This is a genomic window from Bacillus sp. TE9106W, assembly GCF_054062215.1.
Window position 1 is genome coordinate 1 of the sequence record NZ_JBSSFA010000010.1, and the last position, 115343, is coordinate 115343.

Sequence of the window (115343 nt, forward strand, 5' to 3'; positions counted from 1 at the left end):
CACGTACGGTTTGATGAGGGGAAACTGAAACAGAAAAGGGATGGCAAAGCCACCCCTAAAGAAAATATAATCTGTTTCAGTTTTCTACTCTACTATCCATCAATATAGGTTTATAGATGAGATTCGATAGTGCTATAATGAAAGGTAGCATGTGAAAATGCTAAAATTTTCAAGAGTATTAACATAGAAAGAGGAGGAGAATCGATTGAGAAAGATATGGGGGATTCTTTTTCTTTGCTTAACATTCATGTTAGTCGGATGCGGTAAAGAAGAAAAACCACAAGAAGCATTTGATACATATGCAAAAGCATGGAATAAACAAAAATTTGCAGAAATGTATGATCAATTATCAGAAAAGGCGAAAAAAGATATTTCAAAGAAAGAATTCACTGAGAAATATGAAAAAATTTATTCTGGCATTGAAGTGAAAAACTTAAAAGTGGAAGCAGGAGAAGTAAAAGAAGATAAAAAAGATGAAGGTCCTATTCCTTTTAAAGTAAGCATGGATACAGTGGGTGGAAAAATCAATTTTGGCCATGAAGCAAAAATGGTGAAAGAAAAAGATGGAGATAAAGAATCTTGGAAAGTAGATTGGACTCCTGACTTTATCTTCCCAGGTATGACGAAAGATAGTAAAGTGCGTATGCAAACGACGCAACCGAAGCGCGGAGAAATATATGACCGTAACGGTAAATATCTTGCGGTAAATGGTAAAGCTTCTGAAATTGGATTGGTTCCTGAAAAATTAGGGGATGCAGCTCCGCAAACGAAAGAAACGGTAGCGAAGTTACTAAATATGTCTGTCGAAGAAATTGATCAAAAACTAGCAGCTAAATGGGTAAAACCAAATTACCTAGTACCAATTGGAATATTGCCTGAAGGAGCAACACAAAATACGTACATAGATTTACCCGGTGTTGCAACAAAGCCAGTAAATGTTCGTTCATATCCATTAGGAGAAGAAGCAGCACATCTTACTGGCTATATTGGAAAAGTGAATGCTGAAGATTTAAAAACGCTACAAAAGAAAGGCTATCAAGCAGATGATCCAGTAGGTAAAGCTGGTTTAGAGCAAGTACTGGAAGAAAAGCTACGCGGTAAAAAAGGTGGTCGTGTCTTCGTAGAAGATGCACAAGGAAAAGAAATTAAAAATTTAGCAAAAACAGATGCTGTTGATGGAGAAAATGTAACTTTAACGATTGACAGTGCAGTTCAAAGCGAAATTTATAATGAAATGAAAAATGAGGTAGGATCAAGTGCAGCAATTAATCCAAAGACTGGAGAAACACTTGCACTTGTGAGCACACCAGCTTATAACCCAAATACCCTTACAAGAGGGGCGTCAAAAGCGCAACGTGATGCGGTAAATAATGATCCGAAAAAACCGATGACGAATCGATTTACACAATTATCAGTTCCAGGTTCTGTATTTAAGCCTATTACAGGTGCAATTGGTCTTGAAACGAAAACAATTGATCCAAAAGAAGAGTTGAAAATTGAAGGATTGAAATGGACAAAAGATTCTTCTTGGGGTAATTATTATGTAACGCGTGTAAAAGATGCAAATCCAATTGATTTTGATAAGGCGATGAAATACTCGGATAATATTTATTTCGCACAAGAAGCTTTGAAAATCGGAAAAGATAAGTTTATGAGTGAAGCGAAAAAATTTGGATTCGATGAGAAATTACCAATTGAATATGGATTCCCAGCTTCTAAAATCGCAAATGATGGTATTAAAAATGATATTCAAATGGCAGACACAGGTTATGGACAAGGGCAAGTATTAATGACGCCACTTCATCTAGCGTTAACATACGCACCAATTGTTAATGACGGAAACATACCTTCTCCATATATTATTAAAACAGATAAGCAACCAAAAGTTTGGAAAGAGAATGTCATTTCAAAAGGCAATCAGGATATATTAAAAACTGCGATGACGAAAGTAATTAATGATCCAGATGGTACAGGGAAAATTGCTAAAATTGATGGTATGACGCTTGCTGGAAAAACAGGTACAGCGGAATTAAAAGTATCAAAAGAGGCTGAAGGAAAAGAACTAGGCTGGTTCGCTGCATTTGATTTAAATTCACCAGATATGGTCATTACAATGATGATTGAAGATGTAAAAGGTAGAGGCGGAAGTAATATCCCGGCTGAAAAAGTAAAACATGTATTTCAAAAATAATATGTAATAAAAGACTAGCTCTATAATTTGTAGAGCTAGTCTTTTTATATGAAGAAATTCTTGATATTTGTATACTTAATTTTAAGGAAACAAAATAAATCATTAACTTACGAAAAAAAAGTAGCTATTTTTTATTGACATCGAACGTAACTTTTTATATTATACTTACATAAGGTAAGTTATTTACTTTCAAATTATAAATCTCAAATTAAAGATAAAATGTAGAAAAGGGAGAGAATACAATGACAAAAGTACTATTCATTACAGCAAATCCAAATTCAGCAGAAGGTTCATTCGGAATGGCAGTAGGGGAAGCTTTCATCGAAGCTTATAAAAATGAACATCCACAAGACGAAGTTGTAACAATTGATTTATTCAACACTACAGTACCAGCAATCGATGCAGATGTATTCACAGCTTGGGGTAAATTTGCAGCAGGTGAAGGATTTGAAGCTTTAACTGAAGCTCAACAACAAAAAGTTGCAGCAATGAACACAAACTTAGAAACATTTATGCATGCTGATCGTTATGTATTCGTCACTCCAATGTGGAACTTTAGCTATCCACCAGTAGTAAAAGCATACTTAGATAACTTAGCAATCGCGGGTAAGACATTCAAATATACTGAAAATGGTCCAGTTGGCCTATTAGAAGGTAAAAAAGCACTTCACATTCAAGCTGCAGGTGGCGTTTATTCGGAAGGAGCATACGCAGCTGTAGACTTCGGTCGCAATCACTTAAAAACAGTATTAGGGTTCATTGGTGTAAATGATACTGAATATATTGCAGTTGAAGGTATGAATGCAAACCCTGAAAAAGCACTAGAAATTAAAGAAGCAGCAATTGCTAATGCTCGTGAATTAGCAAAACGTTTCTAATATATCATACTTAAAAATGTCCAAACACTTGTTGTTTGGACATTTTTTCTTCTTTTTCCTTCGTTTGTCTAGTATAATGAAGGTCGGAATGATAATAGGTGGGGGTTCTGTATGATTCAAACGTTTTTTAAAATCTTTTATTTAATTTTAATCGTAATTGCGATTACACCGAGAATGTGGCGTCTTAAAAGACAAGTAAATACGATGTCGCCACAAGAAAAAGATAATGCTGTGTACAAAACGACAAATTGGTTTGGTAAGAAAATGGTACGTGTAGCTGGGGGAACAGTAGAAGTGAAAGGACTTGAAAATGTTCCGAAAGACAAGCCGGTACTAGTTGTAAGTAATCACCAGAGTAATATGGATATCCCTGTTTTACTAGGTTATTTAAATAAACCAATTGGCTTCGTTTCAAAGGCAGAGATTAAAAAGTTTCCAGTTGTACCAACTTGGATGGAACTTATGAATTGTGTATTTATGGATCGTAGCGATCGTCGTCAATCACTTCAAGCGATTAAAGATGGAATTGAATTATTAAAGAATGGGCATTCTATCGTAATTTTCCCTGAAGGAACGAGAAGTAAGGGTGGCGAAGTTGGAGAGTTTAAGGCTGGGAGTTTTCACCTTGCTGTAAAATCTGGTGTAGCAATCTTACCTGTAACATTAGATGGGACATATAAAATGTTTGAAGCGAATGGAAACCGTATGAAGTCAGCTCGTGCAACAGTAACAATTTCTAAGCCGATTACACCTGAAGAGTATGCGAATATGGATATTAAAGAGTTAACAAAGTATACACAGGATGTTATCGCATCACAATTACATAAATAATAAAAAAGGTTTCAGCTTATATTAAGCTGAAACCTTTTTTATTATGCTGTAGGTAAGACGTAAAAGAGTACGCAGAAGAACATCATTGCACTACCACCTAATACGAAAAGATGCCAAATGGCATGATTGAAAGGTAACTTTTCCCAAAGGAAGAATATAGCTCCTACAGAATATAAAATTCCACCTGCTAAAAGTAGTGAAAAACCATGTCCAGTTAGATTTTCATAAAGTGGTTTAATAGCAACGATTATGAGCCATCCCATTATGATATAACATAGAGTTGATGCCTTAATAAATCGACGTACAAAGAAAATTTTGAAGATGATACCCCCGATTGCTAGTGTCCATATAATTGCGAGTAACGTCCAACCTAATGGTCCACGAAGCGTAATCAGTAAAAAAGGAGTATATGTGCCAGCGATTAATAAATAAATGGCTGAGTGATCTAGTATAGTAAATAATTTTTCTACTTTTGGATGGTGAATGCTATGTAACAATGTCGAAAACAAGTACAGTAAGAACATGCTTACACCATAAACAGTAAATGCAACTACAGCTGATGCGGTACCATGCTTAGAAGCATGAATAATCAATATGATTAAGGCAGGGATGCTTAAAATGGCACCGATACCATGTGTTATTGCATTTGCAATTTCTTCTTTTACAAATTGGGTCATTCGTGTCATTTTTTCAGTCATAATGCCAATCCTTTCTACTATTATAAAATAATATGTCGTTTCCCTTACCATATCATACACAAGGGCAATAGAAAATGAAATTTGTATAATTGATTATATTTTTGAATTTTTTTGACAAAAGCCAATGGATTTGTTGACGTTTTCAAACTTTTTTGACAAAATAAAATTATGTAATAGTAGGACAAGGAATCTACTAATAAAGGGGATGGAGAAATGTTTTCAAATATTGGCTTTCCAGGATTAATTTTAATTTTAGTAGCTGTACTTATTTTATTTGGGCCTAAAAAATTGCCGGAAATCGGAAAGGCTTTAGGGGAAACGTTAAAAGAATTCAAAAAATCAACGAAAGAATTGACTGATGATGCATTTCAAGAGAAGGAAAAGAAAGAAAAAATGTAATGAATTTTCCTCGTAATGGATAAATAAAGTGTGGTGAACGAGATGGAAGATCGGGAAATGAGCGTCGTAGAACATATAGTTGAGCTTCGCAAAAGAGTAATATATACAGTGCTATCCTTTGTACTATTTTTAATTATTGGGTTTACTTTTACGAAGGATATTTATTTTTGGCTTGTCAAAGATTTACCAATGAAATTAACTGTTCTCGGTCCAAGTGATGTATTGTGGATTTTTTTCTCGATTGCTACAGTATTTGCTATCGTTTGTACAATTCCTTTTGCTGCTATACAAATTTGGCTATTCGTAAAACCGGGTTTACATCCAAATGAACAAAAGATGACAGTCATGTATATACCGGTATTGTCTATATTATTTATTGCAGGTTTATGCTTTGGATATTTCGTTGTAATGCCGTTTTTATTTCATTTTTTAACTACGATAGGTAATGAAATGTTTAATACGATGTTTACGACAGAAAAGTATTTTCATTTTGTTCTTAATTTAACAGTTCCATTTGCTGTAATTTTTGAATTGCCAGTAGTAGTAATGTTTTTAACGAGTATTGGACTATTGACGGCAGAATTTCTAATAAAAATAAGAAGGTATGCTTACGTAGCATTGATTATCATTGCATCGTGTATATCACCGCCAGATTTTTTATCTCATAGTTTAGTGGCAGTACCGCTTATTTGTATTTATGAAATTAGTATTGCTTTATCAAAGATTGTTAGTAAGCGAAAAAAGAAAAGAGAAGATGAAAGCCAGTCGAAAAGTGCCGCGTTATAAAGGCACTTTTTTTATTTATTTGTTATACTCTAGCTATAAACGTATACAATATAGAGAAGAAAAAAATTATAGAATCTCCAAAATTTAGACAAACTTTGCGCTTTTATAAGTTTATACTGAACATATTAAGCAATTTACGGATAACGAGTCCTCGTCTGATTGGATATGTAGGATGGGGGATGGGTTAGGTGGAGATGAATTGATTATAAAACTTCTAACCATAAGGACTACAGGGATTGTCTAAGGGTACTTTTGTATTCATAGGAGTCTCCACTTTAAACAACGTGTTACAGCGTAAAGTAGAGGAAGTTCAAAAATCCAATGAAAAAGAGGATTGATATTGTGATTACGAAAAGTTTTTATTTCACTCATTCAACAGGGGATTGTATTAAAATATTTGAAATCCCTGTCCTACAGGCGCAGCATCCATTATCGTTTCTAATTCAGTCTCGTCTTCAATTATTTATTGCAAAAATTCAAAAACAAAAACATCCAAGATTTTCGTATTCTTTCCGTGAATATTTACAAAATTGTTTGAAGTGGAATGATTATTTAAATGTATATAAAACAAATACTCTTGAAAAAAATGCATGATATAGAGTGTGGACAGGGTCAAGAGCTCTGTCTTTTTCATTTTAGATATAAAAATATAATTAATTTGATTAAATTTCGTTCCAAATTGTTGAAAGCAATGGGAATACTAGTATAATAACAAGGAGAGCGTATTGGAAAGGGAAGAATATAATATGCAAAAAATTAAAATTGTAACAGATTCAACGGCAGATTTATCACAAGAGGTAATTGAGAAGTATGACATTCATGTTCTACCATTATCAATCTCTGTAAATGGACAAACATATTTAGATCGCGTTGATCTACAACCAGATGAATTTATTGAAGAAATGATTAAATCAGAGGAACTACCAAAAACATCACAACCGGCAATGGGTACATTTGTAGAAATGTATGACAAGTTAGGTGAAGATGGAAGTGAAGTACTTTCCATTCATATGACAAGTGGAATGAGTGGTACTGTGGCAACTGCAAATAGTGCTGCATCAATGACCGACACAAAAGTAACAGTTGTTGATTCGCAATTTATTACACATGCTTTAGCATATCAAGTAGTTGAAGCTGCGAAAATGGCAAATGAAGGACGCTCACTAGAAGAAATTTTAAAACGTGTAGATGAAGTGAGAAAGAATACTCGTTTATATGTAGTAGTAGATACATTAGAAAACTTAGTGAAGGGTGGACGTATTGGTAAAGGAAAAGCATTTATCGGTTCGCTGCTTAATATAAAACCAATTGCTAGCCTTGAAGATGGTGTTTATAACCCTGTAACGAAAGTGCGTAGCCAAGGTCAAATTGTAAAAACGTTAGCTAAGTTATTTGAGGAAGATACAGCTGGAAAAGTTGTAAAAGCCGTGGCAATTCCACATGCGAAAGCAATTCCTTTAGCTGAAAATGTAAAAGCGGCTGTTGAAAAAGTGAGTGGATTTGCTCAATCAGAAATTTTCTTTACAACGCCTATTATTAGTACTCATACAGGTCCAGGTGCAATCGGATTTATGTATTTAGCAGAGTAATAAAAAAAGCTACTTGAAATTTATTTCAAGTAGCTTTTTTATGTGAATAGAAAGTAAGAAATAAGAAGGGCTATACAGGCACTCCCGCTAATGATATAGCGAGTCTGTAAATATTCATTCATAGAAAACACCCACTAATTAAAGTTTCACTTTATGATTTTCTATATTATATGTTGGATATAGAAAATAAGTAGTTACGTTATACATGTAATGTTTCAATTTCTTCATTCATTTTCTTAGCATGTGTTTCGTTATTATAAGTGAAAGTTTGACCTAAAAAGAGTACATGCAGTTGTTCCCACGGTAACATACGTAAATTCCAATTATTTCGAAGCCTTGTTATTGCCTCGCGAGGTGTTTCATCAGCGAGTGCAAAAGCCCCGTAATGCATTGGTATAAAGTGTGTAGCATGTAAATCTAAATAGGCTTGCACTGCTTCTTCAGGTGAAACGTGGGATACTTTCATAAACCACTCTGGTTCATAAGCTCCAATTGGCATAAGGGCAATATCAATTGAAAAGCGTTTGCCAATTTCTTTGAAGCCTTGGAAATAACCACTATCTCCGCAAAAATAAATGGTTTCCTCCATATTGTCATTCTTAATAATCCATCCACCCCAGTGAGATGTATTCATATCAAATAATGATCTTCTCGTCCAGTGCTGAGCAGGTACGAAGTGAAAGGAAACATTATCAATCGTCGTACTTTCCCACCATTTATACTCTTCTACATTGTTGAATTTTTTACGAGTAAATAATTTTTTTAACCCGATGGGCACTAAGTATAATACGTCATCGTTAAGTTGGCGAAGTGTTGAAAAATCTAAGTGATCATAATGACCATGTGAAAGAAGAACGATATCAATTTTAGGTAGTTCTTTTATAGAAAGTCCAGGTTCTGTAAGTCTTGGGACTAATTTTAATTTATTGGCCCATACTGGATCCGTTAATATATTAAGTCCATTCGTTTGGATAAGAAAAGTGGAATGCCCAATCCATGTGACAGTCGTTTTTTCAACATTATTTTGCAAAAATGCACTTTGTTTAATGGGTGATTGTTCTACTAAGAAAGAAAAATCTTTTTTGTTTTGCTTTCGTTCTTTACGCCAGCGTATAAAAGAGCGAATTGATTTTTTTGTGCTAACATTATCCATATTTTCATAGCGCTTTGCCATGAACATCACCTCATTTAAAATCGTTGTAATTATATTGTACCGAAATGTTGTTAAGGAATACAGTGTATAACATGGATGAATGTTTAAGTAATTGTAAAAAAATAGAGGGGTGCATTTACAAAAATAACAATAAAATTAGTTTTGCAACTTCTATTTAGAGAAATAATAGTGAAAAAATATATTTTGTCTAGTAATTCGCTTGAAATAAAGAAGTAACATACGTAAATTCGTACGATTTCGTGAACAAATGTAGTAAACAATTTTCTCGTAGTGTTAACTTTTGTTATGATAAACATAACCTATTTAAATTTAGGATAGAGAAAAGAGGTTTATAAATGAAGCGTTATCAAAAAGTAATTGGTCTTATGGTTGTATTTTGTCTCTTTGTACTTGCTGGATGTAGTGGATCAGGTTCAAAGCTTCGTAAACCATTGAATTGGGATTTAGAAACTTTCCAATTTACAAATCAAGATGGAAAACCATTTGGTACAAAAGATTTAAAAGGGAAAGTTTGGGTTGCAGATTTTATGTTCACAAACTGCCAAACAGTTTGTCCGCCAATGACTGCTAATATGGCAAAACTGCAAAAGATGGCAAAAGAAGAGAAATTAGACGTTCAGTTTGTTTCGTTTAGTGTAGATCCAGACCTAGATAAGCCAGAGAATTTGAAGGCTTTCATTCAAAAGTTTACAGAGGATACTAGTAACTGGAATTTATTAACGGGGTATTCGTTAGAAGATATTACAAAGTTTTCAAAAGATAATTTCCAATCACTTGTAGATAAACCTGAAAATGGTCAAGTGATACATGGTACGTCATTTTATTTAATTGATCAAAACGGAAAAGTAATGAAAAAGTACAGTGGCATTAGTAATACGCCGTATGAGGACATTATACGTGATATGAAGCGATTAGCAGAATAAAAAGAAGGGTGCATATTATAAAGCACCCTTCTTTTTTTTACATTAGTCTATGGATAAAATGTCATGTTGCTGTGGAAGTTTTGGCGCCCGAATTTCTAACACGCCATTTTGATACGAAGCTTTTGCTGCTTTTTTATTAATGGAGTACGGTAATTTAATTAATCTGGATGCTTCTGAAATAGAACGTTCTCGGCGATAATAGTTATGGGATGTTTGCTCTTCTTCTTCCAGTATCTCTTCTTTTACAGAGACTTTTAAGTATTCACTTTGTATTTCGATTTGAATTTGTTCTTTTTGTATACCTGGTAGTTCAGCTGTCACAACGAGTTCTTCACCAACTTCATATAAGTCTACAGGGAATGTTAATAAACGGTTTCCTTTTTGGAAAAAATGATTTAAATCAGCGATTACATTACGAAGTGGTGTTTGCTCGAAGAAATCATCAATTTGCTTTAAATAATTACGAACCGGTGGGCGAGAAGAGTCTTTTTTTTCTTCACTCATAATATTCCCTCCTAAAAATCAATTTGCAATATCATATGACAAAAGCGGAGAAAGGTGAGTGCCTAGTTTTCATGTTTTCATAAAAAATTGTTAAAAATGTGAAATGGAGTGATTTTTTTATAGTTTTTGGTCGCCATATTCAGTTGATTATGCTAGTATAAATAGGGTTGATATAGTAGTATAGAGACAGAATGAAAACTGAAAGAGGGTAAGAAGTATGTGTGGTTTTGTAGGATGTTTATGTGAAAACCCTAGAGAGTTTTCAGAAACAGAAAAACATCAATTTGAAAATATGAACACGATGATTTTCCACCGTGGTCCAGATGACGAAGGATATTTTCGTGATGAACATGTACAATTTGGCTTCCGCCGTTTAAGTATCATTGACTTAGAGGCAGGACATCAGCCGCTAACTTATGAAAATGATCGATATGTAATTATTTTTAATGGTGAAATTTACAACTATGTAGAATTACGTGAAATGTTACTTGAAAAAGGTGCAACGTTTGCAACGCAATCTGATACAGAAGTTATCATTGCATTGTATGCACATATGAAAGAAAAATGTGTAGACTACCTTCGTGGTATGTTTGCATTTATGATTTGGGATCGTGAAGAGAAGAAACTTTTCGGAGCACGTGATCACTTCGGTATTAAACCTTTATACATCGCACAACAAGGTGATACTACATTCTTCGCATCTGAGAAGAAAAGTATTATGCATGTGATGGAAGATAAAGGCGTTAATCCAACGTCACTACAACATTACTTTACGTATCAATATGGTCCAGAGCCAGAAACATTAACAATTGATGTTAATAAAATTGAGCCTGGTCATTATTTCGTGAAAGAAATCGGTAAAGAGATGGAAATCCATCGCTACTGGAAACCTTATTTCAATGCTTCAAGTGCAACGAAAGAGGAACATATCCAAGCGATTCGTGATGTGTTATATGATTCAGTAAAAGTGCATATGCGCAGTGATGTACCAGTAGGTTCATTCTTATCTGGTGGTATCGATTCATCTATTATCGCTTCTATTGCAAGAGAAATGAATCCAAATCTTTTAACATTCTCTGTTGGTTTTGAGCAACGTGGTTTCAGTGAAGTTGATGTTGCGAAAGAAACTGCTGAGAAATTAGGCGTTAAAAACCATAACGTATTCATTTCAGCGAAAGAGTTTATGGATGAGTTCCCAAAAATCATTTGGCATATGGATGATCCTTTAGCAGATCCGGCAGCTGTACCATTGTACTTCGTTGCAAAAGAAGCACGTAAACATGTAACAGTTGTTCTTTCAGGTGAAGGCGCAGACGAGCTATTTGGTGGTTATAACATTTACCGTGAGCCAAACTCATTAAAAATGTTCTCTTACATTCCTAGCCCAGGTAAGAGCGTTCTAAAAGCATTAAGTGGTGCTCTTAAAGAAGGCTTTAAAGGAAAGAGCTTCCTAGAGCGTGGATGTACGCCAATTGAAGAGCGTTACTATGGAAACGCGAAAATCTTCCGTGAAGAAGAAAAAGCTGAATTAATGAAGTATTACAATGAAAGTGTTAACTATATGGATATCACGAAACCATTGTATAACGAAATTAAAGATTATGATGATGTAAGTAAAATGCAGTACATTGACATGTTCACATGGTTACGCGGTGACATTTTATTAAAAGCTGATAAAATGACAATGGCGAATTCATTAGAACTTCGTGTACCGTTCTTAGATAAAGAAGTATTCGATGTTGCATCTAAAATTCCAACTGAATTTAAGATTGCTAACGGAACTACGAAAGCTATTTTACGTGAAGCAGCACGCGGAATCGTTCCAGATCACGTATTAGATCGTAAAAAACTTGGATTCCCAGTACCAATTCGTCACTGGCTAAAAGATGAAATGCATGATTGGGCTATTAATATTATAAACGAAAGTAAGACAGAGCATTTAATCGACAAACAGTATGTATTAAACTTACTGGAAGCACATTGTGCAGATAAAGGCGATTATAGCCGTAAAATTTGGACTGTACTTGCGTTTATGGTATGGCATCAAATTTATGTTGAGCATAAATACGATACGAATAAGTTCCACGAAGAAACGAAACGTGCGTATAGCTTAGTTTAATTAGAAAAACCTTAAGATCGCATACGGTCTTAAGGTTTTTTTCATAAATAGGACGTATTATTGATACAATAATAGTAAAAGGATGGACAACATATGATTACGTTTGAAAAAGTAACTGTAGAAAATGAAAGCGTTGTTAAAGAAATGTTTCACTCACATAGTTTAAGTGAGAAACAGGTACAGTATTGTGTGAAAGTCGATGATACATATATTGGTGTAATAGATTATCGTGTTCAAGGGGAGACTGCGGTTTTATCTCAGTTAATTATTCACTTTGATTATCAAAGTTACGGTTATGGAACAAATACGTATTTTACATTTGAAACAATGATGAAAGAAAGAAATGTGAAAGAGATAAAGGTATTACAAACGGAATTAACAGAACAAGCAAAATCTTTCATTGAGAGCTTTGGTTTTAATGAGGAAGATGGAAAATATGTGAAGAAAATATAATGATGAGTACTTATGCAGGATAAATATAAGGCAGGTGGATGTATGACAATGAGTTCTGGTCTTGTATTAATTGGAGGGTGTTTCCTAGTAGCAGAGCTAAGTCATAAGTTTATTCGAAAAAGAATGAATAAGAAGAGAAAGCCATATGAATTACAATATGCCCCAGTGTTTTTCCTTTTGTTTTGTATGCTACTTACATTACAAAGCATAACGAATTTTCCGCCGCTTTTAAATGTTTTTTTAAAGTTCGGTTTGCTGTATAGTACCACTGGAATAGCCCTTTTATTTCTTTTATTTTGCACACGTTATATTCACTATCAATCGTATATATTTATATTAAATTGGTTAAAGCAAAATGATAGCAACCGCCTTACATAAGGGCGGTTTTTTTGTAATTGTAATGGCTTTGTATATAAAGCTCAAAATTCCATTGAAATTTATAAAAATGATTAGAGGATTTAACATATTATCTATTTTTAGTATGTGGTACTATATATTCTTAATCTGTAACGTAAGTAGGTGTATAAATTTGAAATGTTAATCAACTAGTTTATATGAAGTGCTGACAAATAGCAGAAGGAATTTTTTGGAGGTATCGTTTTTTATGGTTAATATTGATATGTTACTTCTTGAATGGATGACGAGTTTCGAAGGACGTGTCCTTACAACATTTTTTAAACTTGTATCTAGTCTTGCAAATGAAACGTTGTATTTAGTTATTATTTCGTTTTTATATTGGTGCGTTTCTAAAAGAAAAGCATTTCATATGATTGTTATGCTTTGTTTCTCTGGGTATATAGGGATAATGGTAAAAGAATTTATGAAAATCCCACGACCGTATACATATGACGGAATTGAAGCTTTATATGAAAAATCAGCCGCAGGTTATTCTTTTCCAAGCACACACGTCCAATTATCGACAACATTTTGGGGCTCATTCATGATTTTATGCAAAAAGAGAATCGTTTGGATCATTGGTATTATTTTTATTATATTAGTTGCTATTTCTCGTCTATATTTACGTGTACATTGGCTCAGTGATATAATAGGTGCTGTTTTATTTAGTGTCATAGTTGTTTATTTATATACGAAGGTAACAATGGAATTAAGTGATAAGAAATTTATATTGTTACAACGAATTATATTGGCTGTTTCAATCATTATGTATGTTATGACAAGCCAAGTAGATAATCTTAAATTACTAGGAGTTTTAACAGGTTCTACGATTGGTATCATGTTAGAGAATCATTTTATTAATATGAATGAAAGTAATGATTTTAAAATGCAAGTGGTAAAAACAGTATTGGGCCTAAGTGTCATGCTAATAATGCAGTTTATACTAAAAAAAGTAATACCTGATATGTATTATTTACGTTATGCAGTGACTGGAATTACAATTACTTTCTTATGTCCATTTATTTTTCATATGTTACGATTAAAAAATGTGAGTAGCAAATAAGTAAAAAAATAGTTTGAATAAAAATGAGGTCTAAATTATATATATTGAAAAAGTTTTCTGATATATCTATTGACAATGTATGAGAGATACATTAATCTTTAAAATGTAAATGATAATCAATTTCAACTAGGAGGACTTATGACACGCACTAAAAATATGCTTATATTTTGCATTATGCTACTAACAATCATAATCGCAGGGTGTAGTAAAGAAGAGAAGAAAGAAAATGATACATCAGCTAAAGCGAAAGATTCGTATACGATAAAACATGCAATGGGCGAAACGACAGTGAATGGTACGCCAAAAAGAGTTGTTGTTTTAACAAATGAGGGTGCTGAGGCACTTTTATCTGTTGGAGTAACGCCAGTTGGAGCGACGAAACCAAGAGCTGGCGATGAATGGTATTCTCATTTAGCGAAAGAGTTAAAAAATACAAAAGTAGTAGGAACTGAGCGTGACATTAATTTAGAAGCAGTAATGAAGCTTCAGCCGGATTTAATTATCGGAAATAAAATGCGTCACGAAAAAATATACGAGCAGTTAAAAGAAATCGCGCCAACAGTATATGCTGAAACATTACGCGGTGATTGGAAAGAAAACTTCACACTTTATACAAAAGCTGTAAATAAAGAAAAAGAAGGACAAAACGCTCTTAATGATTATAAAAAGCGTATTGCAGGAATAAAAGAAAAATTAGGTGATAAAGTTAATTCTAAAGTTTCTATTATTCGCTTCGTCCCTGGTGATGTTCGTATTTATCAAAAAAATTCATTCTCAGGTGTTGTATTAAATGATATTGGATTTAAACGACCACCATTACAAGATAAAGATGAATTTGCAATTAAAGGAATTACAAAAGAGCAAATTCCAAATATGGACGGGGATTATTTATTCTATTTCACATCTGATAAAGACGCGGATAAGAATAATGAAGGAAATACATTAGCAAAAGAATGGACAGAAGATCCACTATTTAAGCAACTGCAGGCTTCTAAAGATAATAAAGTATTCCAAGTAGATGAAGTGATTTGGAATACAGCAGGTGGTATTGTAGCTGCAAATCTTATGTTAGATGATATTGAAAAATATTTTCTGAAGTAAATGAATAATCGAGTGCATCACTTTAAATAGGTGATGCACTTTTTATTTTATTAAAATACAGAAAATTCCTTCTTTTGAGTGTGGATAAGTTGTACAATTAAAATAATCATGGAATAAAGGAGTGGGAATAAATGAAAGCTACTCATAAAGATTGGATTTTATTTAACGGAAGAATTGTAAATACGAAGGAAGAACAACCGATGATTCCATTAGAGGAGAGAGGCTTTCAATTTGGTGATGGTATATACGAGGTATTCAGACTATATGATGGGAAGCCACATTTATTAGATTTACATTTAGAACGACTCTTTCATTCTATGGAAGAAATAAAATTGATTCCACCATTTACTAAGGAAGAGTTGGCGGAAGAGTTACATCAAATGATTGAAAAAAATCAATTTCAAGAAGATGGGAATGTATATTTGCAAATATCAAGAGGCGCTCAAGCACGTAATCATGTATATGAATCAAATATGCAACCAACATATTTTGCAAATATTGTTGCGTTTCCACGACCAATTGCTACTATGGAACAAGGAATAAAAGTTACTGTAGAAGAGGATATACGCTGGAAGTTTTGTCATATAAAATCTTTAAATCTGCTACCTAATATTATGATTAAAAATAAAATAAACGAACAAGGCTATCAAGAAGCGATATTAGTGCGAGATGGAATTGTAACGGAAGGTTGTCATTCAAATTTCTTTATGGTGAAAAATAATAAATTGATTACACATCCGGCTGACAATTTCATTCTACACGGCATTACACGTCACTATGTTATTACATTAGCGAAAGAGTTACATATTGAAGTAGAAGAAAGAGAATTTTCACTTCAAGAAGTATATGAGGCCGATGAGTGCTTCTTCACAGCGACACCACTTGAAATATTCCCAGTCGTTCAAATTGGTGACGAGCAGTTCGGAAACGGAGAAAGAGGGCCAATTACAAAGAGACTCCAAGTTGCATATGAAGAAAGTATTAGTTTGTTTAAAGTTACGAACTAATACCATGAAAAAAAGCTGGTATTCCTCCAGCTTTTTTTCATGATATAATTCAAGCATAGGACAAGATTTGAAAACGCTGTAAAAAGGGGATTTAAGGTATGAATTATGAAGATTTTAAAGAAGTAATTCACGGTAGACGAAGTGTTAGAAAGTTCACAGAGCAAGAAGTATCCACTAGTGATATAAAAGAAATTATTGATTGTGCTCGTTATGCACCGAGTGATACAAACTCACAAACTTGGGAGTTCTTGGTCATTATGAACCGAGAAAAAATTAAAGAAATTGAACAAATGACATGGGATGCATTACATAAACTTGCGACAAAAGCTGCAGAAAACGGAGAAGAGAAAGCAGGGAAATTACTTACACGTTCTTTCGGACCATATGCAACAGCTTTCTCGGAGGCACCAGTATTAATCGTATGTTTGGCAACGCCATATGAATCAAAGTTTCGTGAAAAGATATTTGATCCAATTGCTTTTGTTCCAAATTCAGTTTGGGAAGAAGAAGGAATTAAAAGTAGCTGTTTAGCGGCACAAAACTTAATGTTGGCTGCACATGCGAAGGGGCTTGGTACTTGCCCGATGACAGGACCTGTATTATTAGCTCAAAATGAGTTACGACAATATTTACAAATTGAGCCTGAAAAACAAATAAATATGGTTATTTCACTCGGTTTTCCGAAGGATAAACCGAAGAAACTTCCAAGAAAAGAAGTAGATGAGATTACAACGTTTGTTTTTTAAAGCCCAAAATAAAAAGACATTGAATGAACAATGTCTTTTTATTTTGGGCAGGTATGTAATTAATCTGTTAGGTTAAAATGATAGATAAGAGGGAATTACTATTTATTTCATAAAAAAAATTAATGTTCTATTAAGGAAAGTATGATACATTAATCGTGAGCAAGATTCTATTTGTTCATGAAAGTGTTAAAAGTAGTCTTAAAATTTAAAAGTTATTTTTGTATAATAAATTATAATGAAATGACAGGGGGGATGAATTTTGAAAAAATTCATAATCACTGGATTGTCTGTATTGTTATTAGTTGGTTGTGGTGCTCCAAAGGAAAAAGAGGGTACACAATCAAAGCCGGAAGAACAAGTTGTAAACGCAAGTAATGAGAATATAGTTGTATTTCCTGAAGGAGCAGTGCCAGTTGGAGAAGGAAAAGTGAAAGTTATTACTCCAGATGGTACTTCTGAGAATGGTAATATACCAACCGTATTCATCAAAAAGGATACTTTAATTCAACACGTTGAATTAGAGCTTTCTAATTTTCAAAATGATAAAGAAACATTCGTATTTGTAGATCAAGTGTATGCAGATAAACATCAAGTAACTAGTACAACACAGACAACAGTACAATTAAAAGAAAAGACGCTTGAAACAGGTAGTCATACAATTACTGCAGTTCAGTATGAAAACAATGACCCGAAAGGAAAGGTTATTAGTTTTAATCAAGCAACATTTGAGACAAAACCTGCATCTTAATAAGGATAAAAAGTACATTACTCAAAAAAAGTAGTGTGCTTTTTTATTTGGATTAGAGTATGGAATAGTGAATAACTTGTTTCGTTTTCAAATACGATTAAATAGAAAGAAATCACTTATTACTTCTATGATAGAGGAAGAGGTTGAAGATGTGAATCGGTGTATTCGTATCGTCTTGATGAGTATGATGATGGCGGTATTTTGGTTTACGATACAAGAGGTGATTCAAGTTACGCTCAATTATCAAATTCATGACTTATTAATAGGAGCTCTTTGTTTTACCATTGTTTATCTATTATATGATAAACTCGGACTAAGGTAATTTTCAGAAGAAAAATGTAGGTATTTCATTTGAAATGTCGAATAGTACATACGATGTCGTAATAACAAATTTTCTATTGTTTACTGTGAAACAGGAGAAGGAGAGATAGTAATGAAACGAGCTCTTATAAATATTGATTATACATATGATTTTGTAGCGGAAAAAGGTGCTTTAACTTGCGGAAAACCCGGTCAAGAAATTGAGAAAGAACTTGTACATATAACGAAGCGATATATCGAAAATGGAGATTACGTTGTCTTTGCTATTGATAAACATGAAGAGAATGATGTATATCATCCTGAATCAAAATTATTCCCGCCTCATAATATAGCGGGTACAAATGGAAGAGATTTGTTTGGTGAATTACAAGATGTATACGAAACATATAAAGATGATGAGAATGTATATTACATGGATAAAACACGGTATAGTGCATTTGCAGGAACAGACTTAGAGATGAAGTTAAGAGAAAGAGGAATTGAAGAGGTTCACCTTGTAGGGGTATGTACTGATATTTGTGTTCTTCATACAGCGGTAGATGCTTATAATAAAGGGTTTAAAATTGTAGTTTATGAAAAGGCGGTTGCATCTTTTAATGCGCAAGGGCATGAATTTGCACTTGGACATTTTAAATCTTGTTTAAACGCAGAAGTGAAGTGAAAAAAGAGGCCTTTAAAAAAGGTCTCTTTTTACGTTTAAATTGAGACGAGGTTTTGCTCAATTCTTTTTTTTACTTGGTAAAATATACATCAAAAAAGGTCAAACAAAATCTTTGACCTTTTTTGACCAAATGTTATAATAAAGACAGAAAGATATAATCTTTCATTCATAAACAATAAGGAGGAAAAAATATGCGTAATTTATTTCCAGAAATAACAAAACGTCAAAATGGTATTTTTGATTTTGGACCTTCTTTATTAGAAGGGATGACAGATGCTTTCTTCAAACCGATGAACATGGATACTTTTAAAGTAGATGTTCATGAACAATCTGATAAATATACAGTGAAAGCAGATTTACCAGGTTTTCAAAAAGAAAACATTCAAGTTGAATTTGAACAAGATGTATTAACGATTCAAGCAACTAATCATAATGAAGTAGAAGAAAAAAATGAGAATGGCACATATATTCGTAAAGAACGTTCTATAGGTTCTGTAACTCGACGTTTTAGTTTTAAACAAGTTGAGGAAGAAAATGTTAGAGCGAATTACAAAGATGGCGTGTTGACAATTGAATTGCCAAAATTGAAAGAAGAAAAAAACAGTAAAACAACAATTAATATTGAATAAAAGAGCTGATAAATTCAGCTCTTTTTTGTACTTCTTTAATACATAAGTTAGTTGAAATCAAAATGAGCTGATACAGTTTTAACGTTAAAAAAAATTTTACTATTAGCTCCCCTTACGTTATTAAAAAGGGTATATTTAAAGGGAAAGGAAAAGAACATCTAGACATACTGTTGAAAGTGAAATAGTAATAAAGTCAAAATACATAGTAAGGGTAGCGGCATTTTAGAGTAGGATAATAGATTTTTCTAGAACAAACTGAGACGATTATGAATTTTTTAATTAGTAAGGAAGTGGTTAGATGAGTTTATTAACGTATACTGAAGAATTTTTTAATTATGTAAGGGAGTTTTTGCTTTTAAGATTTTTACTATTTGCTTTAGTGCTGATCATTATTTCTTTTGTAATAAACCGCATTATTGATTGGTTTTTTAGGAAATCAAGCTTTTTTGATGAAGAGGTAGAGCAAACGATTCAAAGTGTGATTCGATCTATTTTTAGATATATCATTATCATCAGTCTAATCATATATTTAATTAGCCAATTTGTAGATATAAAAAGTATCATTGCAGGTGCAGGGATAGCAGGAGTTGTTATCGGTTTTGCTGCACAACAGATGCTGAAAGATGTTATATTAGGCTTTGCGAGATTAGCGGACAAAGAGTTTCGTGTTGGCGATTTTGTTACATTTAACGGAACAAACTCAGGAACGATTGAGGAAATTAGTATTCGTTTTATGCAAATTCGTGAATGGTCAGGAAAACTCCTTACCATACCACATGGAGAGGTTAGAACGATACAAAATTTTAATAAAGGCTGGATGCGAGTAATTGAACGGATTACAGTAAGTTATCAGGAAGATCCTACAAGAGTTAAGGAATTGTTAGAGGAAGTTTGTGTTAATTGTAATGAAAAATTGGCCCCAAGTCTTTATAAAGTAGAGGATGAAGCTGTTGAACCTTTTAAATATGTAGGTGTTACAGATTTAAACCCGAATCTGAAATACGTTGGATATGAATTTTGTATTACAGGTTTAATAAAGCCAGAAGATTATTTTGAAACTTCTAGACAAGTAAGATTTGAATTAATGTCTATGTTCCATAAGAATCAAGTACAAATGCCAGCAGCAAATATGCTTGTTACTACTGAAAGTTTACAGCATACCCATGGTGGACAATCTTTATCGGACAGCTAAAGTAGAACAGTTTATTGACGGAAATTTCGTTTTCAACATTGGAATAATAATAAAATGATTGATTTAAAAAAAGAGCTGAAGGAATTCAGTTCTTTTTAATTTGTATAATTTAGAAATTTCTTAATGTTATAATGATAGATGGTGATGAAAATGAACTTTGAAGAAAAAGAGATGTATCGATTAGAAGCATTAAAAGCAATTGCTGAATTATTAAATGAAGCAACAGACTTACAGGACATGTTAGAAAAAGCGTTACATACATTGTTACAAGTTATGAATTTACAAACAGGGTGGATCTTTTTTATTGATGAAAGTGGAAAGCACCGTATGCTTGTGGATGAAAACTTACCGCCAGCTCTTACGTGGCAAGAGAAGAAGCCGATGTGTGAAGGAGACTGCTGGTGTGTAGAGCGTTTTGTGAATGGCAGATTGGAAAAAGCAACTAATATTATTGAATGTAAGCGAATAGAGGATGCGATTGAATGTAATTGGGGAGAGACAGAAGATGTTACGCATCATGCGACAATTCCCCTTAGGTCTGGATCGGAGAAATTTGGTCTATTAAATGTCGCTTCTCCTCAAAAAACACATTTTTCAGAGGAAGAATTGGCATTATTAGAATCGATTGCATTTCAAATCGGAACGACAATCCAACGTATTCAGTTAGTAGAGAAAGAACGTAAATACGTAGTAGTAGCTGAAAGAAATCGACTTGCACGTGATTTACATGATTCAGTAAAACAGTTGTTGTTCTCCATTATGCTAACAGCAAAAGGTACGCTAAATATGACACAAGATAGAGACTTGCAAGAGATGTTGAGCTATATTGGAGAATTATCACAAGAAGCATTACAAGAGATGACACTTTTGATTTGGCAATTAAGACCGGAAGGATTAGAGAAAGGGTTAGCAGAAGCAATTAAAAATTACGGAAAGTTGTTAGGGATTCACGTGGAAGTTCGAATTGATGGAATGGTTTCAATTGGAGATGAAATAGAAGAAGTTTTATGGCGTATTAGTCAAGAAGCAATACATAATTGTAAAAAACATGCTTCATGTGAAAAGGTAAATGTTCTTTTGAAAATAGAAAATAACCAGCTGTATTTTTACATAGAGGATAACGGAATAGGATTTATACAAAAACAAGTAAGAGAGTCAGCACTCGGTTTAAAAAGTATGAAGGAGCGTATTCAGTTATTGAATGGATCATTTCAAATAAAAACTGAGCTGAAAAAGGGTACGAAAATTGAAATTCAATTGCCGGTTTGAAGGGGGAAGAAGGTTGAAGATTAAATTACTACTAGTTGAGGATCATCATATCGTTCGCAGAGGACTTGTATTCTTTTTGAAAACAAGAGAAGAATTTGAAATTGTTGGGGAAGCAGAAAATGGTGAAGATGCATTAACATTTGTTCGAACGGAAAGGCCAGATGTAGTATTAATGGATCTATCAATGCCGAAGATGGATGGTATTGAAGCAACAAAACAGATAAAACAATATGATGAAACAATAAAGATACTAATATTAAGCAGTTTTTCAGAGCAAGATTATGTTTTACCAGCACTAGAAGCTGGAGCAGATGGTTATCAATTAAAAGAAGTACAACCTGAGCAACTTGTAGCTTCTATCATTGCAATATATGAAGGGAATGCGAATTTTCATCCGAAAGTAACACCGGCAATATTAGGACGATCAGCCGTCAAAAAAGAAAACCCTTTCTCCATGTTAACGAAAAGAGAGCAAGAAGTACTTCAGGAAATTGCGAAAGGGCGAAGCAATAAAGAAATTGCAGCAGAGCTTCATATTACAGAACAAACTGTGAAAACACATGTTTCAAATGTTTTAGCTAAATTGGAAGTAGATGATCGTACGCAAGCTGCACTGTACGCAGTGAAACACGGCGAGAAATAATAAGTATGAATAACTGTGTCACATTACATTTGTTAAATGATACAGCGCTAGAGCAAGCTGTAAAAGCTTTACAAGAAGCGAATCGAATTGAGTTTTATGGAAATGGTGGCTCTGGTATTATTGCGACGGATGCGTAGCATAAGTTTATGAGAACGGGTATTTCATGTATCGCTCATACCGATTTGCATTTCCGAATTATGGGAGCAGGTTTACTCTCGAAAAATTCAGTTGTTATCGGCATTGCTCATTCTGATAGCAATAAAGGGTTAGTTGAAGCGTTAGAAGTAGCGAAAGCAAGAGGAGCTAAAATTATTGCGATTACGAGCTATCAGAAATCGGCATTAAGTCAACTTACTGATATAACGCTCTATACTTCAACACGTGAGACAGAATTCCGCACAGAAGCAAGTTCATCACGATTAGCACAGTTAAGTTTAATTGATACTTTGTATGTAGGATTGTCGTTGCAACGACAGGGGGAAACGTTAAAACATTTACAAAGTATACGTGAAACGATTTCGATGAGGCGAAAATAAGAAAAGCTCTTCAAATGAAGGGCTTTTTTTATTTTCTTGTAGAAATATGTGGCTTACTTATAGCCAGTGATAGACTCTCATTTTTTAAAATATAAAATAAAAACCGACTTATGCAATAATTCAAATATTGTTCATAATTTCACAAAATGTTTTTGAAGTGTCATGTTATGATGAACATGTAATGATGATTGAACACTTACATTTGGCATAATGATTAGCCAAACTAGTGAAGACAGAAGTTGTGAGATGAACTCATTAAAATTCTAAAACACTAAAGGGGAGATCACATATGAAAGCAGTAGTAGTTAATAAAAATAGTAAAGCCAATATTGAGGTTGTTGAAAAGGAATTACGTCCGCTACACTCAGGTGAAGCACTAGTAGATGTAGAGTATTGCGGGGTTTGTCATACTGATTTACACGTTGCAAATCATGATTTTGGAAACACAGATGGCCGTATTCTTGGTCATGAGGGTGTAGGTATTGTGACGAAAATTGCTGATGATGTTACTTCACTAAAAGTAGGTGATCGTGTAAGTATTGCATGGATGTTCCAATCTTGTGGACGTTGTGAATATTGCGTGACTGGTAGAGAAACATTTTGTCGAGAAGTTAAGAATGCTGGTTATTCAGTAGATGGTGGTATGGCTGAACAATGTATTGTTACAGCTGATTATGCAGTGAAAGTACCAGAAGGATTAGATCCTGCTCAAGCATCATCGATCACATGTGCGGGCGTTACTACATATAAAGCTATAAAAGTATCTGATATTAAACCTGGTCAACCGATCGTAATCTATGGTTGTGGTGGATTAGGTAACTTAGCTATCCAATATGCTAAAAATGTATTTGGTGCAAAGGTAATTGCAGTAGATATTAATGACGATAAACTAGCCTTAGCAAAAGAGGTTGGTGCTGATATGACAATCAATCCAATTTCTCAAGGTCCTGCTGATAAGATTATTCAAGAGGAGTTTGGTGGTGCTTATGCTGCTGTAGTAACAGCTGTTTCAAAGGTAGCATTCAACTCAGCAGTTGACGCAGTACGTGCTTGTGGTAAAGTCGTTGCAGTAGGTTTACCAGTAGAAACTATGGATTTGAACATTCCGCGCCTTGTACTAGATGGAATTGAAGTGGTTGGTTCTTTAGTCGGTACTCGTAAGGATCTAGAAGAGGCGTTTATGTTCGGGGCAGAAGGAAAAGTAGTGCCAGTTGTTCAAACTTGTTCTTTAGATAAAGTACAAAATGTATTCGAAGAAATGGAACAAGGTAGAATTCAAGGGCGTATGGTAATCGATTTTAAACAGAACAATTGTGATTGCAAATAATTCACATTAAACATAAAAAATATGAGTCTAACAAAGTACATGTAAAAAAGTTAGACGGTATAAAAAAGATGACCTCTGTATTCAATAGGGATCATCTTTTTATATTCTACTAATATCAATGCCAATTCATACTTGATTTATGAGAGATGATTAAAGGTTTACTTTATTTGCAAAAGAAAAAGAATCTTTATGTTTAACAAATTTCTTTTGATCTGGAACAGATTGAATTGCTACAGTTTGCGAATCTCTTGCTTTCAGTGCATCTTGAATCCCGATTGTCATAAGCTTAATAAATAGAATCGTAATAAAGAATGAAGCGAGAGAATAAAAAATAATCCACCACGAAAGATTCATTTCATAACGATTTAATCCAATAAGGCCAGCCCAATCATTAGATAGAGAAACAGGTTTGAGCGCTCCATCATAGAGTTCCCGCATTTGGATCCCGCCAATTATAATATCAAGCAACGCTAAATGGATAACGAGTATGAGCGCTTGGACAATATGTTCCATAAATAACACAAATAAGCGATCAAGTAACAAGACTCGTAAGTGTTTTTTGATAATATGAAAACGGCTAGCTCCTAGCAATTGGGAACTTAAAATGTAATCTTGTTTCATAAATTCATCAACCTCTGAGGATATATATAAAGAAAGTGTAGGCAGTGCGACGAATATAAGTACGAGTACTTGATAAAACGCAAATGAAATATTTGGATCTAATCTATCAGCATTTGATACGATTACAATATTAACAGGTGTGATGAGTATAAATGCGATAAATAAAGTAGGAATATAGTAAAAAACTTCTGAGCATGCCTGGAAAAATCTCTTGAATTTTGAAGCGTATAAACTTAAGAGTATTCCTATACATGTTCCGAATAATATGCGAAAGAAGCTAATTACTACGGCTAATAAAATGGTGAACTTTGCTCCTTCTATAATTTGTAAGAAAACAGACTCTCCAAAACGATCCGATCCAAAAGGCGGTATTAATGATGGTGGAAAGGGAGCCTTTCCAAGTAATTCGTTATTGTCATTGTAAAGTAACTGGGGAGCTTTTGGGATGGTATCTTTAAAGAACCAACTATAAATAAAACTAGCTGAAACAAGTATGAATAAATAAGTAAAGCCGATTAAAAAGCGTTTTGATTTCCAAATAGATTTCATAAAGCTGCTCCTTTCAATTGCTTTTGCCACTTATTCATCATGAAAGAGATGATTTGAAAAATGGCGTAAAACGGTAAAATAATCATCACAAGTATGATAAATGCAGCTGGTGGTGAAATAAACGCCTTTTTAAATAAAAATTGAATAATGCCTTGCATATTAAAAACGAATTCTAAAATGAATAAGTTAGACAGTAAGAAAACAAAAATCGTTTTTAAATGGTGGAAGAAGTGGATAGATATATTTTTGAATAAATGAATACAAAGTATATAACTTGATGAAAGGCCTTTGCCATATGCAACCTCTACGTAATGTTTTCCATGTTCTTCTTTTATGTATAACACCATCATTCGAAACATTTGTAATGTAGGTAAAACAGATAAAGATAAAATAGGGAGTAAATAAGCTCGATTTTCATTATAGGAAATAATAGTGAAAGGAGCTTCTCCGAATTTCTGAAGTACCCATATGAAAAATATTTGCAAACAAATCATCATCATCATATCAGGGACAGCTTCTAATATGAACACAATTCGGTTTATCCATTTTTTTATATAATCTTTTGCTAAAAAATAAAAAAATGCCATGCTAGATGAAAAAAAGAGCGCAAGCAAAAAGGCTAAAAATAAAATAGTAAATGAATATAGATAAGGTTCTAAAACAGTTGGAAATAATGGTGTTGTTTTTAAATGACCATACTTTGGGTCTGATCCTATAACCAACAATGATTCAGGGGAGAAAACCTGTTTTAACATAGTAACGATCTGGTCAAAAAAATAAATTGGTTGAAAGGTAAATCCTTGTTGAGTGATAAATAAATAAGGTAAATTTAATAATAGTAACAGTGATAAAAGAATGGATGAAAGCTTCATTGTGAATTGAGATATTTTATGTAACATTAAATCCCTCCGACATCTTTTTACAACATTATACAATAAATTCAATGTTAATTTCTTATTTTTCTGAAAAATAAGAAATTAATCGGATTTTATAATTTTAATACGGAATATATATTTATACGGTAAAAAGGTTATAGTGGGGAGCCAGTCCCTATGTCCATCAAGCAATATGTGCAGTATTTCCATTTTTGAGGCATTTACTTTTCTTCAGTTGATGGGTATTTGGTGCTATTTCATTGCGATCAAGTTAATAGAACTAAGTTTTCTTAAATAAAAACCACCGAAATATATAAGTGATTTTGAACGTAAGGAATTTGTAAGGAAGGAGTAAGAAAAAAGAGATTTTCAATGTGTATGATTAAAATATAGAGAAGAACGGGAGGGGGAATAGTTACAGTATATTTTTATAAAAACAAATTAATAAAACTCTATGGAAGAAAAAGAAGAAATTATAGAAGTCAACAGACATCTGAAGAAGAGGAATTAATCATTTATTAGGTCAGAGAGTGGCTTGTAGAAATAATTGATCTATAGATGATTGCAAATTCAGTGTTGACTTTTATCATGGGGAGAGTTGATAGCTGTGTGGTTAGTATATGACATACCTATCAACCATCAATACAATTTAAATAGAGGAGAGGAATGCTTTATGAAAACACGCAGTAAAATTACATGTGCAAGTCTAGCACTTTTAATGGCTGGAAGTTCCCTGTTATACATAACACCAAACTCAATTGTAAAAGCAGAACCTACGCAAAATGTATCTAGTTCGTTACAAACAAGTACGCAAAGCGATCGTACTTCCGTTAAGAAAGCAATACGGGATGCACTACAACTTGGATACCCGGGAATACTCGCTAACATTTCTAAGGGTGGTAAAACTTGGAGTTATACCGCTGGGTTAGCAGATGTGAGAACCAAGAAACCAATGAAAGCAGATTTTCGCTTTCGTATTGGCAGTGTGACGAAAACGTTCATTGCAACAGTTCTACTTCAATTATCTGGAGAGAACCGTTTGAATTTAGACGACTCCATTGAAAAATGGTTGCCTGGTGTCATTCAAGGAAACGGATATGATGGTAACCAGATTACAATCCGGCAAATATTGAATCATACAAGTGGTATTGCTGACTATATAAATTCAAAAGACTTTGATATTACGGATATAAAAAAATCGTATATGGCTGAAGAATTTGTAAAGATGGGGATTTCTCTTCCCCCAGAATTTGCCCCAGGGAAGGGTTGGTCTTATTCAAATACAGGATACGTAATACTAGGAATCCTTATTGAAAAAGTAACTGGAAACAGTTATGCGGAAGAGGTTGAAAATCGGATTATTGAACCGCTTGATTTGTCAAATACATTCCTACCTGGCAATTCAAGCGTGATTCCAGGCACCAAGCATGCCCGTGGCTATTTGCAACGAGACGGAGCGAGTGAGCTAAAAGACGTTACTTATATTAACCCAGGTAGCTCGGATGGAGATATGATTTCTACTGCTGACGACTTAAACAAATTCTTCTCTTACTTACTAGGTGGCAAATTACTGAAGGAACAGCAATTAAAACAAATGCTTACTACAGTTCCTACAGAAAGAGAGGGAACTGGATATGGTCTTGGAATACTTGAAATTAAGCTTCCAAATGGTGTCTCGGTATGGGGACACAGGGGGGCCGTTCCAGGGTTTTCCACTTTTGTTGGTGGAACACTTGGAGGTAAACATACACTCGCTATCAATTCGAACAGTTTAAACATTAATAACCCGGAATTTTTTAAAAACATTTTACTTGCTGAATTTAGGAAGTAGGCAAAAAGGAGAAAAGGATAAGTTTTGTCATAGGTTTATAGTTTAAAATATACCATTTTGGTGCAAGAAATAACGAATCCAAATGCATCTTTTAATGATTTAAAACCACTTAAGAATTAGGTTATTTTCATTAAAGAATTATTAAATGGAATAAATGTTTTTAAATTAGAGACGATGTGGGATAGAAGCACAGTATCATCAAGTTAACAAAATAAAATTCTACCTAAAATGAAAAAATACGCTATTCTTTCTATAGAATTATAGGAAAGGATGGCGTTTTTTTATTTAATCTATTATTATAATTTGCTCAAGGAATCTAAAACTTTTTCTCCCCTAACATATTACGCAATCTTGCTAAAAATTTTGAGTTTGTACAACAAACCACATATCCATTAAGCTAAAGAACAAGTTAATTAAAAACTAGAAAAAGAGTGTGTTTCGAAACGGATATTATGTAAATGAAATGGAATAAGGGGATTTATTTTTTGTGATGAAAAAATTTTCTAATTGTTATGGATGAAAGAAGAGGAGCCAGAATTATATAAAAGTGCTTATAAATTTATTTCTATTAAAGAGTATGGGATTTATCAATTATTTTCACGCTACGTAGTTGATGATTCTATTGCTTCTGCTACAGAGTTATTCAATTTAGAAACGTTAAATTGGGATGTTGATGTGCTGGGAATATTAAATATTTCTACATAACAATTATCAACTCCAGTACCAACTACATATATTTTATCGGGTATGAAATCAGAATTAGCACCAAAGATGGGGATTCGTAAAGATACTCCAGTTGTTATTGGTGCAAGTGATGGAGTTCTTGCGAATGTAGGCGTTGGTGCAATATCGCCTGGCTCAGCTGCAATTACGATTGGAACTTCACCAAAAGATCCGGGGATTATTGATTCTATTAAACTAGGACTTGGTAATACGTTAGGATTTTTAGCAATAGTTTTAGCATTAGGAACGATGCATGAAATATGTCCCAACATAAAAATAAGAATAAATAAAATGAAGTTTTCATAAATAGTAAAAGGATGATTATGTCATCAGTGTAGCTAAGAAATGATGTTACATATGGAGAGAGCGTGTTAAAAAAATATGAGGTGGTTAAATGGGAAATGAGCAAGTGAAGAATGCAGGGAAAGAAAAAAAGTTATGTCTTTGTATGATTGTTAAAAACGAGTCTAGAATTATGGAAAGATGTTTAAATGCTACGAAATCAATTGTAGATTTTGTCTCTATTTGTGATACTGGATCAACTGATCATACACCTGAAATTATTGAAAATTGGTGTAAAGAAAATGAAATCCCTGGAACAGTTCATCATGAACCATTTAAAAACTTTGGTTATAACAGAAGTTTAGCTGTTTCATTGGCACAAAAAACATATCCAGAAGCAGATTATTTATTAATATTAGATGCAGATATGATATTAGAAGTTGATCCCGAATTTGATAAGACGAGTTTAACGGAAGACCATTATCTTACATTACAATATGATATTCATATTAAGTATTGGCTTACACGCCTTTTAAAAGCTTCTTTACCATGGAAATCTGTCGGTGTTACTCATGAGTATTGGGATATAGATCGTTCAAAAGTTGGAGCAAATTACAATACGAGAGTAGCTAGGCTAGAGACGCTTGTCGTTAACGATCCTGGGGATGGTGGTAGTAAAGCTGATAAATTTGAAAGAGATGAGAGGTTGTTGTTACAAGGAATAAACGACCCAGAAACAACGCCAGACTTGCATATAAGATATTTATTTTATTTAGCCCAAACTTATTTTCATTTAAGTCAATTTGAAGATTCGATTAAATGGTATAAAAAACGAGTGGAAGCAGGCGGATGGGTTGAAGAGGTATTCTATTCGTTATTGCGAATAGGATTTTGTTATGAACAACTAGCAAATCGTTCAGCAAATAAACAACATGAAGTAACAGAAGCGGATGAAAAAGAAAATGCTAAGAAGCAAGAAGAACAATACACAGCATTAGCTGTTCTTTATTTTCAAAAAGCGTGGGAATATAGACCAACTAGAGCTGAGCCATTATATCAACTTGCAAGAATGTATCGATTAAAATCTCAAAATAATATTGCGTTGATGTATGCCTTGCAAGGGAAGGAAGTGCCTTTTCCAAAAGATGATCTTCTATTTGTAGATTATCATGTGTATGATTATTTATTTGACTATGAGATATCTATAAATGCTTTCTATATACCGCATAAAAAACATTTAGGTGCAGCATCACAAAAATATTTAGAATCAAAAAAAGAAGAGTTACCGTTGCATATTGCCAATATGGTAGAGAATAATGCGAAATTTTATTAAATACAATTTCGGTTAAAGGAGTAGTGGAGTAATAATGAAATTAATACGATGGGCGCTAGAACTAGGGGAATCTGTGCATGGAAATACGTATGAAGAATTGTTACCACTACTAGATTATTATTATGATCGTGATCATTTAAAAGCGTATTGTATAGCGAATCTTCTTTTAGATATGGATGTAGCAGATGAGCATCGGCAAAGAATTGAATTAAGAAGGTGCATTGCCGCTTATTATGCAGGATTATATAAAGTGGCAAAAAAGCATGCAAATGAGCTTTTACTTAAATATCCGGATGTGGATTTATATAAAAATAATTTAAGATTAATGGAAGCATATTTGAATAAAGGATATGATTATTGTCTGTTTATATGCCCAAAGACGTATGGTAGTTTCATAGATGTCGCGCGAGCTTTGAAATGGCAGTTGGAGCAGGAAGGAAATACAGCAATCATATCAGAAACAATACTAGAAAATGTGAAAAACACAATTGTTTTTGGAGCGCATACATATGCACATAGCCCCAATCTACTTCCGAAAAATGCAATTATTTATAATTTAGAACAGCTATACGAAGGAAGTCCATATGCGCATCCACTTTATTTAATATTATTAAAAGATAGAGTGATTTGGGATTATAGTAAACAAAATATAGAATGGCTAAAACAAAAAGGAGTAGGAAAAGAAATAAAACATGTAGGAATGAACTATGCACCAACTTTAGAAATAAAAAAAGAAGCATTTGAAGATGAGATTACTGAAGACATTGATATATTGTTTATAGGTGCTCTTAATCCGAGGCGGCAAGCTATTTTTGATCAATTAAAGATAGTGGCCCCGAATTTAAATATAGTTTTTAAAAATAATGCGTGGGGGATTGCTAGAAATGAGTTGATTGCTAGGTCTAAAATTATATTAAATATTCACTTTTACTTATCAGGAATTCTTGAAACACCTCGCGTTTCTTATGCAGTCGCAAATAAGAAATTTATTATTTCCGAAAATAGTAATTCAGAAGATGAGATAGAGTGGCCAGGAATTGTATTTACTCCGTATGAAAAAATAATAGAAAATATAATAAAATATATAGAGTTACCAGAAGAACGGAAAAAATTAGCGGAAACAGCATATAATCATTTTAAAGCAAATGAAAATTTAGGGACATTAAGTCTGAAAGATGAAGCAAAGTAATTGTGCGAAACTCATACGAAAGTATGAGTTATTTTTTTGTTTATCATACTATTTTGTGAAGATAGTTCCCTCTTTATATTGTGTTTTGTATAGAAATTTCTGATAATATATAAGTGTAACTTGAAAACAAAGGGGAGAAATAATTATGAAACTAGTTATTATTAACGGTACACCAAGAAAATTCGGTAGAACTCGTGTGGTGGCAAAATATATTGCAGATCAATTTGAAGGGGAATTATATGATTTGGCGATAGAAGAGTTACCATTATATAACGGGGAGGAATCACAACGTGAATTAGAAGCGGTAAAAAAATTAAAGGCGTTAGTGAAAACAGCAGACGGTGTAGTACTATGTACACCTGAATACCATAATGCAATGAGTGGGGCGTTGAAAAATTCGTTAGATTACTTAAGTAGTAGTGAATTTGTTCATAAACCAGTTGCGTTACTTGCAGTTGCAGGAGGCGGTAAAGGTGGAATTAACGCATTAAACAGTATGCGCACTGTTGCTAGAGGTGTATACGCAAATGCCATCCCAAAACAAGTTGTGCTTGATGGACTTCATGTACAAGACGGTGAATTGGGAGAAGATGCAAAACCATTAATTCATGATTTAGTTAAAGAATTAAAAGCATATATGGGCGTATATAAAGAGGTGAAAAAACAACTAGGAGTGGAGTGATATGTCAGCTCTTTATAAAGATTCTCGCTTGTATTACATTCTAGGAGCCAATAGTCTATCAGCTATTGGTTCCGGAATTGTAATGATAACGATTCCGTGGTTGTTAATTAAAGAGAGTGGAGGGGAGACAACGTTTGGTTATGTTTCCATTATCTCAACTTTTATTATGTTTTTGTTAACTCCGTTTATCGGGCAAAGTATTGATCGTTTTTCAAGAAAATCTTTATTGTTATGTAACGAAGGAATCGGCATAGCTGTAATCGGAATAATGGTTATATGGGGATTTGCTGGGCAACCTTATCATTCTATTCATTATATTCTTATTTATATAGCAGGCTCTTTTTACTATCTATTATTTTATCCTACAATTTTTGCATTTAACCAAGAAATTTTTCAAGCAGAACATTATAAAAGTTTAAGTGGAACGATGGAAATACAAGGACAGTTAACACAAGTTATTTCAGGAGCAGTCGCGAGCTTCCTAATTGAAATTGTGTCTTTGAAATGGATTTTATTAGTAGATATGTTAACTTTTGCAGGAGCATTTTTCTTGTTCTTATGTATACCGTACGTAAAGAAAAAAGAGATAAAAAAGAAAATAACATTTAAGAAACAATTGTTCGAAGGAATTCGCTTTATGAAAAAACGTCCTAAGCTCTTTTGGTTCTTACTTGCCACTTATATGCCATTTATAGGTGTTATGATGGCAAATTATTTAATACCAGTTTATATTTCGGATATACTTAAAGCTAATGCCTCTGTATACGCAATAGAAGGAATGATGTACGGTGTTGGAGCGGTTGTTGCAGGAATTTGTATTCCACTCATCATGAAATATGTCAAAACAGAAGTTTCAATTGTTATGACGATGTGCATTTATGTAATTTCAATTACCGCAATGATTATTGAACCTTCCGTAATTTTCTTATATGGACTAGCGATTTTTCATGCGATTGGAAATGCGGGGACAAGAGTGGCGAGAAATGTATTAATGATGGAGGAAATTCCAAATGAAGTAATGGGACGTGTAGACAGCCTATTCCGATTAATTGGTACAGGAATACGAATTGTATTGTTAATGTTGTTTACAGTTGGTGTTTCTAAAGTAGGTGTCATGGTACAGTTTTATTTACTAAGTTTCATATTGATCCTTTCGTTAGGAATTGCTATAAACTATGTAATCTCAAAACGTAAATTCGAAGCGAGTATTTCTAATAAATCGATTGTTTAAAAAACACTTCTGCCTTCCTTTCTTTTTTTATATAATAAAAAGAAAGGAAGTGTAAACTTATTTATGAACAAATGGATCTTGCTTATAATTTTATTATTACCACCATTATATATTCTTTATATGACGTTTCGAATGAAGAAAGTTGCTCGTGAAAAATTGAGCCATCACTCTCCATACGTTCTTATATTAGGCGCAAAGTTATTTGGAGATAAACCGTCTTTATCACTTCAAAATCGTTTAGATGTAGCGCTGGAATATTTATATTCTCATCCTGACGTAAAAGTAATTGTTTCAGGCGGCCAAGGGGAAGATGAAGATATACCAGAAGCTCACAGTATGAGAAATTATTTAATGGCGCGTGGTATAGATGAGAGTCGTATTTTAATAGAAGATCAATCTACAAATACGTATGAGAATGTAAAGTTTAGTATGGACTTATATGATGTGAAACATGCGGTAGTTGTAAGTAATACGTATCATTTATATAGAACGAAAATAATTGCAAAGCGTTTAGGCATGAAGATGGAGGCACTAGCTGCTGAAACCCCAATGCGTTCTAAGAGAAAAATGTATGTGCGTGAATATGCTGCTATAATGAAAACAATATTGTTAGACCGTTAGAGCTCAAATGTGAGCTCTTTTTTTGTAGAATAATGCGTATCATTTGAAATGAATTCCATATTCCATCAAAATAAAGGAAACAACGATAAAGGAGTTGTATTTGTGATTCAGTTTAATCAAGTGTCAAAATCATATGAAGATGGCACAAAAGCAGTGGATTCATTGCATTTAGAAATTAAAAAAGGGGAATTTTTTGTTCTCATTGGTCCAAGTGGTTGCGGGAAAACAACGACAATGAAGATGATTAATCGTTTAATTGAAACGACAGAAGGCTCAATTTTAATCGATGGAAAAGATATTCAACAATATAATATTAATGAATTACGCTGGGATATAGGATATGTGTTGCAACAAATCGCTTTGTTTCCGCATATGACAATTGCTGAAAATATTGCAGTTGTTCCTGAAATGAGAAAGTGGAGCAAAGAAAAAATAAAAGCCCGTGTCGATGAGTTGCTACAGATGGTCGGACTAGATCCAGACGTATATCGTAATCGTATGCCAGATGAATTGTCAGGAGGGCAAAAGCAACGTATCGGTGTCGTACGGGCATTAGCCGCAAATCCGAAAATCGTTCTTATGGATGAACCGTTTAGTGCGTTAGATCCGTTAAGTAGGGAGCAGCTTCAGAAGGATATTGTACAGTTGCAAAAAAAGATTCAAAAAACAATTGTTTTCGTAACACATGATATGCAAGAAGCGTTATCACTTGGAGATCGTATTTGTATTATGAAAGAAGGAAAAGTTGTTCAATTAGATACACCAGAAGGAATTATACATAATCCGAAAAACGAATTTGTAGAAGAGTTCATTGGAAATCGTGGACGACCTTGGTATGAGGGGAAAAGTATAGAAGATGTATTGCCACTTGATGAAAGTATGCGGATAGAAGGAGAGGCACTATCATTACATTCTTCTTTACAAGAAGCATTAGTTCGTCTGCGAGCTGATGAAGTCGTTCCAGTTGAAGAAAATGGTCGATATGTTGGAGCTTTAACGAGTCGTCATATTGTCAATTATATTGTTGAACAAATGAAGGAAAGAGGCTAAACAGTGACTGATTTTATACAAACGTTTCAAGAACGAAAAATAGAATTACTAACTGCATTAAGTGAGCATTTACAAATATCGCTTATTTCATTATTTTTTGCAGTAATTATTGCGGTACCGCTTGGCATTTTATTAACGAGAAAAGAAAGAATGGCTGAGTTGATTATAGGAACTTCTGCAGTTATGCAGACCGTCCCATCACTTGCATTACTCGGACTATTAATTCCGTTGGTAGGAATCGGAAAAATCCCGGCCGTTATTGCATTAGTTGTATATGCACTATTACCTATTTTACGCAATACATATACAGGAATACGGGAGTTAGATGAATCTTTAATCGAAGCAGCGAAAGCTATGGGGATGAATAGTTGGAGAAGACTGTGGAAGGTAGAGCTTCCTCTTGCCTTACCAATTATTATGGCCGGTATTCGTACGGCAATGGTATTAATTGTTGGAACAGCTACATTAGCAGCTCTTATAGGTGCTGGCGGACTCGGTAAACTCATATTACTTGGTATTGATCGGAATGATCATGCACTTATTATTTTAGGGGCCGTACCAGCCGCGTTACTCGCTTTATTCTTTGATGTAGTACTTCGAGTGCTTGAGAAGCCAAAACGCTCGTCTAAGCGTGTTATATTGACGATATGTATCGTTTGTATAATGGTTGCTTCTCCATTTCTTTGGAATACAGAAAAGAAAGATATTGTTATTGCGGGCAAACTTGGATCAGAACCTGAAATTTTAGTTCAAATGTATAAGCAGCTTATTGAACAAGATACCGATTTACACGTACAATTAAAACCAGGTCTTGGCAAAACAGCATTTGTATTTGAAGCGTTGAAATCAGGAGAAGTAGATATATATCCTGAGTTTTCGGGAACAGCTTTATCTACTTTCGTGAAAGAAGAGCCAAAAAGTACAAATCGGGATGAAGTATATGAGCAGGCTCGCGTTGGAATGGAAAAGAAATATAATATGGTTATGTTGAAGCCGATGGAGTATAACAATACATATGCACTGGCTATGCCGAAAAAAATAGCAGATCAAAATAATATAAATACAATCTCTGATTTAGGAAATATTGCACAGGATACGAAAGTAGGATTCACATTAGAATTTGCTGATCGTGAAGACGGTTATAAAGGAATGCAAAAGTTATATAACTATAAGTTTTCAAATGTGAAAACGATGGAACCGAAATTACGTTACAGTGCAATTCAATCAGGGGATGTTAACGTAATCGATGCATATTCAACAGATAGTGAATTGGAGCAATACGGACTTAAAGTGCTAAAAGATGATAAAGGGTTATTCCCACCATACCAAGGTGCACCATTATTAAGAAAAGAGACGTTACAAAAATATCCTGAACTTGAAAAAGTATTAAATAAATTATCTGGAAAGATTACAGATGAAGAAATGCGAAAAATGAATTATGAAGTAAATGTGAATGGTAAAAATAGTGAAGAAGTAGCGAAACAATTTTTACAAAAAGAGAATTTACTTCGTTAAATTTACAAGAAATATACAAATTTATATGTATGAAATGACCGTTCATTACAAAATGAACGGTTTTTTTGTGCATACTTATACATTTTTTCAAAAAAGTATTCCATTTTTCTTCATTTTCTTTTAGAATAAGTAATGTTTTCCTGAAAAAATATAAGAGAAGCGTCTATTAGAGAAAAAGGTGACTTTAATAGTTGAACGAACATAACACCTAGAATGACAGATGGGGTGGTACAAATAGAAAAGAAGTTAGGATTTTTTCCATTAATTGCATTAGTAGTCGGAACAATGGTTGGTGGCGGTGTTTTTAGTTTACCGCATGATTTAGCAGTAGGAGCAAATAGTGGCTCTATCATAATTGGCTGGTGTATTACAGCGATGGGAATGATTCCACTCGCGCTCGTATATCAAACGTTAGCAAGAAAGAAACCAGAGCTTGAGGGCGGGATTTATAGTTATGCACGTGCTGGTTTCGGTGAATATATTGGATTTAACAGTGCTTGGGGATACTGGTTAGCAGGGATTTTAGGAAACGTTGCAACAATTATGTTACTGTTTAGTACATTAGGTTATTTCTTCCCAATTTTTAAGGGCGGAAATAGTGTTGCGTCTATCGTAGGAGCATCACTTTTATTATGGACACTTCATTTTCTAATTTTATTTGGCATTCGTGAAGCATCTATTATGAATGTGATTGCAACGATAGGAAAATTGGTTCCAATCGTATTATTTATTGTTGTAATGGTAACAGCGTTTCGCTGGGATACATTTACACAGGATTTTTGGGGGGAAGGAACTATTTCAGTTTCCTCTATACTAGGTCAAGTGAAAAATACAATGCTTGTAACTCTTTGGGTTTTCATCGGGGTTGAAGGAGCGGTAGTATTATCTGGAAGAGCAAAAAATAGTCGAGATGTCGGGAAAGCGACAGTATTAGGACTTATTTTAGTAATGTCTATTTATATTTTAATTTCTGTCTTGTCAATGGGAGCGATGACAAGAGGAGAACTTTCTGTTTTAGAAACTCCGTCAATGGGACATGTATTAGAACATGTTGTTGGGACATGGGGGGCAGTTGCGATAAACATTGGGTTAGTTGCTTCGCTTGTAGGTACATTAATAGGCTGGTTTTTACTTGTTTCTGAAATTTCCCACGTAGCAGGAAAAGATGGCGTGTTTCCGAAAGTCTTTACGAAAACAAATAAAAAACAAACGCCGCATATGGCATTATGGATCTCAAATGGCGTTGCCCAAGTTATATTTATAATCGTTCTGTTTTCAGAATCAACATATCAAATTATGTATTTCATAGCGTCAACATCAATTTTAGTACCATATTTATTATCAGCGTTATTCCAATTTAAATTAGTAATTACAAATGAACTAAAAGATGCAAAAGTCAAAAATGGTTCGCTAGCTTTAATTGCTTCACTTTACTCTGTATGGCTTATTTATGCAGCTGGTTTGAAGAATTTATTGCTCGTTTCAATCGTATACGGGATTGGAATCATTGTTTATGTGTATGCAAGAAAAGAAAAAGGAAATCGTTGTTTTACTGGTATAGAGAGATATGTAATGTGGGCAATTGTAGTAGCAGCTGTTACATCTCTATATATGTTATTGACTGGAAATATAAAAATGTAAAAGTCCTTTTCATTTAAAGGGCTTTTTTCTTTGTCTATAGAATATTTAATACATAAGATATTCAGGAGGGATGAAAATGGAAGGAAAAGAACAGTTGACGAGAATTGTTGATTTAGCGAGTGAAGTAAGGAAAGTATTAGTGCAAGAATCTTTTTTTAATCATCATCCTGAACTGCGAGGAGTGATTGAAAATTTAGCGAGTGCTGTAGAGAATTTGGCGGAATTACAGCAAAATAAAGATGAAAACGCTGAAGATCGTTTACGATATGTACTTGCAAAAATGAAAATTGCTCATAATGCCATTTTACAAGAGAAAAATGCATTTCCATCTCATTAATATACGATTTCATTTTGAACCTGGCGGATAACGTCAGGTTTTTTGTTTCTAGTTTTGCGTTTCTTTCATACACTAAGAATAGTATGAAAAAAGAAGGTGACGAAGGTGAAATTACATAAAGCTCTTCAGCCAAGTTTTATAAAACGCATGTACTATATGAGGTTTATTGGGAAGTTTACAAAAGTAGAGAGTGAGAAGAGTGGAGAGAATTTCTTTATACAATGCCTATCGCCAATACCATTCACGTTGCAAGAGCAATTGAAAAATGAACCATATGTATTTGAAGGTTTATGTAACAATAAAAAGAATGAAAAAGTCTTTTCGGAATTAAAGAAACGAAAATTAGAAAAGCAATTGGTTATGTTTCGTCTTTATTATGAAAGAGGACATATATACGTAGAGTTAATTTGTACAGAAGAACCGCGAGAAATCGCAAACGGTTATAAAATGATTCCAGTACCTAAAGTTTCCGATTATAAAAAGGGGGAGTCTTTAGAAAGAAAACTTAGTAATGGTTATTTGTCATTTCTAATGCCAAAATATCCGAAAGACTTTGAGCCGCCTGAGTTATTGTGGCACGAGGGAAGGTTATATGGAAATATATCTTTAAAGTCATCGTCAATTAGTTCAATCGCATATTTTGAACAGCAGCGGGAATGCAAGTATATAGAAATTAATGACTGGATGAAGTATGTAGAAATAGCGGTAGAAGATCAATTATATTTTGTAAGCAATCATGTGTATGAGCAATTAAAAAAACGAATAACTGAAGAAGGTAAGCTTGTAGAAGTAGAGGAAATAAAAGTGCAAAAGGATGAATGGGAATGGGATGAGCGTGAATCCGTCTTTTTACAGTATGTAAAAAGTTTTGTACGTAATAAAGGGCTATATTTGGATGAAACAGATATTTATAACTTTCATATAAGTGCAAAAACAAATATGTTGACGATTCTGGGTGGTATACCAGGCGCTGGGAAATCCCGTTTTGTGCAAGCTTATGCAGAAGCACTTGGATTACAATATGGGGAAGAATTAGTTTGGATTCCGGTTTCACCATCGTATCAAGAACCCCATGATTTACTGGGTTACCTTCACCCAAATGGAACTTTTATTGAAAGTGAAACAAAATTAGTTAGAGCGTTAATGAAGGCAAAAGAAAATCAAAATCAGCTGTATATAATCGTTTTTGATGAAATGAATATGTCACATATTGAGCATTGGTTTACTCCATTTCTATCTGTTCTTCAACTTGAAAAGCAAAACCGTATTTTAAATTTGTATGAAGGTGTACAAGAGGAAGAAAATCCAATTCCACCAACAATTGAAATGGGAGAAAATATTATGTTTGTTGGTACTGTGAATTTTGATGAAACAACGAAGGAACTCTCAGATCGATTATTAGATCGGACGAATGTAATAACTTTAAGAAAGGTTCCATTTTGTGAGATGTGTATGGAGCAAGAGAAAGTTGTATTACAACCACCTCTGAAAGTAACTGCAGGAGAATTTCGTATAAATTGGGTCAGGAATAAAACGATGATTGAGGTGTTTTCTGAAGAAGAGTTAGAGCTATTAGATAAGTTACATGGTGTATTGTCATCACACGATACGTCAAAGGGAATTTCTTTTCGATGCGCAAATGCAATAGCTACTTACTTGCAAAATATACCGTTCCAAAATAATCATTCCTATATGATCAGTAGAGAAGAAGGATTTGATTTACAAATAAAGCAACGTGTATTGACGAAAATAAGAGGGACTGAAATGATGGTTGGGTCTTTACTTTCAGAGGAAGTAAAAAGGGGGGCAACATTGGTACCTCTTTTGCAATCTTCACTTGCAAACAGAGTATCTACATTTGAACACTCTTTAGCATATATAAGAGAAAAGCGTAGAGAACTGGAGTTGTATGGTTATGCAAAATGAAGGGCGATATGAAACAGAAATCGTTGATACGAAAGAAACGCTCCCTTTTGTATTAAAGTTAATCATTGGGGCGGAAACGAAGGGGGAATATATTTTATTAAATCGTCTTTGTACCTCCACTACAGCATTAGTTCAATGTATTTATAAAGTGCAAGAATTAAAACCAATTAGATTGCAATACCATTATGAAAATCCAATGAATATTACTTTTATATGGAATAAAGTATATGAGGGACAGAAAAATATAAAAGAGACAAAATATGAAATAAATGAAAAAAAACAAAAGGTATTAATATATGAACATGGAAAAACGGAATTCTTTTATCCATGGCGTTGTGGTTTATATCATTTTGAGGTGAATATAGAAGATCGAACGTATTATGGCGCTTTTCAAGTCGTCCCCAAAAATTTTTTTGATGACCAATTTGAAATGATTCAAAACTATGTGAAGTCAATTTTAAATGAGTTGATTTTAGATAGAGGTTATTATAAAAAGACTTTCTCTGCACTGAGCGATATTGAAGATTCTTCTTATCTAGTGTTACTTAGAAAGTTGCCACAAAAAATGAAAAAGATAAAGCAAATTTTTAAAAAAATAGAATCGAGTTCAAAATTTATACATGAATATAAATGGGAAGAAAAGGAGCGGAAAGTAACGAGGAAAGGAGCGGTAGTGGCGGAAAGAAAACCGTATGCAAAATATTATAATCGTAAGTTTACCGAACAAAAAAATAGTACGGAAAATGCATTTCTTAAATTTAAAGCGATGCAATTTTATCTTTATTTACTTGAAGCCGAAAGTTTTTTGCGTCAAACAATTGAAATATTAGAAAGAGAAAAAAAGAAGAAATCAGAAGAATTTCAAGCTGTAAAAACGATTATACAAACAATTGAGCGTAATGGATCAGTGACCGATAGAGAGAAACAAAAATATAAAAATATACATTTACTAAAAGAGGCGGATTTACGAAAAAGTTCTATGAAGATACAAGAATATAAAATTTTAGCGCATTTCGTACATGATAGTGTACAATACTTTCAAACTTTAATGCATTCTCCATTTTGGAGAGAAGTTTCTGAAACGGGTAGAATGAACGCACATAATTTACCGATACCACATCAACAATTACTACAGCATTTAGATTTACTCCCACAATATACAGATCAATCTCCATCTTTATTATTTGTTTATAAACCAACTTTTTTAGTGTATGAATATTATGCTTTTTTTATCGTTATTTCCATGTTAGAGCAAATTGGTTTTGAAGCTAGAAATTCCATTCGTGAACAAATACAAGAACATTTTTATGTAGATGGATTACAAGATGGAACGACAGTAGTTTTACATCGAGATGATATGAAAGTCCATGTCGCATTTAATGATTTAATTGAAACACATCCTCTTATTGCATTAAGTAAAGGGAGTAATTTTTATAATGGAGAAGATACGAAGAAGCCAGATATTCGCTTAGACTGTTATGTAAAGGAGGAAGAGAAATACGTCTATCAATCTTCTATTATTATTGAAGTGAAGTATAGCCCAATGTACAATATTTTTCAGCACGTTGGGAATACGAAAGCAACTGAGCAAATGTATAAGTACTGGTCTATAAAATTTGTAGAAGAACAGGATGGAAAGCGAGTCTATCATCGAAGGGCCATTTATGAAGTCATTTGTGTATATCCAGGAAGTCATATGCATAGTAAAAAAATTGAGTCTGGTTGTGGTGTTTTCTTACAATTATATCCATATAAAACGAAGCAAGGGGAAGAGAAATTAGCTGGAAAACATGGAATGGTACAAATTTTTGAGAAGTGGTTAAAAAGCATGAAGAAGTAAAAGAAATCCTTTTTTATAAAGGATTTTTTTAGATTAAGAAGAATTATATGCAGTATGGGAGACGGCTTCATATGATATGAATTTGCAAGTAATATAAATATGTTGTGAGAAGGATGGTACATGAGGGATAAGAGACGATTATGATGGAATTTAATTCGTTTTGCAGAATATAATAAGTCATAAATATTTTTAGTTGCATACGAAGATTTGTTCTTATATGATAGATAGCGTAAGCGTTATCAAAAAACAGAGCGGCGATGGGAAAGGCGGGGAAATATGTTCCAGCGTGTTCAAACAAAGGAAGAACATTTTTGGTTCGAGCAACTATGGGGAGATTTTTGTGAAGAAAGAAACTTAATGTTCGTAGAACGTAATTTAAATCCATCACGATTTTTATTAATAGAAGATGAGCATCATATCGGTACAGTAGAATGTATTAAGTATACGGTACCAGAGCAATCGAATTCTGAGTTTTTCTATCCGTTTTCTAAAAATGATTTAGTGAAAGATTTGCAAAATGTATATGAAATCGGCAAGTTAAGTATCGCGAAAACGTCTCGTGGGAGAGGACACTTCAAAAGACTAACAGCTATTTTATTTATGCATGCATTAGAAACGAGAGCAGAATGGTATATTGCAGCAGTTACAAAAAGAATGTATATGTATTTATTAACACTCGGTTTTCCAATTGAACCGATAGATAAGCCATTCCAATTTCATGATACTTTACAAGGTGTACCAGTACGAATTCATGCCCGAAAAGGGGCTACGCATTTGTATTCTTTAAAAGAATTTCGAGATGTGATTCAAGGGAATGCCCATGCACAGGCATTAATCGCAGAATACAGTAAGAATATTATGTTAACCAAATAAAAAGAAATGAATATGTATAATAAAGAGAATACTATTTTAAAATGAAATCATTCTTCATGAAAAAGACCCTTATTATTTTAATAAGGGTCTAAAAATTATAATCCAAATATACTAAAAATCATTTTACGGCGCTTCGGTTTCTTTTCACGTTCATATGTTGGTTTTGTATCGGGAGTAATATATATTGGTTCTTCTTTCTTGAGGCCAGCTTCTAGCTTTTGAATTCGCTCTAACATTTCCTCCATTTCACGGCGATGTTGTAAAAGTTGGTATGTAACAACATCATTTGCCTTATCTTGCATTTGTTCTTCCATTCGATCTAGTCTTCTCGTAATTGTGTTTAATTGAGCGGCTAATTGTTCAAAATCATGCGATGATATGTTTTGAACAATTGTATTTACTTGAGTTTTTAATTCTTCAACATCATTTGATGATGTTTTTTGAGTAGGGTGAGTGTTTTGAGACTGCTCTATTTGTGAACGATGGTATTCTAACATTTGGTCTAAATCATCTTGTGTGAAAATAAAGTGACCATATTTATTTTTTTCTATTGTAAGATTTAATTGTTGTGCAATCCGGACAACAGCCTTTGGGCTAACACCTAATTTCTTTGCGATAAATGGTGTTTTATATTCCAAAATAATCCCTCCTATATATATCCTGTTGAATGATTTCGATCTATGAAGGAAGTTCCCTTCTGGTATGACAAAAGAAGTGTGGAATCGGCAAAGAAAGTGTTTTTTCACGAAAAGAAGCTATAAAGAATATATCGTGTATATAAAAATATTTTATATTAACATTTAGAATCATTTGACTGAGGGAAATAAATTAGATTATCATAATGATAAATATCTTTTTTATGTATGCATATAATATATAAAAAGGTGGTTGCTAATGTAGAATTTTGTTAGAGTATTAGAATGCTTACTTCACTTGAATAAAATTAAGTAGGAGGTGGCTTCCTTACTTACAATGTAAGTAAGGAAAAGTATTTGGACATATATAGTATAAGTATAGTGATTGTTTTAATTGCCTTAACGGCATTTTTCGTTGCAGCAGAGTTTGCAATTGTTAAAGTACGAAGTTCACGAATTGACTATTTAATTGCAGAAGGAAATAATCGTGCAACATCTGTCAAAACAGTCATTACAAACTTAGACGAATATTTATCTGCTTGTCAGCTAGGAATAACAGTTACAGCACTGGGAATTGGGTGGTTCGGTAAACCAGCGTTAAAGCAAATGTTTGACACGCTTTTTGTGAATTTGAACATTTCTACTCAACTAGCAGACATTTTTGCTGTAATTTTAGTGTTTTTGTTTATTACATTTTTACATGTTGTAATAGGGGAATTGGCCCCAAAAACATTTGCGATTCAAAAAGCTGAGCAGGTAAGTTTATTTGTTGCTAAACCGTTAACTTTCTTTTATCGTATGGCGTTTCCATTTATTTGGCTATTAAATGGATCAGCCCGAATTATTACGAAGTTGTTAGGGCTGAAACCACCGAAAGGGCACGATGAAGTTCATTCAGAAGAAGAATTACGGTTGTTAGTTTCAGAAAGTTACAAAAATGGAGAGATTAATCAGTCTGAATATAAATATGTAAATAAAATCTTTGAATTTGATGATCGTATAGCAAAAGAAATAATGGTACCCCGAACTGAAATGCATATTATAAGTAAAGAAATGCCTGCTGAAGAAGCTTTGCAAAAGATGTCTCAGGAAAAATATACGAGATATCCAGTTGTTGATGGAGACAAAGATCACGTAATAGGCTTTGTGAACTTTAAAGATATTTTTACAGATTTTGTGCAGCATAAAGCGGTTCGTAATAAGAAAGTAGAGCAATATATTAGGCCGATTATTTTAGTTATCGACTCTATCCCAATACACGACTTATTTTTAAAAATGCAAAAACAAAGAACACATATTGCTATATTGATAGATGAATATGGTGGTACGTCTGGACTTGTTACTGTTGAAGACATTTTAGAAGAAATAGTTGGAGATATTCAAGATGAATTTGATACAGATGAACAGCCAGAAATTCAACAAGTTAGTGAAACGAAAACGATACTAGAGGGAAAAGTACTTGTTAGTGAAGTAAATACGTTATTAGGTTTAACGATAGATGATAATGGTGTTGATACAATTGGTGGATGGATTTTAACGAAAAATATAGAAATTGCTGAAGAGGATTTCATTGAAATCGAAAATTATAAGTTTTGCGTGAAAGAATTAGATGGACACTATATAAAGAGACTAGAAGTTACAAAAACTATAGAATCAATTGTTATTTTAGAAGATGAAAAACAAATTTCATTACAAGAACAAATTAGTTCGTAGACTCTGCTAGATGGCAGAGTTTTTTTTGAGCATAATATTTTTGGCAAAATAAGGACTATGTTACAATGAAATAAGTCAGACCTTTCACTAGGTGAAGTATTGTTGTATACATATATTTGAAAGGAGAAGAATTATGAAAAAGCATTTATATATAAATGGAGATTGGAAGTCTGTAAACACGTATAAACCATTATATGCACCATATTCTGAAGAAACATTAGCGGAAATTGCGCAAGGAACGGAAGAAGATGTAAAAGAGGCTGTTGCTGCTGCAAAAAATGCCATGAAAGAAATGAATACATTATCTGCATATGATCGTGCGACTATTTTAGAGAAAGTCGCACAAAAAATGGATGAAAGAAGAGAAGAATTTGCAGAGATTATTGCAAAAGAGGCTGCAAAACCAATACGTGCTGCAAGGGGAGAAGTAGATCGTACCGTTCAAACATATAAATTTGCAGCTGAAGAAGCGAAGCGTATATACGGTGAGACACTGCCACTTGATGCAGCACCTGGTGCAGATGGGCGTATTGCATACACAATACGAAAACCGATTGGGGTTATAGGGGCTATTACACCATTTAATTTTCCATTAAATTTAGTGGCACATAAAGTTGGTCCTGCAATTGCTGCTGGAAATACAGTTGTATTAAAACCAGCTGATCAAACGCCTCTATCATCTTACGCATTAATCGAACTATTTGAAGAGGCAGGATTGCCAAAAGGAGCTTTAAATATTATTTCTGGCCCCGGTTCAACTGTTGGTGAAGCAATAGTTACAAATGATGATGTGGCTTCCATTACTTTTACAGGAAGTCCGAAAGTTGGAATTGGAATTAAGGCAAAGGCTGGGTTAAAGAGAGTTACGTTAGAACTAGGATCAAATGCTGCAGTTATTATTGATGAAGATGTAGAATTAACAGATGAATTAATTGAACGTGTAAAATGGGGAGCATTTGTTAATAATGGACAAGTTTGTATTTCGGTGCAACGTGTTTTTGTACATGAAGAGAGAATGGATGATTTTCTATCAAAGTTACGGAAAGCGATGGAAACAGTTGTTGTTGGTGATCCGCTGATTGAGGAAACGGATGTATCAGCTTTAATTTCGAAAAAAGATGTTGAGCGTATCGATAACTGGGTGCAAGAAGCGGTTAAAGAAGGAGCAAACGTTTTATATGGCGGTAACAAACGTGATGAAAGGGTTTTTGAACCAACTGTATTAACAAATGTGCCAGAGCATGTATCTGTACAGTGCCAAGAAGTATTCGGCCCACTTATGACAGTAAATACATTTAAAGAATTTGATGAGGCCATAGAGCAAGTAAATAATTCTCGTTACGGTCTACAAGCAGGCGTATTTACTAATAATTTGTTTAAAGCAATGCGTGCAATTGATGAATTAGAAGTTGGTGGTGTCATGATAAATGATATTCCGACGTTCAGAGTAGATCATATGCCTTACGGTGGTGTGAAAGAAAGCGGCACAGGGCGTGAAGGAATTAAATATGCAATAGAAGAAATGACAGAAATGAAATTAGTATGTATTAAAAAATAAAGTATATAGAATGTAAATAGCGCAATAAAAAACGAGTAGGAAATGTTTACGATTCCATACTCGTTTTTTACTTTTTGCTTTACGCTTTTCAGAACGATTTCATTTAATCAAGTGTACCATTTACTTCATTTCTTGTTTGTAAATAGCATCTTCTACATAAATTTGTTCTTTGTCAACAGCAGTGCTATGAGATAATACTAAGCCGATTGGTGTCTCTATGCCTTTATTTTGAACAATTGTAAAAGGAACATTTTTTTCATTTGCCAATTTAATATATTTGGATAAATGTGGGTAAGCAATGCTACCATTTAGGAATATTTGTAATGAGTGAGAAGAGCGCATGCTACTAGCTACTTCAGCATATACATTACTTTGCATTACTTGACCGATAGTTAAAGCGATTTCTACACGCTCACGTAATGTAGTTAAATACATATTACGTTCTTCTGGTTTGTTCTGCTTTTGGCCGTAAATGCCTTCTTGGAGATAATCTTCCACATTTTTATTTACCATATTTTTCACACCTTTCCTTTCCTTTTCTATTGTACGAAAGAATGAATCAGGATGCAAAAAAAGTCGCATCGAATAAAAAAATTTGAATGAAAGGAAGGAAAATGGAATGCATCAATCTAAACAATTAATAAAGTTATAAAAATTTTATCAACACATATTAACAAAATGTGACAATAATCTATTAACGAATCATGATTTTTGTGTTAATATTCAAAATATAAAGGGTATTCGTCGCATGGAAATGGAGGAAATGGAGGTTTTTCCAATCGATAAGGATATTAAAGAAGTATTTTGTTCGCACTTGAAAAACAACAGGCACCAATTCGTTGAGAACTGGAAAAACAAAATGATAATTTCCGATAAAGATCCATTTAGACTAGAAGTAGTTCAAAATGGAGAGGATTTATTAGAGTTTATTATTGAACTTATTATGGAAGAAAAAGATATTAATTATCTTCAGCCATTATGCGAGAAAATTGCTATTGAACGTGCAGGAGCAGATGCTAATATAGGTGATTTTGTTTATAATGCAAATGTGGGAAGAAATGAGCTTTTCGAAGCGATGTGTGAATTAGATGTTAGTGCACGTGAATTGAAACCAATTATGACCCAAATACATACTTGTTTTGACAAATTAATTTATTATACTGTTTTAAAATACTCGGAAATTATATCAAGAAACTTAGAGGAAAAACAGCAATATATTAACGAAACACATAAAGAAAGGCTGACGATTTTAGGGCAAATGTCAGCTAGTTTTGTACACGAATTTCGTAATCCGCTTACTTCCATTATGGGATTTGTCAAATTATTAAAGGCAGATCATCCTAGTTTATCGTATTTAGATATTATTTCTCATGAATTAGACCAATTAAATTTTCGTATTTCGCAATTTTTACTCGTATCGAAAAAGGAAATGTGGAATGAATCAGAAAGTTTTTGGCTTAATGACTTGTTTCAAGATATTATACAGTTCTTATATCCGAGTTTGGTCAATGCAAATGTTTCGATTGAAAAGAATTTGCCATATCCAATTCCACTTACTGGTTATCGGAGTGAAGTGAGACAAGTATTTTTAAATATATTAATGAACTCAATTGACGCTCTTGAATCAATGAAAGAAGAACGGAAAATTATCATTGATGTATTTGAAGAAGATCAATCGATTCGAATTGTAATAAAAAATAATGGGCCAATGATTCCAGCTGAAAATGTAGAAACGATTTTTGAACCATTTGTAACTACTAAAAAGCTAGGAACTGGTATTGGATTATTTGTATGTAAACAAATTGTAGAAAAACATAATGGATCCATCATGTGTCGTTCGGATGACGATTGGACAGAATTCCAAATTGCATTTCAAAAATAAACAGTCTACACCAAATAAATGGTGTAGACTGTTTTAATTTGTAAGTATAACTGCTTCTAATTTAGGGTCTTTCGTGGAATAACCTAAAATTGAAATTGTATAAATAATGTTCGGTTCGACTTTGAAATCCGGTATAGTTAGCAATACACTTTGATTATCTGCGAGTGAAACTTCAATATCAGCTGTACCAGGGCTAACTTCTAAAAAATCTGTTATTTGTTTAAAGAGTACATTTTCAAATAAATGATCGCCATCTTTTAAACTTACATTTACAACAGGGGTATCGGGAGAAAAGTGTGCAAAGCGTATTTTTGCCTGACCTGCTGGTAAATGAGTATTATCAAGCATAGGCTGTAATTGTAGATGATTATCATTATTTATTGTAGCAAAAGTATAAGTGTGATTTCCCATTATTGGTACTAAAGCTGAAAAGATGGGAGTTTCATTTTCGACAGGAACAATATCTATTCGGTACTTACCTTGCACTAATGTTAAATAAGGGCTAAATTGTTTAAATGAAATATTTTTAATAACCTTTTGCCCGTTTACTAAAATATCAACCGCAGGTGTATTTGAAGCAGAGTGAAAAAATCTTATGTGTGAAGGTAAAGCAGCTTCTTGTGAATCTCTTTTTTCATATGCCTGTACAAGATTCGTAAGCGCATCATAATATTTCATATATAGTTCTACATATTTTTTTGGATTATGAAATTGATAGTAACGAGCGAGCTGTTCGTAACGTGCAGCTTCTTGTCCATATTTTTCGATTTCAGATTGAGACATGAACATTCCTCCTTTGTCATCATTAAAACTATATGCTTAGCAAGGATGAGGTTATGCGAAAAAATGGTTTCCAAAGGAGAAAATTTGTAATGAAGACGATGAAATGCATGGTCTGAAATTCTTGAAAAATAGGGATTTTTTAAATTATAGGCAAATACACATACAAAGTGATAATTGTCCTACATAATTTATAAAGGAATGGTAGTTTGACTTTGAGGGAAGGAGTGACGAATTGGGATATGGTTATCCCAAAGGTGATTGGAAATGAAGTTATGAAGGATTTTGTGCTATTGTTTTTGGTTCATTTTTGCAAGTGAAGGTATTAACCGGTAATAGAGCGTCGTGCCGAACTGATTAATGTGGTTAATCGGTTCTTTTTTTATTGTATAAAACGAACGCAATGTATGTAGAATATTGGTTTTTATACAAATAATCACTATGGATTTAGTAAGGATAATTGTCGAATTTTGTTTGAAAATATGCCATATAAAGTAGGGGAATAGGAAGGAGTTTAAAGGGAGTTTCGTCGAAGTTTACACAATGTCGGCAATTGAGCGAGGTTGGCATTATGTTAAAAAAATATTTAGTGAAGCGTTAATTTTATATAAGGGAGGGTTATTTGAGCGTATAGATAAGGGTTGGTCTTTGAATTAAGTTCTGAATTTTCTGTTTTTGAAATGATATTTAGCACTCATTTGTATATTTTATAATAGTTTTTTGATAAATTCACTGCTTTCGCAGAGGGTTCTTTTTTATGAAAGAAACGTCAATTTTCTTCATATATATATACAAATTGGAGAAATGGGGGAGCGCTATGCGCGATTACTTAATTAAACCACTTGTTGGTCAGCCGTATCCAATGATTTCACATGGAAAAGGTGTGTATTTGTATGATCAAAACGGAAATAAATATTTTGATGGCTCGTCAGGGGCAATTACGGCAGGTATTGGGCATGGCGTAAAGGAGATTGCGGACGTTATCAAAAAGCAAGCAGAGGAGATTGCTTTCGTTTATAGATCACAGTTTACGAGTGAACCAGCTGAAAAATTAGCGAAGAAATTAAGCGATTTAAGTGTAGGAGATTTGAACTGGAGCTTTTTTGTAAATAGTGGTACGGAAGCAAATGAAACAGCTATGAAAATTGCAATTCAGCATTTTCAAGAGCGGGGTATTCAAGGAAAGCATAAAATTTTGTCTCGATGGATGAGTTATCACGGCATTACGATGGGAGCATTATCGATGTCTGGGCATCCACTCCGTAGACAACGTTTCGTATCAATTTTAGAAGATTATCCAACTATTCCAGCTCCATATTGTTTTAGATGTCCGGTACAAAAAGTATATCCAACTTGTCAGCTTGCCTGTGCGACGGAACTAGAAAGGTCAATTGAAAGAATTGGAGCAGAACATATTGCCGCTTTTATCGCTGAACCGATTATTGGAGCAGCTGGAGGCGCAGTCGTTCCGCCGAAAGAATATTATAAAGTTATTAAAGATATTTGTAGCTATTACGATATTTTATTTATTGCTGATGAAGTAATGACTGGGCTTGGTCGTACTGGTGCATGGTTTGCGATGGAGCACTGGGGTGTAGAACCGGATATTATGACTCTTGGTAAAGGTTTAGGAGCTGGGTACACACCGATGGCAGCGACGGTTGTAAGTGACCGTGTTATGGAGCCGATTTTACGAGGGTCACGTTCTGTTATGAGTGGGCATACGTTAAGTGCAAATCCATTATCTGCAGCAACAGCTCTAGCTGTTATTGAATATATGGAGAAACATAATTTACCTGAAAAAACAGCGGAAAAGGGAGAGTATTTAATAAAGGGACTACAGAAAGTTCAGCAACAATCGACAATCATTGCTGATGTGCGCGGAAAAGGATTGCTGATCGGAGTAGAATTGCAACCGTTTTCAAAGGCGTCAGAACTTATTTCGGTTGCAGCTAAAAATGGTCTTCTTTTATACCAAGCTGTTTCAGGGCAAGCAGGAAAAGAAGATAGTGCACTGCTTGTGGCACCGCCAATGACAACTACATATTCCGAGTTAGATGAATTACTTTCAATTTTTGCAAAAAGTGTAGAAGAAATGATGCAAAAAGGAGGGCATAGTATCGCATGACAACTATTACGAATACATTCGATAAATTAAAAGAGATAGAGGAAGTAATTTCTTTATTCCACGATGATATGACATTAATGTTTGGGGGATTTGGGGGGATCGGATCCCCTCCATCTTTAATACAGGCGATTTTAGAAAAAGGAGTTACAAATTTAAATTTAATTGGAAATGATACGGGATTTCCTGATATAGGAATCGGTCGTCTCGTTACAAATGAAAGAGTAAAATCATTAATTACTTCTCATATCGGTTCAAATCCAAATGCAGGAAGACAGCTAAACGAAGGAAGGTTACAAATTGAATTTTCTCCTCAAGGAACATTAGCAGAGCGTATTCGAGCTGGTGGTGTAGGACTTGGTGGCGTATTAGTTGATGTAGGTGTTGATACGATTGTAGAAGAGGGAAAACGTACAGTTGAAATGAATGGCAAGACATATTTAATTGAAACAGCATTAACTGCTGAGGTTGCGATTGTATATGCGAAAAAAGCGGATCCATTTGGTAACCTTGTGTTTGATAAGAGCGCTCGTAACATGAACCCTCACGTTGCTATGGCCGGGGATATAACGATTGTAGAAGCAGAGGAAATCGTTCCACTTGGAAGTTTAGATCCAGAAGAAATTGTTGTCCCAGGAGTATTTGTAAATTATATCGTACCGTCGAAAGGAGTGAATTGGAAATGGGTATGGGCGTAGAAGTGAGAGATAAAATTGCTAGACGTGCGGCGAAAGAAATACAGAATGGAATGATTGTAAATTTAGGTATTGGTATACCATCGCTTGTACCAAATCATTTGTCTGACGATATAAACGTTATGTTTCATGCGGAAAATGGAATTGTAGGTATGGGACCTACGCCAAGTAAAGGAAATGAAGACGAAAATTTATGTAACGCAGCAGGTTTGCCAACTTCTCTTATTACAGGAGCAAGTTATTTTGATAGTTGCACAGCGTTTGGGATGATTCGAAAAGGTTTACTAGACATAACAATTCTTGGTTCATTACAAGTAAGTGAGAATGGTGATTTAGCGAACTGGATTGTTCCAGGAAAACGCGTTCCAGGTATTGGGGGAGCAATGGATTTAGCTCAAAAAGCGAAGCGGGTCGTTGTTGTGATGAATCATGTCGATAAATACGGAAATGCAAAAATTGTTTCGGAGTGTACATTACCATTAACTTCAAAAAAATGTGTAGATTTAATTATTACGGATATGGCAGTAATGGAAGTAACGGAGGGGGGACTTATTTTGCAAGAATTGATGAGCCCATACACAGTGGAAGATATAAAGCAACATACAGAAGCAAATTTTAAAATTGGCTCTAACTTACTAGTAATTGAATGAGGGGAGATGTAATATATGGAGCAATTAAAAAAACAAATTTGTGATTATATTGAGAGTCAAGAAGAAGAGAGCGTAAAATTTTTAAAACGATTAATTCAAGAAAAGAGCGTATCTGGTGATGAAAGTGGTGCACAGGCAATTGTGATTGAAAAATTGCGCGAGCTAGGTTTAGATCTTGATATTTGGGAACCTTCATTTTCTAAAATGAAAGATCATCCTTATTTTGTATCACCACGTACAAGTTTTTCGGATAGCCCGAACATTGTGGCAACCCTTAAAGGAAGCGGCGACGGGAAATCTATGATATTAAATGGACATATTGATGTTGTACCAGAAGGAGATGTGGACCAGTGGGACCATCATCCCTATAGTGGTGAGAGAATAGGAAATCGTATATACGGCCGTGGAACAACGGATATGAAAGGCGGCAATGTCGCGCTAATGCTTGCGATGGAAGCAATTATTGAATCTCGTATTGAATTAAAAGGAGATATTTATTTTCAAAGTGTAATAGAAGAAGAAAGCGGCGGAGCAGGAACATTAGCTACGATATTACGAGGATATAAAGCGGATGGTGTCATTATTCCAGAGCCGACAAATATGAAGTTTTTCCCGAAACAACAAGGTTCTATGTGGTTTCGTCTACATGTGAAAGGGAAAGCAGCACACGGTGGAACGCGTTATGAAGGGATAAGTGCAATTGAAAAAAGTATGTTTGTTGTAGATCATTTGAGAAAGCTGGAAGAGAAGAGAAATGATCGAATTACAGATCCGTTATTTAAAGGAATCCCGATTCCAATTCCAATTAATATTGGGAAAATTGAAGGCGGGAGCTGGCCAAGTTCTGTTCCCGATTCGTTAATTTTAGAAGGAAGATGCGGTATTGCGCCGAATGAGACTATAGAGGCAGCAAAAGAAGAGTTTGAGAATTGGATTACGGAATTAAATGATGTGGACAATTGGTTTGTTGAAAATCCTGTAGGAGTAGAATGGTTTGGAGCAAGATGGGTTCCAGGTGAACTGGAAGAAAATCATGAGTTAATGACAACGCTCGAGCATAACTTTGTTGAAATCGAAGGGAACAAACCGATTATTGAAGCATCTCCGTGGGGGACTGATGGAGGCTTATTTACACAAATCGCAGGTGTACCAACGATAGTATTTGGCCCAGGGGAGACGAAAGTAGCGCATTATCCAAACGAATATATAGAAGTTGATAAAATGATAGCTGCCGCAAAAATTATTGCATGTACATTACTAGATTGGTGTGAGGTGAAAAAATGAAATACTATGAATCTTTTAGAGAACAGACGAATGGCTATACAGTAGAAGGTGTTTTGGACTATTTTAATAAACGTATTCGAGTAGACCACTACACAGGAAATGTTGAGAGGATTATCCAAACAATTGATGAATTAGCAGAGAAACATTCTTTCACTAAATGTATTGTTAAAGGAAAGGGAGAGCATGTTTCCACATGGCTCTCTTTCGGTTTTTTATTAGAAGCAACATTACCACATTATTTTCAAGGTCATGATGCATACTTTTTCGTGAAATTTAATAATGATGAAAGACGAAATAGTATTCATTGGGCTGAGGAAGATACCATTTTAAGCGGTGTAAAAGCAAAAGAGGTAAAGGAAAAAATAGTCCCAGAGAAATTTCTATTAAGAAAAGCGACAGAAGAGGATGCAGAAGAATTAGCGGCTGTCTTTGGAGAAGTATTTGAAGTGTATCCAACTCCATTAAACGAAGCGAGTTATGTAAAACAAACGATGAAGGAAGACGATACAATTTACTATGTGTATGAATTCGAGGGGAAAATAATTAGTACAGCATCTGCAGAAATGAATATAAAAGAAGGAAATGCAGAATTAACGAATTGTGCTACTTTACCTGCATATCGTAAACATGGGTTTATGAAAAGTTTATTAATTAAGTTAGAAGAAGAACTTCAAGAGAAATCGATTTTCTGTTCTTATACAATTGCTCGATCGCTTTCTTTCGGAATGAATGCAGCCTTTTATCAGTTAGGCTATACGTATACAGGAAGATTGGCGAACAATTGCTACATTTTCGATAAGCTAGAAGATATGAATATATGGGTAAAAGATTTGTCTAAATAGTACGTTATAAAAATAGAACGGAACCGTCATGCTTATAATCGCACATAGGTATGCCGGAAATTCGGCATAGTATTTGCTGAATTTCCGGCAAGAGGGGGGATGACATTGCTAGCAGTTTCGACACAAGAAGTCATTGAAGCGATTTTGGGCAGTATTGATGAGGCTATACACGCAGTAGATGAAAATGGTATTACAATTTTCTATAATACTGTAGCTGCAAAACACGATGGATCAAAAATTGAAAAAGTGTTAGGTAAACATTTGTTAGAAGCGTTCCCTTCTTTATCTAGGGAAACAAGTACGTTGATGAAAGTGTTAGATACAAAAAAACCAATCGTTCATCAAGTGCAGCATTATCAAAATTTAAATGGAGAAGACATTTGCACAGTAAATACGACGTTACCTATTCTTATAGATGGAAATATTGCTGGAGCTGTTGAAATTGCAAAGGATTATTCCACAGTTCAAAAACTTACAGATACAATAGTCGATTTACAGTCGAAAATAAAGCGGTCATCTAGAAAAAAAGCGATCAAAAAGCATGTTGCATTTGAAACAATCGTGACGAATGACGCTCGGTTTAAACAGACGAAAGAATTAGCACAAAAAGTAGCTCCAACTGATGCGAATGTTTTAATATATGGGGAAACAGGAACAGGGAAAGAATTATTTGTACAAGCGATTCATGAAGCTTCTAAACGGAAAAACAAGCCGTTTATTGCACAAAACTGCGCAGCTTTGCCAGAGTCTCTATTAGAAAGTTTATTGTTTGGAACGACGAAGGGTAGTTATACTGGGGCAATTGAACGAGCGGGATTATTTGAACTTGTAGATGGAGGGACATTGTTTTTAGATGAACTGAATTCAATGCCACTCGATTTACAAGCGAAAATGCTACGTGTATTAGAAGATGGTGTTATTCGTCGTATTGGTGATAATAAGACGAGAAAAGTAGATGTTCGCGTTATTACGGCAATGAATCAGCCACCAGAAGTATGTTTAAAAGAGAATAAAATTCGCACTGATTTATACTATCGATTAAATGTCTTTTCATTATATATTCCGCCGCTCCGTGAAAGAACGGAGGACGTATTATTATTAGCGTCTTATTTTTTGAAAGAGTATAATAAAAGTTATAAAAAAGGTGTACTTCAAATGGATAAGGAAGCGAAAGAAAGACTACAATCTTACCAATGGCCTGGAAATGTTCGGGAGCTAAAACATACGATTGAACATGCTGTCATTATTGCAGAAGGGAATACATTAACAGCCAATTGTTTACCGCGTACATTTCGGAAAGAGAGTTTTCCGAAGAAGAAGAGCATATTGCCGCTTAGAGAAGCACTTCATCAAACAGAAAAAGAATTAATAGATCAAGCGTTAATTGAAACGGAAGGGAATATACTACAAGCTGCAAAAATGTTAGGCATCCCTCGTCAAACGCTTCAATATAAACTGAGTAAGTACGACAAAACCGCCGAATAATTGGCGGTTTTTGTGTGTTTGCACGAATAAAAGAGCGTTTACATATATGTAAAGTAATGAATATGATAGTATGTATGAATTTCATACAGTGCTTAAAAAAAATTTTTCGCTTATGTAATAGGGTTCTCCGCACATTTACTTATCAATAAAGTAAAGTTGGCATGACTATTGCTTATATAAAGGATGAGCGTATAAAAAGGGGGAATAGCAATGTTACATGATGTATACAAACCAAATCGTCACTGGAAGGATATCGAATTATGGAAAGATGTTACTGAAGAGCAATGGAATGATTGGGTTTGGCAATTAACGAATACGATCAAAACGTTAGATGACTTAAAGAAAGTGATTAACTTAACACCTGATGAAGAAGAGGGCGTTAAAATTTCAACGAAAACGATCCCGTTAAATATTACACCGTACTATGCTTGGTTAATGAATCCTGATGACCCACGCTGTCCGATTCGGATGCAATCTGTACCGATCTCGGAAGAGTTATATAAAACAAAATATGATTTAGAAGATCCGCTTCATGAAGATGAAGATTCTCCAGTTCCAGGGTTAACACATCGTTATCCTGACCGTGTATTATTCTTAGTAACGAATCAATGTTCTATGTATTGTCGTTACTGTACACGCCGCCGTTTTAGTGGACAAATTGGAATGGGTGTGCCGAAGAAACAATTAGATGATGCAATTGCTTACATTCGTGAAACACCACAAGTACGAGATGTATTAATCTCTGGTGGCGACGGTCTTCTAATTAACGATAAAATTTTAGAATATGTATTAAAAAATTTACGAGAGATTCCACATGTCGAGATTATTCGTATCGGTACGAGAGCGCCGGTAGTATTCCCGCAGCGTATTACAGAAAACTTATGTAACATTATTAAAAAATATCATCCAGTATGGTTAAATACACATTTTAATACATCTATTGAAATTACTGAAGAATCGAAAAAAGCATGTGAAATGTTAGCCAATGCTGGTGTTCCAGTCGGAAACCAAGCAGTAATTTTAGCTGGTATTAACGACAGCGTTCCAATTATGAAAAAACTAATGCATGACTTAGTAAAAATCCGTGTACGTCCATACTACATTTATCAATGTGACTTATCTGAAGGTATTGGTCATTTCCGTGCACCAGTTTCTAAAGGTCTTGAAATTATCGAAGGTTTACGCGGACATACGTCTGGTTATGCAGTACCAACATTCGTAGTTGATGCACCAGGAGGAGGCGGTAAAATTGCGCTTCAGCCAAACTATTTAATCTCGCAAAGTGCAGATAAAGTTGTACTTCGTAACTTTGAAGGTGTTATTACAACGTATCCAGAGCCAGAAAGCTATATTCCAGGAAGGGCAGAAGGGTACTTTAAAGAAATCTATCCAAACTACGAAGAAAAACGTTCAGATGTTGGTATCGCGGGTCTTATGAGCGATAAGAAATTTAACCTTGTTCCAGACGATTTACAGCGTATGAATCGTCGTAAAGACTATGAAGATAATGAAACGCATGCAACATTAAAAGATAAACGTGATAAGCGCGACCAATTGAAAGATAAAAAATATCAAGCACAAATGGCTAAATTAGAAGAAAACGACAAAAAAACTGAGGGTGATGCAGTATGAATTGTATGTGGTGTGACAGTACAGAAGCAAAAGAAAGCTTAAATACTGTATATTGGGAATTACCAGATGGTACGAAAGCCATTGAAATCCAAGAGACACCATGCATTTCTTGTTCCTCATGTGGTATGGACTATCAATCAGATCAAACAGTGAAAGAAATAGAAGATCAATTGTTTCTAATTTATACGAAAGACTTACCAAAACAACTAACATATGAAGAATTAATGGGAAGACCACGTCTATTAAAAAGAAATTATTTCGACTTTTAACCAGCTTTTAGGCTGGTTTTTTTCTTTTTTGCCTTGTATAATGTACCCAAGCTAGAAAGGTAGGGAATATTTTTGAAAAAGACATTTTACCACTATATGATGAAGCATCGTGCAGCTTTATTTAGTAATGAAATATCGAATTTAGCAGAGGCAATGTATGATGATTTAAGTTTTCCGAAGCAATCTGAAGATTACGATGAAATTAGTTCATACTTAGAGCTAAGTGGAATGCTAGAAAGTATGTCTATATTTGATGAAGCGTGGGATTTATACATACAAGATAGATAAAAACTATATGAACTTTTTTCGACATGAAGCTAGTCTATTTGCTAGCTTTTTTTACGTTGTAAATAAATTTTCATATGATGATATTTTTTATTGAAAAAATTTATGAATATACGCTTCTGTGATAAGCGTTTTTATGTAGGTTGCATATACTGTTATCAAAATCACGACGTCAAAAAAAGGAGAGATATAGATGGCAAGGAAAAAGCAACCTAAATATAACGTAGGGGACATAGTCGTGATTACGCTATATGGAACCGTTGGTAAAATCACAAATATGAAGGTTTTAGATGGAGTTTACGTATACGAAGTCAATAATCACGATGGATTTTACGTAGAGCAAACATTGCAGCATGTTTCAGAGCAAGATATGAAAAAAGGTGAAACTGAATGGATTGAATTAAATTATCATTTCACATTTGGTGATCTCGTGCAAGTAACAGGATACGATAAAGATGTGTTTCGAATTGTTGGTTTTCGTACAGAAGTATGGAGATATAAAAATGACGCATGGGAAGATACAATATACGAATTGTCACGAATTACGGATGGTGAATGGTTAGAAGCGGATGAGTCAGATTTAACGTTACTTGCTAATGCTCAAACGGCAAATGCAATTTTGAAGAAAATGAAACAAGATAAAGCAGGTATGAATAAATTAGATTTAGGAAAATTAAAGTCAATTAACAACTCAAAAAAAGTGAGTGTTAAGACAAATCGTCAAGAAATCATTGATGGATTACTTGATATTTATAACGATTACCAATTGTTATTTGATACATTTAAAGATGAAGAATACAAAATTGTTATGGATGTTGTTCATAATTATTTAGTTAAATTGACAGAGAAAAAATAGTTAACTAGAAAGAGAGAATGAATTGAACAACAACATATGTAGTATAAGGTATGCCTACAATTATTAAAAAAATAAAAAGCCATTTAATAAGAGAGTCTGCCCATTGATCTTCATGCATGAACTCTTCTTTTGTTTGTCCTACTTCTTGCTTTACCTCGTATTGATATTCCATAATTATATCCCCCTTTTTGATAGCTTGTACTACCATCGTATGCACCTTGTCCAAAGGATATGACCTATAAAAAAGAAAAACTATTTTTCTAATCTCATATACATATTTTTGAGATTTTTTCATAAAACAGAAATAAAGGAGTGATGCTCATGAAGGAAATTGAAGTCGTAATTGATACGGAAGAGATTGCGGAGTTTTTTTATGAGCAACTAATTGAAAGAGGATACGTCCCAAAACGAGAAGAAATTGAAGATCTCGCAGATATTACATTCGAGTATTTATTAGAGAAATGTATGATTGATGAAGTGTTTGATGAAGAAGATGAGTGAAAGTAACGACGGGCTTAACTCGTCGTTTTTTACTCTTTACAAACTTGTCACAACTAAAGTCGGCAATTATTGGTATAATTAAAAGAAAATTTTACTCAAGAGGTGAAGGGATGTTCAAAAAAATTATTGATTCTTTATTAGGAAAGAAAAAATATCGTTCGTATTCTAGTAGTGATTATCGCCATAGAGGTCGCTCTTATTCAAGTAGCGATTATAAACGACGTTCATCTGGTTATGGGCATCATCATTATAAAAGAAAACGTAAAAGCCGTAGCTTCTTTTCAAGTAGCTGATGAAATGGCGTCGTATACTAGCTTTATTTGATAGACCACTGCGAAAAAATACAATTGTTGCAGAACGTTATAAAATTGAATCAGTAATTGGAATGGGAAGTTATGGGGTTACATATGTCGTTAATGATTTACAAATAAATAGATATAAAGTCTTAAAACAATTAAGACAAAGTAAACAAAGATATGAGTCTGGTAGAAAATCATTTGAACAAGAGAAAATGATTTTACAAACATTAAATCATCATGCAATTCCTAGTTTATACGATCATTTCATATGGGAGAAAAAAAGCTTTTTTGTGATGGAATATATGCCTGGTAAAAATTTCGAAGATTATATTTTCTTAGAAGGACATGTATATACAGAACGTGAAGTTTTAAAAATTTTATATGAAATATTAGAAATTGTATCAGTGTTTCATAGTAAAGGTATTATTCACCGAGATTTACGCATTCCAAACATATTAATGAAAGAAAACCAAATTAGTATTATTGATTTTGGGTTGGCGAAATTGAAAGGTGAGGGTGATGAACGAGCTACAACTTATGAAGGTGAACAAGCTTTGATGCGAGAGGTTCACTTTCGTAGCGATTTTTATGCGCTTGGTCATTTCTCATTATTTTTATTATATGCAGGCTATGAATCTAATGAAAAATATGAAAAACCATGGTATGACGAATTAACTTTGGAAAATTACAACCGTGAAATGCTGATGCGAATGTTACAAATGAAAACGCCGTACTATGAGAATGTACGAGATTTAAAAAAAGATGTAGCTTTTGCTTTAGAAAGGATGGAGGTACCATGTTTCAAAAGTTTTTAGCAAGCGTTGGTATTGGTAATGCAAAGGTAGATACAGTTCTCGAAAAAGATGAGTATATTGTAGGAGAAGAGATACTCGGGAAGGTTCACATAACTGGAGGTTCCGTTAGCCAACAAATTGAAAGCATTTACTTAACGTTATCAACATCGTATATTCGAGAAGTGGATGATAAAAAAGTAACAACAACACATGATTTAGAGCGAGTTCGTTTAACAGAACCTTTTTCTGTTGAGCCGAATGAAAAAAGAGAAATTCCATTTTCATTTAAAATGCCAGTTGAAACACCGCTTACTCTTGGAATGAAAACAGTTTGGATACACACAGGCCTTGATATTAAACGTAGTATAGATCCAAGTGATCGTGATTACATTCAAGTATTGCCAAATGCACTATTAAATAGTGTGTTAGAGAGTGTCAATCAATTAGGCTTTAAAGCGCGTCATATTGAGTGTGAAGAATTACCGTATCGACTACGTAAGCAAGTTCCATTCGCACAAGAATTTGAGTTTGTTCCTGTTTCCGGACAGTATTATGGGAAATTAGATGAACTAGAATTGTTGATCTTGCCAAGTGCTTACGATCGCCTAGAGATTATTATGGAAGTAGACAGAAAATCTCGCGGATTAGCAGGTTTATTTGCAGAAGCACTTGATCTTGATGAGAAAGTGATTCGCTTTACAGTAACGAATGAAGATATTCCAACAATGAAAGAAACAATTAACAATTATATTTTTTAATAAACTATGCATAAAAAAGAAATGGAGAGGAAAACTAAAACAACCGCTCCATTTTTTTGCATAGTGAGGTTATGTATGTGAAACGATATCGACATTTATACTTGTTAAGTTTTACGCTACTCATTTGTTTTGTCGTATTATCACTTTCGTATCATACCGCTTGTATTGAGAAATTTGACAATATAGTCGCGCATTTTATTCAAAGTTTTCGAAACGACTACTTGACAGCCTACTTTACTTGGATGTCTTTTATCGGTTCCAAAAGAATATATTTTCCGTTACTCATCATTCTTGTAATGTATTTTCTCGTTAGAAAAAAATTGCTTAGTGCATTACTTCTAACAATTAATTATTATGGATCTCGTTATTTAAACAGTATGCTTAAACTATGGTACGAACGAGCAAGACCTGATGTAACACAACTTGTTACTGCAACTGGATATAGTTTTCCGAGCGGTCATACGATGAATGCTACTGCTTTTTTAGGATTTATTGCATACGTCACAATTACAGAAGAACGTATTACATTGCATAAAAAATTGTTGATTATTTTTATAGCGAGCTTTGTTGTATTATCTATTTCAGTTAGCCGAATATATCTTGGCGTTCACTATCCATCTGACATATTAGCAGGATGGGCAGCGGGCGGTAGCTGGCTCGTTTTATGTGTTATATTTCATAAAACGTTCATTAAAAAAGAACCTATGTCATAATAGGTTCTTTTTCCATTGGTTCAACATGAATGTGTGCATGATAAATGCCAAACTTTTTCCGAAGCATAGCCTCAATGTTGTCAGTAATACAATGACTTTCACCAACATCCATACGAGCATCTACTTCAATTGTAATATCAACGTACGTTTGATTCCCGTACATACGCGCTCTAATATCTACGATATTTTCCACGCCACCAATATGTTCAATAGCATCAGCGTACTCTTCCATCTTATCTGGATCGATTCCATCCGTTAGCATATGCGAAGCTTCTACGAAAATCTCCCATGCAGTTTTACAAATAATAAGGCCGACAATTAAAGCGGCGATAGGATCTAAAATAGGCATTTGGAACTGTGAACCGACAATACCTACTACTGTACCAATACTTACGAGAGCATCTGATAAATTATCTTTTGCAGCTGCTTCTAATGACTTACTTTTTGTGCGTGCTGCAATCTTTTTCGTATACAAATACACACAGTACATAACGACAGCAGAAAATAAAGCTACCCATGCAGCAAGTACATTAGGTGCTGCTTGTTTTGGATTTAAAAAAGATTGAATGGCACTAATAACAACTTCTAATCCGACCGTTGCCATAATAAAAGAAGCAACAAGTGATGCAATTTGTTCTGCACGCGAATGCCCATATGGATGATCTGGATCACGAGGTTTTCGAGAGATTTTTAGACCAATTAATATCGCTAAAGAAGCACCGATATCCGTTAAGTTATTTAAACCGTCAGCACGTAATGCGCTAGAAAGGGTAATATAACTGATGATGATTTTCATAGAGGATAAAAATATGTAGGCCAAAATGCTGACAATAGCACCTTTATCAGCTTCTTTATTAGAAAGAGTATCCATTTTAATCACTCACCTTTCTACAAGGAATTTCTTTCTATAAATAGAGTATCAAACGAATGTCGTGTGGGTCTATACAAACATTGTTGACGTTTTATAGCTTTTTAAGAAGGGGATAACAAAGTTTCGTGAAGGAAAAACATGTTGTAAAGTGCAAAGTTAGGATATGAAAGCGGTTTTTGGGGTGGAGGAGAAGGGAGTTCAAATATGTACAATTCTGACAGCTGATTTTTGAAAAAATAAAAACCCTCTAGAAAATATTTTTCAGAGGGTTTTCATCTTAGTATGCTTCTAAAAACTCAGTAACTTGCTCTTCAGTTTTTGCATTAGCACTATGTAAGTGGCCTAGCTTCTCGCCATTTTGATATACAAGTAAACTTGGAATACCCATTACTTGATACTCTTCAGCGATACTTGGGAACTCATCTTTATTAATAGAATACCATTCAAACTTATTGAACTCTTCCATCACATCTCCGATAAAGTTGTCCATACGCACGCAATCTGGGCACCATGTAGTAAAGAACTTAACAACTACTGGCTCCTCGCTTGCGATGATGCCTTTGAATTCCTGTTCAGATTTGATTTCTTTCATGTTTTGTTTCTCCTTTTTCACTATCAATATTTTTGGTTATTTAGTTGGTGTATTTGCTTTGAAACGAAAACTTCTAACATGAGTTTTTCTTCTCGAATAATTCGTTAGCAAATTAATCCACCCAGTTTCTTGAAGTCCTTGTATAACATGTGAGTAAGTATCCCGTGTGATCCTACTTTTTATGTCCTGAGCATTCATTTGCGATTTTTGGATATACACCTTAAATCCTAGAAATGAATATTAGGAACCTCACTTTTCTTTATAAGCTTTTTCTAGAGCTGTGTCAAACTTCTGAAATGGTAAGATTACTATTATAAGTAGGGTAAATCAAATTGTATTCATAATAACCATTGCTATAACGTTATTTTCCTCAGATATTTTTATGAGATGTTTATAATGTAATGTCGGATAAAACAAGAAATTTCTTTCCAGCACTTAGAGAAGGTAAACGATGGATGATCATTACTCATAAATTTTATGAGTGAATGGAACAACAAGCAGGAAATTCAAAAAATGATGTAGGGATGCATGTATGAACTTAGAGGAATCGTTATAAAAATTTATTTATGAAGTTGTGAGATAAGAGATTAGGGTGACGTTATCTGAGTTCCAGCAACAATCACAACCGAATAAAGTAATGCGGGGGAAAGCGTGGTAGAAAGATATCATTATTCTTTCAGAGTGGGTAATTCGTGTGTTGAAATGGGTAAGGAAACAATTTCAAAAAACGCCCACCTTACATTGTTTTTGAGAAACAAGAAGGTGAGCTTCAATTAACTGAAACGAATAGGATTTGTAAAAATTGTACCCAAATTATGCATGAATAAGGTATTGAAAGAAATACCTATACCCCTTACATCTTATTCCATAAATAACAAAGCTGGTGAGCTTCTGATTCAAGAGCTATTACATGATTATTATTAATAGAGTTATTCGTATACATTCTATTCTTTTGGATATTAAGGACCGTATAATTCACATCTTTATGTTCATTTGAAAATGTTGATTCGTTTAATAATGTTAGTGTTGAGTTAATGTTATATTTATCAATTCGCTCTTTTTTTCCTTTGAAAAACAGTTTAATAAGATGCGGCTCATCATTAATGAGCAAACCGAGTTCAGGTGATGAGCGGACGATTAAATTATCGGATAACCAATGTGATTTACCTGGATCAAACCAAGAGACGTCTTTGTTTGTAATAAATTTTTTGTACTGCTTTAAAACATCAATGTAGTTTTGCTTTTTCTTCTGGTCAACCGCTTGTACTAATGCTTCGAAACAGTCAAAAGATAGTTTGTTTTTATGAAATTTAATAATAGTTTCTCGTAATTGTTTCCAGTAATCAAAAACTGGGTGATATTCAGGTTGAGATTTTAGATTCTTAACAAAATTTGTTTTAGCCGCACTACTTTTCAGTGTAAAGTCTAAAAATTGTGTAAGTCCCACTTTAATTTCCGCCATGTTACACCCCCTTTCCGAACATTACTAATTCGATAGTGGAAAGGGAAATCCTGCATTTTTAAGGAGGTGAACGAGACGTTAGAAAAACTGATGTTCATGCACAATGGCTATTGTAAAGCTGATCCGCAAGAACAAGAGGGAATTATTACAACTGTTTGGTTTCCAGTGTTGCCTGAGTGGGACCTATAGGGAAGTGAAAATGTTGCATAGGTAGGACCGATTGAACCCGGATTTAATGCAGTGGAGGATTAAAACTCGTCCAATATCATTCACCTCTGAAAAGTTCGTATTACTAATAATAAATGTGGGAGTAGAGTCAAAGGAATGGACAAGCAATTGTATATGTGAAATTTAAAAGAACAGCTAGCAAATGCTAACTGCTCTCCAAATGGAATGAAGTGTGTAATTATATTATGGTTTAGCTGCCCATAGCTCTATTTCAATTTTAATTTCTGGTAATCCTAATTCTGAAATATATCCAATTGTCATTGCTGGGTATTGAGTATTAAATAATTGTTCCCATTCAAAATCCAAGTACGCCCAATCAATTTTTTCTGTTGCCCATACATTCACTTTTATAATGTTAGCAGCCGTTAATTCTTCAGACTCTAAAACTTTAATTATATTTTTAAAGGTGTTACTGATTTGTTCATTCATACTCTTTGGGAATTGGCCGTTCTGATTTATCCCAATCTGTCCTGATGATACAAATAACTCTGCATTTCTAGGAATTTTAGTAATATGCGTATAGTTTCCCACTGGTTCTGGCATATTTGTTGGGTTTTTTCTAATAATTATTCCGTTTCTCATTTATTCCACCTCATCATAAAAAAATTTACTGCGGTTTCTTCTATATCATTTTAGACACACTTCACCCTATAAAATGATTTTAGAAAAAAACAGCAGTCGAGTACCCATATCCGTTTGATACAAATTTTATTGATTTTTTCTTCATGATTTTGGTACTCTCCTTTCTTTAAAACGATAAAGTGAAATACTTATCTTAAATCATACGTGAATAATATCTCAGTAGCAACAATGTTTTAAAGGAGGGAAAATATATTGTTGGAAGCGATAGATGTATTGAATGAGTAAATCAATATTACTTTTGTTAATACGAAAAAAGGTCCTGTTGTTTCCAACAGGACCTTTCCTAAAATGGCAAAGAGTAACTCTTACCTTACTCTTCTCGTATATAATACATGAAAAAGATAGATGTGTATACAACAAGAAATTCCAATATAATTATTTGAATATAGTGTTTAAAAATAAAAAGATGTAATTTAAAATAAGGGATTAAATTACAAATGTTGATTTATCAATGGATTTGACTATTTTTTTATTAACTTGTAGTAAATAAAAAAATATTGAAATAATAAGATATGTAATTTTGCATACTGAATTGTAAAAGGGACAAGGGTATTAATTATGTAATACTGAAGTTGAGGGAGAGTAATACTAAAAATTCATTTACCTGTTTACGGTATAGGATAAATTCATTTGAATAGAAGCGAAAAATAGAGGTTTGCCTTAGACATTTATGAAATTTAAGAATATTAATAAGGAAAGGAGTAATTACACAGGTCCGATTTTTGTAATGATGGAGGGAATTGGTGTGGACATAACTCAAAGTATGGCACGAATCGTAGTTAATGGAAAAGATCTTCCGTTTATTTCAGTTAGAACTTCTGTATGGAATCAAGGACCTGTAAATGATTTAATTGTTTCAACAAACGAGAGAGTCGAGGAGTTTTATCAATTTATGTGGTCACAAGTTCCAGTAATGCTTGCGATGTATTTTCTTCAAGGTGCGGATTTAATGAGGTTTGCTAGAATTGCTGGGATTAATCAAGGTGTAATGGGAGAGTATATATATCATTTCTCTTGGGGATAAAATGAATGTAAAGCAGCGTAACAGCAGCTTTTATATTTTATAAAGAAATTTATGGAGGTGATAAATAGGAAGGTAGAAAAATAAGATTATAGGGTGATATAGGTAATTTGTTACTGTTTTTAAGCTCGTAAAGATAATCGGTCAATTCTTTTAATACAATGGGTTTAACAAATAAATGTATAGAAGTATACATAAGAAAAATGAAATGAGTTGAATAATATCCCTTCTATGTATATTACGATTTATATTACGATTAATACGAAGCACGTAGATAGGACAGCTATGAATATGAAGTATGTAAGGAGCATAAGAAAATAGTTCCGGTTGCTATACCAGTTGGAGCAATATCTACTGGGACCATATCTATAACCGTATTTGTAGCAGTATTGATAACAGAAACGGTCTGAATTTTTAACAGGTATACGTGTAATTGAATAGGATGAAAGTAATTACTTAATTAATGTTGGGATAGGTTATAAATGGAAAACCAACTGAAAGAAATATTTGGTGCATTGATAGCAGCTATAGGTACAATAACTTCCGCTATTGGAAGTACACCGTTCTATTTTATAAGTAGTAATGTAAGGGAGGATTTGAATATATATGGAAACACATTACAAGCAGTTGGTAACGCTTTAGAGGCTGACGGTCAAGAGGGAATATCTCTTGAAAAAATCGGAAATGAAATCCAATCAACTGGTAATGTAACTGTAATATCTGGATTGGTTATTGATTTTAAAGATGAAACAAAAATTAAATTAGTGATTGCTGGAAATTGGACGCAGGCTTTAGGAGGACTTACAGCATTAGCGGACGAATTTGAAGATGCTTCAGATAAAGATGAATCTTTTAATATTATAGGAAACTTATTGCAAGCTATAGGGAATTCCTTGCAGGCAATTGGAGGAATTTACGAGCTGAAAAGTATTAGAAAAGAGCGGCTGGATAGTAAAGACGAATTAGTAAATGATACGGAGGGGAATTTAGACAATCAAGTAAATAGTGAGCTGGATAAAAAGAAAGAAGGACAGTCAATAGATACCATAGGCAGTTGGATCCAAGCTGTAGGTTCTGTATTTTCATTAATTGGACAAATACGTGAAGAAAGTGAGGAGTTAGAAGGGAGCGATAACTAGAGTAGTTTAATAAGAGTGGTTAGCAAAAGCTAAATGCTCTCGTGAAAAATGGAAAACAACATGTACTTATTGATAAAGGAATAGTAAATATAAATTGAGAGAATGAAAAAGAGCTCTTATGGAAAGTTCTTTTAAATTAACAAATTATTATAATATCACTAACACTAATATTAAGTTTATTGATGTATTTTAGTGTTAGTAAAACATGTGTGCAAAGATATATGAATAACTTTCATTTTGATGAACCATTCCCATATAAAAATCATATGATACTTTGTAAGACAAGCAAACAGCTTATAAACTATTAAATACTCATTGTAATTGTTGCTCACAACTACTGATGAAAATGCTTTTGTATTGAACAAAACGCCCATTTGAACAGGAGGCTAATGTTGGGAAAGACATTAGAAGAATTAGAAAGGTGTTATAATGAAGCCTTAAATGAAGGAGCAGAGTATGTAGCTGTTCAGATTAAAATAGATGGATTTTCTAGCGATGAATTAATTATTAACGACAAATATAACATAGATTCTAAATTAGCGTATTACAAGAAAACGTACAATGAAGATCTAGAACATAAATGGAATCCAAGAATTCGTATTGTAGGTTTTGCATATGGTTATTCGTTTTCAGGAATTATACGCAAATTAGGATTGCTAGTTTAGTACTAATGAAACAGATGTTGATTATTACGATAGATACCATGATTTAGGTGGTATCTTTTTTTGTTAAGGAATAAATTAAAAAAGAGAGCTTAAGCCCTCTTTTTAATAAATACCTAACTATTATTATTATGCACAGATTGGAATTCCTAATGCTATTAAAGTCAATGCTACTTGAAGAGAAAGTTCTAATCTAGCAATTTCAATCCCAGCAACTGATACTACTAAAAGAGGTTGTCCATTAACGAACAAAACACAACTTTCCATACTTACACCTCCTTTCTAGTAATCTACTATAGTATATGAACTGAATTTAAAAACGTAATAAATAAATTAATTAATTTATTGAAATTGATTAATTAATCTATTATATAAAATGATCTTTTAATGGCCTAGCAACTGCTTTTTTGTCACCTTATAAAAAGGATATGAATATATTAGTAGTATATAAAAGCATAGGAGTGATAGATATGTTTTTTGCAAAATTACGTGGTAGAAATGAAGTTCCTCCAGTAGAAACAGACGCTCGAGGGGAGGCTTTCTTTAAATTAAGCCGGGACGAGCTTAGCCTAAAATTTAAGTTAGATTTATTCGATATAGAGGGTGTAGTAGCTGCCCATCTGCATATTGGAGCAAAAGGAACTAATGGTCCTGTTGTAGCTTTTTTATTTGGACCTATAACAAATCCGGTTTCAATAGAGTGTGCAACTCTTACGGGAATGATTACTCAAGAAGATTTGGTTGGGCCGTTAGCGGGTCAAACATTAGGTACTCTTATAAATGAAATCATATCTGGAAACATTTATATTAATGTTCACACTGTACAACATCCTAATGGTGAAATTCGTGGACAACTGAATTATTGCTAATGAATTATAGTAGTGAAAAATAAAGCATCCGTTTAGGGTGCTTTATTTTGTGGAGGATGTATAGAGAGATAATTTACTTTTATCAATCTTGAAAACTCATTTTTATAGTTTCGAAAGTAATCAAATTGAATTAGTAATAGTGAACTCTTTACCTTTTTAGTTAGTAAAGTAAATCTTGAAAACTTGTAAAAATATGAAAGGGTAAGAAATAATAGAAATATTTTAACTTACTAAAAGCTAATAGACTAGCTTTTAGCACTCATTGAAACAAAGAATCATAACATACTTTGTAATAACTTATATGGAAGTGAGTTGAAAATAATGTTTTATTCATATTTTGCTTCTCAAGTGGGGATGAGACCTGCTTATGGTACATCTATAACGTATAGTGGAGCACAAAGTACAGTTCAAGCTGTTCAACAAGCGTTACAAATGCAACAACAAATGCAAATGCAGCAACAAGGTATCCAGCCGTATTATTCATCTATGGAGTATTTTTATCCAGTGCAAACTATTACACCGTATGGAGGTTCTTTTCTTACTATCCCATATGGAGCTGTATTTAATTTATAAGTAGAGAAAAATAAGGGTGCAAGAATAGGGCGCCCTTATTAGAAAAAATATTAGCTCGTCCAACCATTATGAATTCCTTTTACATAATATGGAGTAATAAGCATGAAAGGGGAACTAGTATGTCTTGCTATTACTACTGTAAGTATTGTAAAGAATATAAAAAGAAACAGCATAACTGTTGTAAGAACAATAGTAAGTGTAATGACAACAAGGACAGTCTTGTTAGGGCATCAGCATTTAGAGCTAGAAATACGGTGAATCAACCTGTTCCTGCTAATACTTTTGTAAAAGTATTGTTTCAAAATGAACAATTTGATTTAGCAAATGAGTATAATCCAGCAACGTCTATTTTTATTCCGAAGACTAGAGGTGTTTACTCTATTATTGGAACAATTGGTTTCTTTCCAAATAATTCAAATTCTAATTATAGAGCGCGTGTAGAAATTCGTGTGAATGGAAACGCAGCAATAGCTATAGATAATGATTTTTTTGGTCCAATAAACTTTGGAAATGTAGTAAGTGTTTCGACGATTATTCAATTAAATGAAGGAGATCAAGTCGAGGTTTATGCGCAAAGTAGCATAGACGGGGTTTTAAGTACTTCGGAAGATGGCTCACATTTTGAAGCTGCAAGATTCCCTTCTCCAACTGAATAATGAAGAAAATAAATTACTTTGCAGTATGTTTAGTTAATCCCCTTCACCAAATGGTGGGGGATTTTTATTGTTTTTCTAAAATATATAAGGGAATAGATTAAATGTAGTTTATTTTTAGGAGCATTTCGCATGCTAGGATGTAATGATGAAAATAAAAATGGCAATGAGGACTATATAATAAATGAAAGATAAAGTTTTAAAATTATTTTTTGCCGTTTTGATATTAAAAGGGCTTTCTTATTTTAAGTATTAGATTTTCTACAGGTAATAAAAAGAGTACAATGAAACAAATAACAAGGTTGTAAAAGTTCTTTGGCATTGCATTTGCTAGTTGCCTAATGGTATAAAAAGACATCTTCATTTATGTTCGTATAATTACTTGTTTTTTTATTGCTATATAGAAATTACATATTTAACATTGGTTTGTGCAGGTATTGCTATTGTATGGAAAGGAATAACATCACGGTAAGTACACTATATAAAAATAAAATAAATCCTAAGATGAGTAGTATGGGATGCAACTTGAACATATTTGACCTCCTTGAGTATATAAAGAATTTTAATACATCTTTAGTTAATTTAGAAGGAAAATATATTAGATCAATGATGCTAGAATGGATACACTAATTAAACAGAGTAGTGAATGTATAATAAAGAAGTAATGTGGAGACACCTTGACTAAATTGTTTATAAAGGGCTGGTCGATTTACTTTACGTGAAATATAAAAGTGATCACATTTATATGTACAAAATAAGGGATAAATAAAAAGAGCATACATAAAAAGTACGCTCTAAAGAAAGATAGGTTTTATGAGTGGATAATCTCCATACGATAATATATGCTCGGCTCATAAAAACGTGTAAAAAATCAATAGATTATCAATGAAATATCATGCAATGAGTAATTTTAGTCTATTATTAAAGTCGTGTAGTTAACCAAATTATAAGGATTGTGTATAGAATAAATTAACAACTGGATAATGATCGCACTTCAGTTTCGTATTTCGTATAGTTTGGATATCGCGTAATAGTTTGACATTTTGGTGTGGAAAGTTGATTAATTATAGAAACATTTGTAATTACCTCGTTACAAGGACCGAAAAATGTAACTTTTAATTTTGAATTTGGTGGAACTTTGAAAACAATAGGTTTTTTCTCCATGAAATCAGCTCCTATGATGCAGTATTGTATACTGCGTTTTTTGTGTAGATGATAAAGGCGTATTAATATAATATGAATCTTTAGTTGATAATGATATGAAGTTAAATACTATGCAAAGCCTGAATGTAAAAATTATTAAGGGAATATTGATGGATTAAAACCTTTTCATGTGTGGAGCAGAGCGAAAAATACGGTACATATTGGACAAAAAATTGGATACTAAAAGAGTATGTAACTATAAGTAGTTACATATTTTATGAATACGTAAAGGGTCATTTTACTGATACATAGTAAGATGACCTTTCATATTTGAACAAAAAGAACTTCATACATAGTTTTTTCAAATGAAATGAATTACATGTAGAAAACACATTGTTTACACAAGAACATTGTATAGTTATTCTTGTATAATAATAAAAGTGAGGTATTTTGAATTGAAAAAGAAAAAGCTATTTTTAGGGACAATTATTTCATGCGTAGTACTGGCATTATCTGCATGTGGTTCCTCAGACAACGTAGTAACATCAAAAGTAGGAAATATTACAGAGAAAGAATTAAGTAAAGAATTAAGACAAAAATATGGGGAAAGTACTTTATACCAAATGGTGTTAAGTAAGGCGTTGCTAGATAAATATAAAGTTTCAGATGAGGAAGCAAAAAAACAAGTAGAAGAAGCAAAAGATAAAATGGGTGACAACTTCAAATCGACTTTAGAGCAAGTTGGATTGAAAAACGAAGATGAATTAAAAGAAAAAATGAAGCCAGAAATTGCATTTGAGAAGGCGATTAAAGCAACTGTCACAGAAAAGGATGTAAAAGATAACTATAAACCAGAAATGAAGGTAAGTCACATTTTAGTAAAAGATGAAAAGACTGCTAAAGAAGTGAAAGAGAAAGTGAATAATGGAGAAGATTTTGCAGCTTTAGCGAAGCAATACTCAGAGGATACTGGTTCAAAAGAACAGGGCGGAGAAATAACTGGTTTTGCTCCAGGACAAACGGTAAAAGAATTTGAGGAAGCTGCATATAAATTAGATGCAGGACAAGTAAGTGAGCCAGTAAAAACAACTTACGGTTACCATATTATAAAAGTGACAGATAAAAAAGAATTGAAGCCATTTGATGAAGTAAAAGATTCAATTCGTAAAGATTTAGAACAGCAAAGACTGCAAGATACAACAGGCAAATGGAAACAGCAAGTAGTCAATGATTTATTGAAAGATGCTGATATTAAAGTGAATGATAAAGACTTTAAAAATACATTTGAATTTCTAGAAAAGAAATAATGACTGTAATTAGAAAAGGGAACCTTTAAAGGTTCCCTTTTCTAGTTAGTGTGTGAGTTATAAATAGATAGTAAGACAATACAATATTACATATAAATATTAAGAATTACAATGGGAATTTATGTAATTATTTTAAAGTGGAATAATCATTACTTCATAGAATGTTGATATTATAATGTTTTGTTTGTTTCATTTCATTAAATATAAAACGAATTAATTAATTTTAGCCCATTATTTGAAGGCAGTAAGATTTGCGTAGGCTAATTATTAGTCAGGAATGAACAAAACTTAAATAGATTTAAGTTTTACTTTATTGAAGTGGATAAACATAATTTGCAGAATGAAACATACAATAATATTGAAAAATATTGACGCTAAATGAAGTGAAAAGCAGAGCATTCTATTAAGATGAATGTTCTTTTTCGTATGAAATTTTAAGGGGAAGAATGAATACTTTTAAATGAATTATTGAATAGATAAATAAATTATGTAGGGGGAGAAAATGTGAAAGTAATTTTTCAAAGAGAAGACGGAGGGAAAATTTTCGAATCGTATGATGAAGATATAAATAACCTTTTAGCTATTTTAAAAGAAACGAAAGGAATTAAGATTGGGATGGTTGACTATAAAGTATTAAAATACGAATTAGAGTATTTTCGGAATCCTAAAAAAGCAGTAACGGAGAAGGAATTACATATAATAGTGCAACCGAAATATATTTAATAATTAGAGTGAATTATAAATAAATAGTTTGACGCAGTATGTACGAAAAGAGAGTGTTTAAATTGCTCTCTTTTCATAGAAATTTATAAGGAACGAGTTTTGATTCTTTATAAATCTCATAGATTTTTTGAATTTAGGCAGGGATTTTATATTTGGGTAGATAAATGTTCATATAAGTTATTTTTATGTGAATATTGGAGGAGTAAAAATGAGTTTAGCAAGTTATATAGGGTGTAATGTAGAAATTCCATTAACGGATCCAGATTCTAATGATGTAATTGTTTTTGGGCCATGTTTTTCAGATGAAAGTATGCTTGAAATTGTACAAGAGTTTCAATTTCAAGCAAGTTATACATATGAAGTTTCAACGAGTTGGGGCATTGAACTTGTTGAGTGGCAAACTGAAAGGGAGAAGAAAGAAGCTATTAGCTTTACGCACGATTATGGAAGGTTATTTAAATGATGGGGACTATTTTGAATTATTCAGTTGTTGGGTTGGTGATGAAGATAAGGAACGATTGGGAGAATTAAAATTAAAAATAAATCATTTTAATATAGATGAGATTCGTATTCCAGAAAGAACACTTGTCAGGATAGAAAAATAAATATAGAAATATAGGTGATTAGAAAAAACGACTTCTCTTTAAGTGAAGTCGTTTTTTTAGTTGATACGTGAACTTCCTATTAAATGGGAAAAAGGCTCATTTGATGAAGAAAAAATAAATTCCTTCTCAAAAGAACGTAGGTTCGTGTATAATTAGAACGAATGTTCTTGTATGTGTAGATAGGATACGATTTAGAAATAAAGTGAAAATGTAATTAGTGGGTGTTCATCATCCACTAATTACATTTTCACCAATCGGCTGTTTACGGGGAGTTGATTTTCGACTTACTTTCCTTGTATGTTGTGAATTTTGAGGTGGGAGATTTCCTACCTGTTCATGCGGTGGAAATATAAGCCGAGCAATTATTAAAGAATAATCGAAGCGCAATATGTTCGAAATAGAATGGATAAATAATCAAGGAGATAGAGAAATGACTGATGTAAAGATGCAAAAAGCAAAAAGAGAATGGGTTCCATTTACAGTAATGTCGGAACAATTATTAAGTATGCAAAAGGTTATTGGAGAGAAATTTAAAGTACAAAAACCACTCTTAACAAAAGAAGCAAAAGAGGGAATTTCTGATAAATTATTAACGTCATTATTGTCAGAGAAAGAAATATTGGTGACTTATTTTGAAGATGGGTACATACTTACAAGCTATATGACAGTTGTACATATAAACCCGCTAAAGCGCATTGTAATGTGTACTGACGCGTTTTATAGAACTTACGTGTTTAATACTGCGGATATTATTGAAATAACGTAAAGTAAGCTAAAAGTTAACTTTTAGCTTACTTTACGTTATCGTAGATGTGGAACAGAAAAAATGAAACGAAAAAGCAGCTAGCTTCATACTAGCTGCTAAGCCCCAGGGAAAGGGAGAAAAGATAGGGTACTCCAAAAATCAATAATAGCTGTGTAACAGCCTGATTATAGTATGGACAAATTTGAAATTCTTAAACAGTAAGATGAAAAAATAGGGTTAGGCTGTACCGACTTGGTTTTGATCCGCAAGGTCAGAATCAAACGTATTAGTCGCACTCACACCATTAAAAGTATTAACAACAAAACCGACGTTTGAAGCGCCAGATCCATTATAAGCCTTCGTATTTTCTTTCGGAGAAACGTTGTAGAAATCACCTAAGTTAAATGAACCGTTACTATTTTGTACAACTAAATTCCCTACAACTGAGGGCATGGTTTTCACCCACTTTACAATCATTTGTTAACACTACTATATGGTCTTATAGTCCAAATGGTTCATATAATAAAAATTGCGAAATAGTAAAACGTTTGAAGTGTAGTTTAATCCCATAATAAAAGTGTGTTAAACTGAACGTAAGGTTAAGTAATTAAAAATAATAATTGTATAATTAGTATATGCAAAAATAAAGGAGGCAAAATGTAATGAATAATGTTATAAAAAAAGTAGATTTAACAGATGCAAAATCAAGTAATCTTGTTGCACTTATTTATAGCAATGAAGTTATATTGGTGGAAGAAGCATTTTGTCCAAATGAAATAAAATTAAAGTTTAATGAAATTGCAATTTTATCGGCTATTAAAACAGCACATATAATGAAAGTATCCATCAGAAAAGAGCTGGAAGCGATTTTTCATGACACGGGTGTTTTATTGGTGAAGCATAGTGCAGAGTATGGAAACAGTCAATCTATTACTATGCATTTTGAACAATTTAAAAAGTTGCAATATGAGATTGAGTATTTAAATAAAAGTATGTAATTGGTGTTTGGATACAAGCGATAGAAACCGCTATTTCTGCGATTGGATTAACTATAATAGAGAAAGAAAAAAGATTAGAAAAAATAATAATAAGAAATTGTTCATGTAAAGATGGTATGTAAAATTCAAATTTTACATAAGTAGAAAAATTGAAGTGGTAGGTTTTTTGGCATTAAAATAGAATATATAACAGTAGAATAGTTATTAGTTGTTAATAAAAATATCGGAAATACGAAAGTAATTGGTTTTTATACCGTATGGAGAGAGAAAAAATACGAAACAAGGAGTTTTTCAAAAGATGATGTATTTGTTGGCAATTCTTCTTCCACCTGTAGCTGTATTATTTTGTGGAAAACCATTTCAAGCAATAATTAATTTCATATTAACGTTAATATTTTGGGTTCCAGGCGTTATTCATGCGATATTAGTTGTACATGATAAAAAAGAAGATCGGCGTTTAAAAAAACAAATTCAAGCATACGATGAAATAAATAAGAAGAACAGAAGATAGCTGAGTTGTGAAATGATTTTAAAAAGAAAGGGGGGCTACCTCCTTTCTTTTTTCATTCTAGTTAAGTTTAAATTTTAGTGTAGCGGTAAGAATTTTTAATATAAGTATTGTGATAATAACTTTTAGAGTGTGCGTTTAATAAACCGGTGTAAATGTTTTTAGGAACGTTAAAGAAATCGTACATTCCATGCTTTAATTGAATGCGTAAAATCATAGAAAAAGGATTATAGCCAACAGCAACTATAGTTTTTGAAATTACGGGAGATAGTTCCATTATTACGCAACTCCTCACTTTTCATTTTTAATAATTTCTTATAGATGTTGAGGTTGTGGTGTTGAAGTCTTTATAATTAAAGATGTATTATACTTATATGCAATATATTAAATGTTCGTTATACGTAATTATAAGGAAGTTCACACGAAGTACATATCGTTGTGCTATTTTTATTTCACCTTTGATTTATAAATAAGAAAATATTGACCATTTGAAAAAAAGGTATATTATTTATACGAGGTATTAAAATTTCACTTTTTACATTCTATGCTTGAAGGGGCAGCATTATTAGAAAAATAGAAGTGAAAATACTTAGTATAAGAAGTATTCTAAAATTTATAATCTGTGAATTAGGAAAATATTGAATGCTCCAGGTCGATATACTTTCTTAATTTAATTCATTTTAGAAAGTGACCTCAATATTTTTAAGTAAATCAACGGGAGAATTGAAAGGCAGGAGAAAGTAACATGTCAGAAAATTATCGTTCTCGAGAGGAGCGACGACAAGTTAAAAAGAAAAAACAGCCAGCTTCTAAAACACAAAAACCAAAAGGTAAAACATCGTTCTTTCGCAAGTTTTTAATTACTTGTTTATTACTTGGTATTGTTGGTTTAGTGGGGGGAGTTGCTACCTTTTTCGTAATGATTAAGGATGCACCAAAACTTGAGAAAGCAAAACTTGTTAATCCGTTATCCTCAAAAATTTATGATAAAAATGGCGATTTGGTATATGAATACGGGAAAGAAAAACGGACGAATGTTACGTATGATCAAATTCCTAAATTAGTAGAAAATGCATTTTTAGCAACAGAAGATGCACGTTTTTACGAGCATAGCGGAGTAGACTTTAAAGGTACTGCCCGTGCTGTTTTGGTGAGTCTTAAAGGCGATTACGGTTCACAAGGTGGAAGTACGATAACACAGCAGGTTATTAAAAATTACTTCTTATCGATGGAAAAAACATCAAAACGTAAGATTCAAGAAATATATTTAGCGTATAAGTTAGAACAACAGTATTCAAAACATGAAATTTTAGAAATGTATTTAAATAAAATTAATCTAGGTAATCGTTCATATGGTATCGCAACAGCAGCACAGAACTACTATGGTAAAGAATTGAAAGATTTAACATTACCAGAAGTTGCGATGCTTGCAGGTTTACCAAAAGCACCGAATAACTATGATCCAACGAAGACAGAAAATGTTCAAAGAGCAACAGAAAGAAGAAATGTTGTCCTAAAATTAATGAATCGACATGGTTATATTACGAAGGCAGAAATGGAAGAAGCTTCGAAAGTTGAAGTAACAGATGGACTTAAGACTGCAACTGTACAAGCAATGCCATATCCTGCATTTATGGATGCGGTTGTGAAAGAAGTTGAAAAAGAATTGCCAGATGCTAATATTGGTTCTGACGGTTTAGAAATTTATACAACATTAGACCCGAAAGCACAGGATTTTGCTGATAAGATTTTAAATGAAAATATTATTAATTATCCAAATGATAAATTTCAAGGTGCTTTCACATTTATGGATACGAAAACAGGAGAAGTTCGTGCTATAGGTAGTGGACGTGGTGAAAATAAAGCAGTATTTAAAGGGCATAATATGGCAATTGAATTAGATCGTGCAGCTGGTTCAACTATGAAGCCAATCTTTGATTACGGTCCTGCAATTGAATACTTAAAATGGGCTACGTATCATCAAATTGATGATTCTCCATTTAAATATTCAACTGGACAAGAAGTTCGAAATGCGGACAGAAGTCATTTAGGATCAATTACGATGCGTGAAGCATTAAAAATGTCGCGTAACGTTCCGGCAGTTAAAACTGCAAAAGAAGTAGGACTTAATAAAGCGAAGGAATTCTCTGAGAAATTAGGTATTACACTTAAGTCAGCACCAGAATCTACAGCGATTGGTACAAACGAAGTATCACCAACTGAAATAGCGGGTGCTTATGCGACATTTGGTAATGGTGGAAAGTATGCAAAACCGCATTTTGTTAAGAAAGTAGTTTATCCAGACGGCAAGTCACAAAGTTTTGGACAAAAACCAAAACAAGTTATAGCTGACTCTACAGCATATATGATTACTGATATGCTTCGTTCAGTAGTGACATCAGGTACTGGTACAGCAGCAAATATAAGTTCTTTAGATGTAGCTGGAAAAACAGGTACAACAAACTATGATTCAAAACAATTAGCGAAATTTAATATTCCGGAAAGTGCAACTCGTGATAGTTGGTTTGCAGGTTATACGCCGCAATATACGATGGCAGTATGGACTGGGTATATGAAAGATGGTAAGGACGAGTATATTAGTAGTAAAAATACGAAAATTGCACAGTTGATCTTTAAAGAAATGATGAGCGAGATGGCTACAGATAAATCAAGATTTAAAATGCCAAGTAGTGTAATTCAAGAAGGTAGTGAGCTGCGTATAAAAGGTGAAAAACGTGATTCTTCTCCAAATACGAGCGTACCGGATACAACAGAAAAACCAAAACAAGATCAACAGCAAAAAACTGAAGAAGAGAAAAAGCAAGAAGAATTAAAAAAACAAGAAGAACTTAAAAAACAAGAAGAACTTAAAAAACAAGAAGAAGAAAAGAAACAAGAGGAACTGAAGAAGCAGGAAGAACAAAAGAAACTAGAAGAGCAAAAGAAACAAGAAGAAGAAAAGAAACAAAATGAACAAAATAATGGAAATGGTCAAGGAACGACCCCTCCAGCAAATAACGGAGGAGGCCAAGGAAATACAACACCTCCAGCAAATAACGGAGGAGGTCAAGGAAATACAACACCTCCAGCAAATAACGGAGGAGGTCAAGGAAATACGACTCCTCCAGCAAATAACGGAGGAGGTCAAGGAAATACAACACCTCCAGCAAATAATGGAGGAGGTCAAGGAAATACAATTCCTCCAGCGACCACACAACCGGAGACTGGCGGTAATACAGGAGAGGCCCCTGCTAATAATGGGCAATAAGAAAATTTTATGAAAAATATTAAAAAGCAATTAAGATTTGTAAAAATTACAATCTTAATTGCTTTTTTCGTTAAATGTAGTAGCTATGAGACGATGTATTTTAAATGTTAAATGTACCATATAAATTTTGAAAATAAATTGAAGAGAAATGATAAGAAACTTGAGATTGAGGTAACGGAGAATAACTGTGGCTATGAAAGGTAGTACCACTTGTTGGATATGCGCCATGATGCCAAGATAAGGGGGAAACTTGATCAGGAATTTAATATTGTTGCCAAGTTACGGGAAGTTCAATACCAACATTGGAACTAGCTGTATGAACTGCAGGAACGTGTATCTCAGGAGTCGAAGGAACTATGGCAGTTACTCTTGGAGATACCCACATAACATAATCACACCTAAGTTGTGATAATAAAGAAGTATATTCTTTTCACACATATAAAGGTACATATAGATAGGACTTTAGGCTAAAACATACGTATAAAGTTGTAAGACCAATTTAAATTGATTTTGGACCATTTATTATAAAAAGATACGTCTATTTACGGAAGGCAAAGGAACGAAGAAACTGTAAAATGGAGGTGTTAATTGCAATAACTTACGTGTTTATGGAGGAATTTTAATGGAACGATTATGGACGAAATCATTTATTCAAATGACTTTCGCAATGTTATTTTTATTTACAGGATTTTATTTACTTGTTCCAACGCTTCCGCTTTTTATTAAAGAGATAGGTGGCAATGAATCACAAGTTGGACTCATGATGGGAATGTTTACAATAGCTGCAGTTGTAATACGACCGATTATTGGAGGGATGTTAGATCAATATGGTAGAAGATCCTTTATTATTTTCGGACTCATCTTTTTTGGGTTAACGATGTACTCTTATAATTTAGCGACGACTATTGTCCTTTTAGCTATTTTACGTATTATTCACGGAGTAACATGGGCTGTTTCTACAACAGCTGTTGGAACAGCGATAACTGATATTATTCCAGATTCACGACGTGGTGAAGGTATGGGATGGTATGGGATGGCTATGACGATTGCAATGGCAATTGGCCCAATGATTGGATTATCGGTTGTACAAAATTATTCATTTCATGGCCTTTTCTTATTAGCCACTCTTTTATCCTTTATGGCAGTCTTATTATCGTTAATGACGAAAATGCCATTCACACCACAAAAAGAAAAAGGGAAAATGCAATTGTTTGAAAAATCCGTTCTATCCATTACGATAGTTGTATTCTTTTTATCATTTGCATATGGAGGCATTACGACGTTTTTACCGCTATTTGCATCGTCAATTGATGTGAATCCTGGGACATTCTTTCTTGTATATGCAATTGCTTTAACAATCGTAAGGCCAATTTCAGGAAAACTATTAGATAAGTACGGAGAAGTATTTATCATACTTCCGGCACTATGCATTACTGTTATTGCAATAGTTGTGCTAACGATTTCAAATAATTTAATAGGTGTAGTTATCGCAGCTACATTATATGGTGTTGGATTCGGTTCAGCACAGCCAGCATTGCAAGCCGCGATGCTTTCAATTGTTGACTCGAGTAAAAGAGGAGTTGCTAACGCTTCGTTCTTTACCGCATTTGATTTAGGGATTGGACTTGGTGCAATTTTACTTGGAGTTGTTTCACAAATGTTTGGTTACCGTATTTTATTTGCTGGTAGTGCAATTTCAGGATTAATTGCTTTCATTATTTTTGTGTTTTTTGTAAAACAGCAATTAGGCAAAAAAGAATTTGCGTAAACGGGAGGAACAAAGATGGAAATTTCAATTGATCATAAAGCTCTACAATGGTTTAAAGAAGAATTACGTATAAAGCATGGTGAATCTATACGGTTTAATGTAAGATACGGAGGAGATAGCTCCATCCAGCCAGGCTATTCTTTAGGAATTGTTGCAGAGAAAGCAGCTGGGGAAATTGTGTCAGTTGAGAAAGAAGGTATTTTATTTTTTGTGGATGTTGATGATCTTTGGTACTTTCAAAACTATGATTTAGTTGTAGGTTATCATGAGGAAATAGAAGAAATTCAATTTAATTACGTAAAATAATAACTTTATTAAAAATAAATAAATTTTATATGGAAATTATATTTAGAGAATAGTGAAATAAATATAATGCAAAAAACGGGCTGTATATGAATACAGCTCGTTTCTTTATTTAGTAAAAGGAATTGTAAAGTAGGTATATATTTAACTGGATTATATGAATTAACTTTATATTTTGTTTTAAAGATAAATAAAGAGAAGTCTGTCCTTTCTTTATAAACTATGAAAATTATTGTTGAAAAATTGTATTGTTACATCGGTAAAAGTATAGGAAACTTATCATTATAAAATAAATTGAAATCTTCTAAAAACTCTGATACATTGAAATAGAAATGTAGTTTCACAATATTGTAAAGGCTTACAGTTATGTGCACGAAGATCTATTAGGATTGGAGGAAATAATGATGAAAGCTGAAGAAAAATTTTCCCCGGGATTAGATGGTATAGTGGCAGCGGAGACGAAGATCTCGTTTCTTGACACAGTGAAAGGTGAAATTGTAATTCAAGGGTATGATTTAATCGAACTCTCAAAAACAAAAGAGTATTTAGACATTGTGCACCTTTTATTGGAAGAACATCTACCGAATGAGGATGAAAAAGCAACACTTGAAAAGAAATTAAAAGAAGAATACGCGGTACCAGAAGGTGTATTCAACGTATTAAAGGCATTACCGAAAGAAACGCACCCTATGGATGGATTGCGTACAGGTGTGTCCGCATTAGCTGGTTACGATAATGATATTGAAAACCGCTCGTTAGAAGTAAACAAAAGCCGCGGATACAAATTATTGAGTAAAGTACCAAACATTGTAGCGAATAGCTATCATATTTTAAATAATGAAGAGCCAATCGAACCACTTAAGGAATTATCATATAGTGCAAATTTCTTCTATATGTTAACAGGTAAAAAACCAACTGAACTTGAGGAGAAGATCTTTGATCGTTCCCTTGTTTTATATAGTGAACATGAAATGCCAAACTCTACATTTACAGCGCGCGTTATTGCATCTACACAATCCGACTTATATGGTGCTTTAACAGGTGCGGTTGCATCTTTAAAAGGTAGCTTACACGGCGGTGCAAACGAAGCGGTTATGTACATGCTTTTAGAAGCTGGTAATGTTGAGAAATTTGAAGAATTATTACAGAAGAAACTATATAACAAAGAAAAAATTATGGGCTTTGGACACCGTGTATATATGAAGAAAATGGACCCAAGAGCTTTAATGATGAAGGAAGCTTTAAAACAGTTATGTGATGTAAAAGGTGATTATACACTATATGAAATGTGTGAAGCTGGAGAAAAGATTATGGAGAAGGAAAAAGGAATTTATCCAAACCTTGATTATTATGCAGCTCCAGTATATTGGATGCTGGGTATTCCAATTCAACTATACACGCCAATCTTCTTTAGCTCTAGAACAGTAGGACTATGTGCGCACGTTATTGAACAACATACGAACAATCGTTTGTTCCGTCCACGTGTAAATTATATTGGCGAGCGACATGTACTTAGTAAGTAAGAACAACTGGGGAGTTGTTAGCGCCGCCCGCCGGATGGGTGTTTGACCGACACCCATCATTAATAATAACGAATTTTCGACAGAAAGGGAAGAATAGCATGATTAAAACAAATGAAATTAAACAAAAAGATGCATTATTAGAAGAAATTGCGGATTATGTATTAAATAAAGAGGTAACTAGCGCAGAAGCATTCAGTACTGCTCGTTACGTATTACTTGATACACTTGGATGCGGAATTTTAGCACTACAATATCCAGAGTGTACGAAATTGTTAGGACCAGTTGTACCAGGAACAATCGTGCCAAACGGTACACGTGTACCAGGAACTTCTTATGTACTTGATCCAGTGAAAGGTGCATTTAATATCGGATGTATGATCCGTTGGTTAGACTATAACGATACTTGGCTTGCAGCAGAATGGGGACATCCATCTGATAACCTTGGCGGCATTTTAGCAGTTGCAGATTATATTAGCCGTGTTCGTATATCAGAAGGAAAAGAACCGTTAAAAGTACGTGAAGTATTAGAAATGATGATTAAAGCACATGAAATTCAAGGTGTATTAGCTTTAGAAAACAGCTTAAACCGCGTTGGTCTTGACCACGTATTATACGTAAAAGTAGCAACAACTGCTGTAGTTGCGAAAATGCTTGGCGGAACACGTGAAGAAATCTTTAATGCATTATCACATGCATGGATTGATAATTCTAGTCTTCGTACATATCGTCACGCTCCAAATACTGGATCACGTAAATCATGGGCAGCAGGTGATGCAACAAGCCGCGGTGTTCACCTTGCAATGACTGCTTTAAAAGGTGAAATGGGTTATCCAACAGCATTATCTGCACCGGGTTGGGGATTCCAAGATGTATTATTTAATAAACAAGAATTAAAGTTAGCTAGACCATTAGAGTCTTATGTAATGGAAAATGTATTATTTAAAGTTTCATATCCAGCAGAATTCCATGCACAAACAGCTGCAGAATGTGCTGTAAAATTACATCCGGAAATTAAAGAAAGATTAGATGAAATTGACCGTATTACAATTACAACTCATGAATCAGCAATTCGTATTATTGATAAAGAAGGTCCATTAAATAACCCAGCTGATCGTGATCATTGTTTACAATATATTACGGCAATTGGTTTATTAAAGGGAGATATCGTTGCGGATGATTATGAGGATGCAGTAGCAAATGATCCACGTGTAGATGAATTACGTAATAAGATGGTTGTTGTTGAAAACAAACAGTACAGTTTAGATTACCTTGACCCGAACAAGCGCTCAATCGCCAACGCTGTTCAAGTTCATTTCAAGGATGGAACTGTAACAGAAAACGTGGAATGTGAATATCCACTTGGTCACCGTTTCCGTAGAGACGAAGCAATTCCAAAAGTTGTTCAAAAATTCACTGCAAATATGGCAGGTCATTATTCTAGTAAGCAACAAGAACAAATTCATGAAGTTTGTTTAAATGAAGAGAAACTAGAAAATATGAATGTAAACGAATTTGTAGATCTATTCTTAATTTAATAATAGGGGGAATTTAGAATGGCTTGGGTTGTGAATAAACAGTCAACACAAGAGGAGCTTGCGAATCGCTTCCGAGCTTTAGTGGAAGCAAATGAAATTTTGCAAATTCCAGGTGCTCATGACGCAATGGCAGCTTTAGTTGCGAGAAATACAGGATTTTCAGCTCTTTATTTATCAGGAGCTGCCTATACTGCAAGTAAAGGATTACCTGATTTAGGAATCGTGACGTCTACTGAAGTAGCAGAGAGAGCAAGAGATCTAGTAAGAGCGACAGATTTACCAGTTCTTGTTGATATTGATACAGGATTTGGCGGTGTCCTAAACGTAGCGAGAACAGCTGTAGAAATGGTGGAAGCGAAAGTAGCAGCTGTTCAAATTGAAGATCAACAATTACCAAAAAAATGTGGACATTTAAATGGTAAGAAACTCGTTACGACAGAAGAATTAGTTCAAAAGATTAAAGCGATTAAAGAAGTTGCACCAAGCTTATATATTGTAGCGCGCACAGATGCTCGCGGCGTAGAAGGCTTGGATGAAGCGATTGAAAGAGCAAACGCCTATGTAAAAGCAGGTGCAGATGCGATATTCCCTGAAGCGCTTCAATCAGAAGAGGAGTTCCGTCTATTTAATAGTAAAGTAAATGCACCTTTACTTGCGAATATGACTGAATTTGGGAAAACGCCGTATTATAGTGCAGAGGAATTTGCGAATATGGGCTTCCAAATGGTTATTTATCCTGTAACTTCACTTCGCGTTGCAGCGAAAGCGTATGAGAATGTGTTTACTTTAATTAAGGAAACTGGTTCTCAAAAAGATGCACTTTCAAATATGCAAACGAGAAGTGAGTTATATGAAACAATTTCATATCATGACTTTGAAGAACTAGATACTGGTATTGCAAAAACAGTATTATCAGAGGATCAATAGATAAAACAACTAAGGCGATGAGAATACATCTTTAGCAAGACGAACTGCTTGATGTGAAAAATCATCGCCTTCTGTTTTCAAAAATAAGATATTCCACTCATCGTAGACGTGCATAAGTAGTAGCAAGTAAGGCCGAAATGATAGGGGGATTCAGATGGAGAAAACGAAGTTACCGTGGGATGAATTTTTTTCACTTAATAAAGATGTGAATCATGCTTTCTTTACGCCAGAAGATTTTTCAGGAGATGAAGATTTAATCGCAAAAACGACAGAACAATTCGTTAAACAAGAAATTGTTACACAAATGGAGAATATTGAACAACATAATTATAAAGTTTCCCGTCAATTGTTTGAGAAAGCTGGAGAACTTGGATTATTAAGTATCGAGGTCCCAGAAGAATATGGCGGATTCGAATTAGGAAAGGCAGTTTCAGGGCTTGTAGCAGAAAAAATGGGATACGCTGGTGCATTTAGTGTTTCATTTAATATACACGCTGGTGTAGGTACATTGCCTTACATATATTACGGAACGAAAGAACAAAAAGAAAAATATTTGCCGAAAATTGCGTCTGGAGAATGGATTGGAGCTTATGCTTTAACTGAGCCAAATGCCGGTTCTGATGCATTAAGCGCAAAAACGAGCGCAGTATTGAATGAAGATGGTACTGCTTGGAAGTTAAATGGTGAGAAGCAGTGGATTACAAATGCTCATATGGCAGATGTATACGTTGTTTTTGCGAAGACAAATAAAGGAATGACAGCGTTTATTGTCGAAAGAACATGTGAAGGTGTATCCATTGGACAAGAAGAAAAGAAAATGGGGATTAAAGGTTCTTCAACGGCTACGCTTATTTTAGAAGATGTTGTTATACCTGCTGAAAATGTTTTAGGGGAAGTTGGGAAAGGGCATCACGTAGCTCTTAATATTCTTAACTTCGCTAGACTAAAGCTTGCTTTTGGAAATATTGGAACTGCAAAACAAGCAATTGGATTGTCGGTTCAATATGGAAAAGAGCGAAAACAGTTCCAAACGGAATTAGTAGATTTTACGATGATTCAAGAGAAAATTGCAAATATGATCATTGCTACATATGGAGCAGAAAGTGCAGCTTATCGTACAGCAGGTGTAATTGATGAAGCAATTCATGAGAGTGATGAGGATCTTATGAAGAAAATGTCTCAATTTGCTATTGAATGTGCACTGAATAAAGTAAATGCTTCTGAAACACTTGGTCATATCGTAGATGAAGCTGTACAAATTCATGGTGGTTACGGTTATATGCAAGAATACGAGGTAGAACGATTATATCGTGATGCTAGAATTAGTCGTATTTTTGAAGGAACGAATGAAATTAATAGATTAACAGTTGCCAAAATGTTAATGAAGCAAATGGAACAAATTGAAGATACTGAAGTAGAGATTGATGTAGCAAATGTCGAACGAAATCATCGTTACATTTTATTAGCGAAAAAATTGTTGAAACAATCTTTGAAAACGCTCTCTAAAACTCCAGGGTTAAAAATTGATCAAGAGCAAGAATATTCACGTGTATTATCTAATATGTTAACGGATGTGTACGTCATGGAATCAGCATTTTTACGTACGAGTAAAGCAATTAGTAAAAATGGTGAAGGGAAAGAACGTACGAAACAAATGATAACTGACGTTATTTGTGAAGAAGGCTATCGTAAAGTAGAAGAAGCGGCGATTTCTATACTTTCAGCGGCTGTTACAGAAGAACAAGATAGGCACGTAATTTTAGCTGAAATTCGTCAATTATTAGTACCTTTATACACGAACGTATTTACAAAAAAGAGAGAAATTGCGAAAGCTATTATAAATCGCGGAAAGTATATTGTGTAAATAGGGGGAAAGCGATATGAAAAAGATTGGTTTTATCGGTTTAGGTAACATGGGTCTTCCGATGTCTAAAAATTTAGTTAAATCAAATTACACAGTATATGGTGTGGATTTAAATAAAGACGCTGAAGCTTCCTTTGAAAAAGAAGGAGGAATAATTGGCTTATCAATCTCAAAACTAGCAGAAACATGCGATGTGATTTTTACAAGTTTACCTTCACCTCGTGCTGTTGAAGCAGTATATTTTGGACAAGAAGGATTATTTGAAAATAGTCACTCGAATGTAGTTTTAATAGATACAAGTACTGTATCTCCACAGTTAAACAAACAGTTAGAGGAAGCTGCAAAGGAAAAGAAAGTAGACTTCTTAGCGGCACCTGTTAGTGGTGGGGTAATTGGAGCTGAAAATCGTACATTAACGTTTATGGTTGGTGGATCAAAAGAAGTATATGAAAAAACAGAATCTATCATGGACGTACTAGGTGCTAATATTTTCCATGTTAGTGAGCAAATTGATAGTGGTACAACAGTTAAATTAATTAATAACCTATTAATTGGTTTTTATACAGCTGGTGTGAGTGAAGCTTTAACGTTAGCGAAAAAGAACAATATGGATTTAGATAAAATGTTTGATATTTTAAATGTAAGTTATGGTCAAAGTAGAATTTATGAGCGCAATTATAAAAGTTTCATTGCATCAGAAAACTACGAGCCAGGCTTTACTGTAAATTTATTAAAGAAAGATTTGGGATTTGCAGTTGATTTAGCGAAAGAAAGCGAACTTCACTTACCGGTAAGCGAAATGCTATTAAACGTATATGAAGAAGCAAGTGAAGCAGGTTATGGTGAAAATGATATGGCTGCTTTATATAAAAAAGTTAGTGAACAATTAATTTCTAATCAAAAATAATAGACTTATAAACATCATAAAAAAGGAGAGAATATAATGATTACAACTGAAATTAAACGAGTAAAAAATCATATTAATGGTGAGTGGGTAGAATCTACTGGTACAGAAGTAGAAGCAGTTCCAAATCCGGCGACTGGAAAAATTATCGCTTACGTTCCGCTATCTCCGAAAGAAGATGTTGAAAAAGCTGTTGAAGCAGCAAAAGCAGCATATGGAACATGGTCTAAAGTACCAGTTCCGAATCGTTCAAGACAATTGTATAAATATTTACAGCTTTTACAAGAAAACAAAGAAGAACTGGCAAAAATTATTACGCTAGAAAATGGTAAAACATTAACGGATGCAACTGGTGAAGTACAGCGTGGTATTGAAGCAGTAGAACTAGCAACATCTACGCCAAATTTAATGATGGGACAAGCACTTCCGAATATTGCGAGCGGAATTGATGGATCAATTTGGCGCTATCCAATCGGGGTTGTTGCTGGTATTACACCTTTTAACTTCCCAATGATGATTCCATTATGGATGTTCCCACTTGCAATTGCTTGTGGTAATACATTCGTATTAAAAACATCTGAAAGAACGCCGCTTTTGGCTGAAAGACTTGTAGAGTTATTCTATGAAGCTGGTTTTCCAAAAGGCGTACTAAATTTAGTACAAGGCGGAAAAGATGTTGTAAATAGCATTTTAGAAAATAAAGATATTCAAGCTGTTTCGTTCGTTGGATCTGAGCCGGTAGCTCGTTACGTATACGAAACAGGTACGAAACATGGAAAACGTGTACAAGCGTTAGCTGGTGCGAAAAACCACGCGATTGTAATGCCAGATTGCAATCTTGAGAAAACAGTGCAAGGTGTAATTGGATCCGCATTTGCAAGTAGCGGAGAACGCTGCATGGCATGTTCAGTAGTAGCGGTAGTTGATGAAATTGCTGATGAATTCATTGACGTACTAGTAGCAGAGACGAAGAAGTTAAAAGTAGGTGACGGTTTCCACGAAGATAATTATGTTGGACCATTAATTCGTGAATCTCATAAAGAGCGTGTATTAGGCTATATTAATAGCGGTGTAGCAGATGGGGCTACTTTATTAGTAGATGGCCGTAAAATTAAGGAAGAAGTTGGAGAAGGTTACTTTGTAGGTGCGACAATCTTTGATGGTGTGAATCAAGAAATGAAAATTTGGCAAGATGAGATTTTTGCTCCAGTATTAAGCATTGTACGTGTTAAAGATTTAGAAGAAGGTATTAAACTAACAAATCAATCTAAATTTGCAAATGGTGCAGTTATTTATACGTCAAACGGTAAACATGCACAAACGTTCCGTGATAACATCGATGCGGGTATGATCGGTGTAAACGTAAACGTTCCAGCACCAATGGCATTCTTCGCATTTGCAGGAAATAAAGCGTCATTCTTTGGTGATTTAGGTACAAATGGTACAGATGGCGTTCAATTTTATACACGTAAAAAAGTTGTAACTGAGCGCTGGTTTTAATATAAAGTAGACAGCCAAATCAATTATTAAATGAAAACCACCACTATTAATTGTGGTGGTTTTCTTCTTGTTAATTGCTTTTTTCAAAAGCTAGTTTAATACCAAAACCAATTAAGATAATTCCTGTTAACCCTTGAATATAACGTTGCGTCTTCGGTTTTTTCATAAAAGCACTAATTTTATCAATTAAAAATATATAAAAAGCGAACCATATAACTGTTAAAATGAGGTAAGTAAGGCCCATTATGAGAAGTTGGATAAACGTATTATGATTTGGATTTAAAAATTGCGGTAAAAATGTTAAAAAGAAGACTGCAACTTTAGGGTTTAATAAATTCGTAAGAAACCCTTGACGAAAGCAAGAAGTGTGTTCGTCTTCATTATGCAAAGAAATATCGTTCGTATCGACGTCTTCTTTATTTCTTACTGCTAAAAGGGCTTTAATACCAATATAAATTAAATATAGAGCTCCAACGTACTTGAAAATAGAAAATAAAAGAGCTGACTTTACAATAAGTGCAGAAAGGCCGATTACTGCTGCTAAAGTATGGATCAATAGTGCAATACATGTACCGAACACTGTTTTCACCCCGCCCACTTTACCAGCAACTAATGTGTTTTTCGTAGCCATTGCAGTATCAGGGCCGGGTAAAATGATAAGACAAATAGACATAATGATGAAAAGAAAATAATTTTCAATCATAGTCGCTCCTCCTTTTTTATTTTTAGAATATTTGATTAAAAATAGTGTAGCACATATTTTGATTTAATAAAATTAAATTTTATTAAAAATCATTAAATGACAAAGAGGCTATAGAGTCGTGTAATTATACGACTCTATAGCCTTGATTTTTCCTGTATGAACCCCACTTATTAACGTTTCACTTTATGCGTTAAGTAAGTTAAAGAACCGATTTACATCTTCTTCTGAAACATCACTTAACTGCTTATATTTATAATTCGGATTTTGATCTTTATCAACGACAACGGATCGTACTCCTTCAAAGAAATCTTCATGTCTCATGAAATTTTTAGCAAGTACAAGGTCAGTAGCGAAACATTCTTCAACGGACTTATCATGTCCATCAATAAACTGTTTTAATGTTACTTTTAATGAAATAGGGGATTTTGATAATAGTGTTTCTTTCGTTTTTAAAGCAAAGGAACTTTGATCTTTCTCTAATGAATGAATAATTTTTTCAATTGTATCGAAAGCAAAATGTGCATTGATTTCTTCTAATAATGGAGCAAGCTCGCTTTCTAAATTTGAAGTAGTTGCAAATGTACGGATGACTTCTTTTAAATGAGTATGTACATCGTCTTCTTTATGCCAATTTACACTTTCCAGTTCAGTAAGGAACTTGGGTAATGAATCAGATGTCATAAAGTAATCAGCAGCGTTTATAAATAATACGTCAGAAGCTTTTAAAATAGATGCTGTTAATGCAACATATCTGCCAGCGAACCCTGGAGCCTTATTTAAGAAATAAGCAGCACCGACGTCTGGGAAGAAGCCGATATTCATCTCTGGCATTGCCCATTTTGTACGCTCGGTTACAATTCGGTATTTCGCACCATTTGTAAGACCGACACCACCACCCATTACAATTCCATCTAAACAAGCGATAATCGGTTTTTTGTATTGATAAATATATGTATCAATTTCATACTCTTCTTCAAAAAAACGTTCCGCATGCTGTAATGCAATTTCATTTGAACGTGCTTCATAAAGAGTTTTAATGTCACCGCCTGCACAAAAACCTTTTGTGCCAGCTCCTTTTAATACGATTAGCGCAATTTGCTCATCATTTTCCCACTCTTTTAGTTTTTGCCCAATTGGTTGCAACATGTCATAAGATAAAGAATTAAGTGCTTTTGGGCGGTTTAAAGTAATTGATGCAACGCCGTTTTCACTAACAGAAAATAAAACGTGTTCAGTCATAATTCATCCTCCCTTATATATCTTCTTATTCTTAATTCTTGATACGTACTGAAATGTCCTTTATAAATTTTGTCTAAAGTTGGCGGTACGTGTTAATTTGGTCATTGCATATTTTGACGAGTTATATTTGCAGGATTTTGGAGGTTTAAAATGAATATTACAACATTACTGTAATTGTAATTATTTGAAGTTATCATGCGAAACACGCTATTATATATGTGTAAATTGTACATAATCACTTCGAAAAGAGTATTTCAAGTGATTATAATGAAAGAAAAATTGCTTTTCATTAGAAATAGAGAAAGGAGAAATCGGAATGCCAGGACCTTTACTATTGTCGGTGATTATTTTGTCTTCTTTAATGATAGGGATAACGCAGTATTTTCATCATACAGATACGACAGAGGAAGTGAAGGATAAAGTACGACTTGTATTTCCGATTTTTATCATATCTATTTCTTTTTGCATTCTATTAAATAAGGATGGCTACATTGTCGCAGTATTTTCATTTTTTGTAGCGATTGTTTTCATTACAGTTTTATATTATGTAATGAAAGACTTTATCCAAAAATAAAGATGTCACATGAGACATTTTTATTTTTGGAACGAATAAAATTTCACATACCGTATTGTAGATAAAAATAAAAAACATATGGCAATAGAAAAGTATGTACTTTACCGTGTATTTACTTGTCAATCTTGCATAGCCAATATACTATTAATAATGTAGAGATTAGAAAAAGGGGTTGTATCTATCATGAAATTTGAGATGCACACAAAAATTATTTCAAATGAAAAAGAAGTAAGATTACATATAGAAGAAAACATATTTCAATTAAAATTGGATGGTTATCACTTATTTACAGTTCAAGAAATATTACCTTTATATAAATCAAATGAAGAAAGAATCGGTAGTGCAATGATACAAAAGTTAGAATGGGAGAACGGAAAAACTACAATAAACTATCAACTTGTATCACTAAATTCAGTAAATTAAAAGGAGCAGGAAACCATGAAGTTATTTCATACAGCGGATTGGCATTTAGGAAAGCTTGTTCATGGCGTGTATATGACTGAAGATCAAAAGATTGTATTAGATCAGTTTGTACAAGCAGTTGAAGAAGAAAAACCAGATGCCGTAATTATTGCAGGGGATTTATATGACCGAGCAATTCCACCTACGGAAGCAGTAGATTTATTAAATGATGTGCTGCAAAAAATAGTGATTGATTTACAAACACCAGTTATTGCAGTTGCTGGTAACCATGATAGTCCAGATCGTATTCATTTTGGAAGTAGTTTAATGAAGAAACAAGGATTATTTATTGTGGGGCAATTTCAATTTCCCTATGAACCAATTATATTAAATGATGAACATGGCGAGGTTCACTTCCATCTTGTTCCATATGCGGATCCAAGTATAGTTAGACATGTATTGAAAAACGAAGACGTACGTTCTCATGATGATGCGATGCGTATTTTTATGAATGAGCTTTCTGAAACGATGGATAAAGAAGCTAGACATGTATTTGTTGGTCATGCATTTGTAACTTCTGCTGGAGAAGCGGAAGAGAATACAAGTGATGCTGAACGACCGCTTTCAATTGGTGGTGCTGAATACGTAAATAGTCATTATTTTGATAAGTTTCATTACACAGCGCTTGGACATTTACATCAAGCGCATTTCGTACGTAATGAGACAATTCGATATTCAGGTTCGCCACTTGCCTATTCTATTTCTGAAGAAAAACATAAAAAAGGATATTATATTGTGGAATTGAACGAGCAAGGTGAAGCAACAATTGAAAAAAGGTTACTTACACCACGTCGTAAAATGCGAACAGTAGAAGCGAAAATAGATGAATTATTACAACATCCAGTAAGTGAAGATTACGTGTTTGTAAAATTATTAGATGAAAATCCTGTCTTGCAGCCAATGGAAAAAATACGCTCTGTATATCCAAATGCAATGCATGTTGAAAGATCCATTCAAAGACGAGAGTTCACAGAGTCAAATGAAGCAACTGTTTCAAGACATAAAACGGATGATTTATCACTATTAAAAGCTTTTTATAAAGAAATGAAAGGCTTAGATTTATCAGAAGAGAAAGAACGTCTATTTGTAGAAGTATTACAAACAGTGCAAGAACGGGAAGGTGAACGAGGATGAGACCGATCCAGCTTATTATGACGGCATTTGGCCCATATAAACAGAAAGAAGTAATTGATTTTGACGATCTGGGAGAGCATCGTATTTTCGCCATTTCTGGGAACACGGGCGCTGGAAAGACAACGATTTTTGATGCGATTTGTTATGTGTTATATGGTGAGGCAAGCGGAGAAGAACGAAGTGATACGAGCATGCTCCGCAGTCAATTTGCTGATGATAATGTGTATACAAGCGTAGAACTAACCTTTCAGTTAAAAGGGAAACGTTATGAAATAAAACGACAACTTGGACATAAAAAACAAGGGAATAAGACGATTACGGGACATGCGGTAGAATTATATGAAGTAATTGATGAAGAGAAGGTTCCAGCTGTTGATCGTTTTCATGTAACGGATGTAAATAAAAAAGTAGAAGATTTAATTGGTTTAAGTAAACATCAATTTAGCCAAATTGTTATGTTACCCCAAGGGGAATTCCGAAAACTATTAACATCTGAGACAGAAAATAAAGAAGAGATTTTACGTCGTATTTTTAAAACAGATCGTTATAAGTTAATGCGTGAGTTACTTGATCAAAAACGAAAACAATGGAAAGACGTCTTACAAGAAAAGCAGAAAGAGCGAGAGTTATACTTCCGTAATGTTTTTAAATTACCGATCCGAGATGGCGCATTATTAGAGACATTAGTGGAACAAGAGCATGTAAATACGCATCAAGTAGTAGAAGCATTAGAACAAGAAATAGCTGTGTATAAGGCAGAAGTTGAGCAATTACAAGTAGAACAAGATGTTCAAACGAAGCAATTAAAAGATGCTGAAACACGTTTTCACGCAGCAAAGTCTGTAAATGAGAAATTTATAGATTTACAACAAAAGAATGAGAAATATAATACTTTACAAGAAAATCGTACAGTTATTGAAATGAAAGAAACATCTTTTAAGCGTGCGGAACAAGCGAAGCGCTTATTACCATTTGAACAATGGCACGAAGAAGCGATGCAAAATGAGCAGAAAGCTGAAAGTTTGTTAAAACAAATTATCGCCAAAAAAGAAAATATAATGAATAATTTTGAACTTGCTCAGAAGAAATATGAAGTAGTAAAAAATAAAGAACCTGAGAGAGAAAATGCCAAAAAACTTGTTCAAAGATTAGAAGAGTTACAACCGATTATTGCATCATTAGCTGAGAAACAGTTGAATTTACAAAATGCAGAAATGCAAATAGGAAAATTAAAAGAAAGTATGCAAAACTTAGATCGACAATTAGAAGAGCATACAAATCAAAAACAGCTAATGTCTGGTGAATTACAGCAATTAGAGCAAGCGCTTGAACAATATGTAGATAAAGTAGAAGAACTAACGAATATGCGAGAAGATGCAAAAGTTTTAAAACAAGCATATGATGTATGGCAAGAAAAACAAAAATTCGAGCAAGAAAAAGAAGCAGCATATAGTAAGATGCAATTGGCAGTTAATGCATATGAAAATATGGAACGCCGCTGGTTAAGTGAACAAGCTGGTATATTGGCTCTTCATCTACATGATGGCGAATCTTGTCCAGTATGTGGTAGTACAACCCATCCGAAAAAAGCTACGGAGCAAAGTGGTGCGATCGATGAAAACGAGTTAAATGATTTAAGAGATAAGAAGAATATTGCTGAAAAACTACATGTACAAGTAGAGGAGAAGTGGAATTTCTATCATCTTCAATATGAACAGGTAATAGAAGAGGTTAAGAAGCGAGGCTATCAATCGGAAGAATTAGTTGAAACATATAGTGCGCTTGTTCAAAAAGGAAAACAATTAGCAACTGAAGTGAATACGTTAAAAGCTAGTGAAGAAACGCGTAAGCAAACAGCTGTGAAAATAAAAAGCGTAGAAGAAAAAGTAGATGCACTGCAGAAACAAAAACGTGAGGTAGAAACAGAGCAGCACCGTATAGAAATGGATTGTATGCAGCTTCGTACGTCATATGAACATGATAAGAAAAACATTCCTGAAAACTTACAAACAGTGCAAGAGTGGAAAGTTCAATTTGACCAAGCTATGCATGAACTCAGATTAATGGAGGACGAATGGAAGAAAGTGCAGGAAGCGTATCAACATTGGCAAAACGAAAATATACGTATTCAAGCAGAACAGGAAGGTGCTACTAATCAATTTGAAAGTGCAAAATTGAAGAAAGAAGAGACTTTCACGCGCTTTATGAAAGAGCTTGAGCAGAGCGGATTTACAGATCAACCTACGTATAAAGAAGCTAAATTAAGTGATGCTGAAATGGAAATGATACAAAAAGAAATACAAAGCTATTATTCATCTCTTGAAGTACTTGCGAAACAAATTGAAGAGTTACATGCTGAATTAAAAGATAAAGAGTATATGGATATTACAGCGTTAGGTGAACACATAAAAGAACTAGAAATTAACCTTGATATCATAAAAGAAAAACGTCAACGTGCGCAAAATACGGTAACATACATTTCTGATTTACATGAAAATATTAGACGTATTGATGAGCAAATTCATGAGGAAGAAAAAGCTTTCCAAGAACTTGTTGACTTATATGAAGTAATGAAAGGTGATAACGAAAGCCGTATATCATTTGAACGTTACATCCTAATTGAGTATTTAGAACAAATTGTTCAAATTGCAAACGAACGATTACGTAAATTATCAAATGGACAATTTTATTTAAAACGAAGTGAACGAGTTGAAAAAAGAAATCGTCAAAGTGGATTAGGTCTAGATGTATACGACGCATACACAGGCCAAACACGCGATGTAAAAACATTATCTGGCGGCGAGAAATTTAATGCATCGCTTTGCTTAGCGCTCGGAATGGCAGACGTCATTCAAGCATATGAAGGTGGTATATCCATCGAAACGATGTTTATCGATGAAGGATTTGGTTCATTAGATGAGGAGTCATTAACAAAAGCAGTAGACGCCTTAATTGACTTACAAAAATCAGGCCGATTTATCGGTGTCATTTCACACGTTCAAGAGCTGAAAAACGCAATGCCAGCTGTTTTAGAAGTAACGAAACAGAAGGATGGATGTAGTCAGACGCGGTTTGTGGTAAAGTAACACCTTTAATCTTTCTAATTTATCCAGCGTTTTTAACAATATTTTAGGCCTGAGTCACACTGGCGGTCACATTTTTCGAATACTTCGCCGAGTTTTTCAATTACAGAATGTTGCATATTGGGTGCTACGAGAATCGAACGTGGAAGGAAGGGGTAGGTTGAAGTCGGTGTATTATCAGTAGCGTTTTCTTTTTCGTATTCTATAAACTTACGATGAGACTTTAGTTCTTCAACCAAAATTGGCGGAAAGTAAATTGTACGTATACTAGTAATAAAATAAAAACAAGCTCTCAATACCGAGAGCTTGTTTTTATTTTTACGATTGTGAAAATAAGAATTCAGGGAATTCAACTGAATCAGGTGAATTCCTTACATGTTTTTGGATAGCGCCAACTGCTCTAAGAAAATAATAATTTGCCCCTTCACCTTTAGCTGGTTCTAATTCTACAGATCTTTTTTCTAGTTTATTAAATTGAATTTTTCCTGCTGCTTCTTCATCTTCACAAGGGAAAAACGATAAACGACTTTCTCTTTATCTTCATACTCTTTAAATAAGTCTACACAAACTCCCATATTATCAATCTCCTTATTGGTTAAAATTATAAGATAAAAAGAAAAAATGTAAATACAGAAATTTTAGATTAGTACAATGATATTTATGTAAAATAAAATCTACCTTATTGTAAATAAAGCCTATGTATACGCGAAAATTTTACTATTATTCCCATAGTACTTATGTGAACGATCGTAATAATAGTTTGACATATGAAGCGCGTACCTCCTTTTTAGTACATGCTAAGCGGAGAATGAAAGTTGTGTTTGGGCAGTAAATTGTGGATGTGTAGATAGGGGAAAAGAATCATGCTCAAAGTATTGTTTATGATTTTCTAGTATAGAACTTATTATAATAAAATAAATGCCACCTCTTTATAGAGGAGGCATTTATTTGTTATTTACAATTAGATAACTCCCTTATGAGTTATCTGTAGAAGGCAGCGTATTTTCCAAACAATTAACAGCTTTAAAAGCCGAAATTGCTAATATAACACCACCTACTAAAAATAAGGCTGATCCACTGATTAATATGATACGACTGACATACGTTTTGCACGATTCTTCAACTTCTTCTTGTAACATTGTAGGCATTTGAATTCGTCCTAAACAACATTTATTTTGTAGATAGTATATACAAACGCCTAAAATATGTTAAAATCACTGATAGTGTTATGAAGAGGTATATAGTTAGATGTGAATTGTTTGAAAAATCTTCATTGCAAATTTATGCTAACTTCACATAGAGCACATATTAACATTGTATTATGTATATGTACCAAATAAATAAAGTGAATTGAATTTTGTTCTGTTTTTAAAAATTTAAAATTCTATTATTTTTATATAAAGGTTTCACATCGGAGTTTTAAATATTTTGGAAATAGATCTAAATAAAAGGAATTCATATAAAAGGGGAATGTCTTATGACAACATATACGAGTGAAATGAGAAAAAGTTTAGTTTCAGAAGAAGATGTAGATATTTTAAAAATTATGGCGCACCCAATTCGATTACAAATCGTAAATGAATTAAGCACGAGAAAGACTTGTAACGTAACACAACTAACAGAATTACTAAATATTCCACAATCGACTGTTTCGCAACATTTATCAAAAATGAAGGGTAAAGTGTTACGAGCTGAGAGAAGAGGTTTAGAAATTTATTATCACATTAACAATTTAAAAGCGAGTAAGATTGTAAGTGTTTTAGGATATATAAACTAATGAAGTATTTTCATATAAAATAGCCGCTGCTGGGGAGCAGCGGCTATTTTGTGTTGTTTTATGTATTCGTATTTAATATTTTATAGTTTTTATGATTTACAATTGTTCGATCAAATTCAAAAGTACCACCGCTTACATCTGTAATTTCAACTAAGACCGATTCAGTATAAAGTTTTAGTACAGATCCTGTAATCTTTAAATTATTTCGTTGAAAAAGTATAGTATCCCCTACGTTTGCTTTCATAGTACCTCCTCATTAAAGACAGAAATATTTTTTATTATATATATTAAACCACGTATAGGTATATTAGTGAATATTTAGTTTTATTTATCAAAAAAATATTTGTAGTCTATGTGTACAGAATTAAAAGAAGTTTTAACAAGACATATTAAAAATGCTTTCATTATGATGGAATTTGTAGAACCAATTGTTACATTTGAAGAAACAATTATAAACGTATAAAGAAAATCAGACTTATGAATTGACCTAATAAAACCGTCTCTTTAATAAATATGAAAGAGACGGTTTTATTGTTTCACTTTTTAAAAAGGATTCAAAAACAAATGTAAATCGATCCTATACAAAACAATATAAATAACTGTTACGTATTTAATAAGTGGTTTTTTGTATTTCGTCCTTCGTTTTCTGTAACTGATTCCATGTTTTTGACGCTCTGTCTTGTAAGTGCTTACATAAGCAAAAACATCTTATACAATGAAGGTGTTAAATCAAAAGAGGTGACCAAAATGAACATAAAAAAACAAGACTTAGCGAAACGCATTGAAATAGAAAGAGGAGGCGGAAAAGTATGAAAAAATCAGCTGTTAATCCATGGCTTGTTGTCCTTGGTACAGTCATAGTACAAATGGGGCTTGGGACGATATATACATGGAGTTTATTCAATCAGCCTTTAGTTAGTAAATACGGTTGGAGTCTTAACGCAGTTGCGATAACTTTCTCAATTACTAGTCTTTCTTTAGCATTTTCAACTTTATTTGCCAGTAAATTGCAAGAAAAATGGGGACTTCGTAAACTTATTATGACAGCTGGACTAGCATTAGGACTTGGATTAATACTTAGTTCACAAGCTTCCTCATTAATATTGCTTTATGCCCTAGCGGGAGTTGTTGTAGGATATGCAGATGGTACAGCATATATCACTTCATTATCAAATTTAATAAAATGGTTTCCAGAGCGTAAAGGTTTAATTGCTGGGATTTCTGTCTCTGCATATGGTTCAGGTAGCTTAATCTTTAAATACGTTAACGCGCAGTTAATTGAATCAGTTGGTGTATCACAAGCATTTATATATTGGGGGTTAATTGTTACTGCTATGATTGTCCTTGGAGCTTGTTTAATCCATCAAGCTGCTGATCAAGGTGCAGTTCAGGAAACAAAAACTCATGAATACACAACGAAAGAAATGTTAGGTACAAAACAAGTATACTTATTATTTATTATGTTATTTACATCATGCATGAGTGGCTTATACTTAATTGGTATGGTAAAAGACATTGGTGTTCAACTTGTAGGGCTTAGCGCAGCGACAGCATCTAATGCGGTAGCAATGGTTGCAATATTCAACACGTTAGGTCGTATTATTCTAGGACCGTTATCAGATAAAATTGGTCGTTTAAAAATCGTTACTGGTACTTTTGTTGTTATGGCAAGTTCAGTATTAGTTCTAAGTTTCGTAGATTTAAATTATGGTATTTACTTCGTATGTGTAGCAAGTGTAGCATTTTGCTTTGGTGGAAATATTACTATTTTCCCAGCTATTGTTGGTGATTTCTTCGGTATGAAAAACCATAGTAAGAATTACGGAATTGTGTATCAAGGATTTGGATTTGGAGCACTTGCAGGTTCCTTTATCGGTGTACTGCTAGGTGGATTCAAACCAACCTTCATGGTGATTGGCGTATTATGTGTCGTGTCATTTATTATCGCAATGTTAATTCAAGCACCAAAGCAGAAAAAAGAACAAGAAGAAGAGTATCGCAGCGTAGCATAAGTATATAAAGCGTCTATCACACTATATTTATGAAAAAGCATCCTGTTAAACAGGGTGCTTTTTCGTAATTATTTTAACGAGCTTATATAATCTTTGGAATTTTTTGAGACAAAAGAAGGGAGTGGTATTTCTTTTGGATTATATTGGAATATTAAAAAGTGATACATTATATCCGAAATATATATTAAATCTTAAATTATAAACACAACATACATCCGTAATTGTAAGAAGTAATTTCTTGGTATTTTCAGAAAAATGTTGAGAAAATATATAATCGATTTTTTGTCAAAGCTTTGTAAATGAAGGTCTTTCCAGTTTATCTTCTTCAATTTTTACAAAGAGGAGTATGAATTGAATTTTTTATGTAAGTAATTATTAATGCTTTTAGATGTAATTGTATTGAGAAGTACTAAAATGTTTTATCTGAAAAATGAAAATAGGTTGACAAGTTTATTGAGAAAGATTATCATTTCGTTGTAAGAATATTAAATGAAAAACATTATCAATGAATAATATTTTAATGAAAAGTACACTTGACCAATTAGTTTAGTAAGTGTATTATTTTTTATATCGATAATGATAATCATTATCATTATTTGTTTAATTAGATTAATTTTCAAATGAAAGGATAGAGGAAATGAACTTAGGGGAATTTGATGGGAAAACTGTTTTAGTAACAGGTGCAGCTCAAGGCATAGGTAGTGTTGTTGCCAAAATGTTTTTAGAAAGAGGAGCTACAGTAATTGCGGTTGATCAAAATGGAGAGGGGTTAAACGTACTCTTGAATCAAAATGAAACACGTATGAAAATATTTCATTTAGATGTGAGTGATAGTAACGCTGTTGAAGATACAGTAAAACGTATTGAAAATGATATAGCACCAATAGATATATTAGTAAATGTTGCAGGGGTTTTACGTATGGGAGCGATTCACTCGTTAAGTGATGAAGATTGGAATAAAACATTTTCTGTAAATTCTACAGGAGTTTTCTATATGTCTCGAGCAGTAAGTAAACATATGATGCAAAGAAAGTCAGGGGCAATTGTTACAGTTGGTTCAAATGCAGCAAATACGCCGAGAGTGGAGATGGCTGCATATGCTGCATCAAAAGCTGCAACGACGATGTTTATGAAGTGTTTAGGATTAGAACTTGCAGCGTACAACATTCGCTGTAACTTAGTTTCTCCTGGTTCTACTGAAACTGAAATGCAAAGGTTATTATGGGCTGATGAGAATGGAGCCAAAAATATAATCGCTGGTTCTCAAAATACATATAGACTCGGTATACCGTTACAAAAAATTGCACAGCCTTCAGAAATTGCTGAAGCGGTATTGTTTTTAGCTTCAGGTAAAGCGAGTCATATTACAATGCACAATTTATGTGTCGATGGCGGAGCTACATTAGGAGTTTAATAAAAAATTTAGGGGGCTACTATACTATGAATGAATTTACGGTTGTAAAGGAACTGTCAGAAAAATTACTAGAAGATTATAAGACTGAATCTTCATTCTTTTTCGCTTCACCAACCCGAACGATATTAGCAGAAGGAGAATTTACTACAGTAAAGCATCATGAAATTGAAAGCTTCCCAGAGCTTGTGCAAGCAGTATTACGTAATGCAAAACAAGCCGGAAATCCGAATCCTATCGTTGTGGGTGCTTTGCCATTTGATCGTAGAAAAGAAGTCCAACTTATCGTACCAGAATATAGCAGAATTTCTGAGCGTTTACAATTGGATACAACAAATCATCTTGAAATAAATAGGAACTTAACATTCGAAATGACGCCTGTACCAGATCATGAAGTGTATATGAATGGTGTGAAGCAAGGAATTGAAAAAATAAAGGACGGAGATTTAAAGAAAATCGTTCTATCTAGATCGTTAGATGTTAAATCTTCCGAAAAAATTGATAAGCAAAAACTGCTTCGAGAATTAGCAGAGCATAATAAGCACGGTTATACATTTGCGGTGAATTTACCGAAAGATGAAAACGAGAATAGTAAGACGTTAATTGGAGCTAGTCCTGAATTACTCGTTTCACGTCATGGTATGCAAGTGATTTCTAATCCGTTAGCTGGTTCAAGACCACGTAGTGATGATCCAGTAGAAGATAAAAGAAGAGCGGAGGAATTACTTTCTTCTCCAAAAGATTTGCATGAACATGCGGTAGTAGTGGAAGCAGTTGCTGCTGCGCTTCGCCCATACTGTCATACATTACATGTTCCGGAAAAACCATCTGTTATTCATAGTGAAGCGATGTGGCATTTGTCTACTGAAGTGAAAGGTGAACTAAAGAATCCAAATACTAGTTCTTTAGAATTAGCAATTGCTCTTCATCCTACGCCAGCAGTTTGCGGAACGCCGATGGAAGAAGCGAGAGAAGCTATTCAACAAATTGAGCCATTTGACCGTGAGTTCTTTACAGGAATGTTAGGGTGGAGCGATTTAAATGGAGACGGTGAATGGATTGTTACAATTCGTTGTGCTGAAGTACAAGAAAATACACTCCGTTTATATGCAGGTGCTGGAGTTGTTGCTGAGTCAAAACCAGAAGATGAATTAGCAGAAACATCAGCTAAGTTTCAAACAATGTTGAAAGCTTTAGGGTTAAATGATAGTTCACTTAATGAAAAGTAGGGGGCAGAAAGAATGTTAACAGGTTATACAAAATGGCCAAAAGAATTTGCCGATCGCTATCGAGAGGAAGGGTGTTGGCTTGGGGAAACATTTGGCGGAGTGTTAAGAGAGCGTGCTGAAAAATATGGAGATCAAATTGCGGTTGTAAGTGGTAATACGTATATAACATATAGTGAGCTTGATAAAAAAGTAGATCGCTTAGCGTCAGGTTTACTGAATTTAGGAATAAAGCCAGAAGATCGAGTTGTAATCCAACTACCTAACGTTATCGAGTTTTTTGAAATGTGTTTTGCGCTATTTCGAATTGGAGCACTTCCTGTTTTTGCATTACCTTCACATCGCAGTAGTGAAATTAGTTATTTTTGTGAGTTTGGTGAGGCAAGTGCGTACGTTATTTCAGATAAGGCTCTTGGTTTTGATTATCGAAAACTAGCAAGAGAAGTGAAAGAGAAAGTACCAACTTTACAACATGTAATTGTAGTGGGAGAAGAAGAAGAGTTTGTGAACATAAGTGCTTTATATATAGATCCCGTTCCATTGCCAGAAGTTCAGCCAAGTGATGTTGCGTTTCTCCAATTATCAGGAGGGACAACAGGACTTTCTAAATTAATTCCTAGAACGCATGATGACTATATTTATAGTTTACGTGTTAGCGCTGAAATTTGTAATTTAAGTGCAGAGAGCGTCTATATGGCAGTTCTTCCAGTAGCACATAATTACCCAATGAGTTCTCCTGGAACATTTGGAACCTTTTATGCGGGTGGAAAAGTTGTGCTGGCAACTGGGGGTAGTCCGGATGAGGCATTTGCACTTATCGAAAAAGAAAAAGTTACGATTACTGCTCTCGTACCGCCATTAGCAATGATATGGCTTGACGCTGCATCTTCACGTAATAACGATTTATCAAGCCTAGAAGTGATTCAAGTAGGTGGTGCGAAATTTAGTGCTGAAGTTGCAAAACGTATACGTCCTACATTTGGATGTACATTACAGCAAGTGTTCGGTATGGCAGAAGGATTAGTGAACTATACAAGATTAGATGATCCGGAAGAAATTATAATTCATACACAAGGTAGACCAATGTCTACACTTGATGAAGTACGAGTTGTTGACGAATATGATAACGATGTAAAACCTGGTGAAGTAGGTAGTTTATTAACACGGGGTCCATATACAATTCGTGGTTATTATAAAGCAGAAGGGCATAATGCACGATCATTTACAAAGGATGGCTTTTATCGCACAGGAGATCTTGTAAAAGTAAATGAACAAGGTTACATCATTGTAGAAGGAAGAGATAAAGATCAAATTAATCGTGGTGGTGAGAAAGTCGCTGCGGAAGAAGTTGAAAATCATCTATTAGCACATGATGCAGTACATGATGTAGCGATTGTATCTATGCCTGACGATTATTTAGGAGAGCGTACTTGTGCATTTGTAATAGCTCGCGGACAAGCTCCGGAAGTAAGTGAATTAAAAAGGTTCTTAAGAGAACGCGGTATAGCAGCTTATAAGATTCCAGATCGAATTGAATTTATTGAATCATTCCCGCAAACAGGTGTTGGAAAGGTAAGCAAAAAAGAATTACGTAAAGTCATTGCGGAAAAACTTGTTACGGTAAAACGATAAAAAAATATAAAAATATAAAACTTGGAAGGAAGTGATTAGATGGCTATCCCATCTATTTCAGTATACAAAATGCCAATTGAATCAGAATTACCAAAAAATAAAGTGAATTGGACACCAGATCCGAAACGTGCAGTGCTTTTAATTCATGACATGCAAGAATATTTTCTTGATGCATATAGCGATAAAGAATCACCAAAAGTAGAACTTATTTCAAATATTAAAATGATAAGAGAAAAATGTAATGATCTTGGTATACCAGTTGTTTATACAGCACAACCAGGTGGACAAACGTTAGAACAACGAGGATTATTACAAGACTTCTGGGGTGACGGTATTCCTGCTGGACCAGATAAAAAGAAAATTGTCGATGAACTTACTCCTGATGAAGATGATATATTCTTAACAAAATGGAGATATAGTGCATTTAAAAAGACAAATCTATTAGAAATTTTAAATGAACAAGGAAGAGATCAACTCATTATTTGCGGTATTTATGCGCATATTGGCTGCCTTTTAACAGCTTGTGAAGCATTTATGGATGGAATTCAGCCGTTCTTTGTAGCAGATGCAGTTGCTGATTTTTCACTAGAACATCATAAACAAGCGTTGGAGTATGCGTCAAATAGATGTGCAGTAACGACATCAACTAACAGTTTGTTAACAGAGTTACAAGGTTTAAAAGATGATGATGAAATCACTTTACAAAAAGTACATGAACTAGTTGCACAATTACTTCGTGAAACAGTAGAGAGTGTTGGGACTGATGAAGATTTATTAAATAGAGGACTTGATTCGGTCAGAATTATGAGTTTAGTAGAGAAGTGGCGTCGCGAAGGAAAGGAGATTACTTTTGCGGATTTAGCAGAGAACCCAACGGTTGTTGATTGGTATCGCTTATTATCTCTGCAAACAGAACATGTACTTTAATATAGACTACATAATAAAGGGGTAGTAAAGAATGCCTAATAGTCAAAAGGTTCGTCATTCGTTATCATCTGCGCAGTCTGGTATGTGGTTTGCGCAACAATTAGATCCGCTTAATCCGATTTATAATACTGGGGAATATGTAGAAATAAACGGAAATATTAATCAAGAAATTTTTGAATTAGCAGTACGTAAAGTTGTAATGGAAGCAGAGGCACTTCATGTTCGTTTCGAAGAAGATGAAATTGGTCCATGGCAAGTTATTGAAGAATTACAGTTTCATATGCATTTTATTGACGTTCGTAAAGAAGGAAATCCTGAAGAAGCTGCTAAAGTATGGATGAAAAATGATTTATCTATGCCAGTCGATTTGAAAACAGATACATTATTTACTGAAGCACTTATTCAAGTTGAAAATAATCGTTTCTTTTGGTATCAGCGCATCCATCACATTGTGATGGATGGCTATGGATTTTCACTTCTTAGCCAAAAGGTAGCGAAAGAGTATACATTACTTATAGGAGAAAAAAATAAAAATGAGAAGCCATTTGGTTCTCTTTCAAAGATTGTACAAGAAGACATTGAGTATCGTGATTCTAAACAATTTCTGGAAGACCGCGCTTTTTGGCTAGAAAAGTTTGCAGATGAACCGGAAGTTGTAAGCTTAGCAGAACGAGCACCGCGAACATCAAATGGATTTTTACGAGAAATAGCTTATTTATCCAGTTCTAGCACGAAAACTTTACTAGAAGATATCAATATTTCACTAACAAGTTGGCCAGAATTTATTGTCGCTGTAACAAGTATTTATATGCATAAGTTAACAGGTGCAAACGATATTGTTTTAGGCTTACCGATGATGGGGCGTCTCGGTTCTGCATCTATTTATACACCGAGTATGGTAATGAATTTAGTACCACTTCGTCTCACTGTAACTCCAAATATAACTGTTGCGGAATTATTACAGCAAGTTTCTAAAGAAATTCGAGACATACGTCGTCATCATAAATACCGTCATGAGGAATTAAGAAGAGACTTAAAGTTACTAGGTGAAAACCAAAGATTATTTGGGCCGTTAGTGAATGTGATGCCTTTTGATTATGGACTTAATTTTGCTGGAAATCGTGGTATTACACATAATTTATCAGCAGGACCTGTCGATGATTTATCGATAAATGTATATAAACGTTTCGATGAAAATGAGTTAATGATTCATTTTGATGCGAACCCAGAAGTATATAATGGCGCGGAGCTAGCATTGCATAAAGAAAGATTTATGAATTTATTAGAATTAGTAGTAAATACTTATCAGAAAGACGAGCCGATTGGAAAAATAAACATAACTCTTCCTAAAGAAAATTATAAAGTTCTATTGAAATGGAATGAAACCAAGGAAGATGAAGAGTTAATCAATGTACCTTTATTATTTGAAAAACAAGTACAAAAGACTCCAAATCAAATAGCGGTTACTTGTAACGGAGTAGATCTTACGTATAAAGATCTAAATGAACGAGCGAATAAACTAGCGCACTATTTAATAGAAAAAGGAATACGACCAAATCAGTTTGTAGCTTTAGTATTACCAAGATCAACAGAAATGGTAGTTAGTATGCTAGCAGTTTTAAAGGCTGGTGCAGCGTATTTACCGATAGATCCTGAATATCCAGCTGAGCGAATCAATTATATTGTAAATGATGCAAAACCAGTGTGTATCATCACACATTCATCTACATTAGTTATAGAAAATGGTATGAAAAAAATTGAATTAGATCGTGAAGAAACAGAACAAGCGTTAAAAGCATATTCTCATATGAATCTACCATTTAGAAATGATGAATCACTTTTAAACCCAGCTTATACAATTTACACTTCAGGTTCAACCGGCAATCCAAAAGGTGTAATTGTTCCTATGAAAGCTTTAAGTAATTTTTTATTGGCTATGGACGATATATTTTCACTAAATGAAAACGATCATTTATTAGCAGTTACAACGTTTGCGTTTGATATTTCTGCTCTAGAAATTTATTTACCTCTTATTAGTGGTGCAAGTATAACAATTGCTCCAAAAGAGGTAATTCAAGAACCTTCGGCGTTAACGGCACTGTTACTAGAAGAAAGAGTGACAATTATGCAAGCTACCCCGACGCTCTGGCAGGCGTTAGTAGCTGAATATCCAGAAAGGCTACAAGGGCTAAATGTGCTTATTGGTGGTGAAGCTCTTCCCACCCATTTAGCAAATACATTAAAAGAATTAGGTTGTACTATTACAAACTTATATGGACCAACTGAAACGACGATTTGGTCTACTGTCATGAACATCGATGAAAGAGAAAGTGGTATACCTCCTATCGGAAAGCCAATTTGGAATACAGAAGTGTATATATTGGATGCAGGATTACAACCAGTTCCACCTGGAGTAATTGGTGAATTGTATATTGCGGGGGAAGGGCTTGCAAATGGATATTTAGGAAAACCAGAGTTAACGGCTGAACGGTTTGTTGCAAATCCTTATGGAAAACCAGGACAACGCATGTACCGTACAGGCGATCTAGTAAAATGGCGCAAAGATGGCGTTCTAGAGTACATGAGCCGCGCAGATCATCAAATTAAAATTCGTGGTTTCCGAATTGAACTAGCTGAAATTGAAATGGTAGTACAACGACATAAAAATATTAAGCAAGCAGTGGTTATGGTACGAGAAGACCGTCCAAATGATAAACGAATCATTGCGTATATCGTTGCCGAAGAGAAGGAAACGATTCATCTTGCAGAAATTCGTTCTTATGTTTCAGAAAGTTTAGCGAATTATATGGTGCCAGCAGCATTTGTATTGCTAGAAGAATTACCATTAACGCCAAATGGAAAGGTTGATAGAAAGAAATTACCTGCTCCAGATTATAATGGAATGAACAATGAGAGAGTTGCTAGAAATCCGAAAGAAGAAATATTATGTGATTTATTTGCAGAAGTACTTGGTGTTTCTCGCATTAGCATTGATGATAATTTCTTCGAAATGGGAGGACATTCGCTTCTTGCATCTCGTTTAATGGCAAGAATTCGTGAAACGTTAAGTGTCGAACTAGGAATTGGGAAACTATTTGAATCGCCAACTGTTGCTGAATTAGCGAAACAATTGGATCAAGCAAAAACTGCAAGACCAGCAATTAAGAAAGTAAGTAGACCAAATGAAGTTCCACTTTCATTTGCGCAGCGTAGATTATGGTTCTTAAATTGTTTAGAAGGGCCAAGTCCTACTTATAATATTCCGTTAGTTATTCGTTTGTCTGGAAAGTTGAACGAGGAAGCATTACAAGGTGCCATTTATGATGTAGTTGAGAAACATGAAACACTTAGAACAATTTTCCCTAACGTATTAGGTAGTTCTTATCAGAAAATTTTAGATATGGAAAATTTAAATCTAGAAATAATTAAAACAAAAACATGTAAAGATGAATTAGAAAATGTGCTTACAGAGGCGGTAAGATATAGCTTTAACCTCGATGTTGAACCAGCAGTTCGTGTGCAACTTTTTACAATGAGTGAAAACGAACATGTATTACTTATTCTATTACACCATATTGTAGGGGATGGCTGGTCATTACAACCGTTAACGAGAGATCTTACAGCGGCGTATAAAGCACGATGTCAAGGGAACAGAGTACAGCTGGAGACACTTCCGGTTCAATACGCAGATTATGCACTTTGGCAACAACAATTGTTAGGGGATGAAACTACACAAGAGAGTCTCATTTCAACACAATTAGATTTTTGGAAGAAAGAATTAAGAGGTTTACCAGATCAATTGGAGTTACCTACAGATTATCAGCGTCCAATGGAAACGAGTTACCAGGGAGAAACAATTCATTTTCATATAGATGCAGGTATGCATAGTAGGTTAGTAGAGCTTGCACGGAAAAATGGAGTTAGTTTGTTTATGGTATTGCAAGCAGGACTAAGTGCGCTATTTACAAGATTAGGTGCAGGTACTGATATACCAATCGGTAGTCCGATTGCTGGAAGAAACGATGATGCACTCTCTGACATAGTTGGTTTATTTATAAATACATTAGTGTTACGTACAAATACATCAGGAGATCCAAGTTTTAAAGAATTATTGAATAGAGTGAAGCAGTCGAACCTTGCAGCTTATGAAAATCAAGATGTCCCATTCGAACGACTCGTTGAAGTGTTAAACCCAGTGCGTACTAGAAATAGTCATCCGCTATTTCAAGTTATGTTAGCTTTCCAAAATACGCCAGAAGCAACCTTTGATGCCCCAGATATAGAAGCAAACCTTGAAATTCAAAGCGTTGGCTCTGCGAAGTTTGATCTAACATTTGAAATTAGTGAAAGTAATGGAGTTGATGGGAATCCAAATGGCTTACAGGGGTTATTAGAGTTTAGTACAGATTTATATAAACGTGAAACGGCTCAAAAATTAGTTGAACGATACATTCTGTTATTAGATGATGCAGTGAAACATCCGGATCAATCAATTGGTAGATTAGAAATATTAACTCTAGCAGAGAAAAATACAGTGTTAGAAAAGTGGAATGGTGGTTTTCAAATCGCACCAGAAATGACATTATCACAATTATTTGAAAAGCAGACTCATATAAATCCAAATGCTATTGCTGTCGTCTTTGAAGATGAAAAGTTAACTTATGAAAAATTGAATAAAAAAGCGAATAAGTTAGCTCGTTTGCTAATAGCGAAAGGAATTGGTCCTGATCACCTTGTTGCTTTAGCAATGCCGAGATCTTTAAAAATGGTTGTGAGCTTACTAGCTGTTCTGAAAGCTGGTGCCGGATATTTGCCATTAGATCCAGATTACCCGTCAGATCGCATTTCATTTATGCTCCATGATGCGAAACCGTCATGTGTTTTAACAAATTCAGATGTGGAAATTGAATGTGATGAGGAATTGAAAATTTTAATTGATGATATAGAGGTAATAGAAGAAAGTGAGAAATATAGTGAAGACAATATAGATGAAATGGAGCGTATGAAGCCGTTAACTCCTTCGCATATCGCTTATGTTATTTATACTTCAGGCTCAACAGGCAGACCGAAAGGCGTTATGATACCTCATCAAAACGTAGTAAGACTTTTAGGAGCAACTGATCATTGGTTCCAATTTGACGCAGACGATGTGTGGACGATGTTTCATTCATATGCTTTTGATTTCTCGGTTTGGGAAATTTGGGGACCTTTATTATATGGAGGGCGTTTAGTCGTAGTACCACATAGTGTAAGTCGCTCGCCGAAAGAATTTTTACAGCTTCTTGTTAAAGAAAAAGTAACGGTTTTAAACCAAACTCCATCAGCGTTCTATCAATTGATGCAAGCAGGCCGTGAAAATGAAGAGATTGGCCAAAAATTATCTTTACGATATGTTGTTTTTGGAGGAGAAGCACTTGAGCTAAGTCGATTAGAAGATTGGTATAGTCGACATCCTCATAATGCACCGAAGCTTATTAATATGTACGGTATTACTGAGACGACAGTACATGTTAGTTATATTGAATTAGATGAAACTATCGTCTCTTTACGAGCGAATAGTTTAATTGGGTGCAGTATACCTGACCTTAAAGTATACGTATTAGATAACTATTTACAACCAGTGCCACCTGGAGTAGTTGGAGAAATGTATGTTGCAGGTGCAGGGCTTGCTCGTGGATATTTAGGAAGAGCAGGCTTAACTGCTGAACGATTTATCGCAGATCCATTTGGCAAGCCAGGTACAAGAATGTATCGCACAGGAGACTTAGCTCGTTGGCGTCATGATGGGACGTTAGATTATATAGGGCGTGCAGATCACCAAATAAAAATTCGCGGATTCCGAATTGAATTAGGGGAAATAGAAGCGGTCATAATGAAACACCCTAAAGTTGAGCAAGTAGCCGTTATTGTACGGGAAGATCAACCAGGGGATAAACGGTTAGTTTCTTATATCGTCGCATCAAATAATGAAATGATTGATACGAATGAAATGCGCCAATTTGCTGGTGGTAGTTTACCAGATTACATGGTTCCATACGCTTTTGTAGTAGTAAATGAGTTGCCTTTAACTCCAAACGGTAAATTAGATAGAAAGGCATTGCCAGCTCCAGAATTTATTGCATCAGCTTCTAGTCGTGGACCAAGAACACCGCAAGAAGAAATGTTATGTGACTTGTTTATAGAAGTTTTAAGTGTGCCGCAAATTGGAATTGATGATGGATTCTTTGACTTAGGTGGCCATTCACTTCTTGCAGTGCAGCTTATGAGCCGCATGAAAGAAGCGCTTGGGGTGGAACTAAATATCGGAACTTTATTTGCAGCACCTACTGTTGCTGGATTAGCTGAAAGACTTGAAATGGGGAATGGTCAAAGTGCACTTGATGTATTGCTTCCATTACGATCAGGTGGAGACCAATTACCACTATTTTGTGTACACCCAGCAGGTGGATTAAGTTGGTGCTATGCAGGACTTATGAAATCTTTAGGAACAGATTATCCAATCTACGGTGTGCAAGCACGTGGTATCGCTAAAAATGAAGAACTTCCAAAAAGTTTAGAGGAGATGGCGGCGGATTATTTAAAACACGTTCGTGAAGTACAGCCTCACGGACCATATCGTTTACTCGGTTGGTCGCTCGGAGGAAATGTTGTCCATGCAATGGCAGCGCAACTACAAAATGAAGGGGAAGAAGTAGAATTACTCGTTATGTTAGATTCTTATCCTGGTCACTTCCTACCGAATACGGAAGCGCCTACGGAAGAAGAAGCGTTAATCGCATTGCTCGCTCTAGGTGGATATGACCCAGATAACATGGATGGTAAACCACTTACGATGGAAAGTGCGGTTGAAATACTTCGTAAAGATGGAAGTGCATTAGCAAGTCTTGAAGAAGAGACGATTTTGAATTTGAAAGAAACATATGTAAACTCAGTAGGATTGTTAGGGAAATATGTACCGAAAGTTTATAATGGAGATATTTTATTCTTTAGATCTACTGTTATACCAGACTGGTTTGATCCTATCTCTCCAAATACGTGGTTAAATTATTTAGACGGGCAAATTGTGCAATACGATATTGATTGTAGACATAAAGATTTATGTCAACCAGGACCACTTACAGAAATTGGACAAGTATTAGCGAAATATTTGCAGAATAAGAAAGGGGTAAGTACAGTATGACGAATCCGTTTGAAAATGATAATTACACATATAAAGTATTAAAAAATGAGGAGGGCCAGTATTCTCTCTGGCCTGCCTTTCTTGATGTACCTATTGGTTGGAACGTCGTACATAAAGAGGCTAGTAGGAATGATTGTTTACAATATGTTGGAAATAACTGGGAAGATTTGAATCCAAAAAGTAAACAAGTTGGCAAAAAAATATTAGTAGGAAAACGATAATGAAGGCAAAAATAAATCCAAAAGTAGTTGTAAGCATTGTATATATAACAGCGATGTTTATGGCTGCTATGGATGCAACAATTGTAAATGTAGCACTACAAACGATAAGTAAAGAACTACAAGTTCCACCATCTGCGATGGGGACAGTTAATGTTGGGTATTTAGTTAGCTTAGCTGTCTTCCTTCCGATTTCTGGTTGGCTAGGAGATCGATTCGGTACGAAAAGGATATTTCTAACTGCTCTTTTCGTTTTTACAACCGCATCTGCGTTATGTGGGATAGCAAACGATATTACTTCATTGAATATTTTTCGTATTATTCAAGGTGCTGGTGGGGGGCTTTTAACACCAGTTGGGATGGCGATGTTATT

The 115343-nt window shown here is 34.0% G+C and carries 113 protein-coding genes and 4 pseudogenes (1 of these 117 running past the window's edge); 94 read left to right on the plus strand and 23 right to left on the minus strand.

All coding sequences use genetic code 11. From position 1 onward, the window contains the following. Positions 1–205 precede the first annotated feature (205 nt). The 3 genes from pbpC (at position 206) to ACVWY7_RS17860 (ending at position 3900) form a co-directional block, all read left to right on the plus strand. Positions 206–2191, plus strand: a complete 1986-nt coding sequence (pbpC, locus tag ACVWY7_RS17850; protein WP_001227218.1) for a penicillin-binding protein 3 — start codon at positions 206–208, stop codon at positions 2189–2191. A gap of 242 nt (positions 2192–2433) precedes the next feature. Continuing rightward, the gene (locus ACVWY7_RS17855) at positions 2434–3069 is read left to right on the plus strand and encodes an FMN-dependent NADH-azoreductase (protein WP_000170034.1); all 636 of its coding nucleotides are present in this window, start codon (positions 2434–2436) and stop codon (positions 3067–3069) included. 111 nt (positions 3070–3180) lie between these two features. Then, positions 3181–3900: a lysophospholipid acyltransferase family protein gene (locus ACVWY7_RS17860; RefSeq protein ID WP_000616590.1), complete on the plus strand. Its 720-nt coding sequence runs from the start codon at positions 3181–3183 to the stop codon at positions 3898–3900. Positions 3901–3941: 41 nt separating this feature from the next. Here ACVWY7_RS17860 and trhA read toward each other — a convergent pair whose 3' ends face one another. Next, positions 3942–4598 (minus strand): PAQR family membrane homeostasis protein TrhA, encoded by a 657-nt coding sequence (gene trhA, locus ACVWY7_RS17865; RefSeq protein ID WP_000136894.1) that lies wholly within the window; start codon positions 4596–4598, stop codon positions 3942–3944. A gap of 213 nt (positions 4599–4811) precedes the next feature. On the opposite strand from trhA, the gene ACVWY7_RS17870 reads away from it, so the two are divergent. The 4 genes from ACVWY7_RS17870 to ACVWY7_RS17885 all read left to right on the plus strand — a co-directional run bounded on the left by ACVWY7_RS17870 (position 4812) and on the right by ACVWY7_RS17885 (position 7372). After that, entirely contained in the window at positions 4812–4997 is a 186-nt protein-coding gene (locus tag ACVWY7_RS17870) for a twin-arginine translocase TatA/TatE family subunit (RefSeq protein WP_000492443.1), read from the plus strand. A 42-nt stretch (positions 4998–5039) separates the two neighbouring features. Continuing rightward, the gene (tatC, locus tag ACVWY7_RS17875) at positions 5040–5783 is read left to right on the plus strand and encodes a twin-arginine translocase subunit TatC (protein ID WP_000390125.1); all 744 of its coding nucleotides are present in this window, start codon (positions 5040–5042) and stop codon (positions 5781–5783) included. Positions 5784–6125: 342 nt separating this feature from the next. Continuing rightward, positions 6126–6377 carry a DUF2535 family protein gene (locus ACVWY7_RS17880; RefSeq protein WP_000629012.1) on the plus strand — a complete coding sequence of 84 codons (252 nt, stop codon included), beginning with the start codon at positions 6126–6128 and terminating at the stop codon, positions 6375–6377. Between the two features lie 152 nt (positions 6378–6529). Continuing rightward, positions 6530–7372: a DegV family protein gene (locus ACVWY7_RS17885; protein WP_003266758.1), complete on the plus strand. Its 843-nt coding sequence runs from the start codon at positions 6530–6532 to the stop codon at positions 7370–7372. A gap of 199 nt (positions 7373–7571) precedes the next feature. Here ACVWY7_RS17885 and ACVWY7_RS17890 read toward each other — a convergent pair whose 3' ends face one another. Further along, positions 7572–8546 carry an MBL fold metallo-hydrolase gene (locus tag ACVWY7_RS17890; RefSeq protein WP_001129606.1) on the minus strand — a complete coding sequence of 325 codons (975 nt, stop codon included), beginning with the start codon at positions 8544–8546 and terminating at the stop codon, positions 7572–7574. Between the two features lie 335 nt (positions 8547–8881). On the opposite strand from ACVWY7_RS17890, the gene ACVWY7_RS17895 reads away from it, so the two are divergent. Beyond that, complete coding sequence (locus ACVWY7_RS17895) at positions 8882–9469, plus strand: SCO family protein (protein WP_000833353.1); 588 nt, start codon at positions 8882–8884, stop codon at positions 9467–9469. 42 nt (positions 9470–9511) lie between these two features. On the opposite strand, the gene ACVWY7_RS17900 is transcribed toward ACVWY7_RS17895, so the two are convergent. After that, positions 9512–9973, minus strand: coding sequence for an Hsp20/alpha crystallin family protein (locus ACVWY7_RS17900; RefSeq protein ID WP_001288087.1), 462 nt, complete (start codon positions 9971–9973; stop codon positions 9512–9514). Between the two features lie 217 nt (positions 9974–10190). On the opposite strand from ACVWY7_RS17900, the gene asnB reads away from it, so the two are divergent. The 16 genes and pseudogenes from asnB (at position 10191) to adhP (ending at position 24184) form a co-directional block, all read left to right on the plus strand. Then, complete coding sequence (asnB, locus tag ACVWY7_RS17905; RefSeq protein WP_000333816.1) at positions 10191–12092, plus strand: asparagine synthase (glutamine-hydrolyzing); 1902 nt, start codon at positions 10191–10193, stop codon at positions 12090–12092. Positions 12093–12185: 93 nt separating this feature from the next. Beyond that, complete coding sequence (locus ACVWY7_RS17910; protein WP_000627513.1) at positions 12186–12545, plus strand: GNAT family N-acetyltransferase; 360 nt, start codon at positions 12186–12188, stop codon at positions 12543–12545. A gap of 48 nt (positions 12546–12593) precedes the next feature. Next, positions 12594–12923, plus strand: coding sequence for a hypothetical protein (locus ACVWY7_RS17915; RefSeq protein ID WP_000094414.1), 330 nt, complete (start codon positions 12594–12596; stop codon positions 12921–12923). Between the two features lie 226 nt (positions 12924–13149). Then, positions 13150–14004 (plus strand): phosphatase PAP2 family protein, encoded by an 855-nt coding sequence (locus ACVWY7_RS17920; protein WP_000247173.1) that lies wholly within the window; start codon positions 13150–13152, stop codon positions 14002–14004. Between the two features lie 138 nt (positions 14005–14142). After that, a complete protein-coding gene (locus tag ACVWY7_RS17925) occupies positions 14143–15105 on the plus strand; it encodes an ABC transporter substrate-binding protein (RefSeq protein WP_000198723.1) in 963 nt (320 codons plus the stop codon). A 131-nt stretch (positions 15106–15236) separates the two neighbouring features. Next, entirely contained in the window at positions 15237–16112 is an 876-nt protein-coding gene (dat, locus tag ACVWY7_RS17930; protein WP_073524202.1) for a D-amino-acid transaminase, read from the plus strand. A 98-nt stretch (positions 16113–16210) separates the two neighbouring features. Beyond that, on the plus strand, positions 16211–16858 hold the full coding sequence (locus tag ACVWY7_RS17935) for a nitroreductase family protein (RefSeq protein ID WP_001990511.1): 648 nt from the start codon (positions 16211–16213) through the stop codon (positions 16856–16858). 259 nt (positions 16859–17117) lie between these two features. Next, entirely contained in the window at positions 17118–17606 is a 489-nt protein-coding gene (locus ACVWY7_RS17940; RefSeq protein WP_000713488.1) for a hypothetical protein, read from the plus strand. A gap of 67 nt (positions 17607–17673) precedes the next feature. Beyond that, positions 17674–17928, plus strand: a complete 255-nt coding sequence (locus ACVWY7_RS17945) for a hypothetical protein (protein ID WP_001061030.1) — start codon at positions 17674–17676, stop codon at positions 17926–17928. A 111-nt stretch (positions 17929–18039) separates the two neighbouring features. After that, the gene (locus tag ACVWY7_RS17950) at positions 18040–18588 is read left to right on the plus strand and encodes a cysteine hydrolase family protein (protein ID WP_000816782.1); all 549 of its coding nucleotides are present in this window, start codon (positions 18040–18042) and stop codon (positions 18586–18588) included. Positions 18589–18779: 191 nt separating this feature from the next. Further along, positions 18780–19217 (plus strand): Hsp20/alpha crystallin family protein, encoded by a 438-nt coding sequence (locus ACVWY7_RS17955; protein ID WP_001245063.1) that lies wholly within the window; start codon positions 18780–18782, stop codon positions 19215–19217. A gap of 298 nt (positions 19218–19515) precedes the next feature. Then, positions 19516–20409 carry a mechanosensitive ion channel family protein gene (locus ACVWY7_RS17960; protein ID WP_456523883.1) on the plus strand — a complete coding sequence of 298 codons (894 nt, stop codon included), beginning with the start codon at positions 19516–19518 and terminating at the stop codon, positions 20407–20409. A gap of 150 nt (positions 20410–20559) precedes the next feature. Next, positions 20560–21678, plus strand: coding sequence for a GAF domain-containing sensor histidine kinase (locus ACVWY7_RS17965; protein ID WP_073524199.1), 1119 nt, complete (start codon positions 20560–20562; stop codon positions 21676–21678). Between the two features lie 13 nt (positions 21679–21691). Continuing rightward, positions 21692–22321 (plus strand): response regulator, encoded by a 630-nt coding sequence (locus ACVWY7_RS17970; protein ID WP_000694642.1) that lies wholly within the window; start codon positions 21692–21694, stop codon positions 22319–22321. A 20-nt stretch (positions 22322–22341) separates the two neighbouring features. Continuing rightward, positions 22342–22857, plus strand: a pseudogene (locus tag ACVWY7_RS17975) (MurR/RpiR family transcriptional regulator); the annotation flags it as partial. 289 nt (positions 22858–23146) lie between these two features. Beyond that, the gene (adhP, locus tag ACVWY7_RS17980) at positions 23147–24184 is read left to right on the plus strand and encodes an alcohol dehydrogenase AdhP (protein ID WP_000649136.1); all 1038 of its coding nucleotides are present in this window, start codon (positions 23147–23149) and stop codon (positions 24182–24184) included. Between the two features lie 150 nt (positions 24185–24334). Here adhP and ACVWY7_RS17985 read toward each other — a convergent pair whose 3' ends face one another. Further along, the gene (locus tag ACVWY7_RS17985; protein ID WP_000836593.1) at positions 24335–25354 is read right to left on the minus strand and encodes an ABC transporter permease; all 1020 of its coding nucleotides are present in this window, start codon (positions 25352–25354) and stop codon (positions 24335–24337) included. Next, on the minus strand, positions 25351–26253 hold the full coding sequence (locus ACVWY7_RS17990; protein WP_073524197.1) for an ABC transporter permease subunit: 903 nt from the start codon (positions 26251–26253) through the stop codon (positions 25351–25353). Before ACVWY7_RS17990 ends, ACVWY7_RS17985 begins: the two co-directional genes overlap by 4 nt. Before the next feature lie 649 nt (positions 26254–26902). Here ACVWY7_RS17990 and ACVWY7_RS17995 point away from each other — a divergent pair. The 15 genes and pseudogenes from ACVWY7_RS17995 (at position 26903) to ACVWY7_RS18065 (ending at position 43303) form a co-directional block, all read left to right on the plus strand. Further along, the gene (locus tag ACVWY7_RS17995; protein ID WP_073524194.1) at positions 26903–28060 is read left to right on the plus strand and encodes a serine hydrolase domain-containing protein; all 1158 of its coding nucleotides are present in this window, start codon (positions 26903–26905) and stop codon (positions 28058–28060) included. Positions 28061–28567: 507 nt separating this feature from the next. Beyond that, positions 28568–28945: pseudogene (locus ACVWY7_RS18000) on the plus strand (FGGY family carbohydrate kinase); the annotation flags it as partial. Further along, positions 28934–29089: a GntT/GntP/DsdX family permease gene (locus ACVWY7_RS18005; RefSeq protein WP_374956568.1), complete on the plus strand. Its 156-nt coding sequence runs from the start codon at positions 28934–28936 to the stop codon at positions 29087–29089. The pseudogene ACVWY7_RS18000 and the gene ACVWY7_RS18005, both read left to right, overlap by 12 nt. Before the next feature lie 88 nt (positions 29090–29177). Next, positions 29178–30398, plus strand: coding sequence for a tetratricopeptide repeat-containing glycosyltransferase (locus ACVWY7_RS18010; protein ID WP_073524191.1), 1221 nt, complete (start codon positions 29178–29180; stop codon positions 30396–30398). Between the two features lie 34 nt (positions 30399–30432). Continuing rightward, positions 30433–31587: a CgeB family protein gene (locus tag ACVWY7_RS18015; protein WP_105989577.1), complete on the plus strand. Its 1155-nt coding sequence runs from the start codon at positions 30433–30435 to the stop codon at positions 31585–31587. A 145-nt stretch (positions 31588–31732) separates the two neighbouring features. Then, a complete protein-coding gene (locus tag ACVWY7_RS18020) occupies positions 31733–32269 on the plus strand; it encodes an NADPH-dependent FMN reductase (RefSeq protein ID WP_001990500.1) in 537 nt (178 codons plus the stop codon). 1 nt (position 32270) lies between these two features. Next, positions 32271–33500, plus strand: coding sequence for an MFS transporter (locus tag ACVWY7_RS18025; RefSeq protein WP_078986288.1), 1230 nt, complete (start codon positions 32271–32273; stop codon positions 33498–33500). A 63-nt stretch (positions 33501–33563) separates the two neighbouring features. Continuing rightward, positions 33564–34121 (plus strand): YdcF family protein, encoded by a 558-nt coding sequence (locus ACVWY7_RS18030; RefSeq protein ID WP_001045791.1) that lies wholly within the window; start codon positions 33564–33566, stop codon positions 34119–34121. Positions 34122–34223: 102 nt separating this feature from the next. Next, entirely contained in the window at positions 34224–35171 is a 948-nt protein-coding gene (locus ACVWY7_RS18035) for an ABC transporter ATP-binding protein (RefSeq protein ID WP_000614098.1), read from the plus strand. Between the two features lie 3 nt (positions 35172–35174). After that, positions 35175–36686: an ABC transporter permease/substrate-binding protein gene (locus tag ACVWY7_RS18040; RefSeq protein ID WP_000129143.1), complete on the plus strand. Its 1512-nt coding sequence runs from the start codon at positions 35175–35177 to the stop codon at positions 36684–36686. Positions 36687–36899: 213 nt separating this feature from the next. Beyond that, the gene (gene arcD / locus ACVWY7_RS18045; RefSeq protein WP_000129469.1) at positions 36900–38327 is read left to right on the plus strand and encodes an arginine-ornithine antiporter; all 1428 of its coding nucleotides are present in this window, start codon (positions 36900–36902) and stop codon (positions 38325–38327) included. A gap of 76 nt (positions 38328–38403) precedes the next feature. Continuing rightward, positions 38404–38664, plus strand: a complete 261-nt coding sequence (locus tag ACVWY7_RS18050) for a hypothetical protein (RefSeq protein ID WP_000398577.1) — start codon at positions 38404–38406, stop codon at positions 38662–38664. Positions 38665–38769: 105 nt separating this feature from the next. Next, entirely contained in the window at positions 38770–40590 is a 1821-nt protein-coding gene (locus ACVWY7_RS18055) for an AAA family ATPase (RefSeq protein ID WP_142395559.1), read from the plus strand. Next, entirely contained in the window at positions 40580–42430 is a 1851-nt protein-coding gene (locus tag ACVWY7_RS18060) for a hypothetical protein (RefSeq protein ID WP_456523927.1), read from the plus strand. The genes ACVWY7_RS18055 and ACVWY7_RS18060 overlap by 11 nt, the downstream gene beginning before the upstream one ends. A 276-nt stretch (positions 42431–42706) precedes the next feature. After that, positions 42707–43303 carry a hypothetical protein gene (locus tag ACVWY7_RS18065; RefSeq protein WP_105989580.1) on the plus strand — a complete coding sequence of 199 codons (597 nt, stop codon included), beginning with the start codon at positions 42707–42709 and terminating at the stop codon, positions 43301–43303. 95 nt (positions 43304–43398) lie between these two features. Here ACVWY7_RS18065 and racA read toward each other — a convergent pair whose 3' ends face one another. Next, on the minus strand, positions 43399–43941 hold the full coding sequence (racA, locus tag ACVWY7_RS18070; protein ID WP_000456010.1) for a chromosome-anchoring protein RacA: 543 nt from the start codon (positions 43939–43941) through the stop codon (positions 43399–43401). A gap of 354 nt (positions 43942–44295) precedes the next feature. Here racA and ACVWY7_RS18075 point away from each other — a divergent pair, with 354 nt between their 5' ends. Both ACVWY7_RS18075 and ACVWY7_RS18080 read left to right on the plus strand, forming a co-directional pair. Continuing rightward, complete coding sequence (locus ACVWY7_RS18075) at positions 44296–45651, plus strand: hemolysin family protein (protein WP_033682027.1); 1356 nt, start codon at positions 44296–44298, stop codon at positions 45649–45651. Positions 45652–45784: 133 nt separating this feature from the next. Continuing rightward, on the plus strand, positions 45785–47209 hold the full coding sequence (locus tag ACVWY7_RS18080) for an aldehyde dehydrogenase family protein (protein WP_000716439.1): 1425 nt from the start codon (positions 45785–45787) through the stop codon (positions 47207–47209). Positions 47210–47329: 120 nt separating this feature from the next. On the opposite strand, the gene ACVWY7_RS18085 is transcribed toward ACVWY7_RS18080, so the two are convergent. After that, a complete protein-coding gene (locus tag ACVWY7_RS18085) occupies positions 47330–47722 on the minus strand; it encodes a YueI family protein (RefSeq protein ID WP_000247555.1) in 393 nt (130 codons plus the stop codon). A 235-nt stretch (positions 47723–47957) separates the two neighbouring features. Here ACVWY7_RS18085 and ACVWY7_RS18090 point away from each other — a divergent pair, with 235 nt between their 5' ends. After that, a complete protein-coding gene (locus ACVWY7_RS18090) occupies positions 47958–49091 on the plus strand; it encodes a BA2291 family sporulation histidine kinase (RefSeq protein ID WP_000425079.1) in 1134 nt (377 codons plus the stop codon). A 33-nt stretch (positions 49092–49124) separates the two neighbouring features. On the opposite strand, the gene ACVWY7_RS18095 is transcribed toward ACVWY7_RS18090, so the two are convergent. After that, a complete protein-coding gene (locus ACVWY7_RS18095) occupies positions 49125–49874 on the minus strand; it encodes a DUF4397 domain-containing protein (protein ID WP_000083256.1) in 750 nt (249 codons plus the stop codon). Between the two features lie 814 nt (positions 49875–50688). Here ACVWY7_RS18095 and ACVWY7_RS18100 point away from each other — a divergent pair. From ACVWY7_RS18100 to ACVWY7_RS18145, 10 genes are all read left to right on the plus strand, one after another. Further along, a complete protein-coding gene (locus ACVWY7_RS18100) occupies positions 50689–51999 on the plus strand; it encodes an aspartate aminotransferase family protein (protein ID WP_073524170.1) in 1311 nt (436 codons plus the stop codon). Continuing rightward, complete coding sequence (gene atoD / locus ACVWY7_RS18105) at positions 51996–52694, plus strand: acetate CoA-transferase subunit alpha (protein ID WP_105989581.1); 699 nt, start codon at positions 51996–51998, stop codon at positions 52692–52694. Before ACVWY7_RS18100 ends, atoD begins: the two co-directional genes overlap by 4 nt. Then, positions 52679–53341 (plus strand): CoA transferase subunit B, encoded by a 663-nt coding sequence (locus tag ACVWY7_RS18110; protein ID WP_000525295.1) that lies wholly within the window; start codon positions 52679–52681, stop codon positions 53339–53341. Before atoD ends, ACVWY7_RS18110 begins: the two co-directional genes overlap by 16 nt. 15 nt (positions 53342–53356) lie before the next feature. Then, entirely contained in the window at positions 53357–54625 is a 1269-nt protein-coding gene (locus tag ACVWY7_RS18115; RefSeq protein WP_456523884.1) for a peptidase, read from the plus strand. Continuing rightward, positions 54622–55467: a putative beta-lysine N-acetyltransferase gene (ablB, locus tag ACVWY7_RS18120; protein ID WP_000878620.1), complete on the plus strand. Its 846-nt coding sequence runs from the start codon at positions 54622–54624 to the stop codon at positions 55465–55467. Before ACVWY7_RS18115 ends, ablB begins: the two co-directional genes overlap by 4 nt. Positions 55468–55566: 99 nt before the next feature. Next, a complete protein-coding gene (gene rocR / locus ACVWY7_RS18125) occupies positions 55567–56952 on the plus strand; it encodes an arginine utilization transcriptional regulator RocR (RefSeq protein WP_003288007.1) in 1386 nt (461 codons plus the stop codon). Positions 56953–57162: 210 nt separating this feature from the next. After that, positions 57163–58584 carry a lysine 2,3-aminomutase gene (gene kamA, locus ACVWY7_RS18130; RefSeq protein ID WP_000902136.1) on the plus strand — a complete coding sequence of 474 codons (1422 nt, stop codon included), beginning with the start codon at positions 57163–57165 and terminating at the stop codon, positions 58582–58584. Then, entirely contained in the window at positions 58581–58853 is a 273-nt protein-coding gene (locus ACVWY7_RS18135; RefSeq protein ID WP_000995764.1) for a YokU family protein, read from the plus strand. Before kamA ends, ACVWY7_RS18135 begins: the two co-directional genes overlap by 4 nt. 72 nt (positions 58854–58925) lie before the next feature. Next, on the plus strand, positions 58926–59141 hold the full coding sequence (locus tag ACVWY7_RS18140) for a YozE family protein (RefSeq protein WP_000750724.1): 216 nt from the start codon (positions 58926–58928) through the stop codon (positions 59139–59141). A gap of 190 nt (positions 59142–59331) precedes the next feature. After that, positions 59332–59994, plus strand: a complete 663-nt coding sequence (locus ACVWY7_RS18145; protein ID WP_000101495.1) for a hypothetical protein — start codon at positions 59332–59334, stop codon at positions 59992–59994. Between the two features lie 4 nt (positions 59995–59998). Here ACVWY7_RS18145 and ACVWY7_RS18150 read toward each other — a convergent pair whose 3' ends face one another. Next, positions 59999–60166: a DUF3930 family protein gene (locus ACVWY7_RS18150; protein ID WP_000456538.1), complete on the minus strand. Its 168-nt coding sequence runs from the start codon at positions 60164–60166 to the stop codon at positions 59999–60001. 149 nt (positions 60167–60315) lie between these two features. On the opposite strand from ACVWY7_RS18150, the gene ACVWY7_RS18155 reads away from it, so the two are divergent. From ACVWY7_RS18155 to ACVWY7_RS18175, 5 genes are all read left to right on the plus strand, one after another. After that, on the plus strand, positions 60316–60495 hold the full coding sequence (locus tag ACVWY7_RS18155; protein WP_000658451.1) for a YozD family protein: 180 nt from the start codon (positions 60316–60318) through the stop codon (positions 60493–60495). A gap of 110 nt (positions 60496–60605) precedes the next feature. Next, entirely contained in the window at positions 60606–60788 is a 183-nt protein-coding gene (locus ACVWY7_RS18160; RefSeq protein ID WP_000473370.1) for a hypothetical protein, read from the plus strand. Next, positions 60788–61609, plus strand: coding sequence for a serine/threonine protein kinase (locus ACVWY7_RS18165; RefSeq protein ID WP_000872028.1), 822 nt, complete (start codon positions 60788–60790; stop codon positions 61607–61609). The genes ACVWY7_RS18160 and ACVWY7_RS18165 overlap by 1 nt, the downstream gene beginning before the upstream one ends. After that, complete coding sequence (locus ACVWY7_RS18170; RefSeq protein ID WP_000486600.1) at positions 61591–62346, plus strand: sporulation protein; 756 nt, start codon at positions 61591–61593, stop codon at positions 62344–62346. The genes ACVWY7_RS18165 and ACVWY7_RS18170 overlap by 19 nt, the downstream gene beginning before the upstream one ends. A 77-nt stretch (positions 62347–62423) precedes the next feature. Then, positions 62424–63059, plus strand: a complete 636-nt coding sequence (locus tag ACVWY7_RS18175; RefSeq protein WP_000833363.1) for a phosphatase PAP2 family protein — start codon at positions 62424–62426, stop codon at positions 63057–63059. Here the strand turns inward: ACVWY7_RS18175 and ACVWY7_RS18180 are convergent. From ACVWY7_RS18180 to ACVWY7_RS18190, 3 genes are all read right to left on the minus strand, one after another. Continuing rightward, entirely contained in the window at positions 63049–63930 is an 882-nt protein-coding gene (locus tag ACVWY7_RS18180; RefSeq protein ID WP_000380396.1) for a cation diffusion facilitator family transporter, read from the minus strand. The two genes, ACVWY7_RS18175 and ACVWY7_RS18180, sit on opposite strands and share 11 nt — an antisense overlap. Positions 63931–64207: 277 nt before the next feature. Beyond that, entirely contained in the window at positions 64208–64522 is a 315-nt protein-coding gene (locus tag ACVWY7_RS18185) for a thioredoxin family protein (RefSeq protein WP_062923433.1), read from the minus strand. Positions 64523–65375: 853 nt separating this feature from the next. Beyond that, complete coding sequence (locus ACVWY7_RS18190) at positions 65376–65984, minus strand: hypothetical protein (protein ID WP_000807967.1); 609 nt, start codon at positions 65982–65984, stop codon at positions 65376–65378. 66 nt (positions 65985–66050) lie between these two features. Here ACVWY7_RS18190 and ACVWY7_RS18195 point away from each other — a divergent pair, with 66 nt between their 5' ends. Beyond that, positions 66051–66173 carry a hypothetical protein gene (locus tag ACVWY7_RS18195; RefSeq protein ID WP_001983278.1) on the plus strand — a complete coding sequence of 41 codons (123 nt, stop codon included), beginning with the start codon at positions 66051–66053 and terminating at the stop codon, positions 66171–66173. Between the two features lie 222 nt (positions 66174–66395). Here ACVWY7_RS18195 and ACVWY7_RS18200 read toward each other — a convergent pair whose 3' ends face one another. Then, positions 66396–66794, minus strand: coding sequence for a RidA family protein (locus tag ACVWY7_RS18200; RefSeq protein ID WP_001243655.1), 399 nt, complete (start codon positions 66792–66794; stop codon positions 66396–66398). A gap of 730 nt (positions 66795–67524) precedes the next feature. Here ACVWY7_RS18200 and ACVWY7_RS18205 point away from each other — a divergent pair. Then, complete coding sequence (locus ACVWY7_RS18205) at positions 67525–67878, plus strand: hypothetical protein (RefSeq protein WP_000669578.1); 354 nt, start codon at positions 67525–67527, stop codon at positions 67876–67878. Between the two features lie 280 nt (positions 67879–68158). Here ACVWY7_RS18205 and ACVWY7_RS18210 read toward each other — a convergent pair whose 3' ends face one another. Beyond that, positions 68159–68314 (minus strand): hypothetical protein, encoded by a 156-nt coding sequence (locus ACVWY7_RS18210; protein ID WP_219728573.1) that lies wholly within the window; start codon positions 68312–68314, stop codon positions 68159–68161. A 43-nt stretch (positions 68315–68357) separates the two neighbouring features. Here ACVWY7_RS18210 and ACVWY7_RS18215 point away from each other — a divergent pair, with 43 nt between their 5' ends. After that, the gene (locus tag ACVWY7_RS18215; RefSeq protein WP_000431334.1) at positions 68358–69014 is read left to right on the plus strand and encodes a DUF6944 family repetitive protein; all 657 of its coding nucleotides are present in this window, start codon (positions 68358–68360) and stop codon (positions 69012–69014) included. Between the two features lie 392 nt (positions 69015–69406). Then, on the plus strand, positions 69407–69679 hold the full coding sequence (locus ACVWY7_RS18220) for a hypothetical protein (RefSeq protein ID WP_000520719.1): 273 nt from the start codon (positions 69407–69409) through the stop codon (positions 69677–69679). A gap of 126 nt (positions 69680–69805) precedes the next feature. On the opposite strand, the gene ACVWY7_RS18225 is transcribed toward ACVWY7_RS18220, so the two are convergent. Next, on the minus strand, positions 69806–69943 hold the full coding sequence (locus ACVWY7_RS18225) for a DUF3956 family protein (protein ID WP_000443219.1): 138 nt from the start codon (positions 69941–69943) through the stop codon (positions 69806–69808). A 203-nt stretch (positions 69944–70146) separates the two neighbouring features. Here ACVWY7_RS18225 and ACVWY7_RS18230 point away from each other — a divergent pair, with 203 nt between their 5' ends. From ACVWY7_RS18230 to ACVWY7_RS18240, 3 genes are all read left to right on the plus strand, one after another. Next, complete coding sequence (locus ACVWY7_RS18230; protein ID WP_001990476.1) at positions 70147–70545, plus strand: CHRD domain-containing protein; 399 nt, start codon at positions 70147–70149, stop codon at positions 70543–70545. 321 nt (positions 70546–70866) lie between these two features. Further along, positions 70867–71118 carry a DUF3947 family protein gene (locus ACVWY7_RS18235; protein ID WP_000500085.1) on the plus strand — a complete coding sequence of 84 codons (252 nt, stop codon included), beginning with the start codon at positions 70867–70869 and terminating at the stop codon, positions 71116–71118. 119 nt (positions 71119–71237) lie between these two features. After that, positions 71238–71774 carry a C1q-like domain-containing protein gene (locus ACVWY7_RS18240; protein ID WP_073524141.1) on the plus strand — a complete coding sequence of 179 codons (537 nt, stop codon included), beginning with the start codon at positions 71238–71240 and terminating at the stop codon, positions 71772–71774. Between the two features lie 966 nt (positions 71775–72740). On the opposite strand, the gene ACVWY7_RS18245 is transcribed toward ACVWY7_RS18240, so the two are convergent. Then, entirely contained in the window at positions 72741–72935 is a 195-nt protein-coding gene (locus tag ACVWY7_RS18245) for a hypothetical protein (protein ID WP_000412569.1), read from the minus strand. A gap of 434 nt (positions 72936–73369) precedes the next feature. Between ACVWY7_RS18245 and ACVWY7_RS18250 the strand changes: the two genes are divergently transcribed. The 5 genes from ACVWY7_RS18250 (at position 73370) to ACVWY7_RS18270 (ending at position 76315) form a co-directional block, all read left to right on the plus strand. After that, positions 73370–74221 (plus strand): peptidylprolyl isomerase PrsA, encoded by an 852-nt coding sequence (locus tag ACVWY7_RS18250; protein ID WP_456523885.1) that lies wholly within the window; start codon positions 73370–73372, stop codon positions 74219–74221. Positions 74222–74725: 504 nt separating this feature from the next. Further along, a complete protein-coding gene (locus ACVWY7_RS18255) occupies positions 74726–74944 on the plus strand; it encodes a hypothetical protein (protein WP_000864283.1) in 219 nt (72 codons plus the stop codon). A 208-nt stretch (positions 74945–75152) separates the two neighbouring features. Continuing rightward, positions 75153–75407, plus strand: coding sequence for a KH domain-containing protein (locus ACVWY7_RS18260; protein WP_000050506.1), 255 nt, complete (start codon positions 75153–75155; stop codon positions 75405–75407). After that, positions 75388–75549: a hypothetical protein gene (locus ACVWY7_RS18265; protein ID WP_000399423.1), complete on the plus strand. Its 162-nt coding sequence runs from the start codon at positions 75388–75390 to the stop codon at positions 75547–75549. The genes ACVWY7_RS18260 and ACVWY7_RS18265 overlap by 20 nt, the downstream gene beginning before the upstream one ends. A gap of 430 nt (positions 75550–75979) precedes the next feature. Continuing rightward, the gene (locus ACVWY7_RS18270; RefSeq protein ID WP_000132924.1) at positions 75980–76315 is read left to right on the plus strand and encodes a YolD-like family protein; all 336 of its coding nucleotides are present in this window, start codon (positions 75980–75982) and stop codon (positions 76313–76315) included. A 216-nt stretch (positions 76316–76531) separates the two neighbouring features. Here ACVWY7_RS18270 and gerPF read toward each other — a convergent pair whose 3' ends face one another. Next, positions 76532–76747, minus strand: a complete 216-nt coding sequence (gerPF, locus tag ACVWY7_RS18275; protein ID WP_001141565.1) for a spore germination protein GerPF — start codon at positions 76745–76747, stop codon at positions 76532–76534. Between the two features lie 209 nt (positions 76748–76956). Here gerPF and ACVWY7_RS18280 point away from each other — a divergent pair, with 209 nt between their 5' ends. From ACVWY7_RS18280 to ACVWY7_RS18290, 3 genes and pseudogenes are all read left to right on the plus strand, one after another. Then, the gene (locus ACVWY7_RS18280) at positions 76957–77292 is read left to right on the plus strand and encodes a hypothetical protein (protein WP_001066870.1); all 336 of its coding nucleotides are present in this window, start codon (positions 76957–76959) and stop codon (positions 77290–77292) included. Then, positions 77289–77414: pseudogene (locus tag ACVWY7_RS18285) on the plus strand (DUF6944 family repetitive protein); the annotation flags it as partial. The gene ACVWY7_RS18280 and the pseudogene ACVWY7_RS18285, both read left to right, overlap by 4 nt. Positions 77415–77590: 176 nt before the next feature. Beyond that, positions 77591–77803, plus strand: coding sequence for a YqaE/Pmp3 family membrane protein (locus tag ACVWY7_RS18290; RefSeq protein WP_000990227.1), 213 nt, complete (start codon positions 77591–77593; stop codon positions 77801–77803). 67 nt (positions 77804–77870) lie between these two features. On the opposite strand, the gene ACVWY7_RS18295 is transcribed toward ACVWY7_RS18290, so the two are convergent. Then, the gene (locus ACVWY7_RS18295) at positions 77871–78077 is read right to left on the minus strand and encodes a KTSC domain-containing protein (protein ID WP_000423631.1); all 207 of its coding nucleotides are present in this window, start codon (positions 78075–78077) and stop codon (positions 77871–77873) included. Positions 78078–78545: 468 nt separating this feature from the next. On the opposite strand from ACVWY7_RS18295, the gene ACVWY7_RS18300 reads away from it, so the two are divergent. Continuing rightward, positions 78546–81068 (plus strand): PBP1A family penicillin-binding protein, encoded by a 2523-nt coding sequence (locus ACVWY7_RS18300; protein WP_456523886.1) that lies wholly within the window; start codon positions 78546–78548, stop codon positions 81066–81068. 100 nt (positions 81069–81168) lie between these two features. On the opposite strand, the pseudogene ACVWY7_RS18305 reads toward ACVWY7_RS18300, so the two are convergent. Beyond that, a pseudogene (locus tag ACVWY7_RS18305) lies at positions 81169–81453 on the minus strand (hypothetical protein). A 237-nt stretch (positions 81454–81690) separates the two neighbouring features. Here ACVWY7_RS18305 and ACVWY7_RS18310 point away from each other — a divergent pair. From ACVWY7_RS18310 to ACVWY7_RS18345, 8 genes are all read left to right on the plus strand, one after another. Beyond that, the gene (locus ACVWY7_RS18310; RefSeq protein ID WP_456523887.1) at positions 81691–82836 is read left to right on the plus strand and encodes an MFS transporter; all 1146 of its coding nucleotides are present in this window, start codon (positions 81691–81693) and stop codon (positions 82834–82836) included. Positions 82837–82851: 15 nt separating this feature from the next. After that, positions 82852–83142, plus strand: coding sequence for a HesB/YadR/YfhF family protein (locus ACVWY7_RS18315; protein WP_000406137.1), 291 nt, complete (start codon positions 82852–82854; stop codon positions 83140–83142). A gap of 398 nt (positions 83143–83540) precedes the next feature. Next, positions 83541–84662 (plus strand): citrate synthase, encoded by a 1122-nt coding sequence (mmgD, locus tag ACVWY7_RS18320; protein WP_001983266.1) that lies wholly within the window; start codon positions 83541–83543, stop codon positions 84660–84662. A gap of 98 nt (positions 84663–84760) precedes the next feature. Further along, positions 84761–86197 (plus strand): 2-methylcitrate dehydratase, encoded by a 1437-nt coding sequence (gene prpD, locus ACVWY7_RS18325; RefSeq protein WP_000598117.1) that lies wholly within the window; start codon positions 84761–84763, stop codon positions 86195–86197. 18 nt (positions 86198–86215) lie between these two features. Next, positions 86216–87124 carry a methylisocitrate lyase gene (prpB, locus tag ACVWY7_RS18330; protein WP_000312655.1) on the plus strand — a complete coding sequence of 303 codons (909 nt, stop codon included), beginning with the start codon at positions 86216–86218 and terminating at the stop codon, positions 87122–87124. Between the two features lie 154 nt (positions 87125–87278). Beyond that, on the plus strand, positions 87279–88988 hold the full coding sequence (locus ACVWY7_RS18335; protein WP_456523888.1) for an acyl-CoA dehydrogenase family protein: 1710 nt from the start codon (positions 87279–87281) through the stop codon (positions 88986–88988). A gap of 16 nt (positions 88989–89004) precedes the next feature. Then, positions 89005–89895, plus strand: coding sequence for an NAD(P)-dependent oxidoreductase (locus ACVWY7_RS18340; RefSeq protein ID WP_456523889.1), 891 nt, complete (start codon positions 89005–89007; stop codon positions 89893–89895). 36 nt (positions 89896–89931) lie between these two features. Next, positions 89932–91392: a CoA-acylating methylmalonate-semialdehyde dehydrogenase gene (locus ACVWY7_RS18345; RefSeq protein ID WP_456523890.1), complete on the plus strand. Its 1461-nt coding sequence runs from the start codon at positions 89932–89934 to the stop codon at positions 91390–91392. A gap of 70 nt (positions 91393–91462) precedes the next feature. On the opposite strand, the gene ACVWY7_RS18350 is transcribed toward ACVWY7_RS18345, so the two are convergent. After that, positions 91463–92095 carry a LysE family translocator gene (locus ACVWY7_RS18350; protein ID WP_000572323.1) on the minus strand — a complete coding sequence of 211 codons (633 nt, stop codon included), beginning with the start codon at positions 92093–92095 and terminating at the stop codon, positions 91463–91465. 183 nt (positions 92096–92278) lie between these two features. After that, the gene (locus ACVWY7_RS18355; protein WP_000134908.1) at positions 92279–93334 is read right to left on the minus strand and encodes an enoyl-CoA hydratase/isomerase family protein; all 1056 of its coding nucleotides are present in this window, start codon (positions 93332–93334) and stop codon (positions 92279–92281) included. Positions 93335–93650: 316 nt separating this feature from the next. On the opposite strand from ACVWY7_RS18355, the gene ACVWY7_RS18360 reads away from it, so the two are divergent. The 4 genes from ACVWY7_RS18360 (at position 93651) to ACVWY7_RS18375 (ending at position 98590) form a co-directional block, all read left to right on the plus strand. Further along, positions 93651–93908 (plus strand): hypothetical protein, encoded by a 258-nt coding sequence (locus tag ACVWY7_RS18360; protein ID WP_001119407.1) that lies wholly within the window; start codon positions 93651–93653, stop codon positions 93906–93908. Between the two features lie 183 nt (positions 93909–94091). Further along, entirely contained in the window at positions 94092–94331 is a 240-nt protein-coding gene (locus tag ACVWY7_RS18365) for a DUF2584 domain-containing protein (protein ID WP_000667348.1), read from the plus strand. Positions 94332–94346: 15 nt separating this feature from the next. After that, positions 94347–95504 (plus strand): exonuclease SbcCD subunit D, encoded by a 1158-nt coding sequence (locus ACVWY7_RS18370; protein WP_000765133.1) that lies wholly within the window; start codon positions 94347–94349, stop codon positions 95502–95504. After that, positions 95501–98590 (plus strand): SbcC/MukB-like Walker B domain-containing protein, encoded by a 3090-nt coding sequence (locus ACVWY7_RS18375; RefSeq protein ID WP_456523891.1) that lies wholly within the window; start codon positions 95501–95503, stop codon positions 98588–98590. Before ACVWY7_RS18370 ends, ACVWY7_RS18375 begins: the two co-directional genes overlap by 4 nt. Positions 98591–99561: 971 nt before the next feature. Here ACVWY7_RS18375 and ACVWY7_RS18380 read toward each other — a convergent pair. Further along, the gene (locus tag ACVWY7_RS18380; RefSeq protein WP_001142751.1) at positions 99562–99735 is read right to left on the minus strand and encodes a hypothetical protein; all 174 of its coding nucleotides are present in this window, start codon (positions 99733–99735) and stop codon (positions 99562–99564) included. A gap of 329 nt (positions 99736–100064) precedes the next feature. On the opposite strand from ACVWY7_RS18380, the gene ACVWY7_RS18385 reads away from it, so the two are divergent. Next, on the plus strand, positions 100065–100364 hold the full coding sequence (locus ACVWY7_RS18385; RefSeq protein ID WP_000214798.1) for an ArsR/SmtB family transcription factor: 300 nt from the start codon (positions 100065–100067) through the stop codon (positions 100362–100364). A 58-nt stretch (positions 100365–100422) separates the two neighbouring features. Here the strand turns inward: ACVWY7_RS18385 and ACVWY7_RS18390 are convergent, their stop codons facing one another. Further along, the gene (locus ACVWY7_RS18390; protein WP_000646788.1) at positions 100423–100608 is read right to left on the minus strand and encodes a YkvS family protein; all 186 of its coding nucleotides are present in this window, start codon (positions 100606–100608) and stop codon (positions 100423–100425) included. Positions 100609–101173: 565 nt separating this feature from the next. On the opposite strand from ACVWY7_RS18390, the gene ACVWY7_RS18395 reads away from it, so the two are divergent. The 8 genes from ACVWY7_RS18395 to ACVWY7_RS18430 form a co-directional block, all read left to right on the plus strand. Next, positions 101174–102376: an L-lactate MFS transporter gene (locus ACVWY7_RS18395; protein ID WP_000747889.1), complete on the plus strand. Its 1203-nt coding sequence runs from the start codon at positions 101174–101176 to the stop codon at positions 102374–102376. 637 nt (positions 102377–103013) lie between these two features. Continuing rightward, positions 103014–103790: a 2,3-dihydro-2,3-dihydroxybenzoate dehydrogenase gene (gene dhbA, locus ACVWY7_RS18400; protein WP_456523892.1), complete on the plus strand. Its 777-nt coding sequence runs from the start codon at positions 103014–103016 to the stop codon at positions 103788–103790. Positions 103791–103816: 26 nt separating this feature from the next. Beyond that, a complete protein-coding gene (dhbC, locus tag ACVWY7_RS18405; RefSeq protein ID WP_073524122.1) occupies positions 103817–105016 on the plus strand; it encodes an isochorismate synthase DhbC in 1200 nt (399 codons plus the stop codon). Between the two features lie 12 nt (positions 105017–105028). After that, entirely contained in the window at positions 105029–106645 is a 1617-nt protein-coding gene (locus ACVWY7_RS18410) for a (2,3-dihydroxybenzoyl)adenylate synthase (RefSeq protein WP_456523893.1), read from the plus strand. 39 nt (positions 106646–106684) lie between these two features. Then, entirely contained in the window at positions 106685–107572 is an 888-nt protein-coding gene (dhbB, locus tag ACVWY7_RS18415; RefSeq protein WP_456523894.1) for an isochorismatase, read from the plus strand. Between the two features lie 31 nt (positions 107573–107603). After that, on the plus strand, positions 107604–114752 hold the full coding sequence (dhbF, locus tag ACVWY7_RS18420; RefSeq protein ID WP_456523895.1) for a non-ribosomal peptide synthetase DhbF: 7149 nt from the start codon (positions 107604–107606) through the stop codon (positions 114750–114752). Next, positions 114749–114973: an MbtH family protein gene (locus ACVWY7_RS18425; protein ID WP_456523896.1), complete on the plus strand. Its 225-nt coding sequence runs from the start codon at positions 114749–114751 to the stop codon at positions 114971–114973. The genes dhbF and ACVWY7_RS18425 overlap by 4 nt, the downstream gene beginning before the upstream one ends. After that, a protein-coding gene (locus tag ACVWY7_RS18430; RefSeq protein WP_000644773.1) for an MDR family MFS transporter crosses the window boundary here: on the plus strand, positions 114973–115343 show its beginning. Its footprint extends 1072 nt past the window's final position; only the first 371 of its 1443 coding nucleotides appear in the window; its start codon is at positions 114973–114975; its stop codon lies beyond the right edge, outside the window. The genes ACVWY7_RS18425 and ACVWY7_RS18430 overlap by 1 nt, the downstream gene beginning before the upstream one ends.

Bases quoted from the DNA above. Each gene is read 5' to 3' on its own strand.
- prpD (WP_000598117.1), top strand. From the start codon at position 84,761: ATGATTAAAACAAATGAAATTAAACAAAAAGATGCATTATTAGAAGAA.
- ACVWY7_RS18090 (WP_000425079.1), top strand. From the start codon at position 47,958: ATGGAAATGGAGGAAATGGAGGTTTTTCCAATCGATAAGGATATTAAA.
- ACVWY7_RS18360 (WP_001119407.1), top strand. From the start codon at position 93,651: ATGCCAGGACCTTTACTATTGTCGGTGATTATTTTGTCTTCTTTAATG.
- ACVWY7_RS18260 (WP_000050506.1), top strand. From the start codon at position 75,153: ATGAGTTTAGCAAGTTATATAGGGTGTAATGTAGAAATTCCATTAACG.
- ACVWY7_RS17915 (WP_000094414.1), top strand. From the start codon at position 12,594: ATGAGTTCTGGTCTTGTATTAATTGGAGGGTGTTTCCTAGTAGCAGAG.
- ACVWY7_RS17935 (WP_001990511.1), top strand. From the start codon at position 16,211: ATGAATTATGAAGATTTTAAAGAAGTAATTCACGGTAGACGAAGTGTT.
- ACVWY7_RS18315 (WP_000406137.1), top strand. From the start codon at position 82,852: ATGGAAATTTCAATTGATCATAAAGCTCTACAATGGTTTAAAGAAGAA.
- trhA (WP_000136894.1), bottom strand. From the start codon at position 4,598: ATGACTGAAAAAATGACACGAATGACCCAATTTGTAAAAGAAGAAATT.
- ACVWY7_RS18100 (WP_073524170.1), top strand. From the start codon at position 50,689: ATGCGCGATTACTTAATTAAACCACTTGTTGGTCAGCCGTATCCAATG.
- ACVWY7_RS17955 (WP_001245063.1), top strand. From the start codon at position 18,780: ATGCGTAATTTATTTCCAGAAATAACAAAACGTCAAAATGGTATTTTT.
- ACVWY7_RS18150 (WP_000456538.1), bottom strand. From the start codon at position 60,166: ATGGAATATCAATACGAGGTAAAGCAAGAAGTAGGACAAACAAAAGAA.
- mmgD (WP_001983266.1), top strand. From the start codon at position 83,541: ATGATGAAAGCTGAAGAAAAATTTTCCCCGGGATTAGATGGTATAGTG.
- ACVWY7_RS17965 (WP_073524199.1), top strand. From the start codon at position 20,560: ATGAACTTTGAAGAAAAAGAGATGTATCGATTAGAAGCATTAAAAGCA.
- ACVWY7_RS18020 (WP_001990500.1), top strand. From the start codon at position 31,733: ATGAAACTAGTTATTATTAACGGTACACCAAGAAAATTCGGTAGAACT.
- ACVWY7_RS17950 (WP_000816782.1), top strand. From the start codon at position 18,040: ATGAAACGAGCTCTTATAAATATTGATTATACATATGATTTTGTAGCG.
- ablB (WP_000878620.1), top strand. From the start codon at position 54,622: ATGAAATACTATGAATCTTTTAGAGAACAGACGAATGGCTATACAGTA.
- ACVWY7_RS18280 (WP_001066870.1), top strand. From the start codon at position 76,957: ATGAATAATGTTATAAAAAAAGTAGATTTAACAGATGCAAAATCAAGT.
- ACVWY7_RS18050 (WP_000398577.1), top strand. From the start codon at position 38,404: ATGGAAGGAAAAGAACAGTTGACGAGAATTGTTGATTTAGCGAGTGAA.
- ACVWY7_RS17855 (WP_000170034.1), top strand. From the start codon at position 2,434: ATGACAAAAGTACTATTCATTACAGCAAATCCAAATTCAGCAGAAGGT.
- ACVWY7_RS18205 (WP_000669578.1), top strand. From the start codon at position 67,525: ATGAAATTTAAGAATATTAATAAGGAAAGGAGTAATTACACAGGTCCG.
- ACVWY7_RS17910 (WP_000627513.1), top strand. From the start codon at position 12,186: ATGATTACGTTTGAAAAAGTAACTGTAGAAAATGAAAGCGTTGTTAAA.
- ACVWY7_RS18425 (WP_456523896.1), top strand. From the start codon at position 114,749: ATGACGAATCCGTTTGAAAATGATAATTACACATATAAAGTATTAAAA.
- ACVWY7_RS18180 (WP_000380396.1), bottom strand. From the start codon at position 63,930: ATGGATACTCTTTCTAATAAAGAAGCTGATAAAGGTGCTATTGTCAGC.
- ACVWY7_RS18340 (WP_456523889.1), top strand. From the start codon at position 89,005: ATGAAAAAGATTGGTTTTATCGGTTTAGGTAACATGGGTCTTCCGATG.
- ACVWY7_RS18335 (WP_456523888.1), top strand. From the start codon at position 87,279: ATGGAGAAAACGAAGTTACCGTGGGATGAATTTTTTTCACTTAATAAA.
- ACVWY7_RS17870 (WP_000492443.1), top strand. From the start codon at position 4,812: ATGTTTTCAAATATTGGCTTTCCAGGATTAATTTTAATTTTAGTAGCT.
- ACVWY7_RS18190 (WP_000807967.1), bottom strand. From the start codon at position 65,984: ATGGCGGAAATTAAAGTGGGACTTACACAATTTTTAGACTTTACACTG.
- ACVWY7_RS17985 (WP_000836593.1), bottom strand. From the start codon at position 25,354: ATGAAATCTATTTGGAAATCAAAACGCTTTTTAATCGGCTTTACTTAT.
- ACVWY7_RS17860 (WP_000616590.1), top strand. From the start codon at position 3,181: ATGATTCAAACGTTTTTTAAAATCTTTTATTTAATTTTAATCGTAATT.
- ACVWY7_RS18375 (WP_456523891.1), top strand. From the start codon at position 95,501: ATGAGACCGATCCAGCTTATTATGACGGCATTTGGCCCATATAAACAG.
- ACVWY7_RS18110 (WP_000525295.1), top strand. From the start codon at position 52,679: ATGGGTATGGGCGTAGAAGTGAGAGATAAAATTGCTAGACGTGCGGCG.
- ACVWY7_RS18270 (WP_000132924.1), top strand. From the start codon at position 75,980: ATGACTGATGTAAAGATGCAAAAAGCAAAAAGAGAATGGGTTCCATTT.
- ACVWY7_RS17920 (WP_000247173.1), top strand. From the start codon at position 13,150: ATGGTTAATATTGATATGTTACTTCTTGAATGGATGACGAGTTTCGAA.
- ACVWY7_RS18355 (WP_000134908.1), bottom strand. From the start codon at position 93,334: ATGACTGAACACGTTTTATTTTCTGTTAGTGAAAACGGCGTTGCATCA.
- ACVWY7_RS18200 (WP_001243655.1), bottom strand. From the start codon at position 66,794: ATGAGAAACGGAATAATTATTAGAAAAAACCCAACAAATATGCCAGAA.
- ACVWY7_RS18265 (WP_000399423.1), top strand. From the start codon at position 75,388: ATGGAAGGTTATTTAAATGATGGGGACTATTTTGAATTATTCAGTTGT.
- ACVWY7_RS17995 (WP_073524194.1), top strand. From the start codon at position 26,903: ATGAAAACACGCAGTAAAATTACATGTGCAAGTCTAGCACTTTTAATG.
- ACVWY7_RS18390 (WP_000646788.1), bottom strand. From the start codon at position 100,608: ATGAAAGCAAACGTAGGGGATACTATACTTTTTCAACGAAATAATTTA.
- ACVWY7_RS18370 (WP_000765133.1), top strand. From the start codon at position 94,347: ATGAAGTTATTTCATACAGCGGATTGGCATTTAGGAAAGCTTGTTCAT.
- ACVWY7_RS18080 (WP_000716439.1), top strand. From the start codon at position 45,785: ATGAAAAAGCATTTATATATAAATGGAGATTGGAAGTCTGTAAACACG.
- ACVWY7_RS18245 (WP_000412569.1), bottom strand. From the start codon at position 72,935: ATGGAGAAAAAACCTATTGTTTTCAAAGTTCCACCAAATTCAAAATTA.
- ACVWY7_RS18095 (WP_000083256.1), bottom strand. From the start codon at position 49,874: ATGTCTCAATCTGAAATCGAAAAATATGGACAAGAAGCTGCACGTTAC.
- ACVWY7_RS17895 (WP_000833353.1), top strand. From the start codon at position 8,882: ATGAAGCGTTATCAAAAAGTAATTGGTCTTATGGTTGTATTTTGTCTC.
- ACVWY7_RS18165 (WP_000872028.1), top strand. From the start codon at position 60,788: ATGAAATGGCGTCGTATACTAGCTTTATTTGATAGACCACTGCGAAAA.
- ACVWY7_RS17885 (WP_003266758.1), top strand. From the start codon at position 6,530: ATGCAAAAAATTAAAATTGTAACAGATTCAACGGCAGATTTATCACAA.
- ACVWY7_RS18310 (WP_456523887.1), top strand. From the start codon at position 81,691: ATGGAACGATTATGGACGAAATCATTTATTCAAATGACTTTCGCAATG.
- ACVWY7_RS18145 (WP_000101495.1), top strand. From the start codon at position 59,332: ATGGCAAGGAAAAAGCAACCTAAATATAACGTAGGGGACATAGTCGTG.
- ACVWY7_RS18085 (WP_000247555.1), bottom strand. From the start codon at position 47,722: ATGGTAAATAAAAATGTGGAAGATTATCTCCAAGAAGGCATTTACGGC.
- ACVWY7_RS18015 (WP_105989577.1), top strand. From the start codon at position 30,433: ATGAAATTAATACGATGGGCGCTAGAACTAGGGGAATCTGTGCATGGA.
- ACVWY7_RS18170 (WP_000486600.1), top strand. From the start codon at position 61,591: ATGTTTCAAAAGTTTTTAGCAAGCGTTGGTATTGGTAATGCAAAGGTA.
- ACVWY7_RS18240 (WP_073524141.1), top strand. From the start codon at position 71,238: ATGTCTTGCTATTACTACTGTAAGTATTGTAAAGAATATAAAAAGAAA.
- ACVWY7_RS17900 (WP_001288087.1), bottom strand. From the start codon at position 9,973: ATGAGTGAAGAAAAAAAAGACTCTTCTCGCCCACCGGTTCGTAATTAT.
- ACVWY7_RS18385 (WP_000214798.1), top strand. From the start codon at position 100,065: ATGACAACATATACGAGTGAAATGAGAAAAAGTTTAGTTTCAGAAGAA.
- ACVWY7_RS18010 (WP_073524191.1), top strand. From the start codon at position 29,178: ATGGGAAATGAGCAAGTGAAGAATGCAGGGAAAGAAAAAAAGTTATGT.
- ACVWY7_RS18115 (WP_456523884.1), top strand. From the start codon at position 53,357: ATGGAGCAATTAAAAAAACAAATTTGTGATTATATTGAGAGTCAAGAA.
- dhbA (WP_456523892.1), top strand. From the start codon at position 103,014: ATGAACTTAGGGGAATTTGATGGGAAAACTGTTTTAGTAACAGGTGCA.
- ACVWY7_RS18065 (WP_105989580.1), top strand. From the start codon at position 42,707: ATGTTCCAGCGTGTTCAAACAAAGGAAGAACATTTTTGGTTCGAGCAA.
- adhP (WP_000649136.1), top strand. From the start codon at position 23,147: ATGAAAGCAGTAGTAGTTAATAAAAATAGTAAAGCCAATATTGAGGTT.
- ACVWY7_RS17960 (WP_456523883.1), top strand. From the start codon at position 19,516: ATGAGTTTATTAACGTATACTGAAGAATTTTTTAATTATGTAAGGGAG.
- ACVWY7_RS18155 (WP_000658451.1), top strand. From the start codon at position 60,316: ATGAAGGAAATTGAAGTCGTAATTGATACGGAAGAGATTGCGGAGTTT.
- dhbB (WP_456523894.1), top strand. From the start codon at position 106,685: ATGGCTATCCCATCTATTTCAGTATACAAAATGCCAATTGAATCAGAA.
- ACVWY7_RS18410 (WP_456523893.1), top strand. From the start codon at position 105,029: ATGTTAACAGGTTATACAAAATGGCCAAAAGAATTTGCCGATCGCTAT.
- ACVWY7_RS18135 (WP_000995764.1), top strand. From the start codon at position 58,581: ATGAATTGTATGTGGTGTGACAGTACAGAAGCAAAAGAAAGCTTAAAT.
- asnB (WP_000333816.1), top strand. From the start codon at position 10,191: ATGTGTGGTTTTGTAGGATGTTTATGTGAAAACCCTAGAGAGTTTTCA.
- kamA (WP_000902136.1), top strand. From the start codon at position 57,163: ATGTTACATGATGTATACAAACCAAATCGTCACTGGAAGGATATCGAA.
- ACVWY7_RS18030 (WP_001045791.1), top strand. From the start codon at position 33,564: ATGAACAAATGGATCTTGCTTATAATTTTATTATTACCACCATTATAT.
- ACVWY7_RS18380 (WP_001142751.1), bottom strand. From the start codon at position 99,735: ATGCCTACAATGTTACAAGAAGAAGTTGAAGAATCGTGCAAAACGTAT.
- ACVWY7_RS18300 (WP_456523886.1), top strand. From the start codon at position 78,546: ATGTCAGAAAATTATCGTTCTCGAGAGGAGCGACGACAAGTTAAAAAG.
- dat (WP_073524202.1), top strand. From the start codon at position 15,237: ATGAAAGCTACTCATAAAGATTGGATTTTATTTAACGGAAGAATTGTA.
- ACVWY7_RS18365 (WP_000667348.1), top strand. From the start codon at position 94,092: ATGAAATTTGAGATGCACACAAAAATTATTTCAAATGAAAAAGAAGTA.
- ACVWY7_RS18235 (WP_000500085.1), top strand. From the start codon at position 70,867: ATGTTTTATTCATATTTTGCTTCTCAAGTGGGGATGAGACCTGCTTAT.
- ACVWY7_RS18350 (WP_000572323.1), bottom strand. From the start codon at position 92,095: ATGATTGAAAATTATTTTCTTTTCATCATTATGTCTATTTGTCTTATC.
- tatC (WP_000390125.1), top strand. From the start codon at position 5,040: ATGGAAGATCGGGAAATGAGCGTCGTAGAACATATAGTTGAGCTTCGC.
- ACVWY7_RS18185 (WP_062923433.1), bottom strand. From the start codon at position 64,522: ATGAAAGAAATCAAATCTGAACAGGAATTCAAAGGCATCATCGCAAGC.
- ACVWY7_RS18295 (WP_000423631.1), bottom strand. From the start codon at position 78,077: ATGGAACTATCTCCCGTAATTTCAAAAACTATAGTTGCTGTTGGCTAT.
- rocR (WP_003288007.1), top strand. From the start codon at position 55,567: ATGACATTGCTAGCAGTTTCGACACAAGAAGTCATTGAAGCGATTTTG.
- ACVWY7_RS18225 (WP_000443219.1), bottom strand. From the start codon at position 69,943: ATGGAAAGTTGTGTTTTGTTCGTTAATGGACAACCTCTTTTAGTAGTA.
- ACVWY7_RS17925 (WP_000198723.1), top strand. From the start codon at position 14,143: ATGACACGCACTAAAAATATGCTTATATTTTGCATTATGCTACTAACA.
- ACVWY7_RS18345 (WP_456523890.1), top strand. From the start codon at position 89,932: ATGATTACAACTGAAATTAAACGAGTAAAAAATCATATTAATGGTGAG.
- ACVWY7_RS18230 (WP_001990476.1), top strand. From the start codon at position 70,147: ATGTTTTTTGCAAAATTACGTGGTAGAAATGAAGTTCCTCCAGTAGAA.
- ACVWY7_RS18215 (WP_000431334.1), top strand. From the start codon at position 68,358: ATGGAAAACCAACTGAAAGAAATATTTGGTGCATTGATAGCAGCTATA.
- dhbF (WP_456523895.1), top strand. From the start codon at position 107,604: ATGCCTAATAGTCAAAAGGTTCGTCATTCGTTATCATCTGCGCAGTCT.
- atoD (WP_105989581.1), top strand. From the start codon at position 51,996: ATGACAACTATTACGAATACATTCGATAAATTAAAAGAGATAGAGGAA.
- ACVWY7_RS18060 (WP_456523927.1), top strand. From the start codon at position 40,580: ATGCAAAATGAAGGGCGATATGAAACAGAAATCGTTGATACGAAAGAA.
- ACVWY7_RS18395 (WP_000747889.1), top strand. From the start codon at position 101,174: ATGAAAAAATCAGCTGTTAATCCATGGCTTGTTGTCCTTGGTACAGTC.
- ACVWY7_RS18160 (WP_000473370.1), top strand. From the start codon at position 60,606: ATGTTCAAAAAAATTATTGATTCTTTATTAGGAAAGAAAAAATATCGT.
- gerPF (WP_001141565.1), bottom strand. From the start codon at position 76,747: ATGCCCTCAGTTGTAGGGAATTTAGTTGTACAAAATAGTAACGGTTCA.
- dhbC (WP_073524122.1), top strand. From the start codon at position 103,817: ATGAATGAATTTACGGTTGTAAAGGAACTGTCAGAAAAATTACTAGAA.
- ACVWY7_RS18290 (WP_000990227.1), top strand. From the start codon at position 77,591: ATGATGTATTTGTTGGCAATTCTTCTTCCACCTGTAGCTGTATTATTT.
- ACVWY7_RS18025 (WP_078986288.1), top strand. From the start codon at position 32,271: ATGTCAGCTCTTTATAAAGATTCTCGCTTGTATTACATTCTAGGAGCC.
- prpB (WP_000312655.1), top strand. From the start codon at position 86,216: ATGGCTTGGGTTGTGAATAAACAGTCAACACAAGAGGAGCTTGCGAAT.
- ACVWY7_RS17890 (WP_001129606.1), bottom strand. From the start codon at position 8,546: ATGGCAAAGCGCTATGAAAATATGGATAATGTTAGCACAAAAAAATCA.
- arcD (WP_000129469.1), top strand. From the start codon at position 36,900: ATGACAGATGGGGTGGTACAAATAGAAAAGAAGTTAGGATTTTTTCCA.
- ACVWY7_RS17990 (WP_073524197.1), bottom strand. From the start codon at position 26,253: ATGTTACATAAAATATCTCAATTCACAATGAAGCTTTCATCCATTCTT.